The organism is Pseudomonas sp. BN102 (assembly GCF_029871245.1).
Taxonomy (GTDB): Bacteria; Pseudomonadota; Gammaproteobacteria; order Pseudomonadales; family Pseudomonadaceae; genus Metapseudomonas.
In genome coordinates this window covers 54,168-139,903 of sequence record NZ_SSON01000048.1, presented here as the reverse complement: position 1 = coordinate 139,903, position 85,736 = coordinate 54,168, and the positions used below count along the sequence as shown (strand labels likewise).

Genomic DNA, 85,736 nt, shown 5'->3' with positions numbered 1-85,736 from the left:
TCCGAGCACGGCCTGGCCGCCATCCGCACCTTGCGCGAGCAGCGCCCGGAACTCTGCGTCGGCGCCGGCACCGTGCTCGACGAGCTGATGCTGGCCGAGGCCGAAGCCGCCGGCTCGCAGTTCATCGTCACGCCCGGCTGCACCGCCGAGCTGCTGCGCGCCGGCGTCTACAGCCCGCTGCCGCTGTTGCCGGGGATCAGCAGCGCCTCCGAGATCATGCTCGGCTACGCCCTCGGCTACCGCCGCTTCAAGCTGTTCCCGGCGGAGATCTGCGGCGGCATCAAGGCGCTCAAGGCCTTCGGCGGACCCTTCCCCGGCATCCGCTTCTGCCCCACGGGCGGGGTCAACCCCGGCAACCTGCGCGACTACATGGCCCTGGCCAATGTGATGTGCGTGGGCGGTAGCTGGATGCTGGACAAGGAGTGGATTCGCAACGGCGACTGGCAGCGGATCCAGGAGTGTTCGGCCGAGGCGCTGGCGCTGCTGGGCTGAGGTTCGGTCCCGGCACTTCGTGTTCCGCTTTTTGTGGGGGCGATTTCAATCGCTATGCAGGCCGCAGGCCTGCCCTTCGAACTTCCCTGGGGGCACTGCGTGCCCCATAGCGAATGAATTCGCCCCCACAGGGTTCATGCCCACCCCAGTAACTCCGTAGCCCATTCCCATATCGCACTCAATTGCGACGGGATTCCGCCAAACGGTTTGCTGAAACGATTTACCAAGCAAAGAAACCGCGTTAAAACCGATTTCCAGTGGTCCCGATCCAGAGGAAAGTGCAATGACCCACAACAACAATCTCGATGCCTTGTTCCCCACTGCTGCCGAAATCCCCGAGCGCTTCCGTCCCGGCGCGCCCATCGAACAGCGCGAATACCTGGTGAATGGCGAGCTGCTGCGCTGGGGTGGCCCTCTGGCCGCGGTGCGCAGTCCGATCTTCCTGGCCGGCGACCAGGGCGATGAGCAGGTGGTGCTGGGCAGCACGCCGCTGCTGGATGCCGACGCCGCGCTGGCCGCGCTTGACGCGGCGGTAGCGGCCTACGACCACGGCCAGGGGCTCTGGCCGACGATGCGCGTGGCCGAGCGCATCCAGCATGTGGAGACGTTCCTGGCGCGCATGCGCGAGCGGCGCGAGGCGGTGGTCAAGCTGCTGATGTGGGAAATCGGCAAGAACCTCAAGGATTCCGAGAAGGAGTTCGACCGCACCTGCGACTACATGGTCGACACCATCGAGGCCCTAAAGGAGCTGGACCGCCGCTCCAGCCGCTTCGAGCTGGAGCAGGGCACCCTTGGCCAGATCCGCCGGGTGCCGCTGGGTGTGGCCCTGTGCATGGGGCCCTACAACTACCCGCTGAACGAGACTTTCACCACCCTGATCCCGGCGCTGATCATGGGCAACACGGTGGTGTTCAAGCCGGCCAAGTTCGGCGTGCTGCTGATCCGCCCGTTGCTGGAGGCTTTCCGCGACAGCTTCCCGCCGGGCGTCATCAACATCATCTACGGCCGTGGCCGTGACACCGTCAGCGCCCTGATGGCCAGCGGCAAGGTCGACGTCTTCGCCTTCATCGGCACCCACTCCGGTGCCAGCGACCTGAAGAAGCTGCACCCGCGCCCGCACCGGCTGCGCGCGGCCCTGGGCCTGGATGCGAAGAACCCCGGCATCGTCCTGCCCAAGGTGGATCTGGACAACGCGGTCAGCGAAGCCATCACCGGCGCGCTGTCCTTCAACGGCCAGCGCTGCACGGCGCTGAAGATCCTCTTCGTCCACGAGGATGTGCTCGAGCCCTTCCTCGACAAGTTCTGCGCCAAGCTGGCCGCGCTCAAGCCCGGCATGCCCTGGGACGATGGCGTGGCCCTGACCCCGCTGCCCGAGCCGGGCAAGGTCGACTACCTCAACACGCTGCTGGCGGATGCCGTGGCCAAGGGCGCCAGGGTGGTCAACCCGGGCGGCGGCAGCCACCGGCAGAGTTTCTTCTATCCCGCCGTGCTGAGCCCGGTGAGCCCGGACATGCGCCTGTACAACGAAGAACAGTTCGGCCCGCTGATCCCGGTGGTGCCTTACCGCGAATTGGAAGAGGTGATCGACTACGTCCTGCATTCCGACTACGGCCAGCAGCTCAGCCTGTTCGGCAACGACCCGGCCCAGGTCGGCCGGCTGGTGGACGCCTTCGCCAACCAGGTGGGCCGCATCAACATCAACGCCCAGTGCCAGCGCGGCCCCGACACCTTCCCCTTCAACGGCCGCAAGAACTCCGCCGAGGGCACGCTGTCGGTACATGACGCCCTGCGCGTGTTTTCCATTCGCACCCTGGTAGCGACGAAGTTCCAGGAGGACAACAAGGCGCTAGTCAGCGAGATCATCCGCAACCGCGAATCGAACTTCCTGACCACGGATTACATTTTCTGAAGACCCGCACAGGCTTCCCCTTTCCTTGTGGGGGCGAATTCATTCGCTGAGGGGCACGAAGTGCCCCCAATGGCAGTCCCAAGGGCAGACCTGCGGTCCGCATAGCGAATGAATTCGCCCCCACAGAAAAGCCGCAGCCCCGCCGCCAAACGGAGATCCCCCATGCCCCGCCCCATCAGCCGGGATACCCAGCTCTGCATGTCGCTGTCCGGTCGTCCCGGCAACTTCGGCACGCGCTTTCAGAACTACCTCTATGAAGCCCTGGACCTGGACTTCATCTACAAGGCCTTCACCACCACCGACCTGCCGGCTGCCATCGGCGGCATCCGCGCCCTGGGAATCCGTGGCTCGGCGGTGTCGATGCCGTTCAAGGAAGCCTGCATCCCGCTGCTGGACGAGTTGGACGCCTCGGCCTCGGCCATCCAGTCGGTGAACACCATAGTCGCCGACCAGGGCTGGCTGAAGGGCTACAACACCGACTACAGCGCCGTGGCCAGCCTCCTCGAAAGCCGTGCGGTGCCCAAGGACATCCGCTTCGCCCTGCGCGGCAGTGGCGGCATGGCCAAGGCGGTCGCCAGCGCCATTCGCGACAGCGGTTTTCGCCACGGCAGCATCGTCGCCCGCAATCCGGAAACCGGCCAGGCGCTGGCGCAGGGCTGTGGTTATGAATGGTTGTCCGAACTGGGCGATGCGCAGCCGCAGATGCTGGTCAACGTCACGCCGCTGGGCATGGAGGGCGGACCGGAGGCGAGCGCCCTGGCCTTCACCCCGGAACAGGTGCAAGCGGCGGAATGGATTTTCGACGTGGTGGCCCTGCCGGTTGAAACCCCGCTGATCCGTCTCGCCCGAGAACTGGGCAAGCCGGTGATCACCGGCGCCGAGGTCATTGTGTTGCAGGCCGTGGAGCAGTTCGTGCTCTACACCGGCGTGCGGCCGGATCCCGAACTGATCGAAAGGGCAGCGGCATTCGCACGAGGGTAAGGCGGGTGGGGAGATCCTGTGGGGGCGATTTCAATCGCTAAGGGGTACGCAGTGCCCCGAAGTCAGGTACGAAGGGCAGACCTTCGGTCTGCATAGCGAATGAATTCGCCCCCACAAGGAAGGGCAAGCCCGTGCGGCTCAATCCTCCGGCAGATTCGCGTAGATCTTCTCCAGGGTGCCGTTGAGCTTGGCGATCTGGGCTTCGCTGAGGTCCTTGAAGCTGTTGGTGAAGATGTGCGCGGTGTTGACCTGGATCTCCTCGACCATGTGCCGGCCCTTCTCGGTGATGGACACCTGGGTGACGCGGCCGTCGTTGCTGCAGGGGGCGGTGTCGACCAGGCCGTCGTCCTTCATGCGGTAGACGATCTTGGTGACGGTGGAGAGCTTGGCGATGGCGTGTTCGGAGATTTCCGAGATGCTCGATTCACCGTTCTCCTTGAGGATGAACAGGATGCGCCAGCGCGGGATGTCCAGGTCGATCTTCTTCAGCGACTTTTCCATGGCCATGCTGTAGCGGCCGTAAACGCGGGCGATCCAGTAGAAGGGGAATTCTTCTTTCTTGAAGTCGTCACTGGCGGGGTTGTAACGGTTGAGGCGCTTCTTCGGGGTGCTCATGCGAAAGGGGGCATAGGTTCCTGCTGACAGGGGGAGAGTTATAGGGGGTTGCGTCGAGCCTGTCGACAGCCAAGTGACCGTGACTTGACCTTCGTCAGTCCCGGCGGGCGGCCCGGCCTCGCGGCCGGGCCGGAAGCGATCAGCCGGCAAGCATTTCCTGGTGTTTGCTGGCCAGGCCCAGGTAGGCCTCGATCACGCGCGGGTCGTCGGCCAGCTGCGCGGCGGGGCCCTGCATGGCGATCTGCCCGGTTTCCAGCACGTACGCATAGTCGGCCACGCGCAGGGCTGCGCGGGCGTTCTGCTCCACCAGCAGGATCGACACCCCCTGCTGGCGCAGGGTGGTGATGATTCGGAAGATCTCGCGGGTGATCAGCGGCGCCAGGCCCAGGCTGGGTTCGTCGAGCATCAGCAGCTTGGGCTTGGCCATCAGCGCGCGGCCCACGGCGAGCATCTGCCGCTCACCGCCGGAAAGGGTGGCGGCGAGCTGGTCGCGGCGCTCCCACAACCGTGGAAACAGTTCATAGACCTCCTTGAGCGTTTCGCCGTGGTCGCGCCTGCCGCTGCGGTGGCGCTGGAAGGCGCCGAGCAACAGGTTGTCGGCGACGCTCATGCTGCCGAACAGCTCGCGCTTCTCCGGCACCAGGCCGAGGCCACGCGACACCATCACTTCCACCTCCGGCACCGCTTCCAGGCTGCCGTCGAAGGCCACCCGGCCACGGGACCCGAGCACGCCCATGATGGCGGAGAGCAGGGTGGTCTTGCCGGCGCCGTTGGGGCCGATCACGGTGACGATCTGCCCCTGGCCGACGATAAGGCTGGCGTTGGACAGGGCCTCCACCTTGCCGTAGGCGACGCACAGGTCGCTGACGTCCAGTACCGCGTTGGCCACCTGGTTCTGCGGTTGCTTCAGGTCTTGCATCGGCATGTTCATCACTCAGCTCCTCCGAGATAGGCTTCCAGCACCGCCGGGTCCTTCTGCACATCGGCGGGCAGGCCGTGGGCGATGCGTTGTCCGAATTCCATCACCACCACGCGGTCCACCAGGCCCATCACGAAGTCCATGTCGTGCTCCACCAGGAGGATCGCCATGCCTTCGCTGCGCAGGCGGCTGAGCAGCATGCCGAGGGCCTCCTTCTCCTTGTGGCGCAGGCCGGCAGCCGGCTCGTCGAGCAGCAGCAGGCAGGGGTTGGCGCAGAGGGCGCGGGCGATCTCGAGGATGCGCTGCTGACCCAGGGCCAGGCTGCCGGCTTCGGCGTAGAGGTAGTCGCCCAGGCCGACGCGTTCCAACTGGCGGCGCGCCTCGTTGAGCAGCTCGGCTTCCTCGGCGCGGTCCAGGCGCAGGGCGGCGGCGAGCACGCCCTTGCCGCCGCGCAGGTGGGCGCCGATGGCGACGTTCTCCAGCACGCTCATTTCCGGCAGCAGTTTCACGTGCTGGAAGGTACGGCTCATGCCCATGCGGGCGATGGCGCGGGAAGGGATGCCGTTGATCCGCTGGCCGCGGAACAGCACTTCGCCCGTGGTGGGGGTATCCACCCCGGAGAGCTGGTTGAACAGGGTGCTCTTGCCGGCGCCATTGGGGCCGATCAGGGCGAGGATTTCCCCGGCGCGTACTTCCAGGTTCATGTCGTTGTTGGCCACCAGGCCCCCGAAACGACGGGTCACGTTGCGCGCTTCCAGCAGCACTTCACCGGCCTTGGGGAGTTCGCGGCGCGGCAGCTCGGCGGCGTCGGCCACGGCCTTGGCTGCCTTGCGCGGCTTCCAGCTGTCCGGCACCAGGCGCAGCAGCAGCGGCCAGAGGCCGCCCGGCGCGCGCTGCATCAGCAGGATGATGGCCAGGCCGAAGACGATCACTTCGTAGTTGCCGGTACTGCCCAACAGTTGCGACAGCAGGTCCTGTAGCCATTGCTTGAGCATGGTCAGGGTACCGGCGCCGAGCAGTGCGCCCCAGACGCTGGCCACGCCCCCGATCAGCGCCATGAACAGGTAGTCGATGCCCATGTGCAGGCCGAACGGCGTGGGGTTCACGAAGCGCTGGGTATGGGCGTAGAGCCAGCCGGAGAGGGCGGCGAACAGGGCGGAGATGAGGAAGATCACCAGCTTGGAGTGGAAGGTGTTCACGCCCATGGACTCGGCCATCAGCTGGCCGCCCTTTAGTGCCCGGATGGCGCGGCCTTCGCGGGAGTCCAGGAGGTTCTGGGTGACCAGCATGGCGCCCAGCAGCACGGCCCAGATCAGGTAGTAGATCTTCTCGCCCTTATCCAGTTGCCAGCCCAGTAGGGAGATCGACGGCAGGCCGCCGACGCCGGTGTGGCCGCCGAGGGATTCCAGGGTGCCGAACAGGTAGTAGAGCGACAGGCCCCAGGCGATGGTGCCGAGCGGCAGGTAATGCCCGGAGAGCTTCAGGGTGAGCGCCCCGAGCAGCAGCGCCACGGCGGCGGTAAGGGCCAGGCCCACCAGCAGGGTCAGCCAGGGCGAGGCGCTGGCCCAGGCCAGCCAGCCGGGCAGGTCCTGCGCCGTGGTCAGGTAGGCGCTGGTGTAGGCGCCGAGGCCGACGAAGGCGGCCTGGCCGAAGCTGGTCATGCCGCCGACGCCGGTGAGCAGCACCAGGCCGAGCACCACCAGGGTGTAGAGGCCGATGTAGTTAAGCAGGGTGACGTAGTAGGGCGGCAGCACCAGCGGCGCGGCGCCGAGCACGGCCACCAGGGCGAGGATCAGGTAGCGCGGTTTCATTCATCGTCCTCCACAAGACGGCTGGTGAGGGAGCGCCAGAGCAGGAAGGGGATGATCAGGGTGAAGACGATGATCTCCTTGTAGGTGCTGGCCCAGAACATCGAGAAGGCCTCGATCAGGCCCACGCCCAAGGCGCCGAGGGCGGCCGCCGGGTAGCTCACCAGGCCGCCGATGATGGCGCCGACGAAGCCCTTGAGGCTGATGACGAAGCCCGAGTCGAAGTACAGCGTGGTGATGGGTGCGATGAGGATGCCCGACAGCGCGCCGATGAAGGTGGCCAGGGCGAAGGTGGCCTTGCCCGCCAGTGTGGGCGAGATGCCCATCAGTCGCGCGCCCAGGCGGTTCACCGCGGTGGCGCGCAGGGCCTTGCCGTAGAGGCTGCGTTCGAAGAACAGGAACAGGCCGATGATCAGCGCCAGGGACACGGCGATCACCCACAGGGTCTGGCTGTTGAAGGTCACCGGGCCCAGCGTCAGGCCGGCCTCGGAGAAGGGCGCGGTGCGCGCGCCTTCAGGGCCGAATATCAGCAGGGCGATGCCCACCATGGCCACGTGCACGGCGATGGAGACGATCAGCAGCACCAGGGCGCTGGCCGAGGCCAGCGGCTGGAACACCAGGCGGTAGAGCTGCGGACCGAGCGGCACCACCAGGGCCAGGGTGAGCAGGGCCTGGATCGCCATCGGCAGCTCGGCCAGGGGCAGGCTGCGTACCAGGCCGACCAGGGTCAGAGTGTAGGCGAGCTTGGCGACTATCCGTTTCGGGAAGCGGAAGCCGTGGCCGGCGCGAGTGGCGTCGTACAGGTCCATGGCGCAGTCGGCCAGGGTCAGGCCGAGCAGCAGCCAGACCAGCGCGGTGGGCTGGCCGGCCTGCAGGCTGGCCATGGTCAGCGCGCCGTAGGTGACGAACTCGCCCTGGGGGATCAGCAGGATGCGCGTGACGGTGAAGACCAGCAGGATCGACAGGGCCAGCAGCGCGTAGATCGCGCCGTTGGTGATGCCGTCCTGGCCGAGCAGCAGGGCTATCTGGAAATTCATGGTGAGAACTCTTGTTGCGATACGTAGGGTGGATGACGCTTTCTTCATCCACCATCGGTGCTCCATCCGAACCCCGAAAGGTGGACATGAAGAGCGATGTCCACCCTACGACGTGGGAAGGTCCGTGCCTGGCGTAGGGTGGATGACGCTTCTTTCATCCACCGTCGACGTTCGACCCGGATCAGTTGCGGCCGAGCAGGTTCCAGGTGCCGTTCTTCACCTGGATCAGCTCGCGGCCGCGCTCGTCGAAGCCGCTGTGGTCGTCCGGTGTCATGTTGTAGACGCCCTGGGTGGCCGGCACTTCGCGGCTGGCTTCCAGCGCATCGCGCAGGGCGGCACGGAACTCCGGGGTGCCCGGTGCGGCCTTGGCGGCCGCCAGCGGAATGGCCTTCTGCAGCAGCAGGCCGGCGTCGAAGGTGTTGGCGCCGAAGGTGGCCGGTTTGCTGCCGTTGAGTTTCTCGTAGGCGGCCACGTATTCACCGGCGACCTGCTTGGAGGGATGGCTGTCCGGGATCTGGTCGAGCACAAGCATCAGGCTGGCGGCGAGGATGGTGCCTTCCACCTTCTTGCCGCCGAGCTTGAGGAAGTCCGGCAGGGCGGCGCCGTGAGTCTGGTACATCTGGCCGCGATAGCCCTGGTCGAACAGAGTGGTCTGCGGCAGCACCGCGGCGCTGCCGGGGGCGGCCACCAGTACGGCGTCCGGGCGGGAGACGAGCACCTTCAGGCTCTGGCCGGTGACCGAGGTGTCCTGGCGCTGGAAGCGCTCGTTGGCCACCAGCTTGATGCCGTGCTCGGCGGCCAGGGCGCCCATCACCTTCGACCAGTTCTCGCCGTAGGGGTCGGCGGTGCCGATGAAGCCCAGGGTCTTCACGCCACGGGCGGTCATGTCTTCCACCAGGGCCTTGGCGATCAGGTCGTCGTTCTGGGTGGTCTTGAACACCCACTTCTTCTGCTCGTTCATCGGCAGCACCACGGCGGCGGTGCCCACCGGCGCCAGCAGCGGCACGCCGGCCTCGGCGGCGAACTGGATCACGCCCATGGCGTTGGGCGAGCCGCTCGGGCCGATGATGGCATCGACGTTTTCTTCGCTGATCAGCTTCTTCAGTGCCTTGACGGTGGCGGTGGGATCGCTGCCGTCATCCAGGGGGATGTAGGTCACTTTCTGGTCGCCGGCCTGGGTGGGCAGCAGCGGTGTCGAGTTCTTCTGCGGAAGCCCGACCAGGGCGAGGGGCCCAGTGGAGGAGGTGATGACGCCGACCTTCACGTCCGCTTGGGCGGAGGACAGGCAGGCGGCGCTGAGGAGCAGGGTGGACACGGCTTGTTTGAAGAGCATGACGTTCTCCGAGGGTTGCAAGGCTATTCAAGAGGCAGGGTCCGCGGTGCTCCCGGAGGAGCTGGTGCGCGGATGCCTGCCGCCTTCTTGTTGTTCTGGCGCCTGTTGGCGCTACCGGCGGGTATCCCGCCCGGCCGGAGTCCGGAGTGCAGCTCCCGTGCCAGAAAGTCCTGTGCCATGTCGGCGCGGGGCCGACGAACGCCTGTTGGCGCGTCACTCGTTGCCTTTCCTGCAGTGCTTTCCGAGTGCCCTGTCGGCATGTTCCGAAAATCGCTTTCACGCTGCGCTGGCCGGCCTTCCAGTGGTCTCTAAAGAGGTGTTTTTCTTGGGCGAAAAGCATGGTTTTTGCTCTGAAAAAAACACTGCTTTTACGGCGAAAAAATCGCAATGAATTGCAAATATTTTGTTCGATAAACGCACAGGTTGAATTGCCTGAAATTCACAGTGTTTCCGCTGGATAAGATGAGAAACAATCCCAATGAAATCATAAATTATTGAAAATAATGGATTTTTATTGAGGTATTTGCTGAATTTGAGCTTTTCAAGCTGTTACCGATCTGCACGTAAACGGTGCGCAATCACGTGAAAATGCACCTAATCTACACACTCCTATTCCAGTGATAATTCAATTGACATTTCACGTAATTATTCCGATTCTGGATTTACGCAGTCGACGCCCCCGACGGGGCGATCGAGCACCAACAAGAACGCCAATGGGTGATGCAGATGACGATAGTGGTCGAGAGGCTGGAGCTGGGTGGCGCGGGGCGAACCGTGATGGTGAAAGACACCATCGATATCGCCGGTCATCCCACCCGTGCATCCAGCCGCGCGCTGGAAGAAGCGCCCGACGCCGAGCGCCATGCCGATGTGGTCCAGGCGCTGCTGGACGCGGGCTGCCGCATCACCGGCAAGACCAGCCTGCATGAGCTGGCCTTCGGCACCACCGGACTGAACGCCTGGACCGGCACCGCGGAAAACCCGCGCTACCCCGGCCGCGTGCCCGGCGGTTCCTCCAGCGGTTCGGCCGCCGCCGTCGCCGCGGGTCTCTGCGACTTTTCCTTGGGCACCGATACCGGCGGCTCAGTGCGGGTGCCTGCAGCTTGCTGCGGCGTGTTCGGCCTGAAGCCCACCTTCAGCCGTGTCAGCCGCGCCGGCGTGATGCCCGCGCAGACCAGCCTCGACTGCGTCGGCCCGTTCGCCGCCAGCATCGATCTGCTGATCGAGGCCATGGCCGCCATCGATCCTTCCTTCAAGGCGCTGCCGGACGTCGATGGCATCCGCATCGGCGTGGTGCCGGTGCAGGCCGATCCGGAAGTGCAGGCCACCCTCGACGCCGTGCTGGAAGCCTCGGACTTCGAGCTGCTCGGCGCGCCGCTGCCCGGCATGCCGGCCGCCTATGACGCCGGCCTGGCGGTGATCAACCGGGAAACCTGGAACGCCTGCGGCCACTTGCTGGAAACCGGCCTGGTGGGTGCCGATGTCGCCGCCCGCCTGCTGGCCGCCAGCACCACCACCGACGCCGCCCTGGTCGACGCAGAAGCCGTTCGCGCCGCCTTCACCGCCGAGGTGGATGCCGCCCTGGCGCGCTGCCCGATCCTCGCCCTGCCGACCATGCCCGACTACCCGGCATTGGTGGCTGAGGCCGCCGATACCCGCGCGGCCATCGGCATGACCGCCTTCGTGCGGCCTTTCAACCTCTCTGGCCACCCGGCACTGAGCGTCCCCCTCGAGGGTGCCTCGAAGCTGCCGGTCGGCCTGCAACTCATCGCCGCCAAGGGCGCGGACGAACTGCTCTGTGCAGTCGCCCGCGAACTCGTGCGGCGCCTCGGACAATAACCACAAGCCCACCTGGAGAGCCCCATGTCTTCGCTAAGCGAGCTGGACTACCCGCGCACCGCCCCGATTACCGCGAGTGAAGGATTCCAGGCGCTGCTCGCCGATATCCGCGAGCGTGCCCGGAGCGAGGAATTCGACCGGCAGAAATGCATTTCCCAGGACGTGATCGAGCGCTTCAAGGAGCTCGGCGTCTATCGCGCGCTGGTGCCGAGCCGCTTCGGCGGTGACCAACGCTCGCCCATGGAGTTCTGCCAGATGGTGGAGGACATCTCCGCCGCTGACGGTTCTGCCGGTTGGGTGGCGAGCTTCGGCATGAACCCGGTGTACCTGGCGGCGCTGCCCCTGGCGACCCTGGAGAAGGTCTATGCCAACGGCCCGGACGTGGTCTTCGCCGGCGGCATCTTCCCGCCGCAACCGGCCGCCTTTGTCGACGGCGGGCTGGAAGTGAACGGCCGCTGGAAGTTCTCCAGCGGCTGCATGGGTGCCACTCTGATCGGTGTCGGCATCAGCCCGCAGAACGGCGAGACCATCGGCCTGCCGCGCCTGGCGGTGATGCCGCGCGAGAAGGTGAAGATCGAGGAGACCTGGGATGTGGTCGGCCTGATCGGCACCGGCAGCCACGACGTGGTGATCGAAGGCGTGGTGGTGCCCGAGGACTGGACCTTCGTCCGCGGCGGCCCATCCAATCTCGACGAACCGATGTTCCGCTACCCGTCGCTGTCCTTCGCCACCCAGGTGCTGTCGGTGGTGGGCCTGGGCGTCGCCCGCGCCGCACTGGATTTCCTCAGCGGCATGGCAAGCGGACGCTACTCGGTGACCGGCGCGCCGGCCCTGGCTGACCGCCCCCTGGCGCAGATGCAGATGGCAAAGGCCGAGGCCGAACTGCGCGCCGCCCGCGCCTGGTTCTACGAGGCGATGGAAAGCGCCTGGAACAGCGTGCTGGCCGGCCAGGCGGTGAGCGTGGAGCAGACCAACCTGCTGCGCCTGTCCTCCACCCACGCCACCCGTGTTTCCGCCGAAGTGGCGCGCAGCGCGCAGATGCTTTCCGGCATGAGCGGGGTGTACCGGGACAACCCGCTGTCGCGTTTCGTCAACGACACCCTGGTGATCACCCAGCACGCCTTCATGGGCGACATGACCTACCAGAACGCCGGCGCGATCTTCTTCGGCAACAAGCCGCTGCCCGGCTACCTGTGAATTCCAACTGACTGATCGGTGATTCTGATGAGCGAGAAAAAAGCCCTGCGCGTCCTCTTCTGCATGGGGATCAACCAGAACTTCTTCGACGCCCCGCGCGAGGAGCAATTGCAGGTCTGGGCCGCATTCAGCGAAATGTGGAACGGCATCCACGACCTGCCCGGGGTGAAGGTGTTCGGCAACATGGACGACGACCAGAGCATGGTCGGCCCTTCCACCGGCTACCCCTGGACCACTTACCTGCTGGCCGACGTGCCGGACCTCGAAACCGTGCACGCCGCCTGCAACCTGTTCCGCACCACCCCGGTGGGCGAGGGCACCTACAAGCTGTGGCGCTACGCCAAGGTCGAGGCTCGTACCGGCCGCGAACTGATCATCCAGCGCGCGTGACCGCCATGTCGACCGAAGCCCTCGAACGCCGCCTGCGCCAGCTGGAAAGCGAACACGCCGTGCGCGCCTGCATGAACCGCTACATGGAGCTGTGCGACGCCCTGGATGCTCGCACGCCCCTGGACGAACTGGCCGGACTGTTCACCGCCGATGCCGTCTGGGAAGGCAAGGGCGCCAAGTATGCCAAGAGCTTCGGCGGCTACCAGGGCCGCGAGGCGATCCGCGCCATGTTCGCCACCTACCTGGTAGAGCCGGCGCACTTCGCCCTGAACGTGCACTTCCTCTGCTCGGAGCTGATCCGCGTCGAAGGCGTCGAGGCTACCGGCAGTTGGGTGATGTTGCAGACCTCCACCTTCGCCAGCGGCGCCTCGCACCTCAACGCGGCGCGGCTGACGGTGAAGTTCCGCGAAGAGGAGGGTGCCTGGCGCATGGCGCATTTCCAGACCGAGAACCTGTTCAGCCGCCCGGTGGATGCCTGGAACGATTCCGCGCACCTGCCGGTGCCGGGCAAGACGGCCGAATGAACCAATTTCTGTGAGTCGGTGCCTTGCACCGACGAGGAGTGACCGTGACCAACCTGATCGAAACCGTGAACCTGGCCAGCTCGCCGGCCGACCTGGTGCTGCACGACCGCGTGCACACCGCCCTCTACACCGACGCCCGCCTCTTCGACGAAGAGCTGGAGAAGGTCTTCTACAGCACCTGGATCTGGGTCGCCCACGCCAGTGAGATTCCCGAGGCCGGTAGCTACAAGAGCACCTACATCGGCAGGCAGCCGGTGATTGTCGTGCGTGACCGCAAGAAGGACGTGCACGTGCTGCTCAACCGCTGCCGCCACCGTGGCGCCACCGTCTGCGAGCACAAGAAGGGCAAGGCCAACAGCTTCGTCTGCCCCTACCACGGCTGGAGCTACGCCCTGGACGGCAGCCTGCGCGGCGTGCCGCACCCGGAGAGCTACGCCGACTGCCTGGATAAGGGCGAGCTGCCGCTGGTGAGCCTGCGCGTCGAGCAGTACAACGGCATGATCTTCGCCACCTTCAAGGACGACATCGAGCCGCTGGTGGACTTCCTCGGCCCAGCGAAGAAATGGATTGACCTGTTCATGAAGCAGGGCGCCGGTTATGGCGTGAAGGTCTCCGGCGAGCACCGTTTCCGCTTCCCCGGCAACTGGAAGATCCAGCTGGAAAACACCACCGACGCCTACCACTTCCCGCTGGTGCACAAGTCCTTTCTGTCCTCGGTGGACGAGCAGACCCTGGAACTCTTCGACTTCGTGAAGGGCCCGGGCTATGTCGAAGACCTCGGCAACGGCCACAGCGTGATGGTGATGATCCCCGACCTGGTGGACCTGGAAGCCGACCTCGACAAGCCGATCCCCGAGCGCTTCGAGGCCCTGGCCGCAGAACTGCGCGCCGAGGGCATCGAAGAGCAGCAGGTGCGCCGCATCGTCCGCGCCGTGGGTGGCTCCGGTTTCAACCTCAACCTGTTCCCCAACGTGGCCTGCTCCATGGCCTTCTTCCGCGTGCTGCAGCCCATCTCGGTGAACGAGACCGAGATCCACCACGCAGTCATCACCATGGACGGCGGCCCTGCCGTGGCCAACCGCTACCGCCTGCGCCTGCACGAGCACTTCCAGGGCCCCATGGGCTTCGGCACCCCGGACGATTCCGAGGCCTGGGAGCGCGTGCAGAAGGGCGCCCAGGCCGGCACCGACCTCTGGATCATGCTCAACCGCGGCCTGCCCGGTGAGCGGCAGAGCGAGGACGGGCTGATCAGCGACGTGAGCGCCGAGACCGGCATGCGCGCGGCCTATCAGCAGTGGAAAAAGATGATGTCGGTGTGACCCTCATCCGGCGCTTCGCGCCACCTTCTCCCGCGCGTGGGAGAAGGCAATGGGATGGCGTCGCCATGCAACGCACTATTTGACGAGACTCACCATGAACCTTGAATTGCTCAACCACGTCAGCGCCTTCATCTGGCAGGAAGCGGACATGCTCGACCACGGCGAGTTCGATGCCTGGCTGAACCTGTGGACCGAGAAGGGGACCTACATCATCCCCATCGACCCCAACGAGACCGATTTCGAGAACACCCTGAACTACGCCTACGACGACCACCACATGCGTCAACTGCGGGTGCAGCGCCTGATCGGTGGCGAGTCCATCTCCACCAGCCCGCGTGCCCGCACCGTGCGTGCCCTGTCGCGCTTCCGCGTGCTGGGCGAGGAAGACGGCGTGGTGACCGTGCGCTGCGCGCAGAACCTGCGGGAATTTCGCAAGGACGTGCTCAAGCACTACACCGCCGACATCACCTTCCAGCTCAAGCGCGAAGGAGAGGGCTTCAAGATCCAGCGCAAGCTGATCCAGCTGATCAACTCCACCGATACCCTCGCGGGCATTGGTTACATCCTCTAAGGGCGCCGTCATGAGCCAGATTGCTTTGGTCACCGGCGCCTCGCAGGGACTCGGTAACGAGATTGCCCGAGCGCTGCACGCTGCCGGCTATGCGGTGGTGATCACCGACCTCTCCCTGGAGCAGGCCGAGGTCGCCGCGCGGGATCTCGATCCGTCCGGTGAACGCGTGCAGGCGTTGAAGCTGGACGTTGGCCAGAAGGCCGATTTCGAAGCGGCGCTGGATGCGGTGGTGGCCCGCTGGGGCGCCTTGCATGTGGTGGTGAACAACGCCGCCATGACCCTGACCACGCCGCTGATGCAGATCAGCCCCGAGGAGTTCGACCGGGTCATCAGCGTCAACCAGCGCGGCACCTTCGTCGGCTGCCAGGTGTTCGGCGCCTACCTCGCCGGCCGTGGCTACGGACGGATCATCAACATGGCCTCCCTGGCCGGGCAGAACGGCGGCACCGCCACGGGAGCGCACTACGCCGCGTCCAAGGGCGCCATCGTCACCCTGACCAAGATCTTCGCCCGCGAACTGGCGGCCAACGGCGTCACCGTCAACGCCATCGCCCCGGGGCCGATCGAATCCCTGGCGGTGCGCGCGGCGGTGCCGCCGGAACGCCTGGAGAAGCTGATCGAGGCCATCCCGGTGAAGCGCCTGGGCAGCGCGGCGTTCCTCGGCAACCTGGTGGTGCAGCTGGCGTCGGAAGACGCCTACTTCACCACCGGCGCCACCTGGGACGTCAACGGCGGCATCTACATGCGCTGATGCAGCAACACCGCGCGGCGCCGCCGCGCGGTCGGTACCAACGAACGAGAACAAGCAGCACCTCGAAGGTGCGGGAAGGCCGGTATGAGTGAGCAAGTGTTGAATCTGGTGGTGCGCAAACGGCAGGAGCAGGGCGAGGGCGTGGTGATCCTCGACCTCGCCGATCCCTCGGGCAAACCCCTGCCGGCGTTCGAGGCCGGCGCCCATGTGGACATCCACCTCAAGCCCGGCCTGGTGCGTCAGTACTCCCTCTGCGGTGACCCGGCCAACGCCTCCGTCTACCGCCTCGGCGTGCTGCGCGATCCGGCTTCCCGCGGTGGTTCGGTGGCCGTCCACGAACTGCTGCAGGAAGGCAGCGAAGTGGCCATCGGCGCGCCGCGCAACCTGTTTCCCCTGGCCGCCGGCGCCAGCCGCTCGATCCTGATCGGCGGCGGCATCGGCATCACCCCGATGATCGCCATGGCCCACCAGCTGACAGCCCAGGACAGCGCCTTCGAGCTGCACTACTGCGGCCGTTCGCGCAGCCGCACGGCATTCCTCGACGAGCTGGAAGGCGCCGATTTCGCCGCCTGCGTGCGCACCCACTTCGATGACGAAGACGCCGCGCAGAAGCTCGATCTGCCCGCCGTGCTGGGGGCGCCGGCCGAGGGCGTGCACGTCTACGTCTGCGGCCCGGCCGGGTTCATGGACTGGGTGATCGCGGAAGCCCGCAAGGCTGGCTACGCCGAGGACCACATCCACCGCGAGTACTTCCAGGTGGAAGTGGACGCCAGCGGCGAAGGCTTCGAAGTGGTGGCCCAGCGCAGTGGCAAGACCGTGCAGGTGGCCGAGGGCCAGAGCATTGTCGACGCCCTGACCGGCGTGGGCATCAAGATCGAGATCTCCTGCGAACAGGGCGTCTGCGGTACTTGCCTGTGTGACGTGCTGGAAGGCGAACCGGACCACCGCGACGTCTACCTGACCGATGAAGAGAAGGCCGCCAACGACCAGATCCTGGTCTGCTGCTCGCGAGCCAAGTCGAAAAAACTGGTGCTGGACATCTGACAGCAGAGGGGCAAGACCATGGTCGATACCACTGGATTCCGTAATGCCATGGCGCTGCTGGGCGGCGCCGTTTCGGTCATCACCACCGATGGCGCCGCCGGGCGCTGGGGCTTCACCGCCTCGGCGGTATGCAGCGTCACCGACCAGCCGCCGACGCTGCTGGTCTGCATGAACCGCTCTTCGTTCGCCAATGGTCATTTCAAGCAGAACGGCGTGCTCAGCGTGAACGTGCTGACCGCCGAACTGAAGGATATTTCCGCCGTGTTCGCCAACCGCGAGCTGGATTCCGAGCAGCGCTTCGCCAGCGCCAGCTGGAGGACCCTGGAGAGCGGCGCGCCGCTGCTCGACGACGCCCTGGTGAGCTTCGACTGCCGCATCGCCCAGGCCCATGAAGTGGGGTCCCACACCATCTTCTATTGCGAGGTGCTGGGCATCCGCCACGGCAAGAGCCAGGAAGGCCTGGTGTATTTCAATCGCGCCTACCACCGCCTGGGGGATGCCTCCCGTTCGGCCTGCTGACGCCTTTGTTGGGCTTCGCTTCGCTCAGCCCAACCTACGGGGCCGGGCTCGCTTTTGTAGGTTGTGGCTGAGCTATGCGAAGCCCAACGGACGGTGTTGAAAGAAATTTCGGAGCTAATCCGAAATATCGGATGAAGTCGTATTTCATCCGGTTATCAAGTTGTACCCATAACTAGAAATCGAGGGCGCCCGTACATGTTCGGGTGGCGGGCCTTGCTACGACCTTTTTGCAACAAGTGGCCATAAAAACAATAGGTGGATTAACTGCCGAAGTTGTTCTTTTCGCTCATTAATCTGCTCCCACTAAATGTGCTTCGCGTGCACATGTAAGAAAGGATCACGTCCATGTTCCACAAAAGCTGGCTGGCCAGCGGCGTAGCCGCCGCCGGCCTGATGGGGATGCTCATGCCGATTTCCGCCCAGGCGGACTTCGTGAAGGATCGGCAGATCAGTCTTGGCCTGCGCAACTTCTATATCGACCGCGACTTCAAACAGGACGATGCACCCAAGTCGCGCATCGGGAGTTGGACCCAGGGTTTCGACTTTCGCGCCATCTCCGGATATACCGAAGGCACTTTGCAGTTCGGTCTCGATGTTTCCGGGCAATATGCCTATCGCCTTGATGGCGGTGGCGGGCGGGGCCCGGATACCATCATTCCCTACGACGACAGCAAGGGTGAGCAGGTGCGTGACTACGGTCGCGCGGCGCTGACCGGCAAGATGCGTTACTCGAAGACCGAGCTGAAGGTGGGCGAACACCGGCCGATGCTGCCGGTGGCCTTCTACGACGACTCCCGTCAGCTGATCACCACCTACCACGGCTTCCTCCTGGAGTCCCGCGAGGTGGACAAACTCACCCTCACCGCCGGGCGCTTCACCGAGATCAGCAGTCGCGAATCCTCCAACCGCGAAAAGATGTACCTGTTCAATGGCCCGGACATCCAGCGCCGCAGCGACAGCCTGAACTTCGGTGGCGCCACCTACGCCTTCAGCCCGGCGCTCACCGCCAGCTACTTCTACGGCCAGCTGGAGGACATCTACCAGCAGCACTACCTGGGCGCGACCCACACCGCCGACCTGGGCGGCGGCTATGGCCTGAAGACCGACCTGCGCTACTTCGACAACAGCGAGGACGGCAAGGCGCTCTACGGCGATATCGACAACCACTCCTACGGCGCCATGACGACCCTGCGCAAGGGGCCCCATGCCATTGGCGTCGGCTACCAGCGCATGCTCGGCGAGAGCGTCTTCCCGACGCTGAACGGCTTCGCGCCGCAGCCCTACCTGGTGAACTGGTCCACCGTCGGCTTCGTCAAGCCCAACGAAAGTTCCTGGCAGCTGCGCTACGACCTCGACTTCGCCGCCTACGGCGTGCCCGGTCTCAAGCTGATGACCCGCTACCTGCGCGGCACCGGCATCGACCGTGGCAGCAACGCCCTGGACCAGAACGTCGAGAGCGAACGCAACCTTTACCTCAGCTATGTGGTGCAGAGCGGCCCGCTCCGGGGCGTCGGCTTCGAATGGCGCAACATCGACGTCAAGACCCGCTACGGTAACGGCAACGCCTCCGGTCCGGACTACCAGGAGAACCGCCTGATCACCACCTACACCTTCAAGTTCTGACCTGCCCGGGGCCGGCCTGGAAGGGTCGGCCCCGCCTCGGGTCCTGGCAGCGAGACCGCCGATGCGACTCTACGAACTCATCACCTTCACCCTGCGGGTACGCACCCCGGCCGCGGCACTGGCGCGCCTGGAACGGACCCTTGCCGAGGCGGCACCGGGATGTACCCTGGTCGGTTGCTGGTCTTCGGATATCGGCCCGCTGAACCAGGTCGCCGTACTGCGTGGCTTCAGCGACGAACAGGCGCGACAGACCGAGCGCGAGCGCTACCTGCTGGCGCGGGATGCCTTCGGCATCAAAGAATTCATGCTCGATACGAAGGTGGAGAGCTATAACCTCTTCCCCTTCCTCGAACCCCTTGCGCCAGGCGCCCACGGGCCGTTCTACGAGCTGCGGGAATACAACCTGATTCCTTCCGGCCTGACGCCCACCCTGGAGGGCTGGAAAAAGGCCATAGGGCCGCGCACCAGTGAGGGCTATTCCCAGGTCTACGCGGCCTTCTACGCCACCGACGGGCGCACGCCGCGCTACCTGCACATCTGGCCCTACGCCAGCCTGGAACAGCGCCTCGACGTGCGCACGCGGGCCGTCGAGGACGGCGCCTGGCCGCCGGAAAACTCAGGGCCGCAACTGCGCGAGATGCATTCCACCCTCTACCTGCCGGCGAAGTTTTCGCCCTTGCAGTAGCAGTTTTTTTCACGCTTTACCTCGGCCCGTTCCACTCCTTTGCGGGCCTTTTTTTTTCATGTGTCGGTTGGCGCTCTTGATGTAGGGGCGAATTCATTCGCCAAGCAGGCCGTAGGTCTGCCCTGTGAATTCTCCGGGGCAGCTGCGTTGCCCTTGGCGAATGAATTCGCCCCTACAAGAGATGGATGGTCCGTGGACTGGCTAGACAATCCGCCCTTCCGACAACTCCTCGATCAGCGCCAGGCAGTGGGTCAGCGCCGGCGAGGCGTCGCCTACCCGGCGGCTGATGATGATGGGGGAGGTGGCCTGGGCCTCCTGCAGGGTGGCGTAGCCGATGTCGACCCGGTGCAGCACCTGCACCGAGGCGGGCACCAGGGTGATGCCGATGCCGGCGGCCACCAGGCCGATGGCGGTTTGCAGCTCGTTGGTCCACTGCGCCACCTCGATCTGCAGGCCGTAGGCGGCGAACAGCGCCAGCACATGGTCGGCATAGCTCGGTCGCGGGTTGCCGGGATAGAGCACGAAGGGTTCCTGGGCCAGGTCCGTGAGGCTCACCGGGCCGGGCAGCAGCGGGTGGCCGGCGGGCAGGGCGGCCACCAGCGGGTCGAGGGTGAGCACCTCCTGCTGGATGGCCGGGTCGTTGATATGGATGCGCCCGAAGCCGACATCGATGCGCCCTGCCTTGAGGGAGTCCACCTGCTGAAGGGTGGTCATTTCCGACAGGCCCAGTTCCAGGCCCGCATCGCTGCGCAGGCGGCGGATCAGGTCCGGCAGCACGCCGTAGAGGGTGGAAGGGGCGAAACCGATGCCCAACCAGGCTTTCTCCCCCGAACCAATACGGCGGGTATTGTCACAGACCTTCGCCAACTGCTCGAGCAGGGCGCTGGAGTGCTCGTGGAAAAAGCGCCCGGCCTCGGTCAGGCGCAGGGGCCGGCCACGCTCCAGCAGGGCCACACCCAGTTCGTCCTCCAACTGCTGGATCTGCCGGCTCAGCGGCGGCTGGGCGATATGCAGGCGCTCCGCGGCGCGGGTGAAGTTGAGGGTTTCGGCAAGCGCCTGGAAGTAGCGCAGGTGGCGAAGCTCCATGGAATCTCCCGGGTGTTTGGCGTTGCAGGTTTTCGATACCTCCAAGGTATCGAGCTAGACAAACTCTATATTGGACCCCTTCGGCGGTCGCAGCCAATATCCAGACCCAGATGAAACGAACCTGATGGGTATTGAAGTGAGCCAAGTTCTGATCGAAAGCGTCGAGGCGATCATCGTCGACCTGCCGACCATCCGCCCGCACAAGCTGGCCATGCACACCATGCAGAATCAGACCTTGGTGGTGATCCGCCTGCGCTGCTCCGATGGCATCGAAGGTCTCGGCGAGTCCACCACCATCGGTGGCCTGGCGTACGGCAACGAGAGCCCGGAAAGCATCAAGCAGAACATCGACAGCCACCTCGGTCCGCTGCTGATCGGCCAGGACGCGTCCAACATCAACGCCGCCATGCTGCGTCTGGACAAGGCTGCCAAGGGCAACACCTTCGCCAAGTCGGGCCTGGAAAGCGCGCTGCTGGACGCCCAGGGCAAGCGCCTTGGCCTGCCGGTCAGCGAGCTGCTCGGTGGCCGCGTGCGTGACGGCCTGGAAGTGGCCTGGACCCTCGCCAGCGGCGACACCGCCAAGGACATCAGCGAAGCCGAGCACATGCTGGAAATCCGCCGCCACCGCATCTTCAAGCTGAAGATCGGCGCCGGTGAAGTGAACAAGGACCTGGCCCACGTCATCGCCATCAAGAAGGCCCTGGGCGACCGCGCCAGCGTGCGCGTCGACGTCAACCAGGCTTGGGACGAATCCGTGGCCCTACGCGCCTGCCGCATCCTCGGCGACAACGGCATCGACCTGATCGAGCAGCCCATTTCGCGCATCAACCGCTCCGGCCAGGTGCGCCTGAACCAGCGCAGCCCGGCGCCGATCATGGCCGACGAGTCCATTGAAAGCGTCGAGGACGCCTTCAGCCTGGCGGCCGACGGCGCGGCCAGCATCTTCGCCCTGAAAATCGCCAAGAACGGCGGCCCGCGCGCCGTGCTGCGCACCGCGCAGATCGCCGAGGCGGCCGGAATCGCCCTCTATGGCGGTACCATGCTGGAAGGCTCGATCGGCACCCTGGCTTCGGCCCATGCCTTCGTCACCCTCAAGCAACTGACCTGGCACACCGAGCTGTTCGGCCCGCTGCTGCTGACCGAGGAAATCGTCAGCGAAGCGCCGGTCTACCGCGACTTCCAGCTGCACGTGCCGCGCACCCCGGGCCTTGGCCTCGTCCTGGACGAAGAGCGCCTGGCGTTCTTCCGTCGCAAGTAACAAGGAGATCGATCCCATGCTGTTCCACGTGAAGATGACCGTCAGACTGCCGGTCGACATGGACCCGGCCAAGGCCGCCAAGCTCAAGGCCGACGAGAAGGAACTGGCCCAGCGCCTGCAGCGCGAGGGCAAGTGGCGCCACCTGTGGCGCATTGCCGGGCACTACGCCAACTACAGCGTGTTCGACCTCGCCAGCGTCGAGGAGCTGCACGACACCCTGATGCAGCTGCCACTGTTCCCCTACATGGATATCGAGGTCGACGGCCTGTGCCGCCACCCGTCGTCGATTCACGAAGACGATCGCTGATCGCTTCGCGCCCGATAACAACAAGATGAGGAAATAGCCATGACTATCAAACTGTCCAGCACCGAAAACGTTCAGAAGTTCTTCCAGGAAGCCAGCGGCTTCAACAACGACCAGGGCAACCAGCGCATGAAGAAGCTGGTCAACCGCATCCTGCTCGACACCATCAAGATCATCGAAGACCTGGAAGTCACCACCGAGGAATTCTGGAAAGCGGTGGACTACCTCAACCGCATGGGCGCCCGTGGCGAAGCCGGTCTGCTGGTGGCGGGCCTCGGCCTTGAGCACTACCTCGACCTGCTGCTGGACGCCCAGGACGAGGCTGCCGGCCTGTCCGGCGGCACCCCGCGCACCATCGAGGGCCCGCTGTACGTGGCCGGCGCGCCGCTCTCCGAAGGCGAGACCCGCATGGACGACGGCACCGACCCGGGCACCGTGATGTTCCTCGAAGGCCGTGTGCTCGACACCGATGGCCAGCCCATCGCCGGCGCCACCGTCGACCTGTGGCACGCCAACACCAAGGGCACCTATTCCTACTTCGACACCACCCAGTCGGATTACAACCTGCGCCGCCGCATCCTCACCGATGCCGACGGCCGCTACCGCGCCCGCAGCATCGTGCCGTCCGGCTACGGCTGCCCGCCCGATGGCACCACCCAGGAAGTGCTGAACCTGCTCGGCCGCCACGGCAACCGTCCGGCGCACATCCACTTCTTCATCTCCGCGCCGGGCTATCGCCACCTGACCACCCAGATCAACCTGTCGGGCGACGAGTACCTGTGGGACGACTTCGCCTACGCCACCCGTGACGGCCTGGTGGGGGAAGTGAGCTTCAACGATGACGCCGCCGCGGCCAAAGCTCGTGGCGTCGACGGCCGCTTCGCCGAGATCGAGTTCAGCTTCCAGCTGCAGAAGGCGCCGAGCCCGGAACAGGAAGCCATCCGCGACCGCGTACGCGCCGAAGCCTGAGTTCCGACTTGGCGGGGGAGGCTGGTTCCCCCGCCATTTGAGCCGGCCGTTTGGCCGGCTTTTTTATGCTTGCGTTGCGGTCATTGCCGTAGGGTGCGCCGTGCGCACTTTCCCGGTCCGAGCCGGATTCGGGTTTCCTGGTGCGCGCGGCGCACCCTACCGTGGACAAACTAGTGGGATAACCATCCCCGACTATCCGGATTTCCCCGCTCCGTCAGTTGCCGCCTAATCGGTCGATCCCGAACCGGAGGCATCCATGAGCAGACCCCGCGACCCGGCCGACCTGGCCGCCTATTACGATGTGCAATACAACGCCCGCGCCAGCGTCGAGGATTTCGACCAGTACCCGCGCCAGTACCGCGCGCTGAGCGACCAGGCCCATGCCAGCCTGCGCTGCTTCAGGGATGTGTCCTACGGCCCGGGGGCCGGCGAGCGGCTGGATATCTTCCCTGCCGAGCGGCCCGATGCGCCGGTGCTGCTGTTCATCCATGGCGGCTACTGGCGCGCCCTGTCCAAGGCCGACTCGGCGTTCATGGCGCCGGCCCTGACCGCCGCCGGTGCCTGTGTGGTGGTGCTGGACTACGACCTGGCGCCGGCCGTGACCCTGGACCACATAGTCGACCAGACCCGCCGCGCGCTGGCCTGGTTGTACCGGCATGTGGCCGAGTTCGGTGGCGACCCGCAGCGACTGTACGCGAGCGGCAGCTCGGCGGGTGGACACCTGACGGGGATGCTGCTGGCCGGCGGCTGGCAGGCCAGCCATGGCGTGCCGGACAGTGTGTTGTGCGGCGCCCTGCCCATCAGCGGGCTGTTCGACCTGCGGCCTTTGCTGGACACCCATATCAACGGCTGGATGGGTATGGACGAGGAGGCGGCGCGGCGCAACAGCCCGGCCTTCCACCTGCCGACGCAGAAAGCCGAGCTGGTGATCAGCTACGGGGCGCGGGAGACGGCGGAATTCGCTCGCCAGTCCCACGAGTTTCTCGATGCCTGGACTGCGCGCGGTCTGCCCGGCCGTTTCGTCGAGGCGCCGGGCAGGAACCATTTCGATGTGGTGCTGGAGCTGGGGCAGCAGGGGACGCCGCTGTACCAGTCCGTGCTGCGGCTGATGGAGTTGTAACGAGCTGCTCTTTGTGGGGGCGATTTCAATCGCTGAGCAGGCCGCAGGCCTGCCCTAGGTGGCCCATTTGGGGCAGCTGCGCTGCCCATCGCGAATGAATTCGCCCCCACAGGTGGAGCAGGCCGTGCCCTGGAATGGGCAGCGGCGCCCGGTTTTAGAACAGTGCCAGGGTGTAATTGAGGATAAGCCGGTTCTCGTCGATGTCGGTGCGGTAGTTGGAGCGCGCGGTGACGTTGCGCACGCGCACGCCCAGGCCCTTGAGCGAACCGCTCTGGATCACGTAGCCGATGTCCAGGTCGCGTTCCCAGTCCTCGCCTTCGAAGCCGCGGCCGGTGTCCACGTTGTCGCCACGGATGTAGCGCAGGGTGGTGGTCAGGCCCGGCAGGCCCAGGGCGGCGAAGTCGTAGTCATGGCGCACCTGCCAGGAGCGCTCGTCCGCCGAGGCGAACTCGTAGGTGGGCACCTCGTTTCCCAGCGGCGTGATGTTGGCGAACACCTTGGGGAAGCCCTGGTCGCCATACATGGCCTGGTAGCCGACGAAGAAGGTATGGCCGCCGCGCTTGGCCGAGAGCAGGGAGTAGAAGGCCTGGTTGTCGACTTTGCCAATCAGCTTCTTGCCGTCTTCGGATGAGTCGTAGAAGCCCATGTTGGCGCCCAGCACCCAGTTGCCCACCGGCTCGGCGTGCTTGAGGCTGATCAGGCGCTGGTCGTAGATGTCTTCCAGCTGGGCGTACCAGGCGCCCACCGTGGTGCGGTTGCTGTTGAAGGCGTAGTCGGCGCCGGCGTAGTTGAAGGCATCCGAGGAGGCCTGACGCTGCGGCTGAAAGCCGATCTGGGCCTGGATCTTGTCGTCACCGGCCTCGTTGCGCAGGCTGGTGCTGTTCAGGTGGCCGGCCTGCAGCGTGAGGCCGGCGATCTCGCTGGAGGTGAGGCTGGCGCCCTGGTAGCTGGGCGGTAGCAGGCGGATATCGCTGAACATCAGCACCGGCAGGTTGGGTTGCAGCTCGCCGACTTTCAGCTCGGTCTTCGACACGCGCATCTTGCCGGCCACCCCCAGGCGGCTGTAGTCGTCGGCGGCCTCGCCGTCCTCTTGCACCGGCAGCAGGCCGGTGTTGACCCGGTCGGGGCTGCTGTCCAGCTTGATGCCGAGGGTGCCGATGGCGTCGATGCCGAAGCCCACCGGCCCTGGCGTGTAGCCGGACTTGAAGTTGAGGATGAAGCCCTGGGCCCATTCCTCGGCCTTGGACTGCTTGTTCGGCCCGACTATGTCGGAGAAGTCGCGGCTGAAGTAGTAGTTGCGCAGTTGCAGGGTGGCGGTGGAGTCCTCGATGAAGCCGGATTCTGCGGCCAGGACGGAAAGGGGAAGGGTGCTCACAAGGAGGGGTATCGCGCGGGTCTTGTAGTTCATCGCAAGGCTCTTCTTCTGTTTTCTGGGCGCAACCATCCGCCGCCGGCTTTCGCTGAGCCGGCGGGAGGCTGGTTGCGTCGGGATTTCCGGCCCGTCGTGACTACGGGCCGGGAGAATGGGCGCCGGTCAGACGCCCAGGTAGCGGTGCGACAACTCAGGGGTCGCGACCAACTCGCCTGGCGTGCCCTGCCAGACCTGCCGGCCCTTCTCGATGATGTGGTGGCGGTCCACCACCCGCGCCATCTCCTTGAGGTTCTTGTCGATCACCAGGATGGTCTCGCCCTCGGTCTTGAGGGTGGCCAGGCAGTTCCAGATAGTCTCGCGGATCACCGGGGCCAGGCCCTCGGTGGCTTCGTCGAGGATCAGCAACTGCGGATTGGTCATCAGCGCACGGCCCACCACCAGCATCTGCTGCTCGCCGCCGGAGAGGGTCTTCGACAGCTGCTCCTGGCGTTCTTCCAGGCGCGGGAAGAGCTTGTAGATGCGCGCCAGGTCCCACTTGCCGCCCTTGGTGGCGGTGGCCAGCAGGTTTTCCTTCACGCTCAGGCTGCCGAAGGCGCGGCGGCCCTCGGGCACCAGGCCAAGGCCCGCCTGGGCGATGCGGTAGGGCGTGGCGCCGCGCATCTCCTTACCGTGGATGCGGATGCTCCCGGCGCTGGGCTTGAGCAGGCCCATGATGGATTTCACGGTGGTGGTCTTGCCCATGCCGTTGCGGCCGATTAGCGAGACCACCTGACCCTGTTCGATGCTCAGGTGCATGTCGAACAGCACCTGGCTCAGGCCGTAGCCGGCCTGCAATCCACTGACTTCAAGCATGTTCTTCCCCCAGGTAGGCGGCGCGGACCTGCGCGTTGCTACGTACTTCTTCGACGGTGCCGGTGAGGATGGTCTGGCCGTAGACCAGCACGGTGATGCGGTCGGCCAGGGCGAACACGGCGTCCATGTCGTGCTCCACCAGCAGGATGGCGTAGCGGCCCTTGAGCGACTGCAGGAGTTCGGTCATGCGCGCGGACTCCTCCGCGCCCATGCCGGCCATGGGTTCGTCCAGCAGCAGCACCGAGGCTTCCTGGGCCAGCGCCAGGGCCAGCTCCAGCTGGCGGCGCTCACCGTGGGACAGCTCGTTCACCCGGTCTTCGGCGCGACGGGCGAGGCCGACCTGCTCCAGGTAGCCGCGGGCCGGGGCCAGCAGGCGGCGGTCGCGGGACAGCGGGTTCCACATGCCGAAGGTCTTGCCTTCGCGAGCGGCGATGGCCACGGCGACGTTCTCCAACAGGCTGAAGTCCGGGTACAGCTGGCTGACCTGGAAGGAACGCGCCAGGCCCAGGCGCGGCCGTTCATGGGCCGGCACGGCGGTGATGTCCTGGCCGGCGAAAAGGATCTGCCCCTTGTCCGGGCGGATTTCCCCGGCGATCTGCGAGATCAGCGTCGACTTGCCGGCGCCGTTGGGGCCGATGATGGCGTGCAGCTCGCCGGCGGCCAGTTCCAGGTTGGCGCCATTGGTGGCCTTCACCGCGCCGAAAGCCTTCTCCAGGCCACGGATGGACAGTTGCGCGCTCATGGGTGCACCTCGCGAGCGGTGGTGACGGGGGCGGACTCGCTGGCCGGCTTGCGCGGCCGTTTGCCTGCCATCAGCAAGCCGTGGATACCCTGGCGGCCGAACAGCACCACCAGCAGGAGCAGCGGGCCGAAGATCAGCAGCCAGTGTTCGGTCCACAGGCTCAGCAGCTGTTCCAGGCAGAGGTAGACGGCCGCGCCCAGCACCGGGCCGAGCAGGGTGCCGACGCCGCCGAGGATGACCATGGCCATCAGCTCGCCGGACTTCTGCCAGGAGGCCATGTCGGGGCTGACGAACAGTGCGTAGTTGGCCCAGAGCACACCGGCCAGGCCCGCGCCGAGGCCGGCGATGACGAAGGTGGTGAGGCGGTAGCGCAGCGGCTTGAGGCCGAGGCTGACGGTGCGCCGCTCGCTCTGCTTGAGGCCGCGCAGGACGAAGCCGAAGCGCGAGCCAACCAGGCGCCGGCAGAACAGCAGCCAGGCCACCAGCAGGGCCACGCAGAGGTAGTAGAACTGGTTGGCGTCGTTCAGGTCGAGGCCGGGCAGGGCGTTGCGCTCGTTCATCAAGATGCCGTCATCGCCGCCGTAGAGGGACAGCGAGCCGAGGATGAAATAGAGCATCTGGCTGAAGGCCAGCGTGATCATGATGAACTGTACGCCACTGGTGCGCAGCGACAGGTAGCCCATCACCAGGCCGAGCAGGGCACAGCCGAGCAGGGCCAGCGGCCAGACCAGCAGCGCGCTGTTGCTGCCCTCCCAGCCCCACAGCGGCATGCCCTGGGAGGTATGGAAGGCGACTATGCCCACCACGTAGCCACCGAGGCCGAAGAAGGCGGCGTGGCCGAAGCTGACCAGGGCGCCGTAGCCGATCAGCAGATCCAGGCTGGCGGCGGCCATGCCGTAGATGGCCAGGCGGGTGAACAGGCTGACCAGGAAGGGTTCGTCGAGCAGCGCCGCCAGCAGCGGCATCAGCGCGAAGGTGGCCAGGCAGGCCAGGTCGATGATGATTCGACGGGACATGGGATTCTCCTCAGGCACGGGCCGGCAGCAGGCCGCGCGGACGCACTAGCAGCACCAGGGCCATGACGATGTAGGCGCTGGCGGAAATCAGGCCGGCGGACAGCGCGCCACTCACTTCGGCGGGCAGCAGTTGGTCCAGCAGCGGCGGGATGTAGGCCCTGCCGAGGCTGTCGACCATGCCGATCAGCAGGGCGCCGACGAGGGCACCGCGCACTGAGCCGACGCCGCCGACCACGATGACCACGAAAGTGGTGATCAGTACTTTCTCGCCCATGCCGATCTCCACCGAGAGCAGCGGGGCGGCCATGAAGCCGGCCAGGCCGCAGAGCACGCAGCCGAAGACGAACACCAGGGTGTAGAGGCGCGAGATGTTCACCCCGAGGGCACCGACCATCTCGTGGTCGTCCGCGCCGGCGCGGATCAGCATCCCCAGGCGGGTGTGGTTGATCAGCAGCCACATGCCGAGGGCCACCAGCAGGCCGGCGCCGATGAACAGCAGGCGGCTGACCGGGTACATCAGGCCCGGCAGCACCTCGACGAAGGTGTTGTACCAGTCCGGCGTGGGCATGGCCGGCGGGCTGCGGCCGAACAGCAGGGTGATGAGTTCATTGGTGAAGAACACCACCGCCAGGGTCGCCAGCACCTGGTCCAGGTGGTCGCGGTTGTAGAGGCGGCGGATGATCCCGGTCTCGATCACCAGGCCATAGAGTGCGGAGCCGGCCAGCGCGGCCAGGCCGCCGAGCCAGAAGGAGCCGCTGGCGATGGCGGTGTAGGCGGCGCAGAAGGCGCCGACCATGTAGAAGGCGCCGTGAGCCAGGTTGATGACGCCCATGATGCCGAAGATCAGCGTCAGGCCGGAGGCGAGCAGGAACAGCAGGGCGCTGTACTGCAGGCCGTTGAGGAGTTGTTCGAGCAACAGCATGGCGAAGTCCTGCGGTGATGGCCCGCCGGGAGCGCCGGCGGGCTGGCGGTTCAGGTCGGGATCAGAGCGCGCACTGGGCCGCGTAGCTGTCCACCTGGGCCTTGGCGATGGTCTTCACCGGCACTTCGGCGAGCTTGCCGTCGGCGCCGGCCTGGACCTTGAGCAGGTGCCAGTCGATCACCGCGTGCTGGTTGCTGCCGAAGCGGAATTCACCGCGCACCGAGTCGAAGCGCGCCTCGCGCAGGGCTGCACGGAAGGCCTCGGCGTCCTTGAGGTTGCCGTTAGTGGCCTTCAGCGCTGAGCCGATCAGCCGCGCGGTGTCGTAGCCCTGGGCGGCGTACATGGTGGGCGCGCGGTTGTACTTCTCGGTGAAGGCCTTGATGAAGGCCTGGTTGGCCGCGTTGTCGGACTGCGGGTTCCAGCCGCTGACCACGTTCACCCCTTCGGCCACGTTGCCGGTGGCGGCGAGCATGCGTTCGTCCATGGAGAACACCGGCACCACCATTGGGATGCTCTTGCCGAGGCCCGCGCTGCCGTACTGCTTTGCGAAGTTGATGCCGGCGCCGCCGGGGTGGAACTGGAACACCGCGTCCGGGTTGAGCGAGCGGATGCGCGCCAGTTCCACGGAGAAGTCCAGCTGGTTGAGCTTGGTATAGATCTCGGTGACCTCGCCCTTGAAGGTTCGCTTGAAGCCCGCCAGGGCGTCGCGGCCGGCCTGGTAGTTGGGCGCGAGGATGACCATCTTCTTGTAGCCCAGGTCGTTGGCGGCGACGCCGGCCATCTCGTGGGGCACGTCGTTCTGGTAGGAGGCGGCGAAGTAGTTGGGCTTGCATTGCGCGCCGGCCAGGTTGGAGGGCGCGGCGTTGGTGCTGATGTAGAAGCTGTCGCCTTTGGTGGCGCCGTTGACCACGGCGGCGAGGACGTTGGAGAACATCACGCCGGTGTAGAGCGAGATGCCGTCCAGGCTCATGCGGTCGATGATCTGCTTGCCCTTGGCAGGCTGCAAGCCGTCGTCTTCGACCACCAGTTCCACCGGCACACCGCCGAGCTTGCCGCCTTCCTGGTCCATGGCCAGGCGGAAGGCATCGCGGGCGTCCTCGCCCAGGTAGCCGGCGGGGGTGGACAGGGTGGTGATGAAGCCGATGCGCACAGGGTCCTGTGCCTGGGCGGGGAGGGAAGAGGCCAGTGCGGCCCCGAGCATCGCAAGGTTCAGGGTCTTTTTCATAGTTACCGCCTTGGTTGCGCAGTGCCGTCGTGACCCGGCCTGCTTAGTTGTTGTTTGGGCAGTTTTGAAGCGGGTGGAGCGATCTTGTCGTTATGGGCACAGCCGTAGGAGCCAGCTTGCTGGCGAAGCATGGTGCGTTCGCGAGCAAGGACTCGGCGTCCCCCTCTCTCCTACAAGGGACGTGGTGCGCCGCTCAGGTATTGCTCTCGGTGAACTTCTCGAAATACAGGTGGCCGTTGTCGATGCCGTTGTCGGCGAGCCAGGTCTTCACCGAGTCCACCATCGGTGGCGGGCCGCACAGGTACATGTCGAAGGGCGCCTCGCGCAGGGCGGCGGCGTCGAAGTGCTCGGGGACGTAGCCGCGCTTGCCGTCCCAGTTCTGGCCCTCGTCGCTGACCACCGGGGTGAAGCTGAAGTTCGGGATGCGTTCGGCGTAGCTCTGGATGCGCTCCAGTTCGCAGAGGTCGGCCACCTGGCGTACGCCGTAGAACAGCTGCACCGGCTGGCCGCAGCCGCCGCGTTCGGCGATCTCGTCGAGCATGCCGAGGAAGGCCGAGAGGCCAGTGCCGCCGGCCACCAGTAACAGGGGCTTCTCGATATGGCGCATGTAGAAGGCGCCCAGCGGGGCCTCGAAGCGGATCTCGTCGCCCACCTTGCAGCGTTCGCGGATGTAGTTGCTCATCACCCCATCCGGCAGCAGGCGGATGAGGAACTGCAGCTTGTTTTCCGGGTTGGGCCGATTGGCGAAGGAGTAGGAACGCTTCGCCTCGGTGCCCGGCACCGAAAGGCGCGCGTACTGGCCCGGCAGGAAATCCAGTTGCTGGCCGTCGACGCCGGCATCCAGGTGGAGGATGGCGGTGGTCTTTGATACCTGCTCGACGTGGGTGACGATGCCGCGCTCGTGCACCGTCTTCGACGCGCCGCAGAGCGAGGAATCGAAGTCGAAATAGAACGAGGCGTTGGACTGCACGCGGGTCTGGCAGGTGAGCATCTTGCGTTGCGCGAGGTCCTGTTCCGACAAAGCCTCCTCGTCCACGTAGTCCATGGCGTAGCGGCCGGACTCGCAGCGGCCCATGCAGGTGCCGCAGACGCCTTCGCGGCAGTCCAGCGGAATGTTGATGCCGTTGCGCAAGGCGGCGTCGAGCAGGATCTCGTTGCCGTGCACGGGGAAGAACAGGGTTTTGCCGTCGGCAAAACTGAAGGCGACCTTGTGGTTCATGGCGCGTACTTCCGGTGGATCAGAGGTGGTAGAAATCGAGCACCGAGTTGATGGTGTCGTTGAGCAGCAGCATGTGCTTGCGGGTGATCTTCCAGCTCTCGCCCACGGGCTTGAGGTGGTAGGTCGCATGGCCGAAGAACTGCTCGCTCTGGCCCAGGCGGTGGTACAGGGTCTGCCAGTTGGCCTTCACCTCCAGTTGCCCGTCCCCCCGTTCGGCGATGCGCACGTTGCTGATCTGGTGCAGGGTGCGCGGCATAGGGATGGTCGATGCGGCCTTGCCGGTGCGGATGCGGAACACGCGGTCTTCCAGGCCCGAGCGGTTGCTGTAGTAGATCAGCGACATGCCGCGCTTGGGGTCGGTGGTGTAGGCGTGCTCGGATTCCCACTGCGGCAGGTGGTATTCGCACTGCTCGTCGAACAGGTCCAGGTAGGCATCCCAGTCCTGGGCGTCGCACAGCTCGGACTTGCGGTAGAGGAATTGCTCGATCTGGTATTGCAGCTGCGGGTTCATGCCTGCACCTCCTGCAGTTTCAGGGCTTTGCGGTCCAGGCCCTGGAGCAGGAACCGCTGCCAGTTGGCGTGCTGGTTCACGTACAGGCCTTCATGGGTGAATTCGGTGCCGGTCATCACCGGGGCGATGCCCAGGGTCTGGCTGTTCGGGGTGGCGCCGGTGACCCACTTGCCGTAGCCGCGGGAAATATCGCTCCAGCGCTCCATGCGTCCCTGGAAGCCGCGCTGCTGTTCGCGGAATTCCACCAGGTCGTCGGGGGTGCCCAGGCCGGAGACGTTGAAGAAGTCCTCGAACTGGCGGATGCGGCTTTCGCGGTCCGCGTCGGACTCGCCCTTCACGCCGATGCACTGGCTGATGATCTCGGTCTTGTTCCAGGCCACAGGACGCACGATGCGCAGCTGCGAGCTGATTTGGTCCATGAAGAACAGGCTGGGGTAGATGTTCAGGTTGCGCAGGCGGTGCATCATCCACTCGGCCTTGCCCTGGCCGAATTCTTCCACCAGGCGCGGCATCACGGTCGCGTAGCCGGGGCGCACGGTGGGGTTGGGCATGTCGCTGAACAGCAGGCTGTGGCCGTTGTGGAAGGAGAACCAGCCGTCGTCGGTCTCGGCATCGCCGGCGCCCAGCTTGCTGTAGTCCAGGGTGTCGCTGGCACTCCCTTTGGAAGCGTTGACTTGCTGGCGGTGCTGCACGGTGGCCACGTAGTTGTAGTGCACGGTGCTGACGTGATAGCCGTCCAGGCCGTTCTCGTTCTGCAGCTTCCAGTTGCCGTCGTAGGTGTAGGTGGACTTGCCGGGCAGCACTTCCAGTTCGCCGGTGGGCGACTGGGCGACCATCATGTCGAAGAACACCTTGGCGTCGCCAAGGAAGTCTTCCAACGAATCGCTGCCGTTGGCGTCGAGGCTGATGAAGACGAAGCCCTTGTAGCTTTCGATGCGCGCCTTCTTCAGGCCGCGGGTGGCCTTGTCGAAGCCTTCCGGGTATTCGCCCGGTGCCTTGACCTTCACCAGGCGGCCGTCGCTCTTGTAGCACCAGGCATGGAAGGGGCAGGTGAAGGTGGACTGGTTGCCCTTGCCGACGCGGGTGAGGGTGGCGCCACGGTGCTGGCAGGCGTTGATCAGGGCGTGCAGCTCGCCATTGCCGTCGCGGGTGATGATCATCGGCTGGCGGCCGGCGCGCATGGTCATGAAGTCGTGCTTGTTGGGGATCTCGCTCTCGTGGCAGGCGTAGATCCAGTTCCTCTCGAAGATCAGTTCCATCTCCAGGTCGAACAGTTCCGGCTCGGTGAACATGTCGCGGGCAATGCGGTACACGCCCTCGGCCGGACGGAAATCCAGGCAGCCGCTGACGTACTCTCTCCACTGCGCAATGTGTTTATTCGAAGTATTCATGGGTGGCACCTTCCACATCAGGCCAAACAGTGGGGCCATTAGAAGGAGCCGGGGCTGATCCGGTCTATCCGTTTAGTTGGCAAAGCCGCGCCGTAAATTTTGCGCCTGCCCCGTAGTCGGGAAGGCACATGGGGCGGGCTTTCCTGCGGTTTCTGCGAGGTCGGAAAAAGCGGATAGCCTTTGCCGAGTAAGTGGATGGCGCGGCAGGAACGAAGGGAATTTGAATCGACCTTTGCGGCGTGCCGGAGGACGGCGGTAACGCCATGCGGGCGCGAATCGGCTTGAGGTAACGCCTGGCGGTGGAAATCGTCGTTGGCTAGCCGAAGTCGCGTTCGTGGGCTATCCAGAAAATCGGCAAAGGCTATCCGTTGCTTTCGCGCGGGTAACTCTTGGCCTGCGCAGCCTTCCCATATCGGGTAACACCTGGGTATCCCGGTTGCCCGCCGTCCCGCTGAGGGGTTGCGCCGCTCGCGGGGGAGGGAAGTCGCGGAGAATCGCCGGACGCCATGCCCCACGGGGCGGCTGCGAGGCTCTGGGATGAGGCACGCGGACGAACTGCGTGGTTCTTAGGTGTGATCCTCTCGAGCAGGTGAGGAGCGGTCCTATCCGGAAAGTTGGCGGATGTTATCCTCGTATTCTGATTCGCGAAGGACCGTCACAGCGTGGCATGGAGCTTGCCTGCTTCAAGTCGACGCGCCGCAAGAGCGCGCATGTCCAATTGCCGTGTTGGGTGCCGCGTGATGAGTACGAAGAACCATCTTCATTTTCGAGATATTTCCGCCGACCGCTACGACCTCGCCGGAGCCCGTTCATGGATGTCGAACATTTGCGGGCCTCACCTGCTCAAAGCGGCCAGACCCGAGCGCATCCAGTTCCATCACAGCGGCAATGTGCTGCCTTCCATGTCCACGACCCTGGGCCATGTCGAGTACGGCACTGACGTCACCATCGGCGTCGGCGACGAGATGAACCTCAATTGCTACAGCCTGAGCCTGCCGCTGTCCGGCGAGCAGGAGCTGGCCAAGTCCGGGCGCTTGCTGCGCTCGGACCGCGACTGGGGCGTGATCGTCTCGCCCCATGAGCATCAGGAGCTGACCATAGCCGGCGATTGCCACAAGCTGCAGGTCGCCATTCCCCGCGCCGCCATGCAGAAGACCCTGGAGGACCTGCTCCAGCGCACGGTGGACAACCCGTTGTGCTTCCACCCGGAGATGGATGCGGTGGATGGAGCCGCGGCCTCTTGGTGGCGCATGGCGCGGCACCTGATCGACGAACTGGAGCGCAGCCGCGATCTCTACGGGCAGCTGTTCTTCACCCGGGACCTGGAAAGCGCGCTGATCAAGGGCTTGATCCTCGCCCAGCCGAACAACTACTCCGAGGAACTGCGCGAGCGGTTGGAAATCAAGCTGCCCCATTACCTGGTGCGCGCCCGCGACTTCATCCACGCCCACGCCCGCGAGGAGATGTGCCTGGAGGACATCGAACGTGCCGCCGGGATCTCGCGCTTCAAGCTGTTCGAAGGCTTCAAGAAGTACTTCGGCCAGTCGCCCATGGCCTACCTGAAGAAACACCGCCTGAGTGCCGTGCGCCAGGAGATTCTCGAAGACCGCTGCGCGCGGAATATCTCGGTCATCGCCATGGGCTGGGGCTTCACCCACCTCGGTCGCTTCGCCAGCGAGTACCGCAAACTCTTCGACGAAACGCCGAGCATGACCATCCAGCGGCTGGAGGCCCGGCGGGGCCGGTCGGTCTGATTGGCTCCGATGGGCAGGCCTGTAGGATGGGCCGGCGGTTCTCCTGCAGGGGCGAATTCATTCGCCAAGGGCAGCGCAGCTGCCCCGGTCGTCCATCCCCACAACGCACGGAGATCGACTAACGCCCGGAGTTCGACTGAAGACGCACGGCTTGCAGCTGGCATAGAAACAGAGGTTTCCAGCGCGCGGCGGACTTAGTGCGAATCAATCGAAGGAATTGTCGATCCCTCGCGTGGTCGCTCGACTAGGAGATGAGCGTTTCCGCCAAGAGGAGAAACCCCATGAACATCGACAATCACCCGGTGGTATCCCGCGAGGAATGGTTGCAGGCCCGCGAGGCACTGCTGCGCAAGGAAAAAGCCTTCACCCACGAGCGCGACCGGCTCAGCGCCGAACGCCGCGCGCTGCCCTGGGTCCGCATTGACACGCCATATGTCTTCGACGGACCGGACGGGCGCGAGAGCCTGGCCGACCTGTTCGACGGCCGCAGCACCCTGGTCATCTACCACTTCATGTTCGGCTCCGGCTGGGAGGAGGGTTGCCGGGGCTGCTCCTTCGTCGCCGACCATATCGACGGTGCCAACCAGCACCTCAAGCACCACGACGTGACCCTGCTCTGCGTATCGCGGGCGCCCTTGCAGGAGTTCCAGGCCTTCCGCAAGCGCATGGGCTGGAACTTCAAGTGGGTGTCGTCCCACGGCAATAGTTTCAATTACGACTTCGGCGTGGCCGCCAAACCCGAAGACATCGCCGCCGGCACCGCCCGCTACAACTACGGCACCAGCAACGACCCGGGCGAGGACATGCCCGGCCTCAGCGTGTTCTACCGCAATCCGGCCGGGGAGATTTTCCACACCTATTCCACCTATGCCCGTGGGCTGGACCTGCTGGTGGGCGCCTACAACTTCCTCGACCTGCTGCCCAAGGGGCGGGACGAGAAGGAAATCATGGACTGGATGCGGCATCACGACCGTTATGAGGATGAGCCGGGGAAGGTTGCGAGTTGCTGCAAGGAGTGAGCCGGGGCTTTGTGTAGGAGCGAGCTTGCTCGCGAAAGTCTGTGCTCGGGGCTGTTCGCGAGCTCGCTCCTACAAGCGCAGCGGACATGGCCAATTGCCGTAAATTCCCCGAACTGCGCCGTTCGCACCGCCCTGGTGCAGCGAAAACTTGCAGTTTCCATTGCTGGGCTAAGCTTTCGGCAGTCCCTGGACCGGAAGGACAGCCCGATGAGCGAACCCATCCTCAGCTTCGACGAACTCAAGCAAGCCGTTGCCAGCGGCGAGATCGACACGGTGCTGGCCTGCATGGTGGACATGCAGGGGCGATTGGTGGGCAAGCGCTTCCAGGCTGAATTCTTCATCGACAGCGGCCATGAGGAAACCCACTGCTGCAATTACCTGCTGGCCGACGACATCGACATGGAGCCGGTGCCGGGCTACGCCGCCGCCAGCTGGAACAAGGGCTACGGCGACTTCGTGCTGAAACCGGACATGAGTACCCTGCGCCGGGTGCCCTGGCTGGAGTGCACGGCCCTGGTGCTCTGCGACGTGCTCGATCACCACCACCGCGAAGACCTGCCCCACAGCCCGCGGGCCATCCTCAAGAAGCAGCTGGCGCGGCTGGCCGAACGCGGTTACCTGGGGATGTTCGCCTCGGAGCTGGAGTTCTACCTGTTCGACGAAAGCTACGAAGCCATTCACAAGCGCAACTACAGCCACCCGAAGACCGCCGGGCACTACATAGAGGACTACAGCATCCTCCAGACCACCCGCGAGGAGCCGGTGTTGCGCGCCATCCGCAAGCACTTGCAGGCCTGCGGCGTGCCGGTGGAGAACTCCAAGGGCGAGTGGGGTCCGGGGCAGGAGGAGATCAACGTCCGCTACGCCGACGCCCTGACCATGGCCGACCGCCACGCCATCATCAAGCACGCCTGCAAGGAGATTGCCCACCAGCAGGGCAAGTCCATCACCTTCATGGCCAAGTGGCGCTATGACCTGGCCGGCTCCAGCGGCCACATCCACAACTCGCTCTGGGACAAGAAGGGCAAGAAGGCGCTGTTCTTCGACGCCAAGGACGAGTACGGCATGTCCAAGCTCATGCGCGGCTGGGTGGCCGGACAGCTCAAGTACGCCAGCGAGATCACCTATTTCCTCGCGCCCTACATCAACTCCTACAAGCGCTTCCAGGCCGGCACCTTCGCACCGACCCGTGCGGTGTGGAGCCGCGACAACCGTACCGCGGGCTTCCGGCTCTGCGCCGAGGGCAGCAAGTCGGTGCGCATCGAGTGCCGGATCGGCGGCGCCGACCTCAATCCCTATCTCGCCTACGCCGCGCTGATCGCCGCCGGGCTGGCGGGCATTGATGAAAAACTCGAACTGGGCGCACCTTACGAAGGGGACGCCTACCTGAACGACCAACTGCCCGAGGTGGCCAAGACCCTGCGCGACGCTTCCGCCGCCCTCAAGGGTTCGACCATGCTGCGCAAGGCCCTGGGCGACGAGGTGGTCGACCATTACGTGCACACCGCCGAGTGGGAGCAGAAGGAATACGATAGGCGCATCACCGACTGGGAACTGCAGCGCGGTTTCGAGCGGTACTGAAGGGTTCGTTGTCCGGGCAGGGGCGGGTTCGGGCACGCCCGCTGGCCGGTTTGTGAAGGGGATGGGAGCTGTACGACAGGGTTGTCGCTGCGCAGGCGGGGAAGGTGCCCGGACCGCCGCATGGAGCAATCCATTGCCATTCCCAACAAAGGGCACCGATGATGAATCCTGCAAGCCAACACGGCTCCACGCACACGGACGAAGACGTCAAGCTGTTGCACAGCATGGGCTACGCCCAGGAGCTGTCGCGGCGGATGGGCCTCTTCTCCAACTTCGCCATATCGTTTTCGATCATCTGCATCCTCTCCGGCGGCATCAACTCGCTGGCCCAGGGCATCTCGGGCGCCGGCGGTGCTTCCATCGGCATCGGCTGGCCCCTGGGCTGCATGATTTCCGGGGTCTTCGCCGTGGCCATGGCGCAGATCTCCTCGGCCTATCCGACGGCCGGCGGGCTGTACCACTGGGGCTCGATCCTCGGCAACCGCTTCACCGGCTGGCTCACCGCCTGGTTCAACCTGCTGGGCCTGGTGACGGTGCTGGGGGCGATCAACGTCGGCACCTACTACTTCTTCTTCGGCGCCTTCGGGCCCATGTTGGGCATGGAAGACACCATCACCACGCGGATCGTCTTCCTCGCGATACTCACCGGCGGGCAGGCGCTCTGTAACCACTTCGGCATCGGCCTCACGGCCAAGCTCACCGACTTCTCCGGCTACCTGATCTTCGCCACGGCCATCGCCCTGACCATCGTCTGCCTGGTCGCCGCACCCGGCTATGAGTTCTCGCGGCTGTGGACCTTTGGCAACTTCTCCGGTCCAGCGGGCGGCAATGTCTGGCCGGAAGCCTCCAATACCTGGATCTTCCTGCTTGGCCTGCTGCTGCCGATCTACACCATCACCGGTTACGACGCGTCGGCCCACACTTCGGAGGAAACCGTGCAGGCGGCCCATTCGGTACCGCGCGGCATGGTGATGTCAGTGGTCTGGTCGCTGCTGTTCGGCTGGCTGATGCTCAGCGCTTTCGTGCTGATGTTGCCGAGCATGGAAGAGGCGGCAGCCCAGGGCTGGAACGTATTCTTCTGGGCCATGGACACCCAGGTGAACTCGACGGTGAAGGAACTGCTCTTCCTGGCGATCTTCATCTCGCAGATTCTCTGTGGCCTGGCCACGGTGACATCCGTGTCGCGGATGATCTTCGCCTTCTCCCGCGACGGCGGGCTGCCATTCTCCAAGGCGCTGGCGTCGGTGTCGCCCTCCCACCGCAGCCCAGTGGCCGCCATCTGGACCGGCGCCACCCTGGCGGTGCTGTTCGTCTGGGGCTCGTCGCTGGTGTCCATCGGCGAGACACCGGTCTACACCATCGTCGTGTCCTGCACCGTGATCTTCCTGTTCTTCTCCTTCATCATCCCCATCGTCCTCGGCCTGTTCACCTTCGGCACGCCGAAGTGGCCGCACATGGGGCCCTGGAATCTGGGGCGCGGGTTGTATTCGCTGGTGGCGATCCTGTCGGTGATCTCGATGGTGCTGATCTTCGTCATCGGCATCCAGCCGCCCAATGACTGGGCGCTGTACATCACCATCGGCTTCCTGATCTTCACCGGGATCATCTGGTTCGCCTTCGAAGCCCGGCGCTTCCAGGGCCCGCCCATCGGCGACATGATCGCCAAGCGCCAGGCTGAAATCGCCGCGGCGGAAGAGGCGTTGAACAAGTAGGCATGCCCGGCCGGCGCCCCCCTGTGGGAGGGGGCGCCGTGCCTTCAGTTCGCGGCTTCGATGCGGATGCCGCGCACCTCCACCTGATCGCCGGGCTTGAAGAGCTTGCCGGGCGAACGGAAGCGCTGCACCGAACCATCGTCGGTCTTCACCAGATAGGCCGGCTCCGCCAGGCCGGTGGATTCCTGCACAGCGCCGCCGCCGAAGTAGCCCACGGCCGCACCGGTCACCGCGCCCAGAGGGCCGCCGATGGCGCCGAACATCAGCCCGGTCATGCCGCCGGCGGCCTTGCCGACGGTGGTATCAGGGGTTTCGGACAGAACCTCCGCCGAGAAGGCGGCGGGGGAGGAGAGCAAGGCAAGGCACAGGGTGATGCCGGGGATTTTCATGGGGGATCCCTTCGATTGATGGATTGAGAAGGGAATCCGGCAATTTATGTGCCATGAATAAATTTTAGGAATATCAGGCAGTTGATGGTCGATGAGTCATTTTGACTGAGGGTTGGAATGACAGCGATTGTGTCATTTGTACATGGGTGCTCAGCCCAGAAGGGTGGATGGCGCTTTTTCCATCCACCGACCGAGCCGGGTCGGGCCTCGGAAGGTGGATCGGTGAAGCGTGATCCACCCTACAAAGGACGTGTGCCGGCGGATCAGAGCTTGATCAACACTGATTTCAGCTCGGTGTAATGCTCGATGGCTGCCGCGCCCATCTCGCGGCCGACGCCGGAGAGCTTGTAGCCGCCGAAAGGCAGAGACGGGTCGAGGGCGCTGTGGCAGTTGACCCAGACCGAGCCGGACTTGATGCGCGGGATCATGCGGTGCACCGCCGAGAGGTCGTTGGACCAGATGCTGGCGCCGAGGCCGTAGGGGTTGTCGTTGGCCATGCGCACGGCGTCGTCGATATCGTCGAAGGGCATGGCGACCAGCACCGGGCCGAAGATCTCTTCCTGCACCAGGCGGTGCTGCTGGTCGACGTCGACTATCACCGTCGGCTTGACGAAGTAGCCGGGGCCGAAGCTTTCACCGCCGCAGGCGATGGTGGCACCTAGTTCGCGGCCCAGGTTGATATAACCGGTGACGCGGTCCTGCTGCTTGGCGGAGATCAGCGGGCCCATCTGCACACTCGGGTCCAGGCCATTGCCGAGCTTCATGCCGTTGGCGATGCCGGCGATGTCGGCGATCACATTGTCGAAGTGCTTGCGCTGCACATAGAGGCGCGAGCCGGCGCAGCAGACCTGGCCCTGGTTGAAGAAGATCGCGGTGGCGGCGCCAGCGGCGGCCTCCTGCAGGTTGGCGTCGGCCATGACGATGGTCGGCGACTTGCCGCCCAGTTCCAGGGTCACACGGGTCATGTTGTCCATGGCGGCCTTGCCGATCTGCTTGCCGACTTCGGTGGAGCCGGTGAAGGTCAGCTTGTCCACGCCCGGGTGGCGGGTGAGGGCGACGCCGGCATTCAGTCCGGTGCCGGTGATCACGTTGAACACCCCGGCCGGGTAGCCCGCTTCCAGGACCAGCTCGGCCAGCTTGAGGGCGGTCAGCGGGGTTTCGTCGGCGGGCTTGAGCACCACGGTGCAGCCGGTGGCCAGCGCTGGGCCGAGCTTCCAGCAAGCCAGCAGCAGCGGGAAGTTCCAGGCGACTATGGCGCCCACCACGCCCACCGCCTCGCGGCGGATGAAGCCGTGGAACTGGTCGTCCGGCATCAGCGGCATGGATACGTCGACCGTGCTGCCTTCGATTTTGGTGGCCCAGCCGGCCATGTAGCGGAGGAAGTCGATGGCCAGCTGCACGTCCATCACCCGCGCCACGGCGGCACTCTTGCCATTGTTCAGGCATTCCAGCTCGGCAAGTTCCTGGGCGTCGCGCTCCATCAGGTCGGCCAGGCGCCACAGCAGGTTCTGCCGTTCGCGCGGACGCATGCGGCTCCAGGGCGAGTCGTCGAAGGCCCGGCGGGCGGCCTGCACGGCGCGGTCGACATCTTCGGCGGTGGCCGAGGGCACGTCGCCGAGGACTTCACCAGTGGCCGGGTTGCGGAAGCTCATGGTGTTGCCGCCGGCGGCGTCCAGCCACTGCTCACCGATCAGCATCTTCAGTTTGCGGCCGACGAAGGCCTGGGTTTGCGGGAGGACGGGCAGGTCAGCAAGCATGGGGAGGAGCCTCTGTTCATTGAAGTTGTACAGCGCTTTCGCAACCCCCATGCCAAGGCCTTGCTTTCTAAATAAGTGGCTGAATCAAAAGGATTTTATTCATGGATTCGGGCCTGTTGCCAGATTCGGCCTGTTGCAGTTTGAGACGACCTGAGACAGGTCTGGAACAGTCTCGCCGGCTACCTTTATCAGGTGCTGCGCGGCCTAGTCTCAGGGTGGAACAGTCTGTCGCGAAATTAGACGCCCGGGCCCGGTGCCAGCATCCCCGTCAAGCCTGATATTTAAAGCTAACTAATTGTTATACAAGGACTTTCGTTGGCATGGCACACAATATGTATTTGCCGTGACAGCTGCACCCGCTCCGCCATGGGGTGCAAACCATAAGAACAACACCGTGGAGGTCTGACCTTGAAGACGACTCGACTCCGGCAGCACGCGGGCACCCTGGCACTGGCCATGGCGTCTCTGCTGTTCGCCCAGGCTCATGCAGCGGAGGAGGGGCCGGCCCTCCTCAAGTCCAAGTGCATGGGTTGCCACATCCCCGAGGGCAACGATTCCTATAGCCGCATCAGCCACCAGCGCAAGACCCCCGAGGGCTGGTTGATGAGCATCGGGCGCATGCAGGTGATGCACGGCCTCCAGATCAGCGACGCCGATCGCCGCACGCTGGTCAAGTACCTCGCCGACAAGCAGGGCCTGGCCCCCAGCGAGACCGAAGGCGTGCGCTACGCCATGGAGCGCCGCCTGAACACCGTCGAGAAGTTCGACGACCAACTGAGCCAGATGTGCGGCCGTTGCCACTCGGGCGCCCGTGTCGCCCTGCAGCGCCGTCCCGCCAAGGAGTGGGAACACCTGGTCAACTTCCACCTCGGCCAGTGGCCGTCCCTCGAGTACCAGGCCCAGTCCCGCGACCGCGACTGGCTGGATCTCGCCCTCAAGGAAATGGTGCCGGAACTGGCCAAGCGCTTCCCCCTGGAAAACCAGGCTTGGGCCGACTGGCAGAAAGCCAAGCCCAAGGCCGACAACCTGCCGGGCCAGTGGAGCTTCAGCGGCCACATGCTGGCCAAGGGTGACGTCCGCGGTGTGATGACCGTGACTGCCGATGCCGGCGACACCTTCAAGGTCAGTGTGAAGGGCCAATACGCCGACGGCTCGCCCTTCAATGGCGAAGGTTCAGCCATCCTCTACAACGGCTACGAGTGGCGCGGCAATCTGAAGATCGGCGAGCAGAACATGCGCCAGGTCTTCGCCGCCCTGAACGGCGAGATGAAGGGCCGCATGTTCGAGGCCGAGCATGATGAGCGCGGCCTGGACTTCAGCGCCGCGAAAGAGGGCAACGCCAAGCTGCTGGCCGTGCAGCCGGCCTACCTCAAGGCGGGCAGCGAAGCCGAGTTGACTCTGGTGGGCAGCGGCCTGTCCGGCACCCCGGACTTCGGTCCGGGCGTCGAAGTGGTGAAGGTACTGGAAGTCACGCCGAAGCAGATCCGTGTCAGGGTCAAGACCACCGCCGAAGCCACCTCCGGCATCCGCGCCGTGTCCCTCGGCTCGCTGAAGGGCGTCGACCTGGCGGTGTACAAGGACATCGCCGAAGTGAAGGTGGTGCCCGAGTTCTCCATTGCCCGCGTCGGCGAGAACGGCGGCTCCACGCCCAAGGTGCAGGGTCGCTTCGAGGCCGAGGCCTGGGGCAAGGGCGCCGACGGCAAGCCGTACCGCATCGGCTACCTGCCGGCGAAATGGTCGGTGGAGCCCTTCGACGAGCGCGCCAAGGAAGACGAGGACGTGAAGTTCGCCGGCAAGATGCAGCCCGATGGTGTCTTCGTGCCCGGCGGCGCCGGCCCGAACCCGGAACGCAAGATGATGACCAACAACGCCGGCAATTTGAAGGTGATCGCCCAGCTCGAAGAGGGCGGCCAGAAGGGCGAGGGCCATCTGATCGTCACTGTGCAACGCTGGAACAACCCGCCGCTGCCTTGACTGGCGACGTCCCCCGGACGGCAGGCGCCGTCCGGGTTCGCAACGACGATTGGGAAGAATTCCGGGAGGTCGCCATGGGCGCAATCTTGAATCTGGTCGAACGCAACCTGCACGAAGTGCGGGTGGACGCCGACCGCATGCTGTTCCACATCCCGAGCAGCTCGCTGTTCGCCACCGACGAAGTCACTGGCGGCATCATCGACGCCCTGCGCCAGCAAGGTTGCTCGTCGGAGGAGTTGGTGCAGCGCCTGGCCGGACGTTTCGCCGGGCAGGACATCAATGAAACCCTGCGTGAGCTGATCGCGCTGGAAGTGGTCAGCGACGGCTCGCCGCTGACGCCGGAAATCGGCATCAGCAAGGTCGAGCGCACCGCGCTGAACACCGTGGTGCTGAACGTCAACACCGGCTGCAACCTGAGCTGCACCTACTGCTACAAGGAAGATCTGGACAAGCCTTCGGCGGGCAAGAAGATGGGCGCGGAAACCGCCGAAGCCTCGGTGGAGATGCTGCTCCGGGAGTCGCCGGACGAGGATCGCTACACCGTGGTCTTCTTCGGCGGCGAGCCGCTGTCGAACCGACCGCTGATCGAGCACATGGTGGACTACTGCGAGCGCCGTTTCAGTGAGGCCGGCAAGTTCGTGGAATTCGTCATGACCACCAACGCCACGCTGCTCACCGAAGAAGTCATCGACTATCTCAATGCCCACCGCTTCGGACTTTCGGTGAGTATCGACGGGCCGAAGACGGTACACGACCGCAACCGCATCACCGTGGGCGGGCAGGGCACCTATGACGTGGTGCGGCGCAAGGTGGACCTGCTGCTGTCGCGCTACCGCAGCCGCCCGGTGGGCGCGCGGGTGACCCTCACCCGTGGCATCACCGACGTCGAGACCATCTGGAACCACCTGTTCAATGAGCTGGGTTTCGCCGAGGTTGGCTTCGCCCCGGTCACCTCGGGTGACATGAGCGACTTCAACCTGACCGGCGAGGAGCTGGTGGAAGTGTTCGCCAACATGAAGGCCCTCGGCCGCCGCTACCTGGAGGCGGCGCTGGAGCATCGCAATATCGGCTTCTCCAACCTGCACCAGCTGATCACCGACATCCACGAAGGCCACAAGAAGGCGCTGCCCTGCGGTGCCGGGCTGAAGATGCTGGCGGTAGACCACAAGGGCGAGCTGAACCTCTGCCATCGCTTCACCGGCTCCAGCCTGCCGACCTTCGGCAATGTGCACAGCGGGGTCAAGCAGGTCGAGCTGAACGACTTCCTCTCCCAGCGCCTGGACCGCAGCGGCACCGGTTGCGACAGCTGCCGCATCCGCAACCTCTGCTCCGGCGGCTGCTACCACGAGAGCTACGCCCGTTACGGCGACCCGACTCACCCGACCTATCACTACTGCGAGCTGATGCGCGACTGGGTGGACTTCGGCATCGAGGTCTACAGCCGCATCATGGCCGGCAATCCGGCCTTCATCAGCAGCTACATCACTCCGCGGAAGGCGCACTGACATGAAACATCTGAAGCCGCTCAACAACAAAGCGCAAATGCTCGAAAAAGCCGCAGCCGAAGATCGCATCGAAGAAGTCATGGCCATGAGTGCAGTGGCCGGGTGCACCGCCACCACGGACCCGGGCTGGGAGGTGGACGCCTTCGGCGGCGTGGCCTCGCTCTGCCAGCCAATGGAAGCCGACCTCTACGGCTGCTCCGACCCTTGCTGGTGGCCCGCCCAGGTGCCCGACATGATGAGCACCTACCAGGACTGGAACGCCCAGGCGACCAACTCGCAAGAGGACTGGCGCAACCTCGGCACCGTATTCCCGAAAGACAAATGACCGGCGAGAAGAACAAGAGGGATAACCGCATGAAACTCAAAGCCATCGCCAGCCTGGCGACCGCCGTCGCCGGCCTCGCACTGGGCGCGCACGCCTGGGCCGCGGACGAAACCGGCCCGGCGCTGAAGGCCGGTCATGAATACATGATCGCCACCAACTACCCGAACAACCTGCACGTGGTGGATCTCGCCACCGACAGCCTGTACAAGACCTGCCGCCTGCCCGACGCCTTCGGCCCCGGCACCGCCATGATGGCGCCGGATAACAAGACCGCCTTCATCCTCAACAACCACTTCGGCGACCTCTACGGCGTCGATCTGGACGACTGCAAGACGGTGTTCCACGCCAAGCTGTCGCAGAAGCCTGGGGAGAAGGCGCGCTCGATGTTCTCCTTCGCCCTGAGTCCCGATGGCAAGGAGCTCTACACCACGGTCAACCCCACCGAGATGCTCAACGACCATTACGTGGTCAAGCAGCCGCGCCTGGAGGTCTATGACACCAGCGCCGGGCTGGACGCCAAGCCGGTACGCAGCTTCCCGATGCCGCGGCAGGTCTACCTGATGCGCGCGGCGGACGACGGCAGCCTCTACGTCGCCGGGCCGGACATCTACAAGATGGATGTGAAGACCGGCAAGTACGAGGTGGCGGTACCCGGCCGCAACTGGCAGCGGCCGCTCTACAGTGCGCCGGACGTGCTCTACTTCTGGCCGCACCAGACGCCGTACCACGAGTTCTCGATGCTCTACACCACGGCCAAGTTCAAGGACGAGAAACAGGACCTGGCCACCGCCGACTTCATCTATGGCTACGTCAGCATCGACCTGAAGACCGGCAAGGCCACCGTCCAGGACTTCGCCCCGCTGACCGAGTTGTACTTCACCGGCCTGCGCTCGCCGAAGGACCCGAACCAGATGTTCGGCGTGCTCAACCGCCTGGCCAAGTACGACATCAAGGAGCAGAAGCTGATCAAGGCGGCCAACCTGGACCACTCCTACTACTGCGTGGCCTTCAACACCAAGGGCAGCAAGCTCTACCTGGCCGGCACCTTCAACGACATCGCGGTGTTCGATCCGGACAGCCTGGAGAAGATCAAGAACATCAAGCTGCCGGGTGGCGACATGTCGATCACCACGACCCAGGTGTTCGTGCGCTAAGGGCAGGGCCTTGTGGGCTCTTCTTGTGGGGGCGACTTCAGTCGCTAAGGGCAGCGCAGCTGCCCCCATCGGGCGAAATGGCAGGACTGCGTCCTGCATAGCGAATGAATTCGCCCCCACAGTAATTGCCCCGCCGATGGCCCGAGCACCAACCATCGGCCACCTGATGATCGAACCCGTATCCGACCAATAGGTCACTAGACAGGAAAACAGGCTTTATTTACCTTTACGTTTACGTAAAGGTAAATAAAGCCGATACGTCATTCACAGCTGTATCCCAGTACAAGCACAAGAAGGGAAAGCCATGAATCACCAGAGCTACACCCGGGGGCGGCAGGACAAGGACCTGCTCGCCATGACCATAGGCGCGGCGTTCGATGCCACGGTTGCCAAGTTCCCCGAGCGCGAGGCGCTGGTGGTCAGGCACCAGGGCCTGCGCTACAGCTGGAAGGAACTGGCCGAGGCGGTAGACCGCCATGCCCGCGCCTTGCTTGCCCTGGGCCTGAACAGCGGCGACCGCCTCGGTATCTGGGCGCCAAACTGCGCCGAGTGGTGCATCACCCAGTTCGCCAGCGCCAAGATCGGCGCCATCCTGGTCAACATCAACCCGGCCTACCGCAGCAGCGAGCTGGAATACGCGCTCAAGCAATCCGGCTGCCGCTGGGTGGTCTGCGCCGACGCCTTCAAGACCTCCGACTACCACGCCATGTTCCTGGGCCTGGTGCCCGAGCTGGCCGCCGCCGAACCGGGCAGCCTGAATTGCGAGCGCTTGCCGGAACTGCGTGGCGTGGTCAGCCTGGCGGCCAATCCGCCGGCCGGTTTCCTGTCCTGGGCGGTCCTCCAGCAGCGCGCGGGGGAGGTGAGTGCCGAGACGCTGGCAGAGCGCCAGGCCGGGCTGCAGTTCGACGATGCCATCAATATCCAGTACACCTCCGGCACCACCGGCTTCCCCAAGGGCGCCACCCTCAGCCACTACAACATCCTCAACAACGGCTATATGGTCGCTGAGAGCCTGGGGCTGACCGAGGAGGACCGCCTGGTGATCCCGGTGCCGCTTTACCACTGCTTCGGCATGGTGATGGGCAACCTCGGCTGCGTTACCCACGGCTCCACCATGATCTACCCTGGGGATGCCTTCGACCCGCTGACCACCCTGCGCGCCGTGGCCGAAGAAAAGGCCACGGCGCTCTATGGCGTGCCCACCATGTTCATCGCCGAACTGGACCATCCGCAGCGCAGCGAATTCGACCTGTCCAGCCTGCGCACCGGGATCATGGCCGGCGCCACCTGCCCGATCGAGGTGATGCGCCGGGTGATCAACGAGATGCACATGAGCGAAGTGCAGATCGCCTACGGCATGACCGAGACCAGTCCGGTGTCCCTGCAGACGGGCCCGGACGACGAGCTGGAGCTGCGCGTGACCACGGTGGGCCGCACCCAGCCGCACCTGGAGAGCAAGATCGTCGACGCCGAGGGCAAGATCGTCCCGCGCGGCCAGATCGGCGAACTCTGCACCCGGGGCTACAGCGTGATGCTCGGCTACTGGAACAACCCCCAGGCCACGACCGACGCCATCGATGCGGGCCGTTGGATGCACACCGGCGACCTCGCCTCGATGGACGAGAACGGCTACGTCTGCATAGTCGGCCGCAGCAAGGACATGATCATCCGCGGTGGCGAGAACATCTATCCGCGCGAGCTTGAGGAATTCTTCTTCACCCACCCGGCAGTGGCCGACGTGCAGGTGATCGGCATTCCCTGCAGCAAGTACGGCGAGGAGATAGTCGCCTGGATCAAATTCCACCCCGGCCATGTCGCCACCGAGGATGAACTGCGCGCCTGGGCCAAGGAACGCATCGCCCACTTCAAGGTGCCGCGCTTCTTCCGCTTCGTGGATGCCTTCCCGATGACGGTGACCGGCAAGATCCAGAAGTTCCGCATGCGCGAGATCAGTATCGAGGAGCTGACCCCGCCCAAGGACGACAAGGTGAAGGCGATTCGGTAGGGCGCCGGGGCCGGGCTCTTCGCTCTTCTGTGGGGGCGAATTCATTCGCGAAGCAGGACGCAGTCCTGCCATTCGGAACGCCATGGGGCAGCTTCGCTGCCCTTAGCGAATAAATTCGCCCCCACAAGCAACCCGCATAAAATGTGTGCCTCACCGGAAACCGATACCCCAAGGGAGCCCATGACAGGCACGTCCACCGAGAAAGGCACCATCTCCGTCCGCCTGGTCCACGAAGCCCTGCTGGAATTGCGCCAGCGGGGCTTCGACGATTCCGCGCTGCTGAACCGAGCCGGCATCCCTGCCGAGCTGCTGGCCAAGCCATACGGGCGCGTCTCCTCGGAGCACTTCGGCCATCTCTGGGTGCTGGTCGCGCAGAGCATGGACGACGAATTCTTCGGCATGAATCCGCGGCGGATGAAGTTCGGCAGTTTCGCCTACATGACCCGTGCGGCGGCGAAGGAGCCCACGGTGGGCGCGGCACTGGACGTGGCATTGCGCTTCCTCGACCTGGTATTCGACGGCCTCTCGCCGCGCCTGGTGCGGCGCGGCGGCCTGGCGGAAATCGCCCTTGACGAGCCCGAAGGCCAGCAATGCCGCGCCTTCAGCTATTTCACCCTGTGGCTGATGATCCATGGCCTGCTCTGTTGGCTGGCCGGTCGGCGCATTCCCATCCTCGGCGTCGACCTGCGCTGCGCGGTGCCCGACTACATCGAAGACTACCGGGTGATGTTCAGCACCAACCTGCGCTTCTCCCGGCTGCACAGCCGCCTGCTGTTCAACGCCGACTGCCTGGAGCTGCCGGTGCGCCGCAGCCAGCGCGACCTCAAGCGCTTCCTAGGCGGTCTACCGGCGAACATCCTGGTCCGCTACCGCGACCCGCAGAGCCTGGCCGCGCGCATCAGGGCCTACCTGCGCAGCCTGAAGCCCGAGCGCTGGCCGGACCTGGAGGCACTGTCCTGCCACTTCTTCATGGCGCCCTCGACCCTGCGCCGCAAGCTGTCCCTGGAAGGGCAGTCCTACCAGGGGCTGAAGGACCAGGTCCGGCGCGACCTGGCCATCGCCAGGCTGGACAGCGGCGAAGGCAACTTCACCGAGCTGGCCTTCGAACTGGGCTTCGCCGACACCAGCGCCTTCTACAAGGCCTTCAAGAAGTGGACCGGCTCGACGCCGGGGCAATACCGGGCGCTGATTCATCCCGAATCGAGTTGAGCGCCCGCCCGGGCTCAGCCTGTAGGGGCGGTTTTTCTGTAGGGGCGAATGAATTCGCCCCTACAACAGAGCAGTCTGCTCCTGTCAAATCCGCTCACCCAGGTTGATGCCTTTCGACATTGCCGCCACCCCCGCTCGGCGCGACCATCCCGGTACTCCAACAAAAACAAACCCGGAGCCCACCCGATGCGCGACTACTTCACCGCTGCCCGCGAGTTCGACTACGCCAACGCCGCTTCCACGACCCTGGTCGGCAACCTCGACGCCCTCAATGCCTGCGTCGAATGCTGCGATCGCCACGCCGACTCGGAGCGCGTCGCCCTGTATTGGGAGGGTCGCGACGGTGAGCGCGCCACCTGGACTTTCGCCCAGCTCAAGGAAGCCGCTGCGCGCTTCGCCAATTACCTCGAGGAGCGCGGCGTGCGCCCCGGCGATTGCGTCTCGGGCATGCTGCCGCGCACCCCGGAGCTGCTGATCACCATCCTTGGCACCTGGCGCATCGGCGCCGTCTACCAGCCGCTGTTCACCGCCTTCGGCCCCAAGGCCATCGAGCATCGGGTCAAGGGCGCCGGCTCGAAGCTGGTAGTCACCGACCTGACCAACCGGCCCAAGCTGGACGAGGTGGACGGCGTTCCGCCGGTGCTGGTGGTGGGCGATGATTTCTGGACCGAGCTGGAGCGCCAGCCGGCGAGCTTCGAGCCGGTGATGCGCACCGCCTCCGACCCCTTCCTGCTGATGTTCACGTCCGGCACTACCGGGCTGGCCAAGCCCCTGGCCGTGCCGCTGAAGGCCATAGTCGCCTTCGTCAGCTACATGCGCGATGCGGTGGACCTGCGTCCGACGGACAACTTCTGGAACCTGGCCGATCCGGGCTGGGCCTACGGCCTCTACTACGCGGTCACCGGCCCGCTGGCCCTGGGCCACGCCACTACCTTCTACGAAGGTTCGTTCAGCGTGGAAAGCACCTGCCGCATCATCCGCGAGTACGGCATTACCAACCTGGCCGGCTCGCCTACCGCCTACCGCCTGCTGCTGGCCGCCCGCGACGAGGTGGAAGCGTCCATCAAGGGCTGCTTGCGCGCCGTCAGCAGCGCCGGCGAGCCCCTGACCCCGGAGGTGATCCGCTGGTTCGCCGAGGGCCTGGGCTGCACCATCCACGACCACTACGGCCAGACTGAACTGGGCATGGTGCTGTGCAATCACCACGCCCTGGAACACCCGGTGCGCCTGGGCGCCGCCGGCTTCGCCATGCCCGGCCACCGGGTGGTGGTGCTGGACGAGTCCAACCGCGAATTGCCGGTCGGCCAGCCCGGCATACTTGCCCTGGACATGCCGCGCTCGCCGCTGTTCTGGTTCCCCGGCTACCTGGGCATGGCCACCAAGTCATTCGTCGGCGACTACTATCTGAGCGGCGACACAGTGGAGCTCAATGAAGACGGCAGCATCAGCTTCGTCGGCCGCTCCGACGACGTGATCACCACCTCAGGCTACCGGGTCGGTCCCTTCGATGTGGAGAGCGCGCTGATCGAGCACCCGGCGGTAATCGAGGCCGCGGTGATCGGCAAGCCCGACCCGGAACGCACTGAACTGGTGAAGGCGTTCGTCGTGCTGCATGCCGGCCATAGCGCCGATGCCACGTTGGCCGAGGCGCTGCAGCAGTATGTGCGCAAGCGCTTGTCCGCCCATTCCTATCCGCGCGAAATCGAGTTCGTCGCGGAATTGCCCAAGACCCCGAGCGGCAAGATCCAGCGTTTCCTCCTGCGCAACCAGGAGATCGCCAAGGCCCAGACAGCCGCCGCTCACTGATCCAGAGGAGAAGCAAAAGTGCGTATAGAGAATTCCGTTTTCCTGGTGACCGGCGGCAGCTCCGGTCTGGGTCTTGCCACCGCCCGCGAACTGCTGGGGCAGGGCGGCAAGGTGCTGCTGGTGGACATCAACGCCGAGGCCGGCACCGCCCGTGCCGAGGAGCTGGGCGGCAATGCCCGCTTCGTCAAGGCCGACATCACCCGTGAAGAGGATGCCCGCGCCGCCGTGGCCGCAGCAGTGGAGGCCTTCGGCGGCCTGCATGGGCTGATCAACTGCGCTGGCGTCGCGCCGGCCGAGAAGGTGCTGGGTCGCAATGGTGCCCACGGCCTGGACAGCTTCCGCCGGGTGATCGAAGTCAACCTGATCGGCAGCTTCAACATGCTGCGCCTGGCCGCAGAGGCCATGGCCCAGGGCCAACCGAACGAAGGTGGCGAGCGCGGCGTGATCATCAACACCGCGTCGGTCGCGGCGTTCGACGGCCAGATGGGCCAGGCCGCCTATTCGGCCTCCAAAGGCGGCGTGGCCGCCATGACCCTGCCGGTGGCCCGCGACCTGGCGCGTTCCGGCATCCGCGTGATGTGCATCGCCCCCGGTATCTTCGAGACGCCGATGATGGCCGGCATGCCGCAGGAGGTTCAGGACTCCCTGGCCGCCAACGTGCCATTCCCGCCGCGCCTGGGTCGCCCGGACGAATACGCCGCGCTGGCCCGCCACATCATCGAGAACAGCATGCTCAACGGCGAAGTCATCCGTCTGGATGGCGCGCTGCGCATGGCCGCCAAGTAAGGAGAACGCCATGAACAAAGATCCCATCGTTATCGTCAGCGCCGCCCGCACGCCCATGGGTGGCTTCCTCGGCGACTTCAAGGACGTCACCGCCGCGCAACTCGGCGCCGCCGCCAACCGCGCCGCGCTGGAGCGCGCCGGGGTGCAGGCCGACGCCGTCGACGAAGTGATCATGGGCTGTGTGCTGCAGGCCGGCCAGGGCCAGGCCCCGGCGCGCCAGGCCGCCCTTGGTGCGGGCCTGCCCCAGGGCGTGGTCTGCTCCACGGTGAACAAGATGTGCGGCTCGGGCATGAAGACCGTGATGCTGGCCCATGACCTGTTGCTGGCCGGTAGCGCCGATGTGGTGCTGGCCGGGGGCATGGAGAGCATGTCCAACGCGCCCTACCTGTTGGAGCGCGCCCGCTCCGGCTACCGCATGGGCCACGGCAAGGTGCTCGACCACATGTTCCTTGACGGCTTGGAAGACGCCTACGACAAGGGCCGACTGATGGGCACCTTCGCCGAGGATTGCGCCCAGGCCTACGGCTTCACCCGCGAGCAGCAGGACGCCTTCGCCATCGCTTCCCTGACCCGCGCGCAGAAGGCCATGGCCGAAGGCCGCTTCGCCGCCGAGATCGTGCCGGTGGAAGCGAAATCTGGCCGCGAGCTGTTGACCATCAGCCAGGACGAACAACCGCCGAAGGCGCGCCTGGAGAAGATTCCCACCCTGAAGCCGGCCTTCCGCGAAGGCGGTACCGTCACCGCGGCCAACTCCAGTTCCATTTCCGACGGCGCCGCGTCGTTGCTGCTGATGCGCTTGTCCGAAGCCGAGAAGCGCGGCTTGACCCCGCTGGCGCGCATTGCCGGCCATTCCTCCTTCGCCCAGGCCCCGAACCTCTTCACCACCGCGCCGGTGGGCTCCATCCAGCGCCTGCTGGCGCGTACTGGCTGGAGCCTGGGCGACGTGGACCTGTTCGAGATCAACGAAGCCTTCGCCGTGGTGCCCATGGTCGCCATGCGTGACCTGGACATCTCCCACGACAAGCTCAACGTGCACGGCGGCGCCTGCGCGCTGGGCCACCCCATCGGCGCCTCCGGTGCGCGGGTACTGGTGACCCTGCTCAATGCGCTGACCCAGTACGACCTGAAGCGCGGCGTGGCGTCGCTCTGCATCGGCGGTGGCGAGGCCACGGCCGTCGCCATCGAGCGTATGGCCTGAAGGAGGTTGCGATGATTCCGTCCGAACAGGATATCCAGATCCGCGACATGGCTCGGCAGTTTGCCCAGGAGCGGTTGAAGCCCTTCGCCGACGCCTGGGACCGCGAGCACCGCTTCCCGGCCGAAGCCTTGCGCGAGATGGCTCAGCTGGGCTTTCTCGGCATGCTGGTGCCGGAAGAGTGGGGCGGCGCGGCCACCGGCCACCTGGCCTACGCCATGGCCCTGGAGGAGATAGCCGCCGGTGACGGCGCCTGCTCCACCATCATGAGCGTGCACAACTCGGTGGGTTGCATGCCCATCCTCAAGTACGGCAGCGAGGAGCAGAAACAGCGCTTCCTGAAGCCGCTGGCCACGGGCGAGATGATCGGCGCCTTCGCCCTCACCGAACCCCAGGCCGGCTCCGATGCCAGCGACCTGCGCACCCGCGCGCGCCTCGACGGCGACCATTACGTGCTGAACGGCGCCAAGCAATTCATCACTTCCGGCAGCCATGCGGGGATGGTGATCGTCTTCGCCGTCACCGACCCGTCCGCTGGCAAGAAGGGCATCAGCGCCTTCATCGTCCCCACCGACACGCCCGGCTACCAGGTGGTGCGGGTGGAGGACAAGCTCGGCCAGCACGCTTCGGACACCTGCCAGATCCAACTGGACGACGTGCGCATCCCGGCGTCCCTGCGTCTGGGTGCGGAAGGGGAGGGCTACCGCATCGCCCTGTCCAACCTGGAGGGCGGCCGCATCGGCATTGCCGCGCAATCCGTGGGCATGGCTCGCGCGGCTTTCGAGGCGGCGCGGGACTACGCCCATGAGCGCAAGACCTTCGGCAAGGCGATCATCGAGCACCAGGCCGTGGCCTTCCGTCTGGCCGATATGGCCACCCAGATCGCCGTAGCGCGGCAGATGGTCCACCACGCGGCGAGCCTGCGAGAAGCCGGCATGCCCTGCCTGACCGAAGCCTCCATGGCCAAGCTGTTCGCCTCGGAAATGGCCGAGAAGGTCTGCTCGGGGGCCATCCAGACCCTGGGCGGCTACGGCTACCTCAAGGACTTCCCGGTGGAGCGCATCTACCGCGACGTGCGCGTGTGCCAGATCTATGAAGGCACCTCGGACGTGCAGCGCATGGTGATCGCGCGCAGCCTCTGAGCCACTTCCACTTGTAGGAGCGAGCTTGCTCGCGAACAGGGCCCCGCGCGGATTCTTTCGCGAGCAAGCTCGCTCCTACAGGGTCCAACTCCTGACAGGTATCCCATATGACCTACCAGACCCTGCTGGTGGAGCAGGCCGGCGCTGTCGGCCTCATCACCCTGAACCGCCCCGAAGCCCTGAACGCCATCAACACTCAATTGATCGACGAGCTGAACCAGGCACTCGACGGTTTCGAGCGCGACCCCGCCATCGGTTGCGTGTTGATCACCGGCTCGGCCAAGGCCTTCGCCGCTGGCGCCGATGTCAAGGAAATGGCCGAGAAGTGCTTCCCCGACACCTACCTGGACGACTTTCTCGGCCGCTGGGACCGGGTGGCGCAGCGGCGCAAGCCGATCATCGCCGCCGTCGCCGGCCACGCCCTCGGCGGTGGCTTCGAACTGGCGCTGATGTGCGACTTCATCATCGCTGCCGACAACGCCCGTTTCGGCCTGCCGGAAGTGAAGCTGGGGGTGATTCCCGGCTCCGGCGGCACCCAGCGCCTGACCCGTCTGGTGGGCCGTGCCAAGGCCATGGAAATGCTCCTCACCGGTCGCACCATGGACGCGGCCGAGGCCGAGCGTTGCGGCGTGGTGGCGCGCGTGGTGCCGGTGGCGGAACTGCTGGAAGAGGCCATGGACAGCGCCAGCCGCATCGCCGCGCAATCGCGCACGGCGGTGCTGATGCTCAAGGAATGCGTGAACCGGGTCGACGAAGGTTCGCTGGGAGAGGGCCTGCGTTTCGAGCGACGACTGTTCCAGGCGGTGTTCGCCACCCCGGACCAGAAGGAAGGCATGGGCGCCTTCATCGAAAAGCGCAAGCCGGAGTTCGGTCGCTGAGTCCAAGCGGGCCGCAATTCGCTTTTCCTTGTGGGGGCGACTTCAGTCGCTAAGGGCAGCGCAGTTGCCCTCCTGAGACACCCCAGGGCAGGACTTCGGTCTGCTTAGCGAATGAATTCGCCCCCACAAGGTGTCCCAGCGGGGATCAGGCCCTTTCTTTCAGCTCCTTCTGCTCCTGCGCCGTCACCTGCTGGCAGATTTCGATGATCTGCTCGCGCATCCAGCGGTTGGCCGGGTCCTGGTCGGTGCTTTCGTGCCAGTAGAGGTGGGTTTCCAGGGAGGGCACGTCGTGCACCGGCAAGTCGACGTAGTGCAGGTCATGGCGGCGAGCGAAGCGCTCGGGGACGGTGATGGCCATGTCGGTGCCGTGCAGCACGGTGGAGGCCATCAGGTAGTGCTGCGAGCGCAGTGTGACCTTGCGCTGGATCCCCATCTTGCCCAATGACAGGTCGATGTAGCCCAGGCCGCTCCTGCGGCTGGAAATATGGATGTGCGACAGCGACAGGTACTCGTCCAGGCTGATTTTCTCCTTGGCCAGCGGGTGGCCGCGGCGCATGGCGCAGACATAGCGGTCTTCCATCAGCTTGACGTGGCGCACCTGGGGGTCGGTGTTGAGCGGGGCGTCCACGGCGAAGTCCAGGCGGCCGGCGGCCAGTTCCTTGGTGGTTTCGCGGCGCTTGGCCAGGAAGCTCTCGATCTGCACGGTCGGCGCCATGCGGCGCAGGCGCTGGAACAGCGGCGGCAGGATCACCGTCTCGGTGAGGTCGGTCATGCTGATGCGGTAGGTCTTGTTCGCCTGGGCCGGGTTGAAGGTGCGGCTTTCCTGAACCGATACCCGCAGCAGTTGTAGGGCGTTGCGCACTGGGCCGATGATGTTCTGCGCCATGGGCGTGGGCACCATGCCCTGGGCGGTGCGGACGAAGAGCGGATCGTTGAAGGTCTCGCGCAGGCGAGCGAGGGCGTTGGAAACGGCAGGCTGGGTGATGCCCACTATCTGTCCGGCGCGGGTGAGGTTGGCCTCGGTGTAGATGGCGTCGAAGACGATGAAGAGGTTGAGGTCTACCTTGTTCAGATTCATGCCGGGCGTGCTCCTCGCAATTGTTTTTATCAGCGGATCATATATCGGTGATGAATGTTCATACATGGCGAAAATAGGTTGGGTAAATCTTACGCCCTGTTCTAGCATCCTTACCAGACCTCACCCCATAGCCCCGCAAAAGGTAGCCCCACATGGAATTCGCCTATTCCCCGAAGGTCCAGGAACTGCGTGAACGCGTCACCGCATTCATGGACGCCTACGTCTATCCGGCCGAGCCGGTATTCGAGCAGCAGGTCGCCGAGGGTGACCGCTGGCAGCCCACCGCGATCATGGAAGAGCTGAAGGCCAAGGCCAAGGCGGAAGGCCTGTGGAACCTGTTCCTGCCGGAATCCGAATACGGCGCCGGCCTGACCAATATGGAGTACGCGCCGCTGGCCGAGATCATGGGCCGCTCCCTGCTCGGGCCGGAGCCCTTCAACTGCTCCGCGCCGGATACCGGCAACATGGAAGTGCTGGTGCGCTACGCCAACGAAGCACAGAAGAAACAATGGCTGGAGCCACTGCTGCGTGGCGAGATCCGCTCCGCATTCGCCATGACCGAGCCGGGCGTAGCCTCGTCCGACGCCACCAACATGGAAGCCCGCGCCGTGCGCCAGGGTGACGAGTGGGTGATCAACGGCAGCAAGTGGTGGACCTCGGGCGCCTGCGACCCGCGCTGCAAGATCCTCGTCTTCATGGGCCTGTCCAACCCGGACGCGCCGCGCCACCAGCAGCACTCGATGATCCTGGTGCCCATCGACACCCCCGGTGTGAAGGTACTGCGCCCGCTGCCGGTGTTCGGCTACGACGACGCCCCCCACGGCCATGCCGAGGTGGTCTTCGAGAACGTGCGCGTGCCCTACGAGAACGTACTGCTGGGCGAGGGCCGAGGCTTCGAGATCGCCCAGGGCCGCCTCGGTCCGGGCCGCATCCACCACTGCATGCGCTCCATCGGCATGGCCGAACGCGCCCTGGAACTGATGTGCAAGCGCGCCGTCAGCCGCACCGCCTTCGGCAAGCCGCTGGCGCGCCTGGGTGGCAACCTCGACAAGATCGCCGACTCGCGGATGGAAATCGACATGGCCCGCCTGCTGACCCTGAAGGCGGCCTATATGATGGACACCGTGGGCAACAAGGTGGCCAAGAGCGAGATCGCCCAGATCAAGGTGGTGGCACCCAACGTCGCCCTGCGGGTGATCGACCGCGCCATCCAGATCCACGGCGGTGCCGGTGTCTCCAACGACTTCCCGCTGGCCTACATGTACGCCATGCAGCGCACCCTGCGCCTGGCCGACGGCCCGGACGAAGTGCACCGCGCGGCCATCGGCAAGTTCGAGATCGGCAAGTACGTGCCGAAGGAAATGCGCAGCGGTCAGTGATCGCCGTCCCAATGAAAAAGGCCCGCATCATGCGGGCCTTTTTCGTTTTCAGGTCGGGACTGCTCGTTTACGTAGGGTGGATGTCGCTTTTCACATCCACCGTCGGCGTCACCTTGAGTTCCGTTGGTGGACATGAAAAGCGATGTCCACCCTACAGACTGCCCGCCAGCGCGAACGAGTTCGTTCCCGCAAGCTGGGGCGCTTCAGTCGTGCTTCTCCGGTCCCGCGCTTGCCCGCAGCCAGCCCATCCGCAGGTGCAGCTGCGCCGCGAAGGCGCGGGCGGCCAGTTCTTCGTGGAAGGTCAGCGCGCGCCGGCCAAGGCGTACGCGCCAGAAGGTCCAGCCATCTTTCTCGAACGGTTCGATCCGTACTTCAGCCATGTTTCTCCAGATCACCCGTGCTCCGGGCCGGTTGGTTGCGCGTCTTCAACAAGGACAGGATCACGCCACCGGCAAGTAGGCCGAAGGTTACGCCAAGTGATACCAGGGCGGGAATCTTGCCAATGAAACCATGCAGGAAAATCTTGCCGCCGATGAAGATCAGCACCAGCGCCAGGGCGTACTTGAGGTAGACGAAACGGTGCATCAGCGCCGCCAGGGCGAAGTACAGGGAGCGCAGGCCGAGGATGGCGAAGATGTTCGAGGTGTAGACGATGAACGGGTCCTGGGTGATGGCGAAGATCGCCGGCACACTGTCCACGGCGAAGACCAGGTCGGCCAGTTCGATCAGCACCAGGGCGAGGAACAGCGGGGTGGCGTAGAGCAGGGCCTTGCCCTGGCCGGCCTGTTTCAGGCGCACGAAGAAGTGCGCGCCATGTAGTTCATCGGTGACCCGGATATGGCGGCGGACGAACTTCAGCACCGGGTTCTGCGACAGGTCCGGGTGTGCGTCTTCCCTGGCGAAGAGCATCTTCACGCCGGTGAACAGCAGGAAGGCGCCAAAGACGTAGAGGATCCAGTCGAACTCCTTCACCAGGGCACTGCCCACGCCGATCATGATGGCGCGCAGCACGACGACGCCGATGATGCCCCAGAACAGCACCCGGTGCTGGTAGCGGCGGGGGACGGCGAAGAAGCCGAAGATCATCGCCATGACGAAGACGTTGTCCATGGACAACGACTGCTCCACGAGGAAGCCCGTGTAGAACTCCAGGGCACTCTGCGCACCCAGCTGGAACCAGACCCAGATCCCGAACAGCACGCCGACGCTGAAGTAGCCGCTGTAGAGCAGCAGGCTTTCGCGCATCTCGATTTCATGCTGGTCACGGTGCAGCACCCCGAGGTCGAAGACCAGCAGGGCGAGGACTATGCCGATGAAGACGAGCCACAACCAGGTGGCGGTGCCGAGAAAGTCGGTGGAGAGAAATGCCTGTAGAGCTGCCATGCGCCCCTCCTTCTGTCGTCGTTGAACAGTGACTCCGACATGGCGGTTGGCAGCCGTCAGAGGGGCCCGGCGTCACAGGAAAAGCCTAGTCGCTCGTCGTACCGGTCTGGAACGAGGCCGCTGTAACAAAACTTTGCCCTTTGTAGGAAAATCCTATTATGCGAGTGAGAAGTAGATAGATGTACAAGTGCAAATAATTCTTATTTGTTAGTAATCTCCGCATCCGCCGTCAGATGCGATCCCGCCTGCACGGTCGCCAGGTGCCAGCCAAGGGCGCCTCACCCAGCCAAAAAGAAGAAAGCCAGTGGTTAGCCAGCCACCAAGCAGATAGACCATCCAAGGGGTTTGAGAGTGCAACAGCGAAATGCGTTCAACGCGGTCGAGACGGCTGGGGATGCCGTTGCCGAACGCCTCAAGCATCACCCGTTGTCCGTAGCGATCCTGGGGGTGACCCTGGCATTGCAGGCCGGCGTGCTGCCCGCCGACGAGCAGGAAAATGGCAATGGAACGCTGGAACTGGGGGCTACGGCCATCACCGACAACCGCCTGGGTGAAACCACCGAAGGCACGGGTTCCTACACCACCGGCTCGACGCGCACCGCCACCAAGCTGTCGCTGTCGCCTCGCGAGACTCCGCAATCGGTCAGTGTCATCACTCGTCAGCAGATGGATGACCAGGGCCTGACCAGTATTGTTGACGTATTGTCAAAGACTCCCGGCATTACCGCCAACAAGCTGGACAGCAGCCGGGTCGAATTCCGTTCGCGAGGCTTCGAGATCGACAACTTCCAGATCGATGGCATTCCGGCGGCGTTTCGCTTCGGCAACGGTATCGATCAGGCCGACATGGTGATCTACGATCACGTGGAAGTGCTGAAGGGCTCCACCGGTCTGCTCAGTGGCTTCGGCAGCCCTTCAGCCACCGTCAACCTGGTGCGCAAGCGTCCGACCAGGGAGCTTTCCGGCTATGTGTCCGCCAGTGCCGGCAGCTGGGACACCTACCGCAGCGAATTCGACATCGGCGGTTCGCTGACCCCGCAAGGCAACGTCCGTGGCCGCTTCGTCACCGCCTATGAAGATGGCCAGTCTTTCATGGACCACCTGTCCGAGAAAAAGCAGGTGTTCTACGGCATCCTCGAAACCGATATTACCGACGACACCCTGCTGAGCGCCGGCCTGAGCCGCCAGACCAACCGTCCGGATGGCTCCTCCTGGGGTTCCTCGACACCGCTGGTGGACAGCAACGGCAACGAGTTCACCTTGTCCCGTTCATTCAACCCGGGCACCAAGTGGAGCCAGTGGGACAACACCGCCGACAACGCCTTCGTGACCCTGGAGCAGCGCCTGGCCCATGACTGGGTGGTAAAGGCCTCCATCACCCGCACCGAGACCGACTCGCCCATCACCCTCGGCTCGGCCGCTAGCGGCAACCCGAATCCGGTGGATGGCACCGGCATGTTCATCTGGCGCGGCAAGTACCGCTACGAGACCACCCAGAACGCCTACGACCTCTATGCCAGCGGTCCCTTCCAGCTGCTCGGCCGCGAGCATGAGCTGGTGGTCGGCCTGTCGCACCGCGACATCGAATCCAACGAGACCAACTGGCCGTTCTTCTTCGACAGTGTGCCGACCATCAATGGCTGGACCGGCGACTTCCCCGAGCCGGACTGGGGCACCCCGGTGTCCAAGGTCGACACCGACCTGAAGGAAACCGCTGCCTACCTGACCGGTCGCTTCAAGCCCACCGATGACCTGTCGATCATTCTCGGCAGCCGGGTTTCCAACTGGCAGCTGGACAGCACCGGCACCGACCTCACTACCGGCCAGAGCGCCAAGCGGCAGGACCTGCAGGAAAATGGCGTGGTGGTGCCCTATGCCGGCGTGGTCTACGACCTCAACGACACCTACTCGGTCTATGCCAGCTACACCAGCATCTTCAAGCCCCACGAGAGCGAGCAGGATGCCAGTGGCAAGGCGATCGAGCCGGAAGAGGGCGACAGCTACGAGCTGGGCCTGAAGGCCGAATTCTTCGATGGCCGCCTGAATGCCAGCGCCGCCGTGTTCGAGGTCAAGCAGGACAACCTCGCGGAGGAGGACGGCTTCGACCCGGTGAGCAACAAGTCCATCTTCCGTGCCGTACAGAGCGCCAAGACCAAGGGCTTCGAACTCGAAGTGGCCGGCGAGCTGATGCCTGACTGGCAGGTCCAGGGCGGCTACACCCACCGCATCACCCGCGATGGCGACGACAACAAGATTTCCACCACCGAGCCCGAGGACATGTTCCGCCTGTCCACCAGCTACCGCCTGCCTGGCCAGTTCAATAAGCTGACCATCGGCGGCTCGGCCAGCTGGCAGAGCAAGATCTGGAAAGACGTGTGGAGTCCGGCGACCAATGCCAGCGACTTTGAGTACACCCAGGAGAGCTACTGGGTGCTGGATGCCATGGCCAAGTACCAGGTCACCGAGCAGGTGTCGGTTACCCTCAACGGCAACAACCTCACCGACGAGAAGTACTTCAGCAACCTGGGCTTCTATGAGGGTGGTTTCTACGGCGATCCGCGCAACTTCATGCTGACCACCCGCTTCGACTTCTGATGCGGCAAGGCCCCTCTCTCGATCCGGGGGAGGGGCCTTTCATGCGAGATTCTCAACCTGGCTGGCGGCAACGATCAATACACCCAGACCTCCACCCGGCGATTGCGAATCCGCCCTTCCTCGGCCGTGTTGGCCGCCACCGGCAGCTCATCGCCGAGGCCAGTGACCTCGCGCAGGGCCACGCCGCCCTTGGTCAGCTCGCGACGTACCGCCATGGCGCGCAGCTTGGACAACAGGGCGGCGCGCTTCGGGTCTTCCTTGGGATCGCCGAAGCCCACCAACACCACTTTCTGCTCCAGCTTATCGGTCTGCTTGAGGTAGTCCAGCACCCGCTGCACGTCGCGCAGGGCCTTGTTGTCGAGGTTGGCGTTGCCTTCCTGGAAGCGGAAGTTCACCGACAGGCGCTGGGCGCCGGCGGCCAGCTCGCGGTAGCTCGGCGGCATGTCCTGCTGCGCCTGGACCTTGATCGCCTGCACCTGCTGGGCGACGAAGCCAGTCTGGCCGACTATCGCCTGGCCACGCGGGCCCTGGGCGAACTGCACCAGGGCCTTGGCCCAGCGGTTCTGCTCGCCCGGCTTGATATAGAGGAAGAGCCGGCGTGACAGCGGGTAGTCCTCGGTGGCGATCAGGTCCGCGCTGGGCGCCATGGCCTGGGAGTCGCCGTCGGCGATGGCCAATGCGCGGGCCTGGTTGATCGAGGCCAGGCCGACGAAGCCGATGCCCTGCGGGTCGGCGCTGACGGCGGCGGACAGCTTGTCGTTGGATTCGAAGCGCTGGGCACCGGCGGCCAGGCTCTTGCCCTGTCGGGTCAGCACCAGTTCCTTGAAGGTGTCGTAGGTGCCGGACTGGTCATCGCGGGCGTAGAGGTGGATGGCGCCACCCTGGCCGCCGAGCTCTTCCCAGGTCTTCACCTCCCCGGCGAAAACCGCGGCCAGCTGCGCCGTGGTCAGGGCCTGCAGGGGATTGGCCGGGTGCTGGATGATGGCCAGGCCATCGATGGCGATCACCTGTTCGGCGTACTGGCTGCGCAGGTCGCCGAAGCCGGCCAGATCGTGGAACTCGGCGTCCTTGATCGGGCGCGAGGAGGCGGCCAGCTCGGCGCTGCCGTCCTTCAGTGCGGCAAAGCCGGTGGAGGAGCCATGCGCTGCCAGTTCAACTTGCACCTGCTTGCCCTGGGCATCGTGGCCGAGGATATGCACCTCGTTCTCCCGGTCGCCCGGCGTCTGGTGGATGGCGCGCAGGCCTTCCTCTTCCATCATCCCCTTGACCAGCGCTGGCCCCAGCTTGGCGCCTATGGTGTTGGAGCCCTGGATGCGCAGGACGGTGGCGGGTTCGGCGGCGAACACCGACCAGGGGAAGGCATAGCAGACGAAACCAAGCAGCAACATGCTGAGGGCACGGCCCCACAGATCCTTGTCGCTGACGGTCATGGCGCGCGGCATGGGCAGACACCTTGTTCGAGGGGGTGGAAGGAGTCGCGAGATTAAGTCAGTAGGGTGACGGAGATATGACAGAAAAGGCTCTGGCATGAGGTTTTGAGCTACGGCGGTGAAATTTCGCAGAAAGTGGATTGGCCGCTCCTACGGATCGATAAGCCCAGCCCTACAGCTCGGCAATCAGGGTCGGAGTAGGGTAGCCCGCTGCTGCAAGCATCCCCTCGGTGGTGCTTTCAGCCAGCGCTTGTGCGCATTCCCTTGAATCCTTGAATCCTTGAAGGAGTGTTGTGAATGAGTGGTTGGTTCGAGCTGCGCAAGAACACTGCAGGCACCTGGCGCCTGCGTTTGAAGGCGGCCGACGCGCAGACCCTGCTGGACAGCGGCGTTTATGAGAGCCGCAGCAAGGCGGAGGAGGCCATCGCCCTGTTCCGCGAGAACTGCGTGAATGGGGAGCGCTACGTGCGGCGCATCGATTCCAGCGGCAAGAATTACTTCAAGCTGCGTGCGGTCAACAAGGACGTCATCGTCCGGAGCCACCTCTATGATTCCGAGTCGAGCCTGCAGAATGGCATCGAGACCATCATGCAGGTTGGCGCGACGCAACAGGTGAAGGAAGCCTGAGTCAGGCAGCAATAGAAAAGGCCCATCATCGATGGGCCTTTTTCATGGGCGGATTCCGCAGCTGGGCGTTGGGTGGATCACGCTTCTCCGATCGACCGTCGGTGGCAGGCATGGCCCCGCTGGTGGATGCAAAAGGCGACATCCCCCTACGCAAGCATCCTCATGCCAGTTCCAGCCAGATCGGCGCATGGTCGGACGGTTTTTCCATGCCGCGCAAATCGTAGTCGATCCCCGCATCCTTGATCCGCGCCTGCAGCGGGCTGGTGGCCAGGATCACGTCGATGCGCAGGCCGCGCTTGGGGTTGTCCTCGAAGCCGCGGCTGCGGTAGTCGAACCAGCTGAAGCGATCGTTCACCTCGGGGTTGAGGTGGCGGAAGCTGTCCACTAGTCCCCAGCTCTTCAGGCGCGCCAGCCATTCGCGTTCTTCCGGCAGGAAGCTGCACTTGCCGGTCTTCAGCCAGCGCTTGCGGTTCTCTTCGCCGATGCCGATGTCGCAGTCTTCCGGCGAGATATTGATATCGCCCATCACCACCAGTGGTTGGCTCGGCTGGAACTGACTCTCCAACAGCCCTTGCAGGTCCGCGTAGAAGCGTTCCTTGGCCGGGAACTTGACCGGATGATCGCGGCTCTCGCCCTGGGGGAAGTAACCGTTCATCACGGTCACCGGGTTGCCCTGGGCATCGGCGAAGGTGCCGTAGATGAAACGGCGCTGGGAATCCTCGTCGTCAGCGGGGAGGCCCTTGACCAGCGACAGCGGCTCCTGGCGGGAGAGCAGGGCGACGCCATAGTGGCCTTTCTGCCCGTGATAGTGGACGTGGTAGCCGAGCTGGCGGATTTCCGCTTCCGGGAACTGGTCGTCGGAAACCTTGGTTTCCTGCAGGCCGATCACGTCCGGCTGGTGCTTGGCGATCAGCGCTTCGAGCTGGTGGGGACGCGCCCGCAGGCCATTGATATTGAAAGAAACGATCTTCATCGCTGAGCCTTCCTGGGAAAAAGCGGATGCTAGCCCATAGGCGCAATGCGGGCCAGTCGCGTGGCCGGGTGGAGGAACAGGTGCTAATTTCCCTTTTGGCCCGACAATCCCATAACAAATGAGGTGCCGCGAATGCCCGGTTACATCCCCAGCGCTCCGGTCGAGGTGCGCCAGCTGGACGGCGGCTACAGCCACGAAGCCCGCTCCCTGCTGTACCACGCGTACCGCCACGAGCCCACCTTCGCCTATCTGTTCGAGGCCGAACGCCCTGGATACGAGCAGCGGGTGCGCGCCACAGTGCGCGAACTGGTGCAGCAGCATTTCTTCCAGGAACTGCCGGCGATCGGCCTGCTGATCGAGGAACGGCTGGTGGGGATCGCCCTGATCGCCCCGCCGCAACGCCGCCTGGACATCACCGAAAGCTGGGGTTGGCGCCTGCGCATGCTGCTGACCACTGGCTTCCGCTGCACCCGCCGCTACCTCGACTACCACGACGCCGTGCTCGCCTGCCTGCCGCCTGGCCCGTACCACGTGCTGCCACTGCTGGGCGTCCACCCGGAGTTCCAGGGCCGCCACCTCGGTGAGAAGCTGCTGGAAGCGCTGCACAACTGGTGCGCCGAAGACGACGGCTCGCAAGGCGTGGTGCTGGATACCGGCAACGTCCGCTATCTCGACTTCTACAAGCGCCAGGGTTACGAGGAAGTGGGGGAGGTGGCGCTGGGGCCGGTGGTCGAGCATGTGTTGTTCCACCCCAATCCGCGGCCGGTGTTGCAGGCCAGCGGCTGACAGGCATTTCCGAAGGACGAGGCAGGTTGCCGTGGTAGCATTCCGCGCATGAATTTCTGCCAAGGATTGCGCGGGCCGCTGCTGGTGGCCCTGCTCTGCATAAGCAGTCTGGCGCTGGCCAAGTCCGCGCTGGACGTGGAGGTCGACCCTGCCAACGCGGCGCTGAAGGCCAATATCGAGGCCTACATCGGCGCTGTTGGCGATCGCAATGAAGAAGCCCTGCGACGTTTTCGGCGTGCCGCCGAGGAGCAGGCGCGCCTGGCCGCCCAAGCCCTGGGCTACTACCAGGCCGAGATCGACAGCCGCGTCGAAGGTGGCAAAGCCCCCTCCCTGCACCTGCTGGTGGTCCCCGGCGAACCCGTGCGGCTGCGCAACGTACAGGTGCGCATCGACGGCGAGGCCAGCGCGCACAAGGCGTTTCGCGTGCCCGAGAGCAAGGCGCTGAAACCCGGTGCCCAGCTCAATCACGGCGCCTACGAGGACGCCAAGAAACTGATCCAGAACCAGGCGCTGCGCTTCGGCTACTTCGACGGCCGATTCACCCGCCAGCGCCTGGATATCGACCCGCGCGCCGGCGTCGCCGATATCGAGTTGGTCTATGACAGCGGCCAGCGCTACCGCCTGGGCGCGGTCAGCTTTGATGGCGACACGCCATTCGACCCGGACCTGCTGGCGCGTCTGGTGCCTTTCCCGGCCAACACGCCATATGATTCCGACCAGGTCGCCAAACTGAGCCAGAACCTCCAGGCCAGCGGCTACTTCGACGAAGTGCGGGTCGATGCCAGCCCGGTGAAGGGCGCGGGCCTGCTGATACCAGTGAAGGTCCGGCTGGCGGCGGTCAAGCCGCGCACCGTGGGCCTGGGCATCGGTTTCTCCACCGACGTCGGCCCGCGCGCGCGGGCCAACTGGACGCGTCACTGGATCAACCCCCAGGGCCATCGCCTTGGCGCCGAGGCCGAGGTGTCTCCGGTGCGGCAGAACGTCGGCGCCTGGTACGAGATTCCCCTCGATCCGCCGCTCACCGACAGCCTGCGCTTCACCACTGGCCTTCAGCGCGAGAACCTGGTGGACGTCGAGAGTCGCCGCTTCACCCTCGGCGGGCAATGGCAGTCCAAGTTACCCAGCGACTGGCAGCGGATTGTGTCCCTGCGTTGGGAGCAGGAGACCTTCGACTTCGGCGACGGCAGCGACGACGGCCGCAGCAGCTTCCTGATCCCCGGCATCAGTTATGGCGTGACCCGCAGCGATAACAAGCTCGACCCGAACCGCGGCTACTCCCTGCTGTTCGACGTGCGCGGCGCCAAGGAGGGCATCCTATCCGATGCCGACTTCACCTACGCCAGCGCCCTGGCCAAGGGCCTCTATACCTTGCCCGGCGGCCACCGTCTGCTGGGGCGCGCCCAGGCCGGCGGCATCGCCACCACCGATTTCGACGCCATCCCGCCGTCGCTGCGCTTCTTCGCCGGCGGCGACCAGAGCGTGCGCGGCTACGACTACCAGACCCTGTCGCCGGAAGACAGCAACGGCAAGAAAGTGGGCGGCCGCTATCTCCTGGTGGGCAGCGCCGAGTACCAGTACCCGATCACCGACAAATGGCGTCTGGCCGCCTTCGTCGACCGCGGGAACGCCATGGACTCGCTCAATGCGGCGATGAAGACCGGCGCCGGCTTCGGCGTGCGCTGGGTCTCCCCGGTGGGGCCGATCCGCCTCGACCTGGCCAAGGCCCTGGACGATCCAGGCGGCTACCGCATTCACTTCTCCATGGGGCCTGAACTGTGAGGCGTGTGCTGAAGTTCGGCCTCTCGGGCCTGGCCATCGCCCTCGTCGGCCTGTTGGCGCTGCTGGCCATCCTGCTGTTCAGCGAGGCTGGCGGGCGCTGGCTGCTGGGACGAGTGCCGGGGCTGGAAGCGGAAGGCTTCGCCGGCCAGCTCGGCGGCCGCTGGAGCGCCAAACGCCTGGCCTGGAAGCAGGACGGCACCCGCCTGGAGCTGGGCGCACCGCTGCTGGACTGGTCGCCCGCCTGCCTGCTGCGCCGCACCCTGTGTATCGATGAGCTGGCCAGCGACAGCATCCGGCTCGACCTGCCCCCGTCAGAAGCCGAGGAGGGTGGCGGGCCCATCAGCCTGCCCGAGCTGCGCCTGCCCCTGGCCCTGGAACTGGGGAAAGTGCGCATCGGCCGCTTCCTCCTCGATGGCAACGACCAGCTGCAGCAGCTTGAACTGGTGGCGCACTGGCAAGCCGACGGCCTGCAACTGGAGCGCCTGAGCCTGCGCCGCGACAGCCTGACCCTGGAGCTGCAAGGCTCACTGCGGCCCGAGGGTGGCTGGCCCCTGGCCCTGCAAGGCAGTCTGCAACTGCCCGCACCGGGAGATGTGCCATGGAAGCTGGCACTCAAGGCGAATGGCGACCTGCAGGGCGTGCTCAAGGTCCAGGCCGACAGCAGCGGCTATCTCGCCGGGCGCCTGGATGGCGAGCTGCGCCCGCTGGCGGAAAACCTCCCGGCCAGCGCCCGCTTGCGCGCCGATGGCTTCAAGGCCAGCGCCGACCTGCCGGCTACCCTGACCCTCAACCAGGTGGAGTTGACTGCCAAGGGCGACCTCAAGGATGGCTATGCCGTGCAGGGCAGCGCCAGCCTGCCGGGCGAGGAGGGTGCGATAGCCCTGGCCCTTGCCGGCCGGGTGGATGCCAAGGGGGCGGACATCCAGCAGCTGCAGCTCACCGGCGAACCCCAGCAAATCCTGGCGCTACAGGGCCGCGTCGACTGGCAGCAGGCCCTGGCCATTGACGGTCGCCTGCAATGGCGCGACTTCCCCTGGCAGCGGCTGTTGCCGCAGGAGCAATCGCCGCCGGTGAAGCTGCACCAGCTGGACGCCGAGGTGCGCTACGCCGAATCCCGCTACGACGGCAAGTTCGACGCCAGCCTCAAGGGACCGGCCGGCGACTTCAATCTGGGCAGCCCGGTGGCCGGCGACCTGGCCAGCGTCACCCTCGCTGACCTGCAGCTCAAGGCTGGGCAGGGCAGGGCCCAGGGCCAGGTGAAGATCGACTTCGCCAATGGCGTCGGCTGGGACAGCCAACTGGCCCTGAGCGAACTGGACCCGTCCTACTGGCTGGCAGAACTGCCGGGCAAGCTGGCCGGCCAACTGCAATCCCGGGGTGCCTGGCGCGAGCAGCGCCTGGAGCTGAATGCCGACCTTGACCTCAAAGGCCAGCTGCGTGGCCAACCTGCGGTGCTTCAGGCCAAGGCTGAAGGCGCCGGTGAGCGCTGGGACCTGAATACCCTGCAAGTGCGCCTGGGGGACAACCGCATAGAAGGCCAGGCGCGCCTGGACCAGAAACTCAGCGGCCGCCTGGACCTCGCCCTGAATCGCCTCGGCCAGCTCTGGCCGAAACTCTTCGGCAAGCTCCAGGGCCGCCTCGACCTCGCCGGCACCCTGCAGGCGCCGCAAGGCAAGCTGGCCTTGACCGGCGAACGCCTGGGGCAGGCCGACAATCGTCTCGACCGCCTGAAGCTGGACGCACAGTTGGACGCCGCCCAGCGTGGCCGCGTGCAACTGCTGGTGGACGGTCTGGCCTCCGGCGACAACGAATTCGGCACCCTCACCGCCGATGGTTCCGGCGACCGGGTGCGCCAGCAGCTGGAGCTCAATCTCGAGGGACCGATGCTGGACCTGCTGCTGGCCGTCGACGGCAAGCTCGACGGTGCGAACTGGCGCGGCCGCCTCGCCCGCGGGGAGGTCCAGGCCAGCGGCCAGGACTGGCACCTGGAGGCCCCGGCGCGGCTGGAGCGCCTGGCCGATGGCAAGCTGAACTTCGGCGCCCACTGCTGGCGTTCCGGGCCTGCCAGCCTCTGTGGCGGCGAGCAGCTCCTGATGCCGGAACCCAAGCTGGACTACCGCCTGCGCGATTTCCCCCTGGCCAGCCTGGCGCGCTGGCTGCCGGAGGATTTCGCCTGGCAGGGCGAACTCAATGCCGACCTCAAGCTCGACCTGCCCGCCAGCGGGCCCAACGGCCAGATCACCCTGGACGCTGGCAGCGGCGTATTGCGCCTGAAGGAAGAGGATCACTGGGTCGATTTCCCCTACCAGCGCCTGCTGCTGGCAAGCACCCTGCGTCCACAACGAATCGACAGCCAGTTGAGTTTCCAGGGCCAGGGGCTGGGTCAACTGCAGATGGACGCGCGGATCGACCCGCGCCCGGCGCAGAAGCCGCTTTCCGGACAGTTCCGCCTGGACGGCCTGGACCTCGCCGTGCTGCGGCCTTTCGTGCCCAAGGTGGAACAGCTGGAAGGTCGCCTGCAGGGCGCCGGCAGCCTGGGCGGCACGCTGCTTGCGCCCTATGTGCTGGGTAACCTGAAGCTTCGCGACGGCCGCATCGGCGGCGGTGAGCTGCCGATGAGTTTCGAGGCCCTCGGCCTCGATGCGCGCATCGCCGGCGAAAGCCTGGAGGTTAGCGGCCAGTGGCGCAGTGGCGAGCAGGGGCAGGGCAGCCTGTCCGGTAGCCTGGCCTGGGCTCGCGGCCTCGACCTCGACCTGGCTCTGCGCGGCTCGCGCCTGCCGGTGGTGGTGGAGCCCTACGCCAACCTGGAGGTGGAACCGGACCTGCGCATCGGCCTGGCCGGCGAGCGTCTGGCGGTAACCGGCAAGGTGCTGGTGCCGCGCGGCAAGATCAAGGTCCGCGAACTGCCGCCCCAGGCGATCAAGGTCTCGCCGGACGCCCGGGTGGTGGGCGAGCAGCAGGCGGAACAGCAGCCGCTGCAGATGGACATGGACGTGGACGTGGAAGTCGGCCAGGAGCGCCTGCAGTTCTCCGGCTTCGGCCTGACGGCGGACCTCCAGGGCCACCTTAAGGTGGGCGATAACCTCACTGGGCGGGGCGAACTGGTGCTGAAGAACGGCCGCTACCGCGCCTATGGCCAGCGCCTCGACCTGCGCCGCGCGCGGCTGCTGTTCGCCGGGCCCCTGGAACAGCCCTACCTGGACGTGGAAGCGATCCGCACCGTCGGCGATGTCACCGCCGGCCTGCGCCTCAATGGCCGCGCCGATGAGCCCACCACCGAGGTCTTTTCCAACCCGGCCATGAGCCAGGAGCAGGCGCTGTCCTACCTCATCCTTGGCCGCCCGCTGAGCAGCAGCGGCGATGGCAACGCCGTGGGCCAGGCGGCCCTGGCCATGGGCCTGTCGGGCAGCGCGTCGGTGGCCAGCGAACTGGCCCAGCGCCTCGGTCTCAAGGACCTGCAACTGGACGACGGCGGCGCCACCGGGCAGATCACCGAGCGCCTGAGCATCCGCTATGGCCTCGGCGTGCTCGAGCCCACCAGCGTCGTGGCCCTGCGCTACGAGCTGACCAAGCGCCTCTACCTGGAAGCCGCCAGCGGCCTGGCCAGCTCCCTGGACCTGTTCTACAAGCGGGATTTCTGAAGATCAGGCTCATCTGGATTTCAACCTGTAGGGGCGAATGAATTCGCCCCTACAGAGAGCTGGCTGTGCTGCACAAGGTGGATGAGCTAGCATCCCCGCACGTATCCATTCGGTCGTATCTGACTCTGGAGTCAGGACTTTTTCCGCGGCACATGCTTAACTCTGCGTTCTGATACAACCCCACCTGAAACAAGGACACATGCAATGGCTCAAGTAACCCTCAAGGGCAACCCGATCAACGTCGACGGCCAGCTGCCGCAGAAAGGCCAGCAAGCACCGGCCTTCAGCCTGGTCGGCAGTGATCTGTCCGACGTGACCCTGGCCAGCCTGAGCGGCAAGCGCAAAGTGCTCAACATCTTCCCGAGCATCGACACCCCGACCTGCGCCACCTCCGTGCGCAAGTTCAACGTCGAAGCCAGCAAGCTGCCCAACACTGTGGTGCTGTGCATCTCCGCCGACCTGCCGTTCGCCCAGAAGCGCTTCTGCGGCGCCGAAGGCCTGGACAACGTAGTGAACCTGTCCACCATGCGCGGCGCCTCCTTCCTCAAGGACTACGGCGTAGCCATCGCCAACGGCCCGCTGGCCGGCGTCGCCGCCCGCGCCGTGGTGGTGCTGGACGAGAACGACAAGGTGCTGCACAGCGAGCTGGTGGCCGAGATCGCCAACGAGCCTGACTACGCGGCGGCCGTCGCTGCCCTGTAAGGGATGGCGTGATGAAGAAGGGAGGCCAGTGGCCTCCCTTTTTTTGTGCCCGTCGCACTCGGATTCCCCGTAGGTTGTGGCCAAGCGCAGCGCGGCCCAACGTCAGGTGTCCGGCCGGTGCGTCGTCGTGTCGGGCTTTGTCGAGCTCAGCGGAGCGCCGCCCGGCCCAACCTACAGGGTCAGCTTCAACCGACCGACCAGCGCCCCCGGCAGCAGCGCCGACCAGGTCTGGCGCTCGCCGTAGGTGCTGCTGGACAGCCGCAGCTGGCGCTCCTGGGTCAGGGCTTCGAGTTGGTCGCCGAGGACGCTGTAGAGGCTGTCGTCGAAGCGCATGGTGTCCACCGGCGCCTGGATCTGGCCGTCCTCCACCCAGAAGGTAGCGAAGCGGGTCATGCCGGTCATGCGCGCGGCAGGCAGGTCGGACCAGTTCAGGTACCAGAGGTTGCCGATATAGAGACCGGTGCCCAGGCGCTCCAGTACGGCGTCCAGGGGCAGGGTGCCGGGGCCCATGACCAGGGACTGGGTCGCTTCGTTGGCATCGGCGCAATTGGCCTCCAGGCCGTATTCGCGGGCGCTGCGCGGGTAGACCAACTGGCCGGTCAGGCGGCCGTCGCGGACCAGGGCCACATCACTGCGCGGCGCGCCTTCCGGGCCGAAGGCTGGGGCCAGGGCGCCGGCCACCTGTTCGTCCAGGTTGAGCAGCGGGCTGAGATGGGCACTGCCGTCCTGGAGGCGTTGCAGCGGGCTTTCCTTGTCGGCCAGGGCACGGGCGGAGAAGCCGGTCCAGGAGAGCATGCCGAGGATCTCGTCGAGGGCCGCCGGCGCCAGGTAGGCGCGGTAGTCGCCGGGGTGCAGGTGGCGCAGCGGCTTGCCCAGGTGTTCCAGCTGCTGGCGGGCGCCGGCAAAGCGGCTGGCGAACTCGGAGGCGTCCCAGCGGGCGCCGGCATAGTCGGCCTTCACCGCTTGTTGATTGGCGTGGAACAGGCTCCAGTCGAAATTGAAGCAGTGCGCGGCGTGCCAGCCGAAGGCGCCGAAGCTGTTGGCGAAGCCCCGATAGAGCGGGCCGGCAGCGTAGATGCCGACGAGATCGAGGCCAGCTGCCGCGGCATCTATTTCCGCCAGCACCGTGGCGCAGTCGGGTAGGGCGGCCTCGTCTACCGAACGCCGGTGCCAGGCCGAGCGCTCCAGCTGCAGGTAAGGGTCGGGGGGCAGCTGGCCGACGACCAGGCGCAGCTGCACCAGGCCTTCGGCCAGGTTCCGGCGGTCGCAGTCGAGGTCGCCGGAGAGGGTGATGGCGATCTCCGCGCTGCGCTCGTCGCGGATCAGCCGCAGGCGTCCGGTGGCCTGGCTGACATGGCCGGCCTGGCGCACCTGGGCGCGGTTGAGGCGGATGAACTCGGACTCCTCGGCGCTGTACCAGAGGCTGAAGTCCTCGCCTGCCTGCAGGCTGGCGCCGAGGCTGTCGGCGAGGGCGGTGAAGCGGGATTCTGCGTCGGCCATCACTGGGCTCCTCCAAAGACTTCCACCTGTCTGAAGACGCATGCCGGCGAGGCATGGCCCACGCGTACCACTTGGTTGGGCTCGCCCTTGCCGCAGAAGGGCGTCCCGTGGACTTCGAAGGTACTGGCGTCGCCCACGGCGGCGAGGCTGCGCCAGAAGTGCGCGGAAACGCCCCGGTAATTGGGGTTCTTCACCACGCCCCGGAGCTCGCCGTCCTCGATCAGTCGGCCCCATTCGCAGCCGAACTGGAACTTGTTGCGCGCATCGTCGATGGACCAGGACCTGTTGGTGCTCATCAGCACGCCGCGTTCAATGCCGCCGATCAGCTGCGCCAGGGTCTGGTCGCCCGGTTCCAGGTTGAGGTTGGCCATGCGGTCGATGGGCGCGCGGTTCCAGCTGCTGGCGCGGCTGTTGGCCACCCCCGGCAGGCCACTGCGCAGCTGCGACAGGGCGCCACCTAGCGGCCGCAGCAACAGGCCGCCCTGGATCAGCATTTCCTTGCGTGCCGGCATGCCATCGTCATCGTGGCTGTAGCTGGCCAACTCTTCGGCGATGCCGGGGTCGAAGCTGATGTTCAGAAGCTCGGAGCCGTATTGGTAGCGGCCGAAGTCCTCGAGGCCGATGAAACTGGTGCCGGCGTAGTTGCGTTCGTCGCCGAGGATGCGGTCCAGCTCCAGCGGATGGCCGATGGATTCGTGGATCTGCAGCATCATCTGGTCCGGCATCAACAGCAGGTCGGTCGTGCCGCTCGGGGTGTTGGGTGCCAGCAGCAGCTGCAGCGCCTCGTCGGCCACCCGCGCGGCGGCGCCCTGGAAGCCCAGGCGCTGGAGCACTTCGCCGCCGCCCTGCTGGCCGCTGCCGTAGCCGCCGAAGCTGCGAGTCTGGCTGTCGCTGCCGTCGAAGGCGGTGGCGCTGATGCCGGGGTAGGTGAAGCGCAGGTCCTGCCATTGCTCAGCGCCTGCGCTGTTGAGGTAGAGCTGCTCGAAGCGCTGGCAGTCCAGGTAGAGGCTCCAGTTGACCAGGCGCGGGTCGGTGGGAATGCGCGCGGACTCCTCCGCCAGCAGGTCGAAGCGTTCGGCGAGCCCGGGGAAGGGTGCATCCAGCCCCGGCGACTGGTAGCGCGCGCCGTCCCGGGGCGGCTCCAGGCGGCTTTGCTCCACCAGGGCATGGCGGGCGATCTGACGGGCCAGTTCCTCGGCCCGCTCCAGTGCCCGCTGCAGGCCGGCCGGGCTGAGATCGGCGGTGGCGGCATAGGCTTCGACGCCGGCCAGGCGCACACTGAGCATGGCGCCCATGTCCCGGGTGAGGAACGGTGGCTCGGCGACGCCGCGGCGCAGCATGGCCTGCTCCGCGGTCTGGCGGACAACGCGCAACGAGTGGAACTCGGCGCGGGTGGTGAGGGCGGCAAAGCGCTGCCGGATACCTTCGAACACGGAACTCTCCCTGAACCTGTGAATTCACGAGGGGCCGAACCATTGCGATGGGCGGCAAGCCTCTAGTCTAGTCAGCGGCGTAAGCACTGAGTAAATAGCCGGTAAATTGGCTTTGCCTTCTGCTTTCAACTGCTTATCGTTCACGCTCTCGCATAGCTCGACCTCGATCATGTCCCCGAAAACTGAGAAGACCCCGCTTTCCCGTTCCCTCCGTCACTGGCTGACCATTGCCTTTACCTTGCTCGCGCTGCTGGTGCTGATCTGGTGGTTCTGGCCGGAAACCGCCGCCAAGGCCAACCAGCAGGGCGGCAGGGGAGGGCCGGGCCGTCCGGGCTTCGGTGCCTTCTCGGGCCCCGTGCCGGTGCGCGTGGCCCCCATCACCCAGGGCGACTTCCCGGTCTATCTCAAGGCCCTCGGCACCGTCACCGCGTTGAACACGGTGAACGTGCGCGGCCGCGTCGACGGCGAGCTGGTCAAGCTGCAGTTCGAGGAAGGCCAGCAGGTCAAGGCCGGCGACCTGCTGGCGGTGATCGACCCGCGACCCTACCAGGTGGCCCTGCAGCAGGCCGAAGGCACGCTGGCGCAGAACCGCGCCCAGCTGAAGAACGCCGAGATCGACCTGGCGCGTTACCGCGGCCTGTATGCCGAGGACAGCATCGCCAAGCAGACCCTGGACACCCAGGAAGCGCTGGTGAACCAGTACCGCGGCACCCTCAAGTCCGACGAAGCGGCGGTGGCCGAAGCCGGGCTCAACCTCGGCTTCACCCAGGTGCGCGCGCCGATCGCCGGCCGCCTCGGCCTGCGTCAGGTGGACCTGGGCAACCTGGTCAGCAGCGGCGATACCACGCCACTGGTGGTCATCACCCAGACCAAACCCATCAGCGTCGCCTTCACCTTGCCCGAGGGCCAGCTGCCGGCGGTGGTCGGCCGCTTCCGCGCCGGCCAGCCGCTGGTGGTGGAGGCCTGGGACCGCGACGACAAGCGCCTGCAGGCCGAAGGCGTGCTGCAGAGCCTGGACAACCAGATCGACACCACCACCGGCACCCTCAAGCTGAAGGCGCGTTTCGCCAACGAGGACGAAATCCTCTTCCCCAACCAGTTCGTCAATATCCGCCTGCGCGCCGACCTGCTGCCGAAGGCCGTGCTGATCCCGTCGGCCGCCGTACAGTTCGGCAGTCAGGGCACCTTCGCCTACGTGATGGATGGCGAGAAGAAGGTGAGGGTGCGCAAGTTGGAAACCGGCCCGGACGATGGCGAGCGCACCGTGGTCAAGAGTGGCCTGCAACCGGGCGAGCGGGTGGTGCTGGAAGGTACCGACCGCCTGCGCGATGGCAGCGAGGTGGAAGTGGTGCACGACGCCGACGAGGTGCCCGCCCAGCCCACCGAGCAGCTGCAGGGCGCCAAGCCTGAAGGCCAGGGCACGAAAGGCGGCGTATGAACCTCTCCCGCCTGTTCATCCTGCGACCGGTCGCCACCACCCTGAGCATGCTGGCGATCCTCCTCGCCGGCCTGATTGCCTACCGCCTGCTGCCGGTGTCCGCGCTGCCGGAGGTGGACTACCCGACCATTCGCGTCCTGACCCTCTATCCGGGTGCCAGCCCGGACGTGATGACCAGCGCCGTCACCGCGCCCCTGGAGCGCCAGTTCGGGCAGATGCCGGGGCTGACGCAGATGTCCTCCACCAGCTCCGGCGGTGCCTCGGTCATCACCCTGCGCTTCAGCCTGGAGGTCAAGCTGGACGTCGCCGAGCAGGAGGTGCAGGCAGCCATCAACGCGGCTACCAACCTGTTGCCCAATGACCTGCCGGCGCCCCCCGTGTACAACAAGGTCAACCCGGCGGACACCCCGGTGCTGACCCTGGCCATCAGTTCGAAGACCATGCCGCTGCCCAAGCTGCATACCTTGGTGGACACCCGCATGGCGCAGAAGCTGGCGCAGATCAATGGCGTCGGCATGGTCAGCATCGCCGGTGGCCAGCGCCAGGCCGTGCGCATCCGCGTCAATCCCGAGGCGTTGGCGGCCAATGGCCTGAACCTGTCGGACGTGCGCAGCCTGGTGGGCGCCTCCAACGTCAACCAGCCCAAGGGCAACTTCGACGGCCCGACCCGCGTCTCCATGCTGGATGCCAACGACCAGCTGAAATCCGCCGAGGAGTACGCCAACCTCATCCTCGCCTACCAGAACGGTGCGGCCCTGCGCCTGAAGGACGTGGCCGAGATCGTCGACGGTGCTGAAAACGAACGCCTGGCCGCCTGGGCCAACGAGAACGAGGCGGTGCTGCTGAACATCCAGCGCCAGCCCGGCGCCAACGTCATCGAAGTCGTCGATCGTATCCAGGCGCTGCTGCCGACCATTACCGCCAACCTGCCGGCGGGCCTGGACGTGGTGGTGCTCACCGACCGCACCCAGACCATCCGCGCCGCCATCACCGACGTGCAGCACGAACTGTTCCTCGCCATCGCCCTGGTGGTGATGGTGACCTTCCTGTTCCTGCGGCGGATGAGCGCCACCCTCATTCCGTCCATCGCCGTGCCGCTGTCCCTGGTGGGCACCTTTGCGGTGATGTACCTGGCCGGCTTCTCCATCAACAACCTGACGCTGATGGCCCTGACCATCGCCACCGGCTTCGTGGTGGACGACGCCATCGTCATGCTGGAGAACATCGCCCGCCACCTGGAGGAGGGCGCGACACCGCTGGAGGCTGCACTCAAGGGCGCCCGGCAGATCGGCTTCACCCTGATCTCGCTGACCTTTTCGCTGATCGCCGTGCTGATCCCGCTGCTGTTCATGGCCGATGTGGTGGGCCGGCTGTTCCGCGAGTTCGCCATCACCCTGGCGGTGGCCATCCTGATTTCGCTGGTGGTATCCCTGACTCTGACGCCGATGATGTGCGCCCGCCTGCTCAAGCGCGAAACCAAGGAAGAGGAGGGTGGTTTCTACAAGGCCAGCGGCAACTTCATCGACGGCATGATCGCCCAGTACGGCCGCGGCCTGACCTGGGTGCTCAGGCACCAGGGCCTGACCCTGCTGGTGGCCGTCGGCACCCTGGCGCTGACGGTGGTGCTCTACCTCGCCGTGCCCAAGGGCTTCTTCCCGGTGCAGGACACCGGCGTCATCCAGGGCATCACCGAGGCGCCGCAATCGGTGTCCTTCCGTTCCATGAGCGAGCGCCAGCAGAAGGTCGCCGCGCTGATCCTCAAGGACCCGGCGGTGGCCAGCCTGACCTCCTACATCGGGGTGGACGGTGACAACGTCACCCTCAACAGCGGGCGCATGCTGATCAACCTCAAGCCCCACGGCGAACGCGACGTCACCGCCAGCGACGTGATCCAGCGCCTGCAGCCCGAACTTGACCGGCAGAGCGACATCCGTCTTTACCTGCAGCCGGTGCAGGACCTGACCATCGAAGACCGGGTCAGCCGCACCCAGTTCCAGTTCAGCATGGAGTCGCCCGACGCCGAGCTGCTCAACGAGTGGACCGGCAAGCTGGTGGACGCCCTGCGCCAGCAGCCGGAGCTCTCGGATGTGGCCAGCGACCTGCAGGACAAGGGTTTGCAGGTCTACCTGAACATCGACCGCGACATGGCCGGGCGCCTGGGCGTGGAAATCTCCGCCATCACCGATGCGCTCTACGACGCTTTCGGCCAGCGGCAGATCTCCACCATCTTCACCCAGGCCAGCCAGTACCGCGTGGTGCTGGAATCCGCCGCCGGCGAGCGCATCGGCCCGCAGGCGCTGCAGCAGATCCATGTCGCCACCAGCGCCGGCACCCAGGTGCCGCTCTTGGCCCTGGCCAAGGTGGAGGAGCGCCAGGCGCAACTGGCGATCAACCATATCGGCCAGTTCCCGGCAGTGACCCTATCCTTCAACCTGGCTCCCGGCGTCGCCCTGGGCGAGGCGGTGGCGGTGATCGAGCGGGTGCAGCAGGAAATCGGCATGCCGGAAGGCATCCAGACCCGCTTCCAGGGCGCGGCGGCGGCCTTCCAGGCGTCGCTGTCCAGCACCCTGCTGCTGATCCTGGCCGCCGTGGTGACCATGTACATCGTCCTGGGCGTGCTCTACGAGAGCTACATCCACCCGGTGACCATTCTCTCCACGCTGCCCTCGGCCGGAGTCGGCGCCTTGCTGGCGCTGCTGCTGACCGGCAACGACCTGGGTCTGATCGCCATCATCGGTATCATCCTGCTGATCGGCATCGTCAAGAAGAACGCGATCATGATGATCGACTTCGCACTGGAGGCCGAGCGCCACCAGGGCATGTCGCCCGAGGCCGCGATCTACCAGGCGGCGCTGCTGCGCTTCCGGCCGATCCTGATGACCACCCTGGCGGCCCTGTTCGGCGCCATCCCGCTGATGCTCGCTACCGGCTCCGGCGCCGAACTGCGCCAGCCCCTGGGCCTGGTGATGGTCGGCGGCCTGCTGCTGTCCCAGGTGCTGACCCTGTTCACCACCCCGGTGATCTACCTGGCCTTCGACCGGCTGGCCCGCCGTTTCACCGGCCGCAGCGCGGCGGGGGTGGCGGTATGAGCCGTTTTTGCTCGCGCTTGCTGCTTGTCTCCCCTCTCCCGTTTACGGGAGAGGGGCCGGGGGAGAGGGCTCTCACCTTGCCCTCTCCCCAACCCTCTCCCGCGAGCGGGAGAGGGGGTGATTGGCTATGAATCTCTCCGCCCCCTTCATCCATCGCCCGGTGGCCACCATGCTGCTGAGCCTGGCGATCCTGCTGCTGGGCAGCGTCAGCTTCGGCCTGCTGCCGGTGTCGCCGCTGCCGCAGATGGACTTCCCAGTGATCACGGTGCAGGCCAGCCTGCCCGGCGCCAGCCCGGAAATCATGGCTTCCAGCGTCACCACGCCGCTGGAACGGTCCCTCGGCACCATCGCCGGGATCAACCAGATGACCAGCCGCACCAGCCAGGGCTCGACGCGGATCATCGTGCAGTTCGACCTGGACCGGGACATCAACGGCGCCGCCCGCGACGTGCAGGCGGCCATCAACGCCTCGCGCAACCTGCTGCCCAGCGGCATGCGCAGCATGCCCACCTACAAGAAGGTCAACCCGTCCCAGGCGCCGATCATGGTGCTGTCGCTGACCTCCGACGTGCTGGAGAAGGGCCAGCTCTACGACATGGCCTCGACCATCCTGGCCCAGAGCCTGTCCCAGGTTAAGGGCGTGGGCGAGGTGCAGATCGGCGGCAGCTCGCTGCCGGCGGTGCGGGTGGAGCTGGAGCCGCAGTTGCTGACCCAGTACGGCATCGCCCTGGACGACGTGCGCGACACCATCTCCGCGGCCAACCAGCGCCGGCCCAAGGGCGCGGTGGAAGATGCCGGCAGGCATTGGCAGGTGGGCGCCAACGACCAGCTGGAAAAGGCCGCCGACTACGCGCCGCTGATCCTTCGCTACCAGGACGGCGCCGCCCTGCGCCTGGGCGACGTGGCCAAGGTTCGCGACGCGGTGGAAGACCGCTACAACAGCGGCTTCTTCAACGACGACTCGGCGGTGCTGCTGGTGATCAACCGCCAGGCCGGCGCCAACATCATCGAGACCATCGAAAGCATCAAGCAGCAGTTGCCCGCCTTGCAGGCGGTGCTGCCGGCCAGCGTCAAGCTGGACCTGGCCATGGACCGTTCGCCGGTGATCCGCGCCACCCTGCACGAAGCCGAGCGCACCCTGCTGATCGCGGTGGCGCTGGTGATACTGGTGGTTTACCTGTTCCTCGGCAACCTGCGCGCCTCGCTCATTCCGGCGCTGGCGGTGCCGGTGTCGCTGGTGGGCACCTTCGCCGTGATGTACCTGATGGGTTTCTCCCTCAACGTGCTCTCGCTGATGGCACTGATCCTCGCCGCCGGCCTGGTGGTGGACGATGCCATTGTGGTGCTGGAGAACATCTCGCGGCACATCAACGACGGCATGGCGCCCTTCAAGGCGGCGCTGCAGGGCACCCGTGAAGTGGGCTTCACCCTGCTGTCGATGAACCTCTCGCTGGTGGCGGTATTCGTCTCCATCCTCTTCATGGGCGGCATCATCGACCGGCTGTTCCGCGAGTTCTCCCTGACCCTGGCGGTGGCCATCCTGGTCTCGCTGCTGGTGTCCCTGACCCTGACGCCCATGCTCTGCGCGCGCTGGCTCAAGCCTCATGTGCCGGACCAGGACAGCCGCCTGCAACGCTGGAGCGAAGCGCTGCACCAGCGCATGGTCGGCGCCTACGACCATACCCTGGGCGTGGCCCTGCGCCATCCGCGCCTGACCCTGGCCAGCCTGCTGCTGACCATCGCCTGCAACGTCGCCCTCTATGTGCTGGTGCCCAAGACCTTCCTGCCGCAGCAGGACACCGGCCAGCTGATCGGTTTCATCCGCGGTGACGATGGCCTGTCCTTCACCGTGATGCAGCCGAAGATGGAAATCTTCCGCCGCGCGGTGCTCAAGGACCCGGCGGTGGAAAGCGTGGCCGGCTTCATCGGCGGCAGCGGCGGCATCAACAACGCCTTCATGATCGTGCGCCTGAAGCCGATCAAGGAGCGCAAGGATTCGGCGCAGAAGGTCATCGAGCGGCTGCGCGCCAGCCTGCCCAAGGTACCCGGCGGCCGACTGATGCTGATGGCCGACCAGGACCTGCAGTTCGGTGGTGGCCGCGAGCAGCGCAGCTCGCAATACGAGTACGTGCTGCAGTCCGGCGAACTGACCGACCTGCGCACCTGGGGCCCGAAAGTCACCGCTGCGCTGAAGTCCCTGCCGGAGCTCACCGCCATCGACGCCAACGAAGGCGAGGGCGCCCAGCAGGTCACCCTGGTGGTGGACCGTGACACCGCCAAGCGCCTGGGGGTCGACATGGCCATGGTCAGCTCGGCGTTGAACAACGCCTACAGCCAGCGGCAGATTTCCACCATCTACGACACCTTGAACCAGTACCAGGTGGTGATGGAGGTCAACCCGAGGTACGCCCAGGACCCCGAGACCCTCAAGCAGGTCCAGCTGATTACCGCCGATGGCCAGCGCGTGCCGCTGTCCAGCTTCGCCCGCTACGAGCGCAGCCTGGAGGAAGACCGGGTAAACCACGAGGGCCAGTTCGCCTCGGAAAGCATCGCCTTCGACCTGGCGCCCGGCGTCAGCCTGGACAAGGCCACCGTGGCCATCGAGAAGGCGGTGGCCGCCATCGGCCTGCCCAGCTCGGTGATCGCGCGCATGGGCGGCAGCGCCGATGCCTTCCAGGCCACCCAGCAGAACCAGCCCTGGATGATCCTCGCCGCCCTGGTGCTGGTCTACTTGGTGCTGGGCATCCTCTACGAGAGCTACATCCACCCGCTGACCATTCTCTCCACCCTGCCGTCGGCGGGTGTCGGGGCGCTGCTGGCGATCCTGCTCACCGGCGGGGAGTTCAGCCTGATCTCGCTGCTCGGCCTGTTCCTATTGATCGGTGTGGTGAAGAAGAACGCCATCATGATGATCGACCTCGCCCTGCAGCTGGAGCGCAACGACGGCCTGTCCCCGGACGAGTCCATCCGCCAGGCCTGCCTGCTGCGCCTGCGGCCGATCCTGATGACCACCATCGCCGCCATCCTCGGCGCCGTGCCGCTGCTGATCGGCGGCGCCGAAGGCGCGGAAATGCGTCAGCCCCTGGGCCTGGCCATCATCGGCGGCCTGGTGCTGAGCCAGTTGCTGACCCTCTTCACCACCCCCGTGGTCTACCTCTACCTCGACCGCCTGCGCCACCGCTTCAACCGCTGGCGCGGCGTTCGTACCGACGCTGCTTTGGAAACACCCCTATGAACACCGCCGCACATCCCATCAAACCCCTGCGCCACGCCTTGGCCCTGGCCCTTGCTGCCCTGCTGCTCGGTGGCTGCGCCATAGGCCCGGATTACCAGCGTCCGGAGCAGAGCGTGCCGGCGCAGTTCAAGCACGCCGAAGGCTGGACCCTGGCCAGCCCGGCGGACCTGGAGCACCGCGGCCGCTGGTGGGAGCTGTACGGCGATGCCACCCTGAACGACCTGCAGCAGCGCCTGGACACGTCCAACCAGACCCTGGCCCAATCCGTCGCCCAGTACCGCCAGGCCCAGGCCCTGGCCCGTGGCGCCCGCGCCTCGTTCTTCCCCTCGGTGACCGCCGCCACCAGCAAGACCCGGTCGGGGCAGGGCGGTGGCAGCAGCACGGTGCGCTTGTCCGACGGCTCCACCGTGACCAGCTCCGGGGGCGGCGGCGTGTCCAAGAGCTATGACGCCAGCCTCGGGGTGAACTGGGAGATCGACCTCTGGGGCAAGCTGCGCCGCCAGCTGGAATCCGACACCGCCAGCATGCAGGCCAGCGCCGCCGACCTGGCCGCCGTGCGCCTCAGCCTGCAGTCGGAACTGGCGCAGAATTACTTGCAGCTGCGCGTGCTGGATGCGCAGAAGCGCCTGCTGGAGGCCACAGTCGCGGCCTATCAGCGCTCGCTGACCCTGACTGAAAACCAGTACAGGGCCGGTATCGTCACCAAGGCTGACGTGGCCCAGGCCACTACCCAGTTGAAAAGCACCCAGGCCCAGGCCATCGACCTCAAGTACCAGCGCGCCCAGCTGGAGAACGCCATCGCCGTGCTGGTCGGCCTGCCGCCCTCCGAATTCAGCCTGGCCGAGGTGGACAGCGTGCCGGCATTGCCCGAGGTGCCGACCCTGCTGCCGTCGCAACTGCTGGAACGGCGCCCGGACGTGGCCACCGCCGAGCGCGACGTGATGGCCTCCAACGCCCAGATCGGCGTCGCCAAGTCGGCCTACTTCCCCAGCCTCAGCCTGAGCGCCGCCGGTGGCTACCGCAGCGGCAGCCTGCAGGACTGGATCACCACGCCCAATCGCTTCTGGTCCATCGGCCCGGAATTCGCCATGACCCTGTTCGACGGCGGCCTGATTCGCTCCCAGGTGGCCCAGGCCGAGGCGAATTACGACCAGACCGTGGCCTTCTACCGCCAGACCGTACTGGACAGCTTCCGCGAAGCCGAGGACTACATGGTCCAGCTCGATGTCCTGGAAGAGGAGAGCGGGGTGCAGCAGGAAGCCCTGGACGCCGCCCGCGAAGCCCTGCGCCTGATCACCAACCAGTACAAGGCAGGCACGCTGGACTACAACAGCGTGGTCACCAACCAGGCCACCGCCCTGAATAACGAGCGCACCGTGCTGACCCTGATGGGCAGCCGCCTGACCACCAGCGTCCAGCTGATCGCCGCCCTCGGCGGCGGCTGGGACCAGGGGCAGTTGGAGAAGGTGGATTCGGATTCCGAAGAGCTGCCCTGAATCATTGGGCACTGCTTTTCTGTGGGGGCGAATTCATTCGCGAAGGGCAGCGCAGCTGCCCCAATGGAATTTCGTTGGGCGAGCCTACGGCTCGTTTAGCGAATGAATTCGCCCCCACAAGGATCATCGCTTCCGCACAGAGCTTTCAACCGCTCCACCAGCTCATCCCCCGCACGTCCCAACCCCGTCCGCCCATACAGCGCCAACCGTAATCCCTGGATCTCCGGCAGTCCCTCGCTCGCCAGCAGCCGATGCTCCGCCCCAAGCACCCGCAGCGGCAGTAGGCTGACCCCCAACCCCGCCGCCACCGCCGCGCGCACACTGGCCAGGCTGGCGCTGGAATAGGCGATCCGCCAGCGCCGACCTTGCACGTCCAGGCCATGGAGCATTTCGTTGCGATACAGGCCGCCGGCGGGGAACACCACCAGGGGCATGGGCTCGCGGCCGAAGGCCGGCTGCCTGGCGCTGTCCACCCAGCCCAGGGGCTCCGGCCAGGACGCCAGGCTGCCGCCGGGATCGCCCATGCGCTTGATCAGCAGCAGGTCGAACTCACCGCCCTGGTAGAGCCGAAGCAGTTCCGGGCTGAGGCCGCTGGTCACCTCCAGGCGCACACCGGGATGGGCGGCGGAGAACTCCGCCAGCACCGGCATCAGCCGTTCGGCGGCGAAGTCCTCGGGGACCCCCAGGCGCAGCACGCCGCTGTCGGGCTGGTGGCGCAGCACGTCGGCCGCTTCCTCCTGCAGGGCGAGGATGCGCCGGGCATAGCCCAGCAGTTGCTCGCCTTCGGCCGTGGCCACCACCTGGCGCTGGCTGCGGTCCAGCAGGCGGCAACCCAGGCTTTCCTCCAGCCGACGCAATTGCTGGCTGACGGTGGACTGGGTCAGGTGCAACCGCTCGGCGGCGCGGGTGAAATTGCCGCAGTCGGCCACGGCCACGAAGCTGCGCAGGAGGAGGGGATCGAACATGTAGGTATTCCAAAGGCCACTGATGTGTATGGTTATATTTAATTTCAGAATACTTGACCAGAAAGACATAATTTCGCCCATTCTTTCGCGCCCGGAGGTATGCCATGAAATCCGGAATCATCCCGACCCTGTTCCTTGCCGCCGGGATCCTCCTCGTCGGCGAGGCGACGGCCGACCAGGCGTCGGCACAGCGCCTGCTGCAGGCCGCCGGCGCGGGTGACCTACCAACGGTCGACGCCATGCTCGAGCAGGGCGTGGCCGTGGACGTGCGCGATGGCCAGGGCAATACGCCGCTACTGCTGGCCACCGTCGCCAACCGGGTGGAGGTGGCGCGCCGGCTGATGGACGCCGGAGCCGACGTCAACCTGCAGAACCGCATGCAGGACAGCGCCTACCTGCTGGCCGGCGCCAGTGGCCACCAGGAGATTCTCGAACTGACCCTGACCCATGGCGCCGACCTGCGCAGCACCAAC

At 65.6% G+C, this 85,736-nt stretch carries 70 protein-coding genes (1 of these 70 only partly in view); 45 read left to right on the top strand and 25 right to left on the bottom strand.

The window, feature by feature from the left end; all coding sequences use genetic code 11:
* The 3 genes from E8F12_RS09670 to E8F12_RS09660 form a co-directional block, all read left to right on the top strand.
* The coding region (locus tag E8F12_RS09670) for a bifunctional 4-hydroxy-2-oxoglutarate aldolase/2-dehydro-3-deoxy-phosphogluconate aldolase (protein ID WP_280325024.1) at nt 1-492 on the top strand (492 nt) is incomplete at its 5' end.
* A gap of 283 nt (nt 493-775) precedes the next feature.
* Complete coding sequence (locus E8F12_RS09665; protein WP_280325023.1) at nt 776-2,401, top strand: NADP-dependent glyceraldehyde-3-phosphate dehydrogenase; 1,626 nt, start codon at nt 776-778, stop codon at nt 2,399-2,401.
* Nucleotides 2,402-2,563: 162 nt separating this feature from the next.
* Nucleotides 2,564-3,382, top strand: a complete 819-nt coding sequence (locus tag E8F12_RS09660) for a shikimate 5-dehydrogenase (RefSeq protein ID WP_280325022.1) — start codon at nt 2,564-2,566, stop codon at nt 3,380-3,382.
* A gap of 138 nt (nt 3,383-3,520) precedes the next feature.
* On the opposite strand, the gene E8F12_RS09655 is transcribed toward E8F12_RS09660, so the two are convergent.
* The 5 genes from E8F12_RS09655 to E8F12_RS09635 all read right to left on the bottom strand — a co-directional run bounded on the left by E8F12_RS09655 (nt 3,521) and on the right by E8F12_RS09635 (nt 9,094).
* The gene (locus E8F12_RS09655; protein WP_280325021.1) at nt 3,521-3,997 is read right to left on the bottom strand and encodes a MarR family transcriptional regulator; all 477 of its coding nucleotides are present in this window, start codon (nt 3,995-3,997) and stop codon (nt 3,521-3,523) included.
* A gap of 139 nt (nt 3,998-4,136) precedes the next feature.
* On the bottom strand, nt 4,137-4,928 hold the full coding sequence (locus tag E8F12_RS09650) for an ABC transporter ATP-binding protein (protein WP_280325020.1): 792 nt from the start codon (nt 4,926-4,928) through the stop codon (nt 4,137-4,139).
* The gene (locus E8F12_RS09645) at nt 4,928-6,727 is read right to left on the bottom strand and encodes a branched-chain amino acid ABC transporter ATP-binding protein/permease (protein WP_280325019.1); all 1,800 of its coding nucleotides are present in this window, start codon (nt 6,725-6,727) and stop codon (nt 4,928-4,930) included. The genes E8F12_RS09650 and E8F12_RS09645 overlap by 1 nt, the downstream gene beginning before the upstream one ends.
* Nucleotides 6,724-7,761, bottom strand: coding sequence for a branched-chain amino acid ABC transporter permease (locus E8F12_RS09640; RefSeq protein ID WP_280325018.1), 1,038 nt, complete (start codon nt 7,759-7,761; stop codon nt 6,724-6,726). Before E8F12_RS09640 ends, E8F12_RS09645 begins: the two co-directional genes overlap by 4 nt.
* A 181-nt stretch (nt 7,762-7,942) precedes the next feature.
* Nucleotides 7,943-9,094, bottom strand: a complete 1,152-nt coding sequence (locus E8F12_RS09635; RefSeq protein ID WP_280325017.1) for an ABC transporter substrate-binding protein — start codon at nt 9,092-9,094, stop codon at nt 7,943-7,945.
* 726 nt (nt 9,095-9,820) lie between these two features.
* Here E8F12_RS09635 and E8F12_RS09630 point away from each other — a divergent pair.
* The 11 genes from E8F12_RS09630 (at nt 9,821) to E8F12_RS09580 (ending at nt 19,556) form a co-directional block, all read left to right on the top strand.
* Complete coding sequence (locus E8F12_RS09630; protein WP_280325016.1) at nt 9,821-10,933, top strand: amidase; 1,113 nt, start codon at nt 9,821-9,823, stop codon at nt 10,931-10,933.
* A gap of 24 nt (nt 10,934-10,957) precedes the next feature.
* Nucleotides 10,958-12,130 carry an acyl-CoA dehydrogenase family protein gene (locus tag E8F12_RS09625; protein ID WP_280325015.1) on the top strand — a complete coding sequence of 391 codons (1,173 nt, stop codon included), beginning with the start codon at nt 10,958-10,960 and terminating at the stop codon, nt 12,128-12,130.
* 27 nt (nt 12,131-12,157) lie between these two features.
* Nucleotides 12,158-12,520 (top strand): IacB protein, encoded by a 363-nt coding sequence (locus E8F12_RS09620; protein ID WP_280325014.1) that lies wholly within the window; start codon nt 12,158-12,160, stop codon nt 12,518-12,520.
* Between the two features lie 5 nt (nt 12,521-12,525).
* Nucleotides 12,526-13,044 (top strand): nuclear transport factor 2 family protein, encoded by a 519-nt coding sequence (locus E8F12_RS09615; protein WP_280325013.1) that lies wholly within the window; start codon nt 12,526-12,528, stop codon nt 13,042-13,044.
* Between the two features lie 44 nt (nt 13,045-13,088).
* On the top strand, nt 13,089-14,363 hold the full coding sequence (locus tag E8F12_RS09610) for an aromatic ring-hydroxylating dioxygenase subunit alpha (RefSeq protein WP_280325012.1): 1,275 nt from the start codon (nt 13,089-13,091) through the stop codon (nt 14,361-14,363).
* Between the two features lie 94 nt (nt 14,364-14,457).
* Complete coding sequence (locus E8F12_RS09605; RefSeq protein ID WP_280325011.1) at nt 14,458-14,934, top strand: aromatic-ring-hydroxylating dioxygenase subunit beta; 477 nt, start codon at nt 14,458-14,460, stop codon at nt 14,932-14,934.
* 10 nt (nt 14,935-14,944) lie between these two features.
* Nucleotides 14,945-15,685 carry an SDR family NAD(P)-dependent oxidoreductase gene (locus E8F12_RS09600; RefSeq protein WP_280325010.1) on the top strand — a complete coding sequence of 247 codons (741 nt, stop codon included), beginning with the start codon at nt 14,945-14,947 and terminating at the stop codon, nt 15,683-15,685.
* A gap of 84 nt (nt 15,686-15,769) precedes the next feature.
* On the top strand, nt 15,770-16,729 hold the full coding sequence (locus E8F12_RS09595) for a PDR/VanB family oxidoreductase (RefSeq protein ID WP_280325009.1): 960 nt from the start codon (nt 15,770-15,772) through the stop codon (nt 16,727-16,729).
* 18 nt (nt 16,730-16,747) lie between these two features.
* A complete protein-coding gene (locus tag E8F12_RS09590; protein WP_280325008.1) occupies nt 16,748-17,248 on the top strand; it encodes a flavin reductase in 501 nt (166 codons plus the stop codon).
* A gap of 345 nt (nt 17,249-17,593) precedes the next feature.
* Nucleotides 17,594-18,871: an OprD family porin gene (locus E8F12_RS09585; RefSeq protein WP_280325007.1), complete on the top strand. Its 1,278-nt coding sequence runs from the start codon at nt 17,594-17,596 to the stop codon at nt 18,869-18,871.
* A gap of 61 nt (nt 18,872-18,932) precedes the next feature.
* Nucleotides 18,933-19,556, top strand: a complete 624-nt coding sequence (locus E8F12_RS09580) for an NIPSNAP family protein (protein ID WP_280325006.1) — start codon at nt 18,933-18,935, stop codon at nt 19,554-19,556.
* Nucleotides 19,557-19,757: 201 nt separating this feature from the next.
* On the opposite strand, the gene E8F12_RS09575 is transcribed toward E8F12_RS09580, so the two are convergent.
* Entirely contained in the window at nt 19,758-20,642 is an 885-nt protein-coding gene (locus E8F12_RS09575; RefSeq protein WP_280325005.1) for a LysR family transcriptional regulator, read from the bottom strand.
* A 136-nt stretch (nt 20,643-20,778) separates the two neighbouring features.
* Between E8F12_RS09575 and E8F12_RS09570 the strand changes: the two genes are divergently transcribed.
* The 4 genes from E8F12_RS09570 (at nt 20,779) to E8F12_RS09555 (ending at nt 24,293) form a co-directional block, all read left to right on the top strand.
* Nucleotides 20,779-21,900 (top strand): muconate cycloisomerase family protein, encoded by a 1,122-nt coding sequence (locus tag E8F12_RS09570; RefSeq protein WP_280325004.1) that lies wholly within the window; start codon nt 20,779-20,781, stop codon nt 21,898-21,900.
* 16 nt (nt 21,901-21,916) lie between these two features.
* Nucleotides 21,917-22,207 carry a muconolactone Delta-isomerase gene (gene catC, locus E8F12_RS09565; protein ID WP_280325003.1) on the top strand — a complete coding sequence of 97 codons (291 nt, stop codon included), beginning with the start codon at nt 21,917-21,919 and terminating at the stop codon, nt 22,205-22,207.
* A gap of 39 nt (nt 22,208-22,246) precedes the next feature.
* Nucleotides 22,247-23,173: a catechol 1,2-dioxygenase gene (gene catA, locus E8F12_RS09560; RefSeq protein WP_280325002.1), complete on the top strand. Its 927-nt coding sequence runs from the start codon at nt 22,247-22,249 to the stop codon at nt 23,171-23,173.
* 256 nt (nt 23,174-23,429) lie between these two features.
* Nucleotides 23,430-24,293 carry an alpha/beta hydrolase gene (locus E8F12_RS09555; RefSeq protein WP_280325001.1) on the top strand — a complete coding sequence of 288 codons (864 nt, stop codon included), beginning with the start codon at nt 23,430-23,432 and terminating at the stop codon, nt 24,291-24,293.
* A gap of 154 nt (nt 24,294-24,447) precedes the next feature.
* On the opposite strand, the gene E8F12_RS09550 is transcribed toward E8F12_RS09555, so the two are convergent.
* The 9 genes from E8F12_RS09550 to antA all read right to left on the bottom strand — a co-directional run bounded on the left by E8F12_RS09550 (nt 24,448) and on the right by antA (nt 33,543).
* On the bottom strand, nt 24,448-25,701 hold the full coding sequence (locus tag E8F12_RS09550) for an OprD family porin (RefSeq protein ID WP_280325000.1): 1,254 nt from the start codon (nt 25,699-25,701) through the stop codon (nt 24,448-24,450).
* A gap of 126 nt (nt 25,702-25,827) precedes the next feature.
* The gene (locus E8F12_RS09545) at nt 25,828-26,517 is read right to left on the bottom strand and encodes an ABC transporter ATP-binding protein (RefSeq protein ID WP_280324999.1); all 690 of its coding nucleotides are present in this window, start codon (nt 26,515-26,517) and stop codon (nt 25,828-25,830) included.
* Nucleotides 26,510-27,259 carry an ABC transporter ATP-binding protein gene (locus E8F12_RS09540; protein WP_280324998.1) on the bottom strand — a complete coding sequence of 250 codons (750 nt, stop codon included), beginning with the start codon at nt 27,257-27,259 and terminating at the stop codon, nt 26,510-26,512. Before E8F12_RS09540 ends, E8F12_RS09545 begins: the two co-directional genes overlap by 8 nt.
* Complete coding sequence (locus E8F12_RS09535; protein ID WP_280324997.1) at nt 27,256-28,275, bottom strand: branched-chain amino acid ABC transporter permease; 1,020 nt, start codon at nt 28,273-28,275, stop codon at nt 27,256-27,258. The genes E8F12_RS09540 and E8F12_RS09535 overlap by 4 nt, the downstream gene beginning before the upstream one ends.
* Before the next feature lie 10 nt (nt 28,276-28,285).
* A complete protein-coding gene (locus E8F12_RS09530; protein ID WP_280324996.1) occupies nt 28,286-29,197 on the bottom strand; it encodes a branched-chain amino acid ABC transporter permease in 912 nt (303 codons plus the stop codon).
* 61 nt (nt 29,198-29,258) lie between these two features.
* On the bottom strand, nt 29,259-30,422 hold the full coding sequence (locus E8F12_RS09525) for an ABC transporter substrate-binding protein (protein ID WP_280324995.1): 1,164 nt from the start codon (nt 30,420-30,422) through the stop codon (nt 29,259-29,261).
* Nucleotides 30,423-30,615: 193 nt separating this feature from the next.
* The gene (gene antC, locus E8F12_RS09520) at nt 30,616-31,641 is read right to left on the bottom strand and encodes an anthranilate 1,2-dioxygenase electron transfer component AntC (RefSeq protein ID WP_280324994.1); all 1,026 of its coding nucleotides are present in this window, start codon (nt 31,639-31,641) and stop codon (nt 30,616-30,618) included.
* A 19-nt stretch (nt 31,642-31,660) separates the two neighbouring features.
* Nucleotides 31,661-32,152 carry an anthranilate 1,2-dioxygenase small subunit gene (gene antB / locus E8F12_RS09515; protein ID WP_280324993.1) on the bottom strand — a complete coding sequence of 164 codons (492 nt, stop codon included), beginning with the start codon at nt 32,150-32,152 and terminating at the stop codon, nt 31,661-31,663.
* Nucleotides 32,149-33,543: an anthranilate 1,2-dioxygenase large subunit gene (gene antA, locus E8F12_RS09510; RefSeq protein ID WP_280324992.1), complete on the bottom strand. Its 1,395-nt coding sequence runs from the start codon at nt 33,541-33,543 to the stop codon at nt 32,149-32,151. Before antA ends, antB begins: the two co-directional genes overlap by 4 nt.
* A 740-nt stretch (nt 33,544-34,283) precedes the next feature.
* Between antA and E8F12_RS09505 the strand changes: the two genes are divergently transcribed.
* The 4 genes from E8F12_RS09505 to E8F12_RS09490 all read left to right on the top strand — a co-directional run bounded on the left by E8F12_RS09505 (nt 34,284) and on the right by E8F12_RS09490 (nt 39,609).
* Nucleotides 34,284-35,297, top strand: coding sequence for an AraC family transcriptional regulator (locus E8F12_RS09505; RefSeq protein ID WP_280324991.1), 1,014 nt, complete (start codon nt 34,284-34,286; stop codon nt 35,295-35,297).
* A 281-nt stretch (nt 35,298-35,578) separates the two neighbouring features.
* On the top strand, nt 35,579-36,316 hold the full coding sequence (locus tag E8F12_RS09500) for a thioredoxin family protein (protein WP_280324990.1): 738 nt from the start codon (nt 35,579-35,581) through the stop codon (nt 36,314-36,316).
* Between the two features lie 207 nt (nt 36,317-36,523).
* Nucleotides 36,524-37,897 carry a glutamine synthetase family protein gene (locus tag E8F12_RS09495; protein ID WP_280324989.1) on the top strand — a complete coding sequence of 458 codons (1,374 nt, stop codon included), beginning with the start codon at nt 36,524-36,526 and terminating at the stop codon, nt 37,895-37,897.
* 161 nt (nt 37,898-38,058) lie between these two features.
* On the top strand, nt 38,059-39,609 hold the full coding sequence (locus E8F12_RS09490) for an amino acid permease (RefSeq protein WP_280324988.1): 1,551 nt from the start codon (nt 38,059-38,061) through the stop codon (nt 39,607-39,609).
* A gap of 44 nt (nt 39,610-39,653) precedes the next feature.
* On the opposite strand, the gene E8F12_RS09485 is transcribed toward E8F12_RS09490, so the two are convergent.
* Both E8F12_RS09485 and E8F12_RS09480 read right to left on the bottom strand, forming a co-directional pair.
* Nucleotides 39,654-39,998 carry a hypothetical protein gene (locus E8F12_RS09485; RefSeq protein WP_280324987.1) on the bottom strand — a complete coding sequence of 115 codons (345 nt, stop codon included), beginning with the start codon at nt 39,996-39,998 and terminating at the stop codon, nt 39,654-39,656.
* Nucleotides 39,999-40,261: 263 nt separating this feature from the next.
* Complete coding sequence (locus E8F12_RS09480; RefSeq protein WP_280324986.1) at nt 40,262-41,755, bottom strand: aldehyde dehydrogenase family protein; 1,494 nt, start codon at nt 41,753-41,755, stop codon at nt 40,262-40,264.
* 456 nt (nt 41,756-42,211) lie between these two features.
* Between E8F12_RS09480 and peaA the strand changes: the two genes are divergently transcribed.
* From peaA to E8F12_RS09425, 11 genes are all read left to right on the top strand, one after another.
* Nucleotides 42,212-43,729: a quinohemoprotein amine dehydrogenase subunit alpha gene (gene peaA, locus E8F12_RS09475; protein ID WP_280325026.1), complete on the top strand. Its 1,518-nt coding sequence runs from the start codon at nt 42,212-42,214 to the stop codon at nt 43,727-43,729.
* Nucleotides 43,730-43,803: 74 nt separating this feature from the next.
* Nucleotides 43,804-45,234: a quinohemoprotein amine dehydrogenase maturation protein gene (gene peaB, locus E8F12_RS09470; RefSeq protein ID WP_280324985.1), complete on the top strand. Its 1,431-nt coding sequence runs from the start codon at nt 43,804-43,806 to the stop codon at nt 45,232-45,234.
* A 1-nt stretch (nt 45,235) separates the two neighbouring features.
* On the top strand, nt 45,236-45,559 hold the full coding sequence (gene qhpC / locus E8F12_RS09465; RefSeq protein ID WP_028627367.1) for a quinohemoprotein amine dehydrogenase subunit gamma: 324 nt from the start codon (nt 45,236-45,238) through the stop codon (nt 45,557-45,559).
* Nucleotides 45,560-45,588: 29 nt separating this feature from the next.
* Entirely contained in the window at nt 45,589-46,713 is a 1,125-nt protein-coding gene (gene peaD / locus E8F12_RS09460; RefSeq protein ID WP_280324984.1) for a quinohemoprotein amine dehydrogenase subunit beta, read from the top strand.
* Nucleotides 46,714-47,017: 304 nt separating this feature from the next.
* Nucleotides 47,018-48,718: an AMP-binding protein gene (locus E8F12_RS09455; RefSeq protein ID WP_280324983.1), complete on the top strand. Its 1,701-nt coding sequence runs from the start codon at nt 47,018-47,020 to the stop codon at nt 48,716-48,718.
* A 180-nt stretch (nt 48,719-48,898) separates the two neighbouring features.
* Complete coding sequence (locus tag E8F12_RS09450) at nt 48,899-49,927, top strand: AraC family transcriptional regulator (protein ID WP_280324982.1); 1,029 nt, start codon at nt 48,899-48,901, stop codon at nt 49,925-49,927.
* Between the two features lie 186 nt (nt 49,928-50,113).
* Complete coding sequence (locus E8F12_RS09445; RefSeq protein WP_280324981.1) at nt 50,114-51,733, top strand: acyl-CoA synthetase; 1,620 nt, start codon at nt 50,114-50,116, stop codon at nt 51,731-51,733.
* Nucleotides 51,734-51,751: 18 nt separating this feature from the next.
* Nucleotides 51,752-52,519, top strand: a complete 768-nt coding sequence (locus tag E8F12_RS09440) for a 3-hydroxyacyl-CoA dehydrogenase (protein WP_280324980.1) — start codon at nt 51,752-51,754, stop codon at nt 52,517-52,519.
* 10 nt (nt 52,520-52,529) lie between these two features.
* On the top strand, nt 52,530-53,717 hold the full coding sequence (locus E8F12_RS09435) for an acetyl-CoA C-acyltransferase (RefSeq protein ID WP_280324979.1): 1,188 nt from the start codon (nt 52,530-52,532) through the stop codon (nt 53,715-53,717).
* An 11-nt stretch (nt 53,718-53,728) separates the two neighbouring features.
* Nucleotides 53,729-54,856 (top strand): acyl-CoA dehydrogenase family protein, encoded by a 1,128-nt coding sequence (locus E8F12_RS09430; RefSeq protein WP_280324978.1) that lies wholly within the window; start codon nt 53,729-53,731, stop codon nt 54,854-54,856.
* Between the two features lie 107 nt (nt 54,857-54,963).
* Nucleotides 54,964-55,734 carry an enoyl-CoA hydratase gene (locus E8F12_RS09425; RefSeq protein ID WP_280324976.1) on the top strand — a complete coding sequence of 257 codons (771 nt, stop codon included), beginning with the start codon at nt 54,964-54,966 and terminating at the stop codon, nt 55,732-55,734.
* Nucleotides 55,735-55,879: 145 nt separating this feature from the next.
* Here E8F12_RS09425 and E8F12_RS09420 read toward each other — a convergent pair whose 3' ends face one another.
* Complete coding sequence (locus E8F12_RS09420; RefSeq protein ID WP_280290519.1) at nt 55,880-56,812, bottom strand: LysR family transcriptional regulator; 933 nt, start codon at nt 56,810-56,812, stop codon at nt 55,880-55,882.
* A 152-nt stretch (nt 56,813-56,964) separates the two neighbouring features.
* On the opposite strand from E8F12_RS09420, the gene E8F12_RS09415 reads away from it, so the two are divergent.
* Nucleotides 56,965-58,191 (top strand): acyl-CoA dehydrogenase, encoded by a 1,227-nt coding sequence (locus E8F12_RS09415; RefSeq protein ID WP_280324974.1) that lies wholly within the window; start codon nt 56,965-56,967, stop codon nt 58,189-58,191.
* A 203-nt stretch (nt 58,192-58,394) separates the two neighbouring features.
* On the opposite strand, the gene E8F12_RS09410 is transcribed toward E8F12_RS09415, so the two are convergent.
* Nucleotides 58,395-58,571 (bottom strand): hypothetical protein, encoded by a 177-nt coding sequence (locus tag E8F12_RS09410; protein ID WP_280324973.1) that lies wholly within the window; start codon nt 58,569-58,571, stop codon nt 58,395-58,397.
* The gene (locus E8F12_RS09405) at nt 58,564-59,574 is read right to left on the bottom strand and encodes a TerC family protein (protein ID WP_280324972.1); all 1,011 of its coding nucleotides are present in this window, start codon (nt 59,572-59,574) and stop codon (nt 58,564-58,566) included. The genes E8F12_RS09410 and E8F12_RS09405 overlap by 8 nt, the downstream gene beginning before the upstream one ends.
* Before the next feature lie 351 nt (nt 59,575-59,925).
* Here E8F12_RS09405 and E8F12_RS09400 point away from each other — a divergent pair, with 351 nt between their 5' ends.
* A complete protein-coding gene (locus E8F12_RS09400) occupies nt 59,926-62,169 on the top strand; it encodes a TonB-dependent siderophore receptor (RefSeq protein WP_280324971.1) in 2,244 nt (747 codons plus the stop codon).
* 74 nt (nt 62,170-62,243) lie between these two features.
* Here E8F12_RS09400 and E8F12_RS09395 read toward each other — a convergent pair whose 3' ends face one another.
* Nucleotides 62,244-63,611, bottom strand: a complete 1,368-nt coding sequence (locus E8F12_RS09395; RefSeq protein ID WP_280324970.1) for a phosphate ABC transporter substrate-binding/OmpA family protein — start codon at nt 63,609-63,611, stop codon at nt 62,244-62,246.
* Nucleotides 63,612-63,896: 285 nt separating this feature from the next.
* On the opposite strand from E8F12_RS09395, the gene E8F12_RS09390 reads away from it, so the two are divergent.
* Nucleotides 63,897-64,226: a YegP family protein gene (locus E8F12_RS09390; RefSeq protein ID WP_280324969.1), complete on the top strand. Its 330-nt coding sequence runs from the start codon at nt 63,897-63,899 to the stop codon at nt 64,224-64,226.
* A 160-nt stretch (nt 64,227-64,386) separates the two neighbouring features.
* Here E8F12_RS09390 and xthA read toward each other — a convergent pair whose 3' ends face one another.
* A complete protein-coding gene (gene xthA / locus E8F12_RS09385) occupies nt 64,387-65,199 on the bottom strand; it encodes an exodeoxyribonuclease III (protein ID WP_280290510.1) in 813 nt (270 codons plus the stop codon).
* Nucleotides 65,200-65,331: 132 nt separating this feature from the next.
* Here xthA and E8F12_RS09380 point away from each other — a divergent pair, with 132 nt between their 5' ends.
* The 4 genes from E8F12_RS09380 to tpx all read left to right on the top strand — a co-directional run bounded on the left by E8F12_RS09380 (nt 65,332) and on the right by tpx (nt 72,107).
* The gene (locus tag E8F12_RS09380) at nt 65,332-65,985 is read left to right on the top strand and encodes a GNAT family N-acetyltransferase (protein ID WP_280324968.1); all 654 of its coding nucleotides are present in this window, start codon (nt 65,332-65,334) and stop codon (nt 65,983-65,985) included.
* A 48-nt stretch (nt 65,986-66,033) separates the two neighbouring features.
* On the top strand, nt 66,034-67,764 hold the full coding sequence (locus tag E8F12_RS09375; RefSeq protein WP_280324967.1) for an autotransporter assembly complex family protein: 1,731 nt from the start codon (nt 66,034-66,036) through the stop codon (nt 67,762-67,764).
* On the top strand, nt 67,761-71,405 hold the full coding sequence (locus E8F12_RS09370; RefSeq protein ID WP_280324966.1) for a translocation/assembly module TamB domain-containing protein: 3,645 nt from the start codon (nt 67,761-67,763) through the stop codon (nt 71,403-71,405). The genes E8F12_RS09375 and E8F12_RS09370 overlap by 4 nt, the downstream gene beginning before the upstream one ends.
* A gap of 204 nt (nt 71,406-71,609) precedes the next feature.
* Nucleotides 71,610-72,107 carry a thiol peroxidase gene (gene tpx, locus E8F12_RS09365; protein WP_280324965.1) on the top strand — a complete coding sequence of 166 codons (498 nt, stop codon included), beginning with the start codon at nt 71,610-71,612 and terminating at the stop codon, nt 72,105-72,107.
* Nucleotides 72,108-72,278: 171 nt separating this feature from the next.
* Here the strand turns inward: tpx and E8F12_RS09360 are convergent, their stop codons facing one another.
* Nucleotides 72,279-73,607 (bottom strand): TldD/PmbA family protein, encoded by a 1,329-nt coding sequence (locus E8F12_RS09360; protein ID WP_280324964.1) that lies wholly within the window; start codon nt 73,605-73,607, stop codon nt 72,279-72,281.
* Nucleotides 73,607-75,040, bottom strand: coding sequence for a TldD/PmbA family protein (locus tag E8F12_RS09355; protein WP_280324963.1), 1,434 nt, complete (start codon nt 75,038-75,040; stop codon nt 73,607-73,609). The genes E8F12_RS09360 and E8F12_RS09355 overlap by 1 nt, the downstream gene beginning before the upstream one ends.
* Nucleotides 75,041-75,209: 169 nt before the next feature.
* Here E8F12_RS09355 and E8F12_RS09350 point away from each other — a divergent pair, with 169 nt between their 5' ends.
* The 4 genes from E8F12_RS09350 to E8F12_RS09335 all read left to right on the top strand — a co-directional run bounded on the left by E8F12_RS09350 (nt 75,210) and on the right by E8F12_RS09335 (nt 84,298).
* The gene (locus E8F12_RS09350; protein ID WP_280324962.1) at nt 75,210-76,478 is read left to right on the top strand and encodes an MdtA/MuxA family multidrug efflux RND transporter periplasmic adaptor subunit; all 1,269 of its coding nucleotides are present in this window, start codon (nt 75,210-75,212) and stop codon (nt 76,476-76,478) included.
* On the top strand, nt 76,475-79,567 hold the full coding sequence (locus tag E8F12_RS09345; protein WP_280324961.1) for an MdtB/MuxB family multidrug efflux RND transporter permease subunit: 3,093 nt from the start codon (nt 76,475-76,477) through the stop codon (nt 79,565-79,567). The genes E8F12_RS09350 and E8F12_RS09345 overlap by 4 nt, the downstream gene beginning before the upstream one ends.
* Nucleotides 79,568-79,694: 127 nt before the next feature.
* Entirely contained in the window at nt 79,695-82,802 is a 3,108-nt protein-coding gene (locus E8F12_RS09340) for a multidrug efflux RND transporter permease subunit (RefSeq protein WP_280324960.1), read from the top strand.
* A complete protein-coding gene (locus E8F12_RS09335; RefSeq protein ID WP_280324959.1) occupies nt 82,799-84,298 on the top strand; it encodes an efflux transporter outer membrane subunit in 1,500 nt (499 codons plus the stop codon). Before E8F12_RS09340 ends, E8F12_RS09335 begins: the two co-directional genes overlap by 4 nt.
* Before the next feature lie 95 nt (nt 84,299-84,393).
* Here the strand turns inward: E8F12_RS09335 and E8F12_RS09330 are convergent, their stop codons facing one another.
* Nucleotides 84,394-85,263 (bottom strand): LysR substrate-binding domain-containing protein, encoded by an 870-nt coding sequence (locus E8F12_RS09330; RefSeq protein ID WP_280324958.1) that lies wholly within the window; start codon nt 85,261-85,263, stop codon nt 84,394-84,396.
* 104 nt (nt 85,264-85,367) lie between these two features.
* On the opposite strand from E8F12_RS09330, the gene E8F12_RS09325 reads away from it, so the two are divergent.
* A protein-coding gene (locus E8F12_RS09325) for an ankyrin repeat domain-containing protein (protein WP_280324957.1) crosses the window boundary here: on the top strand, nt 85,368-85,736 show its 5' portion. Its footprint extends 300 nt past the window's final position; only the first 369 of its 669 coding nucleotides appear in the window; the start codon lies at nt 85,368-85,370; the stop codon falls past the right edge of the window.

Excerpts from the sequence above, each read along its gene's own strand:
- E8F12_RS09635 (WP_280325017.1), bottom strand. The coding sequence starts at position 9,094 with ATGCTCTTCAAACAAGCCGTGTCCACCCTGCTCCTCAGCGCCGCCTGC.
- peaB (WP_280324985.1), top strand. The coding sequence starts at position 43,804 with ATGGGCGCAATCTTGAATCTGGTCGAACGCAACCTGCACGAAGTGCGG.
- catC (WP_280325003.1), top strand. The coding sequence starts at position 21,917 with ATGCTGTTCCACGTGAAGATGACCGTCAGACTGCCGGTCGACATGGAC.
- E8F12_RS09540 (WP_280324998.1), bottom strand. The coding sequence starts at position 27,259 with ATGAGCGCGCAACTGTCCATCCGTGGCCTGGAGAAGGCTTTCGGCGCG.
- E8F12_RS09650 (WP_280325020.1), bottom strand. The coding sequence starts at position 4,928 with ATGAACATGCCGATGCAAGACCTGAAGCAACCGCAGAACCAGGTGGCC.
- E8F12_RS09445 (WP_280324981.1), top strand. The coding sequence starts at position 50,114 with ATGCGCGACTACTTCACCGCTGCCCGCGAGTTCGACTACGCCAACGCC.
- E8F12_RS09555 (WP_280325001.1), top strand. The coding sequence starts at position 23,430 with ATGAGCAGACCCCGCGACCCGGCCGACCTGGCCGCCTATTACGATGTG.
- E8F12_RS09580 (WP_280325006.1), top strand. The coding sequence starts at position 18,933 with ATGCGACTCTACGAACTCATCACCTTCACCCTGCGGGTACGCACCCCG.
- E8F12_RS09420 (WP_280290519.1), bottom strand. The coding sequence starts at position 56,812 with ATGAATCTGAACAAGGTAGACCTCAACCTCTTCATCGTCTTCGACGCC.
- antA (WP_280324992.1), bottom strand. The coding sequence starts at position 33,543 with ATGAATACTTCGAATAAACACATTGCGCAGTGGAGAGAGTACGTCAGC.
- E8F12_RS09640 (WP_280325018.1), bottom strand. The coding sequence starts at position 7,761 with ATGAATTTCCAGATAGCCCTGCTGCTCGGCCAGGACGGCATCACCAAC.
- E8F12_RS09375 (WP_280324967.1), top strand. The coding sequence starts at position 66,034 with ATGAATTTCTGCCAAGGATTGCGCGGGCCGCTGCTGGTGGCCCTGCTC.
- E8F12_RS09530 (WP_280324996.1), bottom strand. The coding sequence starts at position 29,197 with ATGCTGTTGCTCGAACAACTCCTCAACGGCCTGCAGTACAGCGCCCTG.
- E8F12_RS09340 (WP_280324960.1), top strand. The coding sequence starts at position 79,695 with ATGAATCTCTCCGCCCCCTTCATCCATCGCCCGGTGGCCACCATGCTG.
- E8F12_RS09430 (WP_280324978.1), top strand. The coding sequence starts at position 53,729 with ATGATTCCGTCCGAACAGGATATCCAGATCCGCGACATGGCTCGGCAG.
- E8F12_RS09395 (WP_280324970.1), bottom strand. The coding sequence starts at position 63,611 with ATGCCGCGCGCCATGACCGTCAGCGACAAGGATCTGTGGGGCCGTGCC.
- xthA (WP_280290510.1), bottom strand. The coding sequence starts at position 65,199 with ATGAAGATCGTTTCTTTCAATATCAATGGCCTGCGGGCGCGTCCCCAC.
- E8F12_RS09620 (WP_280325014.1), top strand. The coding sequence starts at position 12,158 with ATGAGCGAGAAAAAAGCCCTGCGCGTCCTCTTCTGCATGGGGATCAAC.
- E8F12_RS09665 (WP_280325023.1), top strand. The coding sequence starts at position 776 with ATGACCCACAACAACAATCTCGATGCCTTGTTCCCCACTGCTGCCGAA.
- E8F12_RS09345 (WP_280324961.1), top strand. The coding sequence starts at position 76,475 with ATGAACCTCTCCCGCCTGTTCATCCTGCGACCGGTCGCCACCACCCTG.
- E8F12_RS09585 (WP_280325007.1), top strand. The coding sequence starts at position 17,594 with ATGTTCCACAAAAGCTGGCTGGCCAGCGGCGTAGCCGCCGCCGGCCTG.
- E8F12_RS09600 (WP_280325010.1), top strand. The coding sequence starts at position 14,945 with ATGAGCCAGATTGCTTTGGTCACCGGCGCCTCGCAGGGACTCGGTAAC.
- E8F12_RS09595 (WP_280325009.1), top strand. The coding sequence starts at position 15,770 with ATGAGTGAGCAAGTGTTGAATCTGGTGGTGCGCAAACGGCAGGAGCAG.
- qhpC (WP_028627367.1), top strand. The coding sequence starts at position 45,236 with ATGAAACATCTGAAGCCGCTCAACAACAAAGCGCAAATGCTCGAAAAA.
- E8F12_RS09655 (WP_280325021.1), bottom strand. The coding sequence starts at position 3,997 with ATGAGCACCCCGAAGAAGCGCCTCAACCGTTACAACCCCGCCAGTGAC.
- E8F12_RS09495 (WP_280324989.1), top strand. The coding sequence starts at position 36,524 with ATGAGCGAACCCATCCTCAGCTTCGACGAACTCAAGCAAGCCGTTGCC.
- E8F12_RS09455 (WP_280324983.1), top strand. The coding sequence starts at position 47,018 with ATGAATCACCAGAGCTACACCCGGGGGCGGCAGGACAAGGACCTGCTC.
- E8F12_RS09405 (WP_280324972.1), bottom strand. The coding sequence starts at position 59,574 with ATGGCAGCTCTACAGGCATTTCTCTCCACCGACTTTCTCGGCACCGCC.
- E8F12_RS09625 (WP_280325015.1), top strand. The coding sequence starts at position 10,958 with ATGTCTTCGCTAAGCGAGCTGGACTACCCGCGCACCGCCCCGATTACC.
- E8F12_RS09485 (WP_280324987.1), bottom strand. The coding sequence starts at position 39,998 with ATGAAAATCCCCGGCATCACCCTGTGCCTTGCCTTGCTCTCCTCCCCC.
- E8F12_RS09545 (WP_280324999.1), bottom strand. The coding sequence starts at position 26,517 with ATGCTTGAAGTCAGTGGATTGCAGGCCGGCTACGGCCTGAGCCAGGTG.
- E8F12_RS09390 (WP_280324969.1), top strand. The coding sequence starts at position 63,897 with ATGAGTGGTTGGTTCGAGCTGCGCAAGAACACTGCAGGCACCTGGCGC.
- E8F12_RS09615 (WP_280325013.1), top strand. The coding sequence starts at position 12,526 with ATGTCGACCGAAGCCCTCGAACGCCGCCTGCGCCAGCTGGAAAGCGAA.
- antC (WP_280324994.1), bottom strand. The coding sequence starts at position 31,641 with ATGAACCACAAGGTCGCCTTCAGTTTTGCCGACGGCAAAACCCTGTTC.
- E8F12_RS09360 (WP_280324964.1), bottom strand. The coding sequence starts at position 73,607 with ATGGCCGACGCAGAATCCCGCTTCACCGCCCTCGCCGACAGCCTCGGC.
- E8F12_RS09575 (WP_280325005.1), bottom strand. The coding sequence starts at position 20,642 with ATGGAGCTTCGCCACCTGCGCTACTTCCAGGCGCTTGCCGAAACCCTC.
- E8F12_RS09350 (WP_280324962.1), top strand. The coding sequence starts at position 75,210 with ATGTCCCCGAAAACTGAGAAGACCCCGCTTTCCCGTTCCCTCCGTCAC.
- E8F12_RS09415 (WP_280324974.1), top strand. The coding sequence starts at position 56,965 with ATGGAATTCGCCTATTCCCCGAAGGTCCAGGAACTGCGTGAACGCGTC.
- E8F12_RS09500 (WP_280324990.1), top strand. The coding sequence starts at position 35,579 with ATGAACATCGACAATCACCCGGTGGTATCCCGCGAGGAATGGTTGCAG.
- E8F12_RS09525 (WP_280324995.1), bottom strand. The coding sequence starts at position 30,422 with ATGAAAAAGACCCTGAACCTTGCGATGCTCGGGGCCGCACTGGCCTCT.
- E8F12_RS09425 (WP_280324976.1), top strand. The coding sequence starts at position 54,964 with ATGACCTACCAGACCCTGCTGGTGGAGCAGGCCGGCGCTGTCGGCCTC.
- E8F12_RS09630 (WP_280325016.1), top strand. The coding sequence starts at position 9,821 with ATGACGATAGTGGTCGAGAGGCTGGAGCTGGGTGGCGCGGGGCGAACC.
- antB (WP_280324993.1), bottom strand. The coding sequence starts at position 32,152 with ATGAACCCGCAGCTGCAATACCAGATCGAGCAATTCCTCTACCGCAAG.
- E8F12_RS09480 (WP_280324986.1), bottom strand. The coding sequence starts at position 41,755 with ATGCTTGCTGACCTGCCCGTCCTCCCGCAAACCCAGGCCTTCGTCGGC.
- E8F12_RS09330 (WP_280324958.1), bottom strand. The coding sequence starts at position 85,263 with ATGTTCGATCCCCTCCTCCTGCGCAGCTTCGTGGCCGTGGCCGACTGC.
- E8F12_RS09335 (WP_280324959.1), top strand. The coding sequence starts at position 82,799 with ATGAACACCGCCGCACATCCCATCAAACCCCTGCGCCACGCCTTGGCC.
- E8F12_RS09410 (WP_280324973.1), bottom strand. The coding sequence starts at position 58,571 with ATGGCTGAAGTACGGATCGAACCGTTCGAGAAAGATGGCTGGACCTTC.
- E8F12_RS09380 (WP_280324968.1), top strand. The coding sequence starts at position 65,332 with ATGCCCGGTTACATCCCCAGCGCTCCGGTCGAGGTGCGCCAGCTGGAC.
- E8F12_RS09490 (WP_280324988.1), top strand. The coding sequence starts at position 38,059 with ATGAATCCTGCAAGCCAACACGGCTCCACGCACACGGACGAAGACGTC.
- E8F12_RS09645 (WP_280325019.1), bottom strand. The coding sequence starts at position 6,727 with ATGAAACCGCGCTACCTGATCCTCGCCCTGGTGGCCGTGCTCGGCGCC.
- E8F12_RS09450 (WP_280324982.1), top strand. The coding sequence starts at position 48,899 with ATGACAGGCACGTCCACCGAGAAAGGCACCATCTCCGTCCGCCTGGTC.
- E8F12_RS09505 (WP_280324991.1), top strand. The coding sequence starts at position 34,284 with ATGAGTACGAAGAACCATCTTCATTTTCGAGATATTTCCGCCGACCGC.
- tpx (WP_280324965.1), top strand. The coding sequence starts at position 71,610 with ATGGCTCAAGTAACCCTCAAGGGCAACCCGATCAACGTCGACGGCCAG.
- catA (WP_280325002.1), top strand. The coding sequence starts at position 22,247 with ATGACTATCAAACTGTCCAGCACCGAAAACGTTCAGAAGTTCTTCCAG.
- E8F12_RS09435 (WP_280324979.1), top strand. The coding sequence starts at position 52,530 with ATGAACAAAGATCCCATCGTTATCGTCAGCGCCGCCCGCACGCCCATG.
- E8F12_RS09590 (WP_280325008.1), top strand. The coding sequence starts at position 16,748 with ATGGTCGATACCACTGGATTCCGTAATGCCATGGCGCTGCTGGGCGGC.
- E8F12_RS09660 (WP_280325022.1), top strand. The coding sequence starts at position 2,564 with ATGCCCCGCCCCATCAGCCGGGATACCCAGCTCTGCATGTCGCTGTCC.
- peaA (WP_280325026.1), top strand. The coding sequence starts at position 42,212 with ATGGCGTCTCTGCTGTTCGCCCAGGCTCATGCAGCGGAGGAGGGGCCG.
- E8F12_RS09535 (WP_280324997.1), bottom strand. The coding sequence starts at position 28,275 with ATGTCCCGTCGAATCATCATCGACCTGGCCTGCCTGGCCACCTTCGCG.
- E8F12_RS09550 (WP_280325000.1), bottom strand. The coding sequence starts at position 25,701 with ATGAACTACAAGACCCGCGCGATACCCCTCCTTGTGAGCACCCTTCCC.
- peaD (WP_280324984.1), top strand. The coding sequence starts at position 45,589 with ATGAAACTCAAAGCCATCGCCAGCCTGGCGACCGCCGTCGCCGGCCTC.
- E8F12_RS09605 (WP_280325011.1), top strand. The coding sequence starts at position 14,458 with ATGAACCTTGAATTGCTCAACCACGTCAGCGCCTTCATCTGGCAGGAA.